The following is a 115,343-nucleotide window of genomic DNA, read 5'->3' as shown; positions in this document are numbered from 1 at the left end:
TTCATAGGTTAAAAATTTATCATTTGTAATACATCACATGAAGATGTTCATGGTGATCGAGTGTTGCGAGCAGAATATCAGGTAATTTTGTGTTCTGTTTTTGAAGTTGTTCTAAAAGCCATGCCTCATTTTTTCCTGTTTCCGAAAGCTCTTGTTGATTGATTTTTCCTTCTTTAATAACCACCTGAGGATAATCAAAAGGCTTTGGAGGCAAGTTTAAATCTTTTTGAATAACAGTTTGGTATTGCGGCTGTAAAAATGAAGTAATGGTACCATTGGATTCAAACAATGCAAGTGCGACTTCTTGAATATCTATTACCCTATGTTTTCGCAGTTCAGAAAATAAAACGTCTATTGAAATCCTGGCTTTTTTTAAGTTTTTATATAAAATTTGACCATTCTTTACTAACGGAATAGGTGCTGGGTCTATTAACTTTCTCAGAGGGTGCCAATGCAGGCCGGTCATGGTTGTAGTCACATAAAGAATAACAAGAACGGACATTGTGATAAGGGAACCTTTAAGACCAAGATGCTGGTCAGACAGGGGATGGGCAATGATGTTTCCAAAGATAAGAGCCATAATAAAATCTAATAAACGCAGCTGCGAGAAAGATCGCTGTCCCATCAATTTTACAGCAAACAGCATAAAGAAAAAGGCAACGATTGCCCTTAAAATCCATTCGATCGCCAATAAATTCTCTTGCTCTTGATAAAAATCCAGCATACTAGCCACCCCGTTAATTTCTGATGTATTTAGTATGGTCGTAAAAAATGACATTTTAACCAGAAATAAATTATAAAAATAGTTTGACTATTCTTGCGGGTATGCTACAATCAATTTTAAATTAAAACTTAATCGAATTTCTTCTTATCCAGAGAGGTGGAGGGACTGACCCTATGAAGCCTCGGCAACCAGTACAAGTTGTGCACGGTGCCAATTTCAGAGGAAGCTTAAGATTTAAGCTCCGAAGATGAGAAGCAAGCGGGTACTTTTTCGTTATTCCACCCCTTCGCTCTTTTCTTTGAGTGAAGGGGTTTTATTATTTTAAGGAGGTGTAAAGCTTTAAAAAGGAGTGAAAGTATGGCAGTACTTTCACCCCGGGCTGCGATGATCACCCCTTGAGGAGGGCTTCAGAATCGCTTAAACATTTTACCATGTGAAGCGAAATGGCGTCCAATTCAAGGAATATAAACCTTGAGGAGGAAAAGAAAATGAGTGAGTTAAAATTTGCGTATTGGGTACCGAACGTTAGCGGAGGGTTAGTTGTATCTAAGCTTCCACAGGAAACAGACTGGACATTTGAAGCGAACAAACGCTATGCTCAAATCGCAGAGGATTCTGGATTCGATTTTGCACTTCTTCAGACGCGTTTCTTTGCAAGCTATGGTGCTGAATATCAGCTGGAGGCGGCAACACTTGCAGCAGCTTTGGCGAGTGTAACTAAAAAGATAAATCTTATCTCAGCTGTTCATCCGGGGCTTTGGCATCCAGGTGTATATGCGAAGATGATGGCAACACTCGATAATATCTCTGGCGGCCGGGCGGCGATCAACGTCGTGAGTGGGTGGTTTAAAGGGGAGTTTACCGGATATGGAGAACCTTGGTTGGAGCATGACGAGAGGTATCGCCGTTCTGAAGAATTTATTAAAGTTATAAGAAGTCTTTGGACAGAAGAAGAGACAACGTTCAAAGGTGATTTTTACAGAATAAATGGCGCTCCGCTGAAACCGAAACCTGTTCAAAAGCCGACACCGCCAATTTTCCAAGGCGGTAACTCAAAGGCTGCAAAAGAGATGGCAGCAAGAGTTTCGGATTGGTATTTCATGAACGGAAACACGACAGAAGGATTCAAGAATCAGATTGCAGAAGTGAAGGCTTTGGCAGAGAAAGAAGGCCGTACTTTGAAATATGCGGCAAACGGATTTGTGATTGTAAGAGATACAGAAGAAGAGGCTGTTCAAGTTCTGCGTGATATTGTTTCAAATGCTGACGTTGAAGCGGTTGAAGGATTTGGTGAAGCCGTAAAAGAAGCAGGGCAATCGTCTAAGGAAAAAGAGGGAATGTGGGCAAATTCTACATTCGAGGACCTCGTCCAGTATAATGATGGATTCAAAACAGGTCTGATCGGAACACCTGAACAAGTGGCAGACCGCATAATTGAGTTGAAGCAGCTGGGCGTTGACCTTGTTCTGACAGCGTTTTTACATTATGAAAATGATTTGAAAGACTTTGGAGAGAAAGTGATACCGCTTGTGAAAGAAAAAGAAGCTCGATTGAAGGAAGAGGGAGTGCTTGTTTGATTTTTTTAAATGAAAAACATGTGAAAAGTCGCCGTTTGTGGCGGCTTTTTTTATTGTAGGTAAAGGTCGCTGGGGGTGTATTTAAAGAGCTCCCGAATGTCGAAATTTCTATAAACTTATCTTTACGGTGAATATATGCAAAGTTACCGTGGATAAAATTCGGATTACCGTGGATAAATTTCAGATTACCGTGGATAAAACACAATGGGGTGCAAATTAGCAGTGAAATCAATACTTCTGATGAGAACTTGTCTGCTAAAACTGTTAAAAGTACTGCTCATAGGATTCATGTATATTCTCACTATTTTATATAAAAATACAGGGACTTTAGACCTGATTACCACTACCAGCCTTAAAAGTATATGGAAAGAAAGTGAGAAATATTTATCATTGACGATGATAATCATTATCATTTAAAGTGGTACTTGTAATTAATAATGAGAATCATTTTCAGTAACGTGAATTTATTTAAATCTTAAGGAGGAGCAAACATGAGCACCTTAAAAATAGAAATGAACGAACTTTACCTTAAACAGCAGGAAAAACGGGAGTCGAACGCGAGGTCCTATCCAAGAAGGATCCCGATTGCTATAGAAGAAGCTGAAGGAATCTATGTAAAAGATGCAGACGGAAAAAAATTCATAGATTGTCTGGCAGGTGCAGGAACGCTGGCACTTGGTCATAATCATCCGGTCGTAATCGATGCGATTGAAAAAGTGCTTCATGACAAGCGCCCATTACATACACTGGATTTAACGACACCAGTAAAAGAAGAATTCGTGAGTGAAGTGTTTGATAGTTTACCAGAAGAACTCGCTAAGCGTGCAAAGATTCAATTTTGCGGACCAACTGGCGGAGATGCGATTGAAGCTGCAATTAAACTTGTAAAAACAGCGACAGGAAGAAGAAGCATTCTATCTTTCCAAGGCGGGTATCACGGAGCAACACACGGAACGATGGCTCTTTCTGGTAACTTAGGACCGAAGCAGCATGTTCAAGGTTTAATGCCTGATGTTCACTTTATGCCATATCCGTATGAGTATCGCTGTCCGTTTGGAATGGGTGGAGAAGATACAGGGAAAATCAGCGCCACATATATTGAAAACCTTTTATATGATCCGGAAAGCGGAATCCTTCCTCCAGCAGCTATGATCTTGGAAGTTGTTCAAGGGGAAGGCGGATCTATTCCTGCACCAGTTGAGTGGCTGCGTGAAATTCGCAGAATCACAAAAGAACGCAACATTCCGCTGATCATTGACGAGGTTCAAACAGGAATCGGCCGAACAGGTGAACTGTTTGCATTCCAGTATGCAGATATCGTTCCCGATGTTGTTGTTTTATCTAAAGCGATCGGAGGAAGCTTGCCGTTATCCGTTGTGATTTATGACCGGGAGCTTGATAAATGGGGACCTGGTGCACATATCGGAACGTTCCGAGGCAACCAGATGGCTATGGCCGCAGGAACGGCGACACTAAAATACATCAAAAAAAACAATTTATCACAGCATGCAAAAGAACTCGGAGAAAAGCTTATGCTTGAACTCTCCATTCTTCAGAATGAGATTCCGGAGATCGGTGATGTTCGCGGACGAGGCTTAATGGTTGGAGCAGAGATCGTAAATCCCAAAATTCCATCAGGCCAAAAAGGAACATTCGCAGCAAATCCTGAACTAGCGAGCCGCATACAACGAGAATGCTTTAATAGAGGCTTGATTTTGGAAGTCGGAGGCAGACATGGAAGTGTCATTAGATTCCTGCCGCCTCTTATCATTACGGAAGAACAGCTTGATGATGTGATCGTAATATTTAAAGATGCGGTAAGAGCCGCGCTCAAATAGGGGTGCAGAATGAACACTACTGATTTTGACCGTTTTTTTCTAAATAACAGTGAACCAGGATTGCAAAGTTTTCAGGACATCGTATTTGAAGCACAGCACCTTTTAAGTCATTTTTATAACAACAATACAGATGCATATAACGGCAAACAGCCGCATGACATTGAAAAAGAGTTGAATGCTTTGTCTTTCACTTCAAAAGACGGAGAAGATCCCTTCATCGTTCTTGAAGATGTAAAAGAAAAAATCGTTAAGAACAGTATTCACGTTTCACACCCGACAAGCATAGGCCATCTTCATTGTCCTCCGCTTGTCCCAGCCATTGCGGCGGAACTGATTATCGGTGCACTTAATCAGTCAATGGATTCATGGGATCAAAGTTCAGCTGCTACTTATCTGGAAGGAAAGCTGATTCACTGGGTAAGTGAAAAGTTAGGTCTTCCAAAGAATGCAGATGGCACGTTTACGAGCGGCGGCACACAATCCAACTATATGGGATTGCTGTTAGCTCGTGATCATTTTTGCGCCGAAAAGTGGAACTGGAACGTAAAGGTGAAAGGTCTGCCGCCTGAAGCGAATAAGATGCGCATTCTTTGTTCTAAAGATGCTCATTTCACGGTAAAAAAGTCAGCTTTTCAGTTAGGTCTAGGAGAACAGGCTGTAGTAACCATCGAAACAGATCACAACAAAAAAATGAACGTTCATGTTTTAGAGGCAGAAATTCAACGGTTAAAATCAGAAGGCTTATATCCGGTGTGTGTCGTTGCGACAGCAGGAACCACTGATTTTGGGAGCATCGATCCGATTCAGAATATAGCGGTGACCGCTGAGAGGAACGGTCTATGGCTGCACGTTGATGCTGCGTATGGCGGAGCATTAATGCTTAGTGAAAAACATTCACACAAACTCGCAAGCATCGAACAAGCAGACTCGATCACCATCGATTTTCATAAACAATTTTATCAGCCAATCAGTTGCGGTGCTTTCTTTGTGAAAAATAAAGAAAGCTTCCGATACCTGGCACACCATGCAGACTACTTGAATCCCGAAAATGATGAAGACGAAGGTCTCGTTCATCTTGTAAGTAAATCGGTTCAGACAACAAGACGGTTTGACGCATTAAAGCTTTTTATGTCACTTCGAATCGTCGGTGAAAAGAATTTTGCAAGCATGATCGATTATACGCTTCACCTTGCAAGTCAGGCTGCAGGTGTTCTGGATCAAAACGAGCAGTTCGAAGTCTGTAACAGAAACCCAGAAATAAATGCCGTCGTTTTCCGATATGGAGATGGCTTTGCTGAAAACCTGGATGAACTGAACATGTATATCTATAAAAGAATCCTTCATACAGGTACGGCTTTGGTTGCCAAAACAAAAGTGAAAAGCCAAGTATTTTTGAAATTTACATTGCTTAATCCGCGAACGACCATCGTGGATATTGAAGATATTCTTCATAGCATTTCTCAATTTGCAGTAGAGTACGAAAACAGGGGGATCACCCAATGACAAACCATAAACAACAAGCAGAAAATGCGAGCATGCAGAGTTTCTTAAACTGCTATCTTAGAGAAACACAAAATTTCATAGAAGTTGAAGGTGAGATGAATCACTTAGGATGGAACGGATATACACCAAAGAGATGGGTGAAAGTTTCTCTCGCTAACCAGAATTCTGCCATTTTTGCAGCGGTAAAGCATTGGTCATTAACAGGCAGACATTTATTTCACTTTCCTATTCTGTATAAAACAGGTGAGAAAGTGATACCGCTTGATTACGTTTCGCTTGTATCGGTTCTATCGAAGGAATTGCTGCTGGATCAAGATCGTGAAGATGCGGAAGACGAATTAATGCTCCGCACGATTCTAAGTAAAAAGAATGTACAGCGGTATTTAGAAGAGCGAGAAAATGACGCAGCTGACCTAGAGAACAGTGAATTTACATTTATTGAAGCAGAGCAGTCTCTTCTTTTTGGCCACCTTCTCCATCCAACACCGAAAAGTAAACAAGGAATGAGCGAAGAGCAGGAATCTAAGTATTCCCCAGAACTTAAGGGAACATTTCAGCTGCATTTCTTCAAAGCAGACAGGTCGGTTGTCGATCAGGATTCAGCAGACAACATTACTGCTGAAGAGATAACGATGCAGCTTCTTCAGAAAGATAAAAACTTTGTTCAAACGATAGAGTGTGATGAGCAATCTATCTTTATCCCTGTGCACCCGCTGCAGGTTCCTGTACTTTTACAAGATTCGTCTGTTCAAGCGTTGACCACTGAAGGAAGGTTAAGCTACATAGGTCCGTATGGAGAGCCATTTACAGCTACTTCTTCTATGCGATCAGTGTACAGCCATGATTTTAAATATATGTTTAAGTTCTCTGTACCTGTGAAGATAACAAACTCTCTTCGTGTCAATTTGGAAAAGGAACTTCATAGGGGAGTGGAGGTTTCCAGGCTTATGCAAGCGAGGATGGGACAAGAGCTGAAGGAAATCTATCCATCGTTTCAAATCATTCAGGATTCGGCATTCCTAAATATTCCAACAGAAAAAGACACGTCAGGGTTTGAAGTGGTAATCAGAGAAAATCCGTTTTATGAAAATGACAAAAATGCGAGTTTGCTGGCAGGGCTGTGTCAGGATCACGGATTTGAAGGAAAATCACGAATCGGAGCAATTATTCAGGACCTCGCGCAAAAAGAGAACCGATCTACAGAAGAAGTGAGCAAGGACTGGTTTGGCGAATACTTATCAATCGCTCTTGATCCGATGCTGTGGCTGTATGAAACATATGGTGTAGCGCTTGAGGCGCATCAGCAGAACTCGATCGTCCAGATGGAGAATGGCTACCCGAAGCATTTCTATTACCGTGATAATCAAGGATACTATTACAGCGAATCGAAAGCAGACATGCTGGTGGAACAGCTGCCAGGACTTAACCGGAAGAGTGTAACGATCTGCAGTGATGAGGTCGCAATCGAACGCTTCCGTTACTACTTCTTCATGAACCACCTGTTCGGACTGATCAATGGATTCGGTTCAGCTGGTCTTATTGAAGAATCAGAGCTTATGAAAATGCTGAGAAACAGGCTGATGCATCATGATAAACTGACGGGCGGCAAATCAGCATTATTAAGAAGTTTGCTAGATTCGGAGCAGCTGCCTTGTAAAGCGAACTTGCTTACACGTTTTTATGATATGGACGAGCTTGTGGGTTCTTTAGAAACGCAGTCCGTTTATACGAACATTCCAAACCCATTGCAGAAGGTGTTGACTCCAAATGCATCCAGCGTTTAGTTTCTATGATTCAACCATTGAGAAAACACTAGCTTTTATAAAAGTAGATTTGGAGAGGGATGCGGCACTTCTGCATAAATGGCAGCAGCAGCCATATGTTGTTCCGTTTTGGAAGCTGAATATATCCTTTGAAGACTATGAAAAGCACCTAGGAAATTTTTTGACTGACAAGCATCAGACTCTGTATTTAGGTTTGATCGATGGTGTTCCAATGAGCTACTGGGAAGCATATTGGGTGAAAGGGGATGTGGTTGAGACCTGCTACGATCCACACCCCGAGGATCAAGGAATCCACCTTTTGATCGGAGAGGAAGCCTACCTTGGAAAAGGGTACGCACTGCCTTTATTACGTGCGATCGTCCATTCTCAGTTCCAATCACAAGCTACGGAAAAAGTGATCGCTGAACCCGATATTTCGAATGAAAAGATGATTCATGTATTTGAAAAGTGCGGTTTTGAAAAAGTAAAGCCAATTGAGCTGCCAGATAAGACAGGGATGCTCATGTATTGCCATAGAGAAACGTTTGAAAGGAGATGGAAAGATGTCTTTAGAACAGCCGCAACAAAATAAAGTGTATGACATCATCGGTGTTGGCATCGGTCCATTCAACCTTGGGCTAGCGGCGATGCTGGATGAAACAGAGGGGAAAGACGCTCTATTTTTTGAAAAGAAAACAGAATTCAACTGGCATAAAGGGATGCTGATCGACGGTACAACTCTGCAGGTCCCATTCTTTGCTGACTTGGTGAGTATGGCGAATGTGAAGAGCAAGTATACGTTTTTAAATTATTTGCAGGAGCATAACAGACTGTATCATTTTTATTTTCTGGAGAACTTCCACATTCCCCGCACAGAGTATAACCATTATTGCCAGTGGGCAGCGAGTCAGCTTGATACGTGCCGTTTCGGAAAGGCTGTGGAACAAATTATGCCGGTTGAAAATGGTGATGAGCCGTTGTATGAGGTGATTGTAAAATCTGAGGAATCAGGTGAAATAACTACGTATTATACAAGACACCTTTCAGTAGGTATTGGAACAAGTCCTGCCGTGCCATCACATCTGGAGAAAAAGCTAGGTGCAAAAGTCATCCACTCCTCGCAATATTTAAATCGGAAAGAGGAGCTGCTGAACGCAAATTCCATTACAGTCATCGGATCAGGACAGAGTGCTGCAGAAGTTTTTTATGATTTAGCTCAGCATCAGGACAATGACGCTTATTCATTGAACTGGTTCACGCGTTCAAAAGGATTTTTCCCGATGGAGTACTCAAAGCTGGGGCTTGAATATTTTTCGCCTGATTATTCAAATTTCTTTTACCAGCTGCCTTCCTCCAAGAAGGACGAGCTGCTGCAGAAACAAGCCCTTTTGTATAAAGGCATAAGCATGGATACGATCGCGGATATATATGATCTGCTTTATGAAAAATCGGTAGGTCAGTATAAGCCAAAGATTCATTTGCAAGCGATGACCGAACTCGTTTCTTTAGACAATGAAGGTGACACACATCTGCTTTCACTTCGTCAAAACATTACGGGTGAAGTGTTTGAGTTAGAATCTGACGTTGTTATATTAGGCACGGGTTATGCTCCTTCATTTCCGCACTTCTTGATGAAGATGCAAGAAAGAATACAGTGGGATTCTAAAAATCGTTACCAGATCACTCAAGATTATTGCTTGCAGACGAAAGACATGGAGAACAACCATATCTTCATTCAGAATGGAGAGCTTCACACGCATGGTGTCGGTGCTCCTGATCTGGGCCTGGGTGCACACAGAAACGCAGTGATTCTCAATAAAATCTTTGGTGAAGAAATTTATCCTGTAAACGAAAAAAATGTGTTTCAAAACTTTGGAACGGAACCATCATGGAAGCACGCAGCCGTTCGCTAAATCTTTTCCTATTAAGCTGTGTTTTTCTGTTCGTATGTACAGAAGTATTGCTATCACCGTTCTACCCGCAGTTTTTTAAAAAAGTATATGGCATAACAGATCCTGATCTTACAGGTTTTTACATTATGACATGCCGGCTGGTAGTAGTCGTTTTCACGCCGATTTGGGGACTGATCGCGCACAAAAGGCAAAACAGTTTTACTCTGCTGATCATTGGACAATGGGGCACAGGACTCTCTTGCTTCTTGATGGCTGTCTCTCAGACCTTTGAGATGTTTGTAGTAGCGAGTGTTCTTCTGCTGATCTTTAAGAGCAGCTATTTTCTGCTATATACGATTTTGATGCAGGAGAACCGAAAAAAGACGACAGCTGCAGCTGCAAGCTATCATGCTGTTCTGCAGGGTGCAATCGTTTCGGCGACATTATTATCTGGATGGGTCATACAGATGGAAAATCCTCTGCTAGTATTCTGGCTGATCGGGATTATGGAATGTTTGTTGGGTCTTTTCAGTTGTTTTATGCTGAAAAAAGCGGGGGGCAATGTGGAGGATGCTTCTTTACAAGAAAACGGCCAACGAAGTTCCACAAGCATGCTGCCACAATTATTCATATTCGGAATCGTCGTGTTAACCCTTCATATTGCTGTAAATATGGTTCGGCCATTTTTTACAACGTACACTGAACAGATGTATCACACAGACACCATGACGAGTAGTATATTGTATTTACTGCCTAGTTTAATAGCGATTGTATCTGTGCCTCTAATCCGAAAATACAGTGAGAAGCTAGGATGGAACGGCTATGTAGCGGCGACCGTCATGATTATTACGGGCTTGTTTTTCCAAGGAATTGAAACAGGAATTGCAGGACTGGTTGTGTTTCGCTGCATGTTCGGAATAGGAGCTGCCTGGTGTCTGACGAAATTAGATGTTTTTATTTTCAAGTGGAGCCAGAATACACATGGCGATTACAGCAAGGTCTCAGCGATTCAAAATGTGGGTCTTTTACTCGCACCTGTTGCAGCATCATCGATCGTAAACGTCCGGTCGCTGTCAGATATATTTTTTTATTCAAGTTTGTTCGTCGTTCTCCATCTGATTGTTTTCTTATGGGGAACATTTACACGACAAAGAAACAGAGGGAAACTTCACTTACATAAGGAGGAAAAGCATGCTTTATATAAATGAAACAGAATCCATTCTTCAAAAGGAAACGTGGGAAACGGTCAACAAAAATCTTCTTGCTAAGATGCTTGCAGAGTATATGTATGAAGACATGATCCTGCCGGAGGAAAAAAAAGAAGGTTTTGTATTTACTGTTAATGAGGACCGGCAATACCGTTTTGCCGCAGAAAAGCGTTACTTTGACAGCTATGATGTAGATCCAAAATCGATACAAGTATTAGAGAACGGTGAGTGGAAGCCTGCAGTAAGTGCGATCCGTTTCTTAACGGATATTCAGCCTATGATCGGTATGTCTGCAGAAACAGCAGGTCACCTTATTAAGGAATTGAACCATACACTGATCGCAGATGCCAATCTATTAAACCATCATACAAAGTCTTCCGATGAGCTGGCAGATCTTGATTATGCAGACTTAGAAGGAGAGATGTCTGGCCATCCATGGATTACGTATAACAAAGGGCGTATCGGATTTGGATTTGACGATTACAACAAATATGCACCTGAAAACCAAAACGAAACGAAGCTGTTTTGGATCGCGGTACATCGTGATCGTGCTCAGTTCCAATCTGTCAGTGAACTGCATTATGAAAAACTGATCAGGAAAGAACTGGATGGTGTGCTTGTTCAGCATTTTAATGAAATTTTACGTGAAAAAGGAAAACTGCCGCTCGATTACTACTTCATGCCCGTTCACGAATGGCAATGGAAGAATGTTTTGATTCAGAACTTTCCCGAAGACTTGGCGAACGGCATGATTGTGCCATTAGAAGAGGGAACGGATCACTATTTGCCGCAGCAGTCGATCAGAACGTTTGTAAATACAACCAATAAGCTGAAGTCACACGTTAAACTTCCGATGAGCATTTTAAATACGCTCGTTTATCGCGGGCTGCCATCAGAGCGTACAGTGATCGCGCCTCAAGTGACTGAACACATTAAAGGCATCTTTGAACGCGACAGCTTTTTAAGAGATCAATGTGAAGTTGTGCTGCCAGGAGAAGTAGCAAGCATCAATGTGAATCATGACCATTACAGCGAGTTGAAAGGTGCTCCATATCAATATTTAGAAATGCTCGGAACGATTTGGCGTGAAAGCATCTACACATACTTGAAGCCTGGCGAACAGCCGATTACGCTAGCTGCACTTCATCATGTCGATGTGAACGGCAAACCATACGTACAAAGCTTGATTGAAAAATCTGGATTGAGTGCTGACGAATGGGTGAAGAAGTTCTTTGATGTTGTGATGCCGCCGCTTCTGCATTTTTTATATCAATATGGAACAGTATTCTCGCCGCATGGTCAGAATACGATCTTAATTTTAAAAGATTATCAGCCTGAAAGACTGGCAGTAAAGGATTATGTGGATGATGTGAACATATCCGACCAGCCATTCCCTGAACTAGAGGGAGTAACGGAAGAATTGCGTAGGGTTCTTCGCAGCGAGCCGCCAGAAGGCTTAACGCAGTTTATTTTCACGGGTCTATTTATCTGTCATCTGCGTTACATGTCGAACGTGCTTGTACGCAATGAATTGATTGAAGAGGCAGTTTTCTGGTCCTATTTAGTTGACAGTATTGAAGGGTATCAAGAGCGATTCTCTCACTTAGAAGAGCGTTTCAAACTGTTTGATTTCTTTAAGCCAGAGCTTACAAAACTATGTTTGAACCGGAACCGAATGGTAGATTACGGATATGGGGATGGAGACGACCGTCCGCATGCATCTGAGTTTGGCAAAGTTAAGAATGCTCTGCATGAAATTCGTGCAAGCAGGTTAACCGTTTAAAGGAACGAATCAAGTTGAGAAAGGGCTGCATTTGTTATGAATGCAGTCCTTTTTTTGATGGAAAATGATGATTATATTGCGCGTTGGTTTAGTACGGGATGGAGGGTTCGCGAAAAATGTCGCCGAGTGTCGACTTGTGGATAAACGCTAAAAATTTTTGGATTGAGGTCCACTTTTCGTGGATTAAAGGTCAAATCTTGTGGATTCATTGTCCAAACTTTTGTATTCGCAGTTACTCCCGATAAAAAAATAGCTGTTTTCCTTTGTATTCTCCAGAAAACAGCATGGAAAATCCAATTAGCGAAGAAAAATGGTCAGGAATCTTTCTCACCAGTGTTTCACTCGAATAATAAAACTGAAACTTCTGTCTTTTTATTCCCGTATGTAATAATATGTAAGATGGGTGTAATAGGGGGCTAAATAAATGGATGAATTTGAAGACTTTCAGGAGTTTCAAGAACCTGGTTTAGGAGCAGGGGATTGGATATTTGAATTTGGACCGATTTTCATGGGGGTAATCTTTGTACTGGTTATAGGGACGTTTCTTTTTGTGATATTTAAAGGAATAAGCCAATGGAGCCACAATAACAAACAGCCTCAGCTGACGGTTCCTGCTGATGTGAAAACAAAAAGAAGCCGGGTAAGCGGAGGCGCAAACGATACGTCGGCGCGTACAACCTATTTTGTTACATTTGAAGTCGAAAGCGGAGACCGAGTGGAATTCCAAGTGAAGCCACAAGACTATGGTCAGCTGGTTGAAGGCGACAAAGGAAACTTAACATTTCAAGGTACACGCTATCTAGATTTTGAAAGAAATAGAAAGAAAGAATCAATCTTATTGGAGTGAAAACAGATGACAACAGAACTGGAGAACTATCAAGCAAGTGTATTAAATGCTTTCTTTAATAAAGAAGGGAAACTGAAAAACATACCTTCACAAAAGAAGAAAAAGTTAGTGGTGCTAGAGTACTTAATTCGTAAATTAGATGAAGAATCTTATAGTGAACTGCAGATCAATCAATTCATCAAACAATACCATGAGGATTTTTGTACCATTCGCAGAGAGTTTATAGTGAATGGTTATATGGATCGAGACGCGGGTTTTTATAAAAAAAGAGAAGAATCATTGTGGGTGAAGTGGCAGGAGCTGAAGTAAACGGATGAGTGTGGTTAGTTTAGAAAAACAAGCTGCTGAACGATTCTTATGGGAAGATTTAAGATTAGATGCAGAAGACCGTTTCGATTTGCGTATTTATAAAAATATGCCAATCAAACGCGGCTGGCTGAATCAAAAATGGAAAATAGAAACGAATAAAGGGACATTTCTTTTAAAGCAATACAACAGAGAACGGATCAAAAAATATGACCTTGATACCATTCATACAGCACTTCAGACTCAAAACCGCTGCTTTAATCATGGAGTTCCCTGTCCAGAACTGCTGGAACATGGCGGGGTACTTTTACATCAGACCTCGAATGAGGAACTGTACACCTTCATGCGTTTTATGGAAGGAAATTTAATAAGTGCTGGAAATGCTAATCCAGAACAGATGAAATCGTTAGGATCAGCTATAGGAAGGCTTCATGGTCTATTAAATGACAAAACTCTTCCTCCTAAAAAAGAAACCATGTTTAATTGGCCATCCTTCCAAGATCGTATTGATTATTGGGATTCTGTTTTATTGGAGTGCGATGGGAAAGGTCTAACAGAATTAAAGTCCTTCATACTTTTACAAAAGGAAGCAACCAGTAAGATGGGCAAGGATGATTTTGATAACCTGACTCCAGGATGGTGTCATCGGGATTTATGGGTGGATAATCTATTATTTACATCAGACGCCGTAAAAGCGATCTTAGATTTTGACCGGATGAATTATGACTTTCTTGAGTTAGACATTGGCCGAATTATTATCTCAGCATGCTTACATAATGATGCTTTAAATCGTGAAGCGGTACATGCATTTATTGAAGGATATTGCCATACAAATGAATTATCGCTTGAGAGGGTAATTCAATCTTTGTGTCTTGTTTGGTACATGGAGAGTACGTGGTGGATCTCTGTTATCAAGCATGAAGGTGAGCCGCCAAAAAGGTTTGCACATGAGATGATCTGGCTGGCACAGCATTTAGGCAATTTAAAAGAAATTTTAGCTTGGAAAAAATAAGCAAGGCAAATCACGTTTTATTCATTAAGCTTAAGGGAAATTCCTCACTATCAGATTAGAGGAGTGGTTAAGTGGAAACGAAACAATTAACTTTGCTTACAAAAGAAGATATGATAAATCCAGATCGAGTTCCAGCTTGGGTCATTGAAGAGTATAAGACCTTTCATGAAACAGTAACTGACAAAACGTTTCCTTGTTACTTTGGTATGGCCGCTGAGAAAAAAGGCGAACTTCGCTATGCATATGTGACTCATGATGACTGGTCAAACCTGCCTGAAGCTATTAAAGAATTCAATAAATTATTTGACGCACCTAAATTGATTCGCCATGGTTTGTTTGTGTTCGTCGAACCAGAAAAAGAAGAGAAAGACATTCCGCATTATCGTGAATATTTCTGGAACATTCTTAAATACCTTCACGAAACAGACGATCAGCCATGGCCAGAGCATATTCCAAAAGATCCCGATCATCACTTGTTTGCTTTTTCAGTGGATAATGAACCCTACTTTGTGTTTGGCAACGCACCAGCATATAAACAGCGTAAAACGAGGGATCTCGGAAACAGCTTAGTTTTAGGATTCCAGCCAAGACGCATTTTCGAAGGCTTAGAAGGAACATCCCCAGGCGGAAGCATGTCACGTGAAAAAGTACGTGAACGTGTGGAAAAGTGGGATAACCTGCCGACTCACCCGAACATCAGTCATTACGGTGACCCTGAGCATCGTGAATGGAAGCAGTACTTTATCGGTGATGACGTAGAACCGATTACCGGTAAATGTCCGTTTCATCATAAATAAGCAAAAGGACTCCTAGTCGAGTCCTTTTTTTAGTGACCATTCTTGTTCTAACATACTGAATAACAATGAATCCCTCCATCCGTCTTTTAGACGGATAGATTCACGAAGCCTTCCTTCTAAAGTCATACTAATTTTCTTTAATACTTTTTCGGAGGCTTTATTTCTTGGATCGCACGTCGCAAAAATACGGTGTAATTTTAACGTTGAAAATCCAAAATTAATCAAAATATTAGCAGTTTCTGTTGCATATCCAAAACCCCAGTAGCCCGGATGAATAACATATCCTATTTCACCTTCTCTATTAGCGGAGCTCCGAATACATAATTCTCCCGCACCAATCATTTCTCCAGATCGGTTTTCCACAATAGCGAACGCAAATCGCACTCGGGGATTATTCTTTGATTCATTAATCGCTTCATTAACATATGCAATAGAATCTTTTTCTGTATTTGGTCCCCATGGCTGATATTGAGAAACAATTTCCTGTGAAGCATATTTATGAACAGCTTTCCAATCTTCTTCTTCAAACTCTCGCAACATAATTCTTTTACCGGCTAACATTTGTCTCTCCTTTATTAGCATTTTAAATGGAAGGATTCTTTGAATTCTTATGTGTTCTAATGCTGCTGATAAAAATTACAAGACTAATAATTGTCGCCGTAAAATATGCTTTGTCAAAATCAAATTGTTCTACTGCCCTGTGATTAATCCATATATGAAACCCAAGTTTTGCAGCAATGATGACAGGAACACAAAGAATCATAAGTACTACATATTTATATAGGCTTTTTTTAGGAATCATTTTTTGTCTCCTTAAATTTTATTAGAATCCTTTCTATTTAATAAACATAAATCCCTTTCAAATATTGTAATATTTTCCTAAGGTGTTAGTTGTGATAATCTAAAAAAGAGTTGAAGAGCAACTTGAAGGTCTTTTTGCCTTTCTAAGGAGAGAATACATAATGAAATTAAAAGATATAGCAATAAAAATGGCTTCTATCTATCAGCAAAATCCTAAAGTAGAAGCTGATTTGCTCGCTGGTTCCGTTTCAAGAGGATGGGAAGATAAACATTCAGACATCGAGCTGAATATCTTCTGGTCTGAACCGCCTACAGATGAAGACCGAATGCAGCCCATTCAAACGATTCATGGATCAGTGATTGATTTCCACCCATTTGAGGAAGAAGAATGGGCTGAGAGCTACCTAACACCTGAGAATGTGAAGCTGGAAATCAGCAGCTTTTTAAAAAATACTGCTGAAACTTGGATTAACGATGTGGTGAATGAGCTTGATATAGATTACGGAAAGCAATGCATGGTTTCTTCTATTTATTACGGACAAAGTTTATATGGAGATTCAGTGATCAATACATTAAAAAACAAAGTTCAAAATTATCCAGATGAACTTGCCGAAAAGATGATTGAAGAGAACTTGGCGCTCTGGTATAGATGGAACAACCGCAAAGCATTATTAGACCGAAAAGACTGGCTGATGCTGTATGATTTAATGGGAGCGGTTCAGAAAAAGCTAATGGGTGTGCTGTTTGGATTAAACAAGTTGTATATCCATCATCCATCTTTTAAATGGATACATAAGTACAGTGAGATTTTTACAATTAAACCCCAAAATATGGATGAAAGATTTGCTGCTATTTTTCTAGGAGATGTTCATAATAGTGTGCAAGACCTTGAACTTTTAACCCAAGAGGTTTTTCTTCTAGTAGAGGAGCATTTTCCCCATCTGCCGTTTTTAAACGAATACAAAGAAAAAATGGATTTTGTGCGACCTGAAAATAAGGTATAAAAAACGAGAAATGCATACAAAATAGTGATAGCCATCCGGGTGGATTCGTCTGCTCGGGTGGTTTTTTATGAAAAGAGATAACTTTTAGCCATTTTGGCAAAAATGAAAATAGAATAATTGAAGTTGTAAAAAACGTTTACGGTACAGATGATTTAGGGAAGAGCCTTATATATACCTTAAATGGAGGATTATGAATGGCTACCGTAATTAAAGGAGAATATAAGCTCGTGAATTGTGACAGTGAGTTTGGAACATTAAAAAAAGTAATTGTTTGTGAACCTAGATATATGAAGATTGATGAGATCATCAATGAAACACAGCGTCATTTTGCGAAAGACAATATCAACATGAAACGCGCGATGAAACAGCATCAGGATTTTGTTAAAATGATGACCAACCATGGTGTAGATGTTTATAAACTTCCTCCGATGGAAAAGTTTCCAGAACAGGTTTTTACCCGGGATATCGGTTTTACAATTGGTGAGACTGTGTTTGTTTCTAGAATGGGAAGCAACATTCGTGACGGTGAAGAGAAGATTCTACGAAACTGGCTGCTGGAGCATCAAGTAAATCTCTCTCTAATAGAAGGAGACCGAATCGAAGGCGGAGGTGTAATCGTTCATGGCAATAAAGTTTATATCGGTGTTAGCGGAAGGACTTCAGAAGAAACCATACAAGAGTTGCAGTCTCAACTTCCAGATATGGAAGTGATCGCTGTTCCGTTTGATCCAATCTTTTTACACTTAGATTGTGTGTTTAACATTTTATCTGAAAAAGAAGCACTGGTTTATCCGCATGCATTTGAAGAAAAAGACTTAAACCTTCTCGCATCGCACTTCGAACTAATTGAAGTGAATAAAGACGAACAATTTACAATGGGGACGAACGTTTTATCAATTGGGAATAAAAAAGTGTTAAGTCTTCCATGTAATAAAAATGTAAACAGTGCTTTGCGTGAACGAGGATATGAAATATTAGAGGTAGATATTTCGGAAATCATTAAATCTGGCGGTTCATTCCGTTGCTGTTCCATGCCGCTTTATCGGGAATCTGTTTATTAGAATAAAGTCTCTGCCACTGGCGGGGACTTTTTTTATTTCTTGTTAAAAATGTTTTATAGAACATAATTTTCTGAGTTGAGGGAAAAGAGTAAGTATTCTACATCTAGGAGGTTATTATGAGAGCAGTTACTTTTCAAGGTACAAAAGACATCCAGGTGAAAAACGTTGAAGATCCAGTAATTCAGAAAAAGGACGACATAATTGTACGAATTACTTCAACAGCTATTTGTGGATCTGATCTTCATATTTATCAAGGTGCGCTGCCTACTAGGAAAGATTATGTAATTGGACATGAACCTATGGGAATAGTAGAAGATGTTGGTCCAGAAGTAACACGTGTAAAGAAGGGGGATAGAGTTGTCCTTCCATTTAATATTTCGTGCGGTCAATGTTTTTATTGTAATCATGATATGGAAAGTCAATGTGATAATTCTAATCCAAACCCAGCGATTGATACAGGAGGATATTTTGGATTTACTGAAAGGTATGGTAACCATCCAGGAGGACAAGCTGAGCTACTGCGTGTACCTTATGGAAATTTCATGCCTTTTGTCATTCCTGAATCGTGTGAACTTGAGGATGAAGCTTTGTTGTTCATGTCGGACGTCCTTCCGACAGCTTATTGGAGTATTGAAAATTCGGGTATGAAAGAAGGAGATACAGTAGCTGTCCTCGGATGTGGACCTGTTGGATTAATGGCTCAGAAATTTGCTTGGATGAAAGGAGCAAAACGAGTTATTGCCATTGATAATATCCATTACCGTTTAAATCATGCGGTCACAAAAAATCGTGCGGAAGTTTACAATTTTGATGATTTCGATAACATGGGGGCACACATAAAAGAAATAACAAGCGGCGGTGTCGATGTCGTAGTCGATTGTGTAGGGATGGACGGAAAAAAATCGGTTGTTGAGAAGGTTGAACAGAAATTGAAGCTGCAAGGCGGCACACTCAGTGCCATTGAGATTGGCCTTAATGCAGTGAGGAAATTTGGAACGATACAGCTTACAGGTGTGTATGGATCGATGTACAACATGTTTCCGCTAGGTAATATCTTCGAGAGAAACGTAACGTTAAAGATGGGGCAGGCACCTGTCATACATTACATGCCATTGCTTTTTGATAAGATTATTAATCAGGAATTTGATCCAACAGAGATTATTACACATCGAATACCATTAGAGCAGGCAGGGAACGCCTATAAAACCTTCAATGACCATGAAGATGAATGTATTAAGGTTGTACTAAAACCGTAGAAATAAGAAAAAGGAGCTCGGCAAATCCGAGTTCCTTTTGATTTATAATTGAGGTATTTCTTTATGAACTACAGCATGAATCGGAAGTAAGATCGAAAATGTTGTAACTTCGTCAGAAGAAGTACAACTGATTGTTCCTTTATGCTTTTCTATGATCTTTTTGCATACAAAAAGACCTATTCCGGTACCTAGCTCCTTTGTTGTAAAAAACGGTTCAAAAATCGTTTTAATGGTTTCAGGAGGAATGACAGGACCATTGTTTGAAATCGTTATATGTACGTTCGAATCAGACTCTGCTTTGCTATGAATAAAAATCCGGCGTTCTTGTTTCTTTTGGCGCAAAGCATCTATGGAGTTCATAATCAGGTTGAGCAAAACCTGTTTCAACTCATCCTTGTGTGCCCAGAGTGTAATGGTCGGATCAATGCGAGGTACAACATTCACATCAGCATCTACCAGGCTTGGATACATAAAGTCCAGTATGTCCGAAAATAAATCCTCGAGAACAAATTCTTCTGCATCTCTTTCCTGAACCCCTTTTCTAGAAGCGTGAAGAAACTGAGAGATTCGGAAATTGAGCTGAGTTAGCTCATGGCTGATTATATCAATATATTTCATTCTCGGATTTTCTTGCTGCATGAGTTTTACAAAACCCATGACCGCAGTGAGCGGATTTCGGAACTCGTGAACAAAGCTCGATGACATCTGTCCAAGAATGGTCAAGCGCTCTTTATGACTTTGGTCGATAAAGTGCGTTTTTTCTTGGATTTCAGCGTCTTTTAATTGGGTGTACTTTTTAACTGCGTGGTATAAGAACTCATCAAAAAGAGAATTGATCGTTTCAATCACAGGCTGAAGCTGTTGAATAGAAATACCTGAACCGGTGACGAACCTAACAATTTCACTTCGGCCTAAATTTACGTTATAGACGAATTCGCCAATGTTAATTTTTGCTTCTAACCTCTGGACGGCAACTTCATGTGCAAGCTGCTTAATCTTTTCAGGAGAAAGCTGGCCGCGTAAGGAAAGTTTAACGAGCTCCACCATGTGCAAAGCATTTTCGATGACCTTATCCTTATGTATATCATGGTTGGAGATCACGACTTTCTTGTGCCAATCGTTTAAATAATTCGGCAGATTTTCATCCATATATGTAATCAGACTCTCCGTTATGTCCAACGCCCGCACCTCTTTCAACATGAAATGATGAAATATGAAGAGAATTTATTTGCTATGTAAAAGTAATTCTACTACATATAGTAATTGATATATGAGATAAATGCTATATACAGTTTACAATTTTTTTATTGAAAAGGGAAAAAATAAGGTAGGTAATTTGATAGTTTATAACGAAATCTATAAATGAACTTCAATACCTATACTTCTTCTTTACTAGCCAAAGCTATCCTTCAAAAGTCTGTTAAATTTTCTAATTATTCTAAAAATATTTTAAGGAATTTCATATTGTGAAATTATTCGATTGTATCAAGCTATCTTTTTCAATACGATGAACGCATATTGAAAGGGGTGGTTGTCTTTAAGCTGACATTCTAAAACGTATCCGTTTGAGGGGGAGAATTTGTGATCTCATCTGTTCAAAAAATTTCAAGGATATTAAATTGCTTTACTAAGGATGAACCAGCACTAGGAAACTTGCAAATTGCCGAAAAGTTAAATATGAACGCAAGCACTGTTCACCACCTAGTCAGGACACTTTGTTCAGAAGGCATACTCATTCAAGACAGTCAGAAAAAATATAGATTGGGATGGAAGCTTCTAGAATGGAGCAACCATGTTATGTATCAGCAAGACATCAACACTGAAGCTCTTCCGCTGTGTGAAGGTCTTGTCAGAAGGTTTAATACAACTGTACATATCGGAATGCTGGATAGTGGAGAAGTGCGATTTGTTTTGCGTGTCGCCTCATCAAATTCAGTACAAGTCCCTACATTTATTGGTGATACGAAGCCTGCTTATTGTACGAGTACTGGAAAAGTCTTACTTGCTTACAATACCTCAATGATTAAACCCACAATATCAAGAGGACTGCTTCGACGTGCTCCTAACACTATTACATGCGTTGAAAAACTAAAAGATGAACTTGCCCAAATAAGAGCAAACGGATATGCCATAAGCAACAACGAAAATGAAATGGGGCTGTATGGCATTGCAGCACCTATAAAATCGTACACAGGACAGACAATTGCAGCACTTAATATGGTAGGACCTGTGTCTTATATGCTTGGACAGGACACACTATCAATGATTCATCATGTCGTGAAGACAGCGGAGTCCATTTCAAAAGAACTAGGTTTTATTAGCGTTTTATGATAGCGCTTACATTTTAAAATCGTATTGGAGGATTAAATATGAAGAAAAGGTTAAATGTAGTACTAGCTCTTTTTTTAGCATTAATCCTTCTAACATCATGTAGCAGCGGAGCAAAAGATTTAGCGAGTTCTGGAGATGCATCAGCTGATGGTAAAACTTATAAATTCAAACTCGCTCATATTACACCGCCTTCACACATGTGGCATAAAGCTGCTGAAAAATTTAAAGAAGAGCTTTCTAAGCGTTCTGATGGAAGAATTGAGCTTGAGATCTATCCATCATCACAGCTTGGTAGTGAAGCAGACATGATGCAGCAAATCGAATCAGGATCCGTTGATTTTGGATTTATTACAGCAGCTTATACAAGTTCGCGTTCCCCTTCATTTGCGGCATGGTTTGCTCCATACGCCTTTAAAGATTTAGAAGCAGCACACGCGGCAAGAGAATCTGAACCGGCAAAAAAAATTCTTGCAACACTTGATGAACAGGGAATCACAGGCTTGGATTATTTGTTTGCGGGACAGCGTGTAATGTTATTTAAGGACAAGCATGTGAAGAAGCCTGAAGATATGAAAGGCTTGAAACTTCGTGTAACACCAAGTCCGCCAATGCAGGATTTCTATAAATCTACTGGAGCTTCAACTGAAGGTCTTCCGCTTCCTGAAGTTTATTCTGCGGTTCAGACAGGTGTAATCGATGGCATGGATATGGACTTGGATGCAGCGATCACAAACAAATATTATGAAGTAGCTAAATACGGAGCGGTAACGAATCACATGGTATGGCCAGCGGTTGCTATGGTTAATAAAAGTACGTTTGAAGGAATGTCTGAAGAAGACCAGAAGATCGTACGCGAATCATTAAAAGCTGCAGCGGATTATGCTGTTGAAACTCGTTCTGGTCAAGAAGAAGAGTTCAGAAAAGAATTAGCTGACAACGGAATGGAAATCTATGATATTGATCCTGAACTTTTCAAACCATATATTGAAGAATTTGATAAAAAATATGGTCCTACTGATCCGCTGATTCAGGAATTCATAGATTCTGTAAGAAAGTAATTAAGAGATTGGTGTGTTTAAAATGGACATAAACTACGGCAAAAATATGAACCAAACTATAAAACCTCCAATTAAAGGAGGGAGCGATATGATTATAAGTCTCAGCAATGGAATTTCTAGATTTGAAAAATTCCTTGCTGCTATCCTCATGTTAGCTTTAGCAATTATCGTAGCCCTTTCAGTGGCATTTCGTTATTTTTTAAATGCACCTCTATCATGGTCAGGTGAAGTTGCTGTGTTTCTATTGATTTGGATCAGCTTTATAGGCGGGAGTCTGGGACTTAAAACTAAGTCTCAGGCTGCTGTTACACTGCTGCTTGATTATTGTCCCCGCAAAGTAAAAATGTGGATTGCCGTTTTCAGTCAGGTGTTTATCATCATCTTTCTCGTATTAATATTGTCATACACATATACATGGATATTGTCAGATGGGGTAGCGTATCAAAAGTCTACAGCGATTCTGCTTCCGATGTGGATTCCTTACAGTGCGGTTCCGATCGGTTTAACCTTTGCGTGCATACATGTATTCGCTCAATTAGTTCATATCATTAAAACAAAGGGGGCAGAGTTATGACAGCTGCTCTTATCATCGGAATTTTTATTCTGTTTTTATTAATGGGTATCCCGATCTCTCTTGTATTAGGAATGATTACAGTCGTTTACTTTTTCTTGAATGGGAACACTGCTTTATTAGATTCAACACCTATGAGACTTTACTCGGGTCTTGATAATTTTGGTCTGCTGGCTATTCCATTGTTCATGCTTGCAGGTGAGCTTATGAACGGCGGAGGAATCACAACACGTCTTGTGAGATTTGCAAAAGTATTCGTTGGTCATGTGCGCGGCGGACTGGCTTATGTGACAGTAGTTGCCAACATGTTCTTAGCTTCAATATTAGGATCAGCAAACGCACAGGCAGCGATGATGAGTAAGATTATGGTGCCGGAAATGGAAAGAGAAGGGTATAACAGGGAATTTTCTTCTTCACTCACACTTGCATCATCGATCATCGCACCTATAATACCGCCAAGTATGATTTTTATTATTTATGGCACCTTGTCAGGGACATCAATAGGCGGCTTATTTATGGCAGGCATTGTACCAGGATTGATTTATGGCGCGGCATTTATCAGTGTCATTGCATATATGGGCTATAAATACAATTTTCCGAAAAGCAAAAGAGCAACAGGAAAAGAAATGTGGGACAGTACATTAAAAGTAATGCCGGCGTTAATTGTTCCTTTTGTGATTATCTTTGGCATTCTGAGCGGGGCTTTTACAGCGACGGAATCAGCGGCGGTAGCTTGTGTGATTGCATTTTTAGTAGGGATGTTTTTTTACAAGGAATTGAGATGGAAGTCCATTCCTCAAATCATGATTAACACGGTTATCAGTACAGCAACGGTTACATTCTTAATTGCAATGGCCAATATTTTTGGCTGGCTCATTGCCTTTGAACAACTACCTCAGCTTTTCGCCGACAGCATGTTATCGATCTCGGAAAATCCGTTTGTGTTTTTATTGCTCGTTAACATTATGCTGTTGATTGTCGGGATGCTGCTGGATGGGATTGCGGCGCTGATCATATTAGTACCGGTCTTTATGCCTTTAGTTACATCCTTTGATATTGATCCGATTCACTTTGGTGTCATTATCTGCATCAACTTAACAATCGGTCTATTAACTCCGCCAGTTGGAACAGGGTTATTTATCGTTTCATCAATTGCTGAAGTCCGTTTTGAAAAATTAGTTAAATCTTCAGCACCATTTTTAGTCGTAGCGATTGCTATTTTATTTTTAATCACATATTTAGAAGATGCGGTTCTTTGGATTCCAAGAATGATCGGTCTTTAAAACGAAAAAGAGCCATTCTGAACGAGGCTCTTTTTCTAAATGATTGTTGGCATTGCCTCCTTGACAAGTTGATTGGAGTGCAAGGTGCGAGACTCCTGGGGGATCAGCGGGACAGGTGAGACTCCTAACGGCGTAAAGCGCAGAGGAGGCTCACCGCACGCCCCCCCGGAAAGCGAGCATCCTGGATCGGAAATCAACTACTTCCAAAAGCTTTCTTCAAACACCGAAATAAATTAATTTTCTGATAATTTCATAATATGAAATTTCCGCATTGAGAGTTGAAAGCGCTTTCTTATATATTGGTTACAAATTCAAACATCTATTCATAGAGGAGGCAGATTGTATGGGAATTAGAACTGGTGCTCAATATATACAAGCTTTGAAATCTCGTTCACCAGAAATTTGGTTAGAGGGCAGGAGAGTTACAGATGTTGTGAACGAGCCTGTTTTTAAACAGCCGATTCAAGAGATTGCTAAACTATACGACATGCAGCATGATCCGCAATATCAAGATTCCATTACACATATTTGCAAAGAAACGGGCGAAAGGGTAAATAACGCGTTTCTGCACCCGACGAGCTATGAAGAAATGATGGCGAGAAGCCAGCTGTTTGAAATCTATGCAAAGTCTACTTTTGGACTCATGGGCCGTACACCTGACTTCTTAAACGTTGTTGTAACAGGCATGGCCCATAATGGATGGTTCTTAGATCAGTACAATCCAGAATGGTCTGTAAATATCAAAAATTACTATAACTACATAAGAGATAACGATCTGTTTTTAACACATGCGATCATCAATCCGCAGAATGACCGCAGCAAGAACTCTCATGGTCAAAAAGATGTGTTCACACATCTTGGAGCAGTTGAAGAAACTCCGGATGGGCTAGTTGTTCGTGGAGCAAAAATGCTGGCAACACTCGCGCCGATTACAGATGAAGTCATCATCTATTCGTTCCCTGGATTCGCACCAGGAGACGAACGCTATGCTCTAGCGTTTGCGGTGCCGGTGGACACTCCTGGACTGAAACTTATTTGCCGTGAACCGATGCAGGACGGCAAGCGGTCCCAGTTTGACCATCCACTCGCATCACGCTTTGAAGAGATGGACGCACTCCTCGTCTTTAATGACGTACTTGTTCCTTGGGATCGTGTATTCCTCTATAACAATGTGGAAGCTGCTAATCTTCTATATCCGAAGACAGGAATCGCTCAGCAGCCTGCTCACCAATCAGGTGTAAGAGGCTATGTGAAGCTGGCGTTTGCAACAGAAGTAGCCTGTAAACTAGCAGACTCTATCGGTGTCGATGGATACCTTAACGTTCAAAATGACCTTGGCGAACTCGTGCAAAATGTAGAAGTAATACGCTCATTATTGCGAGTAGCAGAGTATGAGTATGAAACAACAGCTTCTGGTGAAGTGATGCCGAATGCCGCAGCTCTTGAGACAATTCGCGGTATGCTTCCTAAAATGTATCCAAGAGCAATTGAAGTCATCCAGATCATCGGTGCCGGCGGCTTGCTCATGTCACCGACAGGAAATGATTTTAACGCACCGGAAATCCGGAGTGAAATTGATAAATATTACTTAGGCCGAGAAGGTGTAGATTCACTGGAACGTGTGAAATTGTTTAAGCTTGCTTGGGATCTCTGCGGAGAAGCGTTCGGACAGCGTCTCGTTCAATATGAGCGCTATTACACAGGGGACCCGATCCGCAAGAGAGCGATTTTCTATAACGGATACAAAAGAAAAGCGAAATTCTCAATGGTTGATGAAGCCCTTTCTGTAACACATGATTTTGTAGCTGACCAGCCTAAGCTGGCTAAATAAAAGGAGGCAATAAGGATGAGTACAACAACTTTAAAATCTTTTAACCTATTAAAATGGATCGAAGAAAACAAGGATCTTCTTAAGCCGCCGGTAAACAACAAAGTCATTTGGCAGGATTCCGAGTTCATCGCGATGATTTTAGGCGGACCGAACAAAAGACGTGATTTCCATGTTGATCCGTCAGATGAGTTTTTCTATCAGATCAAAGGCAGCTGCTATGTAGAAATCATCAACAAGGAAGGAAAGCGTGAAGTCGTAGAGGTAAAAGAAGGTGATGTATTCATGCTGCCGGCAATGGTTCCGCATTCACCTCACCGTGTGTCTGATTCATATGGACTGGTTATTGAGCGTAAGCGTGCACAAGGTGAACTAGAAGATTTTGTCTGGTTCTGTGACCGCTGTGACTCTGAGATGCACCGTGTGACGGTTCAGTTAAGTGATATTGAAAAACAAGTTAAAGAAGCCATCCATAGCTTCAACTCCAACGAACGTGTCCGTTTGTGCAAGGACTGCGGCTATCAGATGCCTGAGAATGTGGAGGAATGGAAGTGCTAAGAATTGACTTTCACACACATATCATTCCAGAGTCGTTTCCTGACTTTGCTGAAAAGTATGGTGGGGAGAGATGGCCGGTTCTGAACAGAACGTGTGCATGCGGAGCTGCCATTATGGTCGGAGGCAAAAACTTTAGAGACGTAACCGATCAAGTATGGGATCCGAAAAAAAGGATCGATGACATGGATCGTGAAGGGGTAGACATTCAGGTTCTATCCCCGATCCCTGTAACGTTCTCTTACTGGGCACCGCCGGAACAAGCGGAAGCGATGGCACGAATCCAGAACGATTTTATCGCAGAAACAGTGAATGAATACCCTGATCGCTTTGCAGGACTTGGGACTGTTCCGATGCAGGACGCTGAGACTGCTATCGGTGAGATGGACCGCTGCATGAACGAACTCGGTCTTCATGGTATTGAGATCGGTACGAACGTGAACGGACAGAACCTGGATCATCCTTCATTTATTGAGTTTTTTAAAAAAGCAGAAGAGTGGGAAGTACCTCTGTTCATTCATCCATGGGAAACACTAGGGAAAGAGCGCATGCCGAACCATAATTTTATGTACACGATCGGTATGCCGAGTGAAACAGCGCTAGCTGCAGCGTCTTTAATCTGGAGCGGCATGATGGAGAAGTTCCCAAAGCTGAAGATCTGTTTTGCTCATGGCGGAGGGTCTTTTCCGTATTTGATTCCTCGCCTCGATCAGGGCTGGCATGTGTGGCCGCACCTTCGTTTGACTACACATCCTCCGAGTCATTATGCGAAGCAATTTTATTTTGATTCGCTGAATTACGATCCAATGAACATCCGTTATATGATGGAGCGTTTTGGTTCTGACAAGATTTTTATGGGTTCTGATTATCCTTTTCTATTGCGTGAAGTGAATCCAGGAAAAGTACTGGATGAAACAGTGGATCTTACAAATGAACAACGCAAGGCGATGCTAGGCGGTAATGCAGCAGCCTTCTTAAATCTCGAAAAACGAAAGCGGGGTGCAGCCGTTGCAAGTCATTCAAACACCGGAGGAAAAGCTTGAAAGTTTAGGGCTTGTTCTCCCAGAAGTGCGCCCGTCTGTCGGTAATTATGTGAGCTGTGTACGAGTCGGAAATCTCCTTTTTACAGCAGGACAGGGTGTTGATCAATATCACGGAAAGCTTGGGGAAAACCTGACGCCCGAAGATGGATATGCCGCCTCTAGGCAGTCCATGTTGAACCTGCTGGCTGTTGTCCAGCATGAGCTTGGAAGTTTAAATAAAGTAAAACGCATAGTGAAGCTTCTTGGATTTGTGAACTGTACAGAGGATTTTACAGACCAGCCGAAAGTAATTAATGGTGCTTCTGATCTTTTAGTAAATATTTTCGGTGAAAAAGGAAGACACGCCAGATCCGCAGTAGGAATGGCACAGCTTCCGGGCGGAACTGCAATAGAAATTGAGATGATTGTTGAGATCGATGAAGAGAAGGGGGACTAGAAAGTGAAATCAGAAACCCTTGCACAGACAGTAAAAGTAAAAAATGCGAGACTGTTCATTGATGGAGAATACGTCGATGCACTTTCTGGTGAAACTTTTGAATCGATTAACCCTGCAACGAATGAAAAACTCGCCCTTGTAGCAAATGGCAGTGAGCAAGATGCGAAGCGTGCTATTCAATCTGCTAAAACAGCTTATGACAGCGGAGTCTGGAGCAGGATGCCTGTCGAAGAGCGGTCAGATATTCTATGCAAGATGGCTGATCTCATCATGAAGAATGTGGACGAGCTTGCGATGGTTGAGACGCTTGATGTCGGTAAACCGATTAAAGAAAGCCGGGGATTTGATATTCCGCGTGCCGCATCTAATTTTCGATTTTTTGCCGAAATGTCAAAATACATGGTAAGTGAGCATTATGACAAACACAACATCATGTCCTATGCCAAGTATAGTCCAGCAGGGGTTACGAGTCTGATCATCCCGTGGAATCTTCCTTTCATGCAGATGACATGGAAAGCTTCAGCGGCACTTGCTGCTGGAAATACGGTTGTAGTAAAACCAGCTTCATACACGCCTCTTTCTGCCGTTATGTTTGGAGATATTGCGAATGAAGCTGGGCTCCCGCCAGGTGTTCTGAACATCATTACTGGTCCGGGAAGCACAATGGGAGCAGCGATGACAACTGATCCAAACGTCCGCCGCATCTCATTTGTTGGAGAGTCGAACACAGGAAAAACGATCATGAAAAACGCTGCTGAAAATTTGATACCTGTATCACTGGAGTTAGGCGGCAAGTCTGCAAATATCGTTTTTGAAGATGCTGACTTAGATGAAGCGGTTAAAGGATCCATTGATGCGATCTATCGGAATCAAGGGGAAATATGCTTGGCAGGATCCAGATTGCTTCTGCAAGAAAGCATCTATGACGAGTTTTTGAACAAGTTTGTTGCAGCAGTTAAGAAAATTAAGGTAGGAGATCCAACCCAGGAAGATACCGATATGGGAGCGCTCGTATCGAAGAGTCACCTTGAAACGGTTGAAACCTATGTGGATATTGGATTAAAAGAAGGTGCAAAACTCGCATGCGGAGGTAAGCGAGTTAAAGGACTCGAAGCAGGAAACTTCTATGAACCTACTGTTCTTTACGACGTGAATAATAAATGGCGTGTGGCACAGGAGGAAATCTTCGGACCGGTTCTTGTCGTCATTCCATTTAAAACAGAGGAAGATGCGATCCAAATCGCAAATGATTCACAGTACGGACTAGCAGGAGTTGTTTGGACTAACGATATCCGCAGAGCACAGCGGGTTTCAGCCGCAGTAGATTCTGGATTGCTCTGGGTCAACTGCTGGTACATACGAGACCTCCGCACACCATTTGGCGGATCAAAAGCAAGCGGAATCGGTCGAGAAGGCGGAAGACACAGCTTCGAGTTTTATTCAGAGGCGAAGACGATAACGATGAAATTATAGGGTAAGATTCGTTGCTGCAGAGAGTGCAAGTGGTTGATTTCCGCTCCAGGTTGCTCGCTTTCCGCGGGGCGTGCGGTGAGCCCACTAGTCGCTTTGCGACATTGAATGGTCTCACCTGTCCCGCTTCATGGAAGTATCCTTGCTCCTGCGTCAACAAGTAAATGCTCCCGATGTAAGCTTCCTCGTCGCATGCCTAGCGAGAAGCTACTCAAGTGGTAGGCACGCACCTTGCGCTCCAATCAACTTGCATAGAAATTTTTCAAAACCATTTGAAGAACGATTCGTATCATCTGTTAATTAAGATTTTATATAGTCTTGTTAAACGTGATTGGATTCCAGTCGCGTTTTGCTCTTTGAATAGAGAAGGGAGGATTTACTAATATGCAACAGCAGATTATTTCTAAATTAACAGCAGAACTGATAGAGGCAGAAGAGAAACTCGTTCCTGTTACGCCTTTATCTGAACGTTATCCCGAGCTGTCTGTAAAGGACTCTTATGGCATCCAGCTCGAATGGGTTCAAAAGAAACTGGATGAAGGACGGGTCGTAATCGGGAAAAAGGTCGGACTGACGAGCAAGGCTATGCAGAACATGCTAGGTGTCAATGAACCGGATTATGGTCACCTTCTTGATCATATGAAAGTTACGAGTGGCAGTGTGCTTTCCAGACATGATTTTATCAAACCAAAAGTGGAAGCAGAGATCGGATTTATCTTAAAAGAAGATTTGTGCGGTCCGAATGTTACGTATGTTGATGTTCTGATGGCAACTGAAGCGGTAGTTCCTGCCTTAGAAATAATAGACAGCAGAATAGAAGATTGGAAGATTCAGCTTGTGGATACGGTTGCTGATAATGGTTCATCAGCAAGAGCCGTTATCGGTGAACCATTTTATGAGATTGAGCAAATTGATCTTCGTACATTAAGCATGACACTCTTAAAAAATGGCGAATTGACCGCGACAGGTGCAGGCGCTGCTGCTCTTGGACATCCGGCTCATGCGATCGCATGGCTCGCTAACAAACTAGCAGACTACAATATCTCGTTAAAAGCAGGAGAGCTCATTCTCCCAGGTGCCTTGTCTGCTGCGATCGATGCAGATGCAGGTGATGAAATAACCGCAGCTTTCGGAAAGCTGGGTACTGTATCTATCTCTTTTCATGACTAAACTTTGTGCAGAAAGGACTAATATCAGTGAAAAAGATTAAAGCAGCTATAATCGGTTCAGGCAACATTGGCACTGATCTGATGTATAAGCTTCAAAAAAGTGATTGTCTTGAACTTACAGCAATGATTGGGATCGATCCGGATTCTGATGGTCTGCGGCGTGCGAACTCTGCAGGTTACCGGGTGTTCACGAATGGTATAGAAGATTTTATAGAAAGACCGGACCTTGCTGACATCGTGTTCGATGCCACTTCTGCTAAAGCGCATTTGAGACATGCTGAGATCTTAAAAGATATTGGGAAGACAGTGATCGACCTTACACCTGCAGCAATAGGACCATTCGTCTGTCCGCCTGTAAACTTAGGAGATCATCTGGATTCATGTAATATCAATATGATCACGTGCGGGGGACAAGCTACGATTCCAGTGGTGCATGCGATAAATGAAGTCGCTAATGTTACATACGGTGAGATTGTGGCGACGATCTCATCATTAAGTGCAGGTCCTGGAACACGTGCAAACATTGATGAATTCACGATCACAACACGGCGGGGAATTGAAGAAGTCGGGGGAGCAGATCAAGGAAAAGCGATCATTATCTTAAATCCTGCAGACCCTCCCATTTTGATGAGAGCGACCATCTATTGTGAAGTGAAGAACCTGGATGAAGAGAAGATCAGACAGTCGATTGCTGAAATGGAGAAAAAGGTTAGGGATTATGTACCTGGTTACCGCTTGAAACAAGACCCCCTATTTGACGGCAGTCGCGTCACGGTTTTTGTCGAGGTAGAAGGGGCTGGAGATTATTTTCCGAAATACGCAGGCAATCTGGATATCATGACAGCTGCTGCAAAACAAGCTGGAGAAATGGTAGCCAAGCATTTGTTTGGACAAGAAAGATATTTGAACAAGGCGGTGACAACGCATGAAACGAAATAGTTCTTTGCCGCTGAAATTTACAGAAGTATGTCTACGGGACGGCAGTCATGTGATGGCTCATCAGTTTACGGAAAAACAAGTATTTGATGCAGCTAAAGCACTTGATGAAGCGGGTATGCATTATATCGAAGTGAGCCATGGTGACGGGTTAGGAGGTTCAACGCTTCAGTACGGAAGGTCGCTTACCGATGAGATGAAGCTGATCGAAACCGCAGTTGGCGCGTGCAAACAGGCGAAAGTTGCTGTTCTTTTACTGCCTGGTATCGGGACAGTTTCAGAGTTAAAACAAGCACATAAGTTAGGTGCAAGTCTCGTCAGGGTTGCTACTCATGTTACGGAAGCTGATGTTTCCGCTCAGCACATCCACATGGCACGTGAACTTGGAATGGAAGTTATGGGCTTTTTGATGATGGCTCACTCAGCTCCTGTAGAAAAACTGGTGGAACAAGCTAAACTTATGGAGTCTTATGGCGCACAAGGCGTGTATGTAACAGACTCAGCCGGAGCTCTTTTGCCTCACGAAGTGAAGGAGCGGATCTCTGTGTTAAGAAACTCACTTGATATCGAAGTTGGATTCCACGCACATAACAATTTATCTGTCGCTGTCGCAAATACGTTAGTGGCGATCGAAGAAGGTGCGACTCGCATCGATGGAAGTGTCCGCTGTCTTGGAGCAGGTGCAGGAAATACACAAACAGAAGTGTTACTTGCCGTGCTGGACCGGATGGGGATGGAAACAGGAATAGATCTTTATCAGATGATGGATTTAGCTGAAGATGTGATCGGACCGATGCTTCCGGGATCGCAGGAAATCCGTAAAGGCAGTCTCGCGATGGGCTACGCTGGTGTTTATTCTAGCTTTCTTCTTCATGCTGAACGCGCTGGTAAACGGTTCGGTTTAGACCCAAGAGATATTTTAATAGAATTAGGTAAACGAAAAGCAGTTGGCGGACAAGAGGATCTTATTATTGAAGTAGCTGCTGAATTGGCACAGAAAACGAAACTGGAGGTGTAGAGCATGGCAGTAACGAACAGGTCTGATATTGAAGTCATCGATTATCTCTTGCGTGCAGAAAGTGATGTTAAAGAAGTAGTAAAAATAACCGATCAGTACCCTGATCTGTCTATTGATGAAGCGTATGATCTGCAAAAAAAGCTGATTGAAAGACGAATGGAGAAAACGAAAACAAAACGTCTAGGAATCAAACTTGGTCTGACGAGTAAGGCGAAGCAGGAAATGATGGGCGTTCATGAAGCGATTTATGGCTATCTTTTGAGTGACATGCTGGCTTTGGAGTGGGAACCGCTTCAGCAGCACAGACTGATTCATCCAAAGGCAGAACCAGAGATTGCCTTTATTATGGGAGAAGACTTGATGGGCGAAGAGGTTACAGCTGACGATGTCATGAAAGCGGCAAAATATGTTGTAGCAGCCATCGAAGTGATCGACAGCCGCTACAAGGATTTCCGTTTTACCCTTCCAGACGTTGTAGCAGATAACTGTTCTTCAGCAAAATTAATATTGGGAAGCAAGATGGTGAAGCCAGAGGAACTGGATTTAGCAAGCATCGGAATGGTTATGAGCAAAAACGGGGAGATAGTAGCAACAGGTGCAGGTTCAGCTGTTCTTGGCCACCCGGCAGAAGCTGTTGCATGGGCTGTTCAAAAGCTGGCTAAACGCGGCGAAGGATTGAAAAAAGGAGACATCGTACTTAGCGGAGCATTATCAGAAGCGATAGCTTTTGATATGGATGATACAATCATCGCTCAGTTTGACGGATTAGGTTCTGTCACGCTATCGTCAAGATATGTAAAATAGGAGAAGTTTGCAGATGCCAATTATTCAGGTTCAAGTTATTGAAGGCAGAACAGATGAACAGCTGAGTAAGCTGATGGATAGCTTAACGAATGCAGCTGCTGAATGTTTAGATGTAAAAAAAGAACAAGTACGCGTACTGATCCAGGAAGTTCCGAACAAACACTGGGGAGTAGGCGGGAAACCAAAGCAAGGTTGAGACATTTTGATGACAGAAGACGCTGAAATCTTTATTTCGGCCACTTTCAATGAAAACCTATTTAATGTGGATGTCCCTCCTGATCATACTCAGGAGGGATTTTTCAATTTTTAGAGGGAATTGAGGTGACAATAACCCAAAAATAAGCAGGTCAGGATTGAACCATCTTCAAACAATCAAATCAGGTGCAGTTTCGGGTGCCGAAACTGTTTCCCATTGATACCTGAAGGGGTATTCAGCTCTGTTCAAGAGTTGGAATCCAGAAAAAAACGGCATTAATCCAGAAATTTGGGCAGTTTATCCACGAGTTTTAGCCCTCAATCCAAAAATTTCAGCTGTTTATCCGCGAGTTTACAATCCTCGACAAATCCCGCACCCCACGTAAACCCCTTCACCAATAAATACAGGAATAGTACAATCGTCAAATCTCATATCTTTAAACGATATGCTATCGTGAGGAGGGAGCTTGATGATCAAGCGTTTTAACCGGCTGGCCATCGAACTGCCGACGCCGACGAACCCAGATGCGAATGCGGCAGCTGCTGTTCAGGAGCTTTTAGGCGGACGGTTCGGTGAGATGTCAACGCTCAATAACTATATGTATCAATCTTTTAACTTTAGAAAAAGAGGAAAACTAAAGCCGTTCTTTGATCTTGTTTCAAGTATTACAGCCGAAGAGTTTGGTCATGTGGAACTCGTTTCCCATACGATCAATCTAATGATTTATGGTACGACGCAGCCTGGTGATGTGAATTCCGCACCAATGGCGGCAGCTACCGACAAAAGAAACACCCAGCATTTTATAGCAACCGCACAAACTTCATTTCCTTTTGATTCGATGGGAAAAGCATGGAATGGAGATTATGTGTTCAGCAGCGGCAACTTACTGCTGGATTTGCTTCATAACTTTTTCTTAGAATGCGGAGCACGGACTCACAAAATGAGAGTATATGAAATGACTAGTAACCCAGTAGCCCGTGAGATGATAGGGTATCTGCTCGTTCGGGGAGGAGTTCACGTTCTTGCCTATGCCAAAGCGATTGAAATGGTAACTGGTGTAGATATTAAGAAAATGCTCCCGGTTCCTGATCTCGAAAACGCAGCATTTGAAACGACGAGAAAGTTTGAGGCAGAAGGGGTTCATCGTAAACTTTATACGTTCAGTGATACAGATTATCGGGACATTGCCTTAATCTGGGCAGGTGAGCACCCGCTTGGAGGTCCGCTGGAAACCATAATCGGTGCCCCAGAAGGTGCTCCGATGCCTGAATTAAGATCAATATCTGAGGAGTTTGCACCAGGCATATCGCAGGAAGATTTTTATCAAATTTATGAACGATTAAAGAAGAATGCAGGAATTACCTGAACCGGCGCATTATGCTCCGGTTTTTTTATGGTTATATCTTAAATGTTTATAGGAAATGAACTCAATTGACCTCCATTTGTTCACACAATAGTTAGGGTTGGGAAGTCTATCTTTATAAGATTTATGATAAAACTAAAGATAGAATTGCAATATTGGAGGTAATCATTTTATGAACCCAATTAAAATGCTTAAAACTATTGGATTTCTAGAAGGCTGGTCATTCCTGATCCTTCTTTTTATCGCAATGCCCTTAAAGTATTTTATGGATCAGCCGATGGCGGTAACGATTGTCGGTGGACTGCACGGTCTGCTGTTCGTCCTTTATGCCTTAGCCATTCTTTATGTTTGGAACGTTAAGAAGTGGCCGTTTATGAGAGCCTTTCTTGCGGGGCTGTCATCAGTCGTGCCGTTTGGACCTTTTATCTTTGACCGTAAGTTTTTAAGAGATTAAATTAGGAAGGGGATATCTGCTAGGTGCGGATATCCTTTTTCTTTTTTGTTCGGTCAGTCCAAATTTTTGTCCGGTGCAGGCTATTTTTTGTCCGGTCAGCCCGCATTTTTGTCCAGTCACAAGATTCTACGTTGTTCACACTCTTCTAAATAAACGCAATACCTCATATCGCATCATCATAATTGTTAAGAATTTATATGGTTTGTTTGAATTTACCTATTTTCGGCTATTTATACTTTAATATGGTTGTATTACAACTGAGTGGAATGCAGAATGAACAACTTCAATATATATATCAAGATGCAATGTCCTGAAATGATAAATTTAGGGAGGATATTTATGGCGATTGAGCATGCTGCAGCTGAAAAGTTAAGCGAACAATACCACCAAGTCAGATCCTTATCAGAAAAACTAGCATCAAAACTTCAGAATGAAGATACGATCATTCAGGCTATGCCTGATGTCAGTCCTCCAAAGTGGCACCTCGCCCATACAACCTGGTTTTTTGAACGATTTATTTTAAGGGAAAATGATTCTTCTTATGTTCCTTATAACCCGCAGTTTGATTTTCTATTTAACTCCTATTATGAAACAATTGGTTCCTATCACCCGCGTCACTCCAGAGGGGTGCTATCCAGACCTACCATGGATGAAGTCTATGAATACCGTAAACATGTTGATGAAGCCATCATTCAGCTCGTCGATCAATATGAAGATAACCTGCCCCAGGAGATACACGATCTGATTGAGATTGGTCTGCAGCATGAACAGCAGCACCAGGAACTTCTTTTAACAGATGTGAAATTTAATTTTTCATGCAATCCTTTATTGCCGCAATTTGCGGATTCAAAGACTATTCCGCAGCCGCAATCAAATACCGGAACAACCTATATTAATATTGAAGGCGGGCTTGTAGAGATCGGATACTCTAGCACAGGCTTTTCGTTTGATAATGAACGGCCGCGTCATAAAGTATGGCTTGAACCTTATCGACTGGCTTCTCATCCCGTAACGAACGGTGAATACATCTCATTTATAGAAGCGGGAGGATATGAACAGCCGGAACATTGGCTTTCTGATGGCTGGGCTGCCGTAAAAAAAGAAAAGTGGAAGCATCCTCTTTATTGGAGGAAAGCAGATGATGGCTGGTACACTTTTACATTAACAGGTGAAAAGAAACTCAACTTGGATGAGCCAGTTTGCCATATCAGTTTTTATGAAGCAGATGCGTTTGCGAGATGGAGTGGAAAAAGACTTCCGACTGAAGCTGAATGGGAAAATGCGATGGCGTCGATTCCAATCGAAGGCAATTTTGCGGAAAGCGAGTGCTATCATCCTGTTGTGGATTGCTCCGATTCTCTTGCTCCATTTAAACAAGCTTATGGGGATGTATGGGAATGGACGAGCAGCCCGTACACCTCATACCCAAGAACCAAACCGCTTGAGGGTGCACTTGGTGAGTACAACGCGAAGTTCATGTGTAACCAGATGGTTTTAAGGGGAGGATCATGCGCAACCTCACAATCCCATATCCGTCCGACATACCGCAACTTCTTTCAAGCGGATAAAAGGTGGCAGTTCAGCGGATTGCGTTTAGCGGAGGACTATTTATGAAAACCGTTAAACAGAACGTGCATTATCATGTCGGTAATGAAAACGAAACAGATATGTACAGTGAAATTTTGAACGGTCTCAAATCAATGCCAAAATCAATCTCTCCAAAATATTTCTACGATAAAAAAGGTTCCGAGCTTTTCGAATCAATCACTATGCTGCGGGAATATTATCCGACCCGTACAGAGTTATTTATTTTAAATAAATACAAATACGAAATGGCAGATGCCGCTGGAGCAGACAGCGTACTCATTGAGTTTGGAAGCGGCAGCAGTGAAAAGGTTAGGACTCTTTTAGAGGCGATGCCCCAGCTAAAAGAATATGTACCGATCGATATCTCGAAAGATTTTCTCTATCAGTCCGCAAGAGCTTTATCAATCGAATATCCAAACATAAACGTACATGCGGTTTCGGCAGATTATACAGCAAAATTTGAGATGCCAAAACTTGAATCAAAACGAAAAGTTGTATTTTTCCCAGGTTCAACCATTGGAAACTTTGAACCGCATGAAATGGGGGAATTCCTGAAACAAACGGCCGAACTATTAAAACCAGGCGGAGGTTTATTGATTGGTGTAGATTTGAAAAAAGATCATACCGTCTTAAATGCTGCTTACAATGATCAAAAAGGTGTTACACGTGATTTTAATTTGAATCTGCTCAACCGATTGAATCGGGAGTTGCTGGCAGACTTTAAGCTCGAAGATTTCAGTCATCATGCTTTTTATCACGCGGAAAAAGGCAGGGTTGAGATGCATCTTGTAAGCTTGAAGGATCAGGTGATCACGATTGGTGATGAAGAGATCGCTTTCCAAGAAGGTGAGACCATTCATACAGAAAACTCTTATAAATTTACGATTGAAGAGTTCCAAGAGATCGCCAGTTTGTGCGGATTTACACCAAAGAAAGTTTGGTGTGATGAAAAGCGATGGTTCAGCATGCATTTTCTTGAAGTTAAGTAAAAGACCGAATTTTGTTTTCGGTCTTTTTTCTTTTACAATGAATGAAGAATGTAGTAAAAGGAGGTTTAAGATGTTTGCGGCCATTTTTTTATTTATAATTGCTGGAATTGCCGAGATTGGCGGCGGATATCTTGTATGGCTCTGGCTAAGGGAATCTAAGCCGATTACATATGGAATAGCTGGAAGCGTAATTTTAGTTGCTTACGGCGTAATTCCGACTTTGCAGAATTTCCCGACGTTCGGAAGAGTCTATGCAGCATATGGCGGTGTATTTATCATATTAGCGGTATTATGGGGCTGGCTGATAGACAAGAAAACTCCGGATATGTATGACTGGCTTGGAGCAGGAATCTGCCTCATAGGAGTATCTGTCATGCTTTGGGCGCCGAGGAGTTAAAAATAACAGTCAAATTAACCAAACCGTTTCATTAGGCATTTTACACAAAAAAGCAGATAATATAGAAAAAGTGTGAAAGAAGGTTTTGTAGATGGAACTTAAAGGAATTCATCACGTTTCTGCTCTCACCGCAAAAGCTCCTGAGAATTTTAAGTTTTATACAGAAGTAATGGGGCTCAGATTGATTAAGAAAACCGTGAACCAGGATGACACGAGTGTTTATCACTTGTTTTATGGCGATGAAAAAGGAAATCCGGGAACAGAGCTCACATTTTTTGAGATCCCGATGGCTGGCCGCAACCATGACGGTAACAATTCGATTTCTGCGATTTCTCTTCGTGTAAAAGATGATGCCGCATTAAACTACTGGGAAGACCGATTAAAAGAACATGGAATAGAAACAGAAGGAATTAAGGACCGTGCAGGACGCCAGACTCTTGCGTTCCGTGATTTAGAAGGACAGCGCCTGATCTTAGTTTCTGATGAAAAGAACAAAGGAGTAGCAGGCGGAAAACCTTGGAGTAAAAGTACCACTCCAGAAGAAACTGCGATTATCGGACTTGGCCCTGTCCGTTTAACAGTTCCTGCAGCTGAACCCACTATACAAGTACTGACAGAACTTTTAGGGTTCCGAAAAAGCGGTTCTTACGAAGCTGAAGTTTCAGGACAGCCTGATATTATCGTTTTGGAAACGGGAGAAGGCGGTTCAGGAGCTGAGGTTCATATTGAAGAACGCACAGATTTGCCGCAGGAACGACTTGGACGCGGTGGGGTCCATCATGTTGCGTTCCGTGTGGATAATGAAGATGAACTGCGTGAATGGATTGAAAAAGTAAGAACATCAAGATTTCCAAACTCAGGGTTCGTAGATCGTTTCTATTTTAAATCACTATATTTCCGTGAACCTAACCGCATTCTGTTTGAGCTTGCGACTGACGGACCAGGTTTTGATACAGACGAAGAATTGGAGCACCTTGGAGAATCATTGGCACTTCCGCCGTTCTTAGAGCCTCAGCGTGAAGAAATAGAAGCACGGCTAAAGCCGCTGAATACAAAAGCATAACGATAATGACGCTTGAATCACACATGATTCAGGCTTTTTTTTATTGGTATTTGTAATAAAAACAGCAAATTAGGAAAAAGTAAAAACGCTAGGTATGACTATGTAAACGTGGAGGGGTACAAAATGTTCCTAAATTGGTTAACTGGATTATTATTAGTCGCACATCCCGTCAATTTGCCTGATAGCTTAACAGTGAACCAGCAAGGGAAAACGATCGCTGAAGTGAATCGTATCCATTTTTCAGCCCCAATCCCAGGCATACCCATGATCGATAACGAAAAATACGACCGATTTGTTAATCAGCTAGAAAAACAAACCTACAAAGCTCCCGTTAATGCCAAGATCAATGATCGAGGTGGAATTGTTCCAGGGGAAGTGGGTTACAAATTAAACCGTCATATGTTTAAAGATAGTTTCTATTCGTATTTTTTTGGTAAAGGTTCGTCTAAAGTAGATGTTCCTGAAGTTAATCTTTACCCGAAGGTGGATACTGAACTCCTTGCGCATATTAAAACGCAGCAAATCGGACAATACATAACGTACTTTAATTCGAATAACAAAAGCCGTTCCAACAATATTGAGCTCGCTTCCAAAGCATTAGACAGCCATGTTGTTTTCCCTGGTGAAACTTTTTCTTTTAATCAAGTTGTAGGAAATCGAACAATAGCAAAAGGGTATATGCGCGCACCAATTATCGTAAGAGGTGAATTATCTGAAGGTGTAGGCGGGGGGATATGCCAAGTATCCTCCACTCTTTTTAATGCAGTTGACCGTGCAGGGTTAAATATTGTACAGCGTTATTCTCACAGCAAACGGGTTCCGTACGTTCCTCCTGGAAGAGATGCAACAGTCAGCTGGTACGGACCAGATTTTCAGTTTAAGAATCAATACAATCAGCCTATTCTGATCAGGGCAAAAAAATATGGCGGAAGTATGATGGTAAAGCTCTATTCCTCTGATGTAATTAATATGAAAACAAGAAAAGTCCCAAACGCACCGACTTCCCTGCCAAAAGAAATACATATCGAGCAGAATGTGCATCTTTCTAACCCACAGAGATAATTAAAATGTACAATGAAGAAAAATACAGATCGTTTCATGGGGAGATGAAGTATGCAGACACTGGAGAAATTAAGTGAACGATTTTGGTATCAAACCCCTGTCTCTGAAACAGACAGGCCGATTTTAGGGGCAGTAGTTGGAGACGATATGACACTGATGATCGACGCGGGCAATTCAGAAAATCATGCAAAATATTTTTTAAAAGAATTAAATAAAAACGGCATACAGAAGCCTGGCCTGGCGGTGATTACGCACTGGCATTGGGATCATATCTTTGGCATGTCAGCATTAGATTTTCCGTCCATTGCCTCCAGCCGAACAAAAGATAAAATGAAAGAACTTATGCCTTTTTCCTGGACAGATGAAGCACTGGATGAAAGAGTGAAGCAAGGGATTGAAATTGAATTTTGTGCAACCGCTATCAAAAAAGAATTTGAAGAAAACCGGGATATCAAAATAAAGCTCCCTACAATTACGTTTGATGAAAAAGCGGAGATTGATCTTGGCGGTGTGACATGTATCCTGCAGCATGTAGGGGGAGATCATACGACAGATTCTATCATCGTTTACATAAAAGAAGAAAAGATTTTGTTTTTAGCAGATTGCATTTACGCGAACATGTATGCACCGCGAAATAACTATACGGTATCAAACACAAATAAGCTTTTGGATGTTATTGATACGTTTGATGCAGAAACGTATATTTTATCCCATTGGAAACCCGTTTTAAAATCAGAGTACAGCCAGGAAGCGAAGACATTAAGAAGTGTTGCGAAACTTACTGAAAAATTTAAAGGAAAAAACGAATCCATTACAGAAGCCTATAGAGAATCGGTCGGCAGGGAACTGAACGAGGATGAAATCGAGACAATTCAGTTTTTTGTGAACGGCTATGAGTTGTATCAATAACTTTTTTAAAAACTTCATTGACAAGTTGATTGGAGCGCAAGATGCGAGACTCCTGCAGGACCAGCGGGACAGGTGAGACTCCTGAAGGCGCAAAGCGCGAGGAGGCTTACCGCACGCCCTGCGGAAAGCGAGCATTCTGAAGCGGAAATCAACCACTTTCAAAGCATCAATGATTGCGAAATAAGAAAATCAAGATTAGGAGAATAAGATGATACAAGAATTTAAGATTAAGATTGAACAGTTCGGCGGTATTGAAAGGCAGATCCGAGTCTGCCTCCCGTCGGGGTATGAGGAATCGGATGAAACCTATCACGTATTGTACATGCATGACGGGCAAAACCTTTTTCGTGATGAAGATGCTAGTTATGGCGTGTCTTGGGGACTTGCTGATTATCTGGAAGAAAGCAAAACACCGCTTATTATCGTCGGTATTGACTGCAACCATGAAGGATTTGAGCGCCTGAATGAGTATGGTCCTTGGGAAAATCCGGCTGTCGGACCAGAGCTGCTTCAGATCGATGGTGTTTTTGGCGGAAAAGGGGAAACATATCTTGAAGTTTTGCTTTATACGTTAAAGCCGGTCATTGATGACAAGTACCGAACGAAGCCTGATGATACTTTAATGGCGGGAAGTTCAATGGGCGGGCTGATTTCCACCTATGCCGCATGCCGTTATCCGCACATTTTCAGCAGAATAGCGAGCTTATCATCTGCGTTTTGGTTCAACCAGCAGGAAATTGAAAGATTCATAGAGGAAAGTGACTTGAGTGCGGTAGAAAAGTTTTATATGGACATCGGAACAGATGAAGATACATCAAAAGTAGATGCAGGACATTACATCCATTCTTCAGAAAAAGTATACGAGAAGCTCAAGGAAAAGGGTATTGAAATACGATTTGAAATAGCAGAGGGCGGAAAGCATCATGAATCAGCTTGGCGTGAACGAATGCCAGAAATCATTGAGTATCTAATGAAATAAGGAGAGCTGAAAAACGTTGATCACTTTTGAAAAAATGAACAATAAAGAGTTTAAAAGCTACATAGAGTTTATGATTCCTGATTACGCAAGAGATACGGCTGAGCATTACCTGATGTCGATAGAGGAAGCAAACGAGAAAGCAGAAAAGCAGATTGAAAGTTTGCTGCCAGATCAAGAGAACACAGAGGGACAATATCTTTATCATATAAAGAGTGAAGAAAGTTTAGCGGGCTATCTTTGGTTTCATGTAAACAATGAAGAGAAAAAAGCTTTTCTCTACCATATCTATATCCTCGAAGCGTCTAGAAAACAGGGAATTGCCGGTGAAGCTCTCCGGTTTTTTGAAGAAGAAGCTAAAAAACTTCGTGCGGCATCACTAGGATTGCATGTTTTCGGTAGCAACGAAAATGCGATAAAGCTTTATAGAAAGCTAGGATTTAAGCAGGCATCTGTGTCGATGAACAAAATTTTATAACCGAATGAATAAGGAGAGGATAAACATGCGTAAAATCGGATTGCAGCTATACTCCATACAATCAGAGGCTGAAAAAGATCTGCTAGGAACATTGGGAAAAGTTAGTGACATGGGCTATGACAGTGTACAGTTTGCAGGGCTTTTCGGAATATCAGCGAAAGAAGTGAAGAAAGTGCTCGACTCAACCGGACTTACGGTTGCGGGTGCACATATTCCTTTAGACCGTTTTTCAGGTGAAGCATTAAAAATACATATGGATGAACAGATAGTGCTCGGGAACGACTTGATGATCATGCCGTATTTAACGGAAGAGCAGAGGCAGTCGATCGATGACTATAAGCGGGTTGCTGAAACATTGAACGAAGCAGCGTTTAGAAGCAAAGAATACGGAATTCGAGTGGCTTATCATAATCATGATTTCGAGTTTTATAAGTTAGAAGGTAGAATTCCGTTTGATGTTGTTTTTCAAGAAACCGATCCAGAACTTGTAAAAATGGAGCTTGATACATACTGGGCAAAGTACGCTGGGTTTGAACCGGAAGAACTATTAAAGAAATATAAATACCGCTGTGTTTCTCTTCATTTAAAAGATATGGCAACAAAAGACGATAAGAAAGTAAGCACGGTCGCGGGATCAGGTATTTTGGACATGAAAGGATTTCTAAAGCTGGCAGATGAAGAAAAGATAAATTATTGCGTGATCGAACAGGAATATTTTGAAGAAAATCCGCTTTTGGAAGTTGAAAAAGGGGTTCAGAACATTAAAGCACTTTTATAAGGAGATCAAACTAGTGGAAGAGCAAAAGATTGTTCCTTTTTCTGAAAAATACTTTTCTGAAATTCAGGAACTGAACAAAAAAGAAGGCTGGAATCAGCTTGTTGAGCGATATGAAGAAACTTTTAATGCTTGGAAAAACTCAAATGCAGCGTATGTTGTGATCGGACCCAACGAGAAAATTGCAGGATATATTCGGTGTCTGACCGATATGAATGTAACAATATATGTTTGCGAAATGCTGATTGCACAAGAGTTTAGAGGTAAGGGACTAGGCGGAAAGCTGCTAAAGCATGTGCATAATCTGTATCCGCGGACAAGAATGGAAATGCTGGCCTCCAGTACATCGCATTCTTTCTATGAATCTCAGAATTTCAGGCCTTTTTATGGTTTTCGGAAAACGTATGAGGAATAACACAATTTTAGGAGGCGTTCGTTATGAATGAAAAAGTAACAAGTATTGCTCCGATTCAAAGTCATATTAATAATGTTTTTGTTCACGTTTCTGATCTGAAAAAGTCAGTAGAGTGGTATGCGAAACTGCTCGGGATCACGATTGAATTGGATAAAGTTGAGTCGCCTGTACATAACATTCCTGTAACTGGCCAAACAGGGCTATCTCTTGATGATCATACGTTCGATCCGTCTTTCCATCGCACACCGGGGTCAGGGCCGATGTTTAATTTGTTTGCACCAGACATTGATGCAGCTTACGCCGACATCAAAGAAAAAAATATCAAGATCATCCGTGAGATCGAGTGGCATGGGGAAGTTGCTTGGTTCAATGTAGAAGATCCGGATGGAAATATTGTCATGGTTTGTAACTGTTAACAAAACGGGGGTTGTTTTATGAAAGAAATAGTGACGATTCTTCACACCAATGATTTGCACGGACATTATGACCTAGCTTCAAGACAATCCGCTTTTATTAAGAAAAGAAAGCACGAACTATTGAGTCAAAATCAAAACGTCATCGTCGTGGACGGCGGTGATCATATGGACATGAGCATGAATGAGTGTCTTGCAACAAATGGGTACATCCATCTCGATATGATATCAGCTGCGGGCTATGACGCGATGTCGGTTGGCAATAACGAGCTTCTTCGTCTGCCAAAAGAAAAGATCCGGCAATTAAGCCTCGATTCAAAAGTGCCATGGCTGCTGCTTAACCTTGAAGAAGCAGATGGTTCACAAATTGGCGGCACAAAAAAGTCATTGATACTGGAAGCTGGTCTACATTTAAAAATCGGCTTGTTTGGTGCGACTGATCTTTTTGAAGATCTTTATGAAGTAAAGCATGGATTTAAAAACCGCGACACACTAACAGAAATAAAAAATGAAGTGGCCCATCTTAGAAATGAAGGAGCACACCTGATTGTGTTTCTTTCTCATTTAGGACTCGAAGCTGACCGAAAACTAGCTAACGAACTATCTGGATTAGTAGATGTAATTGTCGGTGCCCACACGCATAATGTCTTACCAGTGCCAGAGGCGATTTCTGATGTAATCATCGTACAAGCAGGGTGTTACGGTCAGTATGTTGGAGAATTAACGATCACGGTGGATCTTGATACTAAAAAAGTAACCGGACATGATGGCAGATTAACAGAAATGAGTTTGGAAGATGAACAGGATGCTGAATTAGAAGAAGTGCTGAAGAATGGGAGACTGCAAGCAGAACAGTTCTTATCGGAAGTTCTTTCAGAATCAGCGTGTGACATTTCACATGAACAGCTTGTTAGGATGACAGCTGATAGTTTAAAAGAATATTGGGGAACAGAGATCGGAATCATGTACGGCGGAGGATTTACTGAGGGCCTAAGCCGCGGAAAGATAACGAAGAGAAGTGTGTTGGACGTCTGTAAAAGCATGCATACGCCAATCATCATGGAGCTGACTGGGAAACAGATTGAGGGTCTCAACAAAGAAACTTATATCGAGGATGTGACGAACAAACGCGTTTACGGAGGCGGTTTTCGGCCGCATGGGATTCCAATTGGAAAGCTTCAGTTTACAGGAATAAGCTGGACCGTGGAGGCGGAAGGTGTTTCGGACATACGTGTGAACGGAGATGTGATCGATTTTACAAAAACGTATAAAATCGGGACGGGGACGCCACTTCTGTATGAAGAGGTCTGTGGTTATCCGAGTGTTATTGGAAACAAACTGATCGAACTCGGGAAAGATATCATGATAAAAGACGTACTTATAGATTATATGAAGAAACAATATGCATCAGCAAAAACAACGGTGTAATGAGTGAGAAAACTCATTTATGTGATCATAACAATCATTGTGGTTATTTTTGTAATTCGCTCATGCAGTGATAATGAGAAAAAAGGTAGCTCTATTCCAAAAGCTGTTTTAAACATCGTTAATAAAGATGATAAACATACCGTAAAACTTGCGATTTCTCCTGAAGAAATACCCGCTTTTACAGTAGCTGATAAAGACTTGTATATGATTTATAACATGGATGGAAGTTACATTGTGCAGGAGTTTGAAGATTTCAAGAACGATAAGAAAATTGATTTTCAATATGAAATAACCTTAATAGAATACGGGATCTTATCATGGTATTTGGATTAACGATTAAAAGCTAACTCATAAAGGCAGGAATAATGCTAAAGAGTTAGCTTTTCTTTAGATTTCATGATTACATATTTTACCTGCTCTGTGATAAAGTGATAGATAGAATGACTTGGGAGGGATTACGTTGAACGAGTTAAATGTAGAAAGGTTAAGGGCAGAGCTTGATAGTCTTTTAAACATGCAGATCGGTTCTGCTGAAGATTTAAATACTTTTTTATCGGATCAAAAAAGACTCTACGAACAAGTTGAAGAAAAAATGATGAAGCATTACATCGCCTTTCAATGTCAGAGTGATGATGAGGAGAACAAAAGGAAGTATGAATTCGATCAGCAGCATATAAAGCCGCTTTACAAAAAGTATCAATCCTTACTAGATGAGAAGCTGTTGGAATCACCTTTCTTAAGCGATCTTCCAGACAGTGAATATGGTGAATTTAAAAAGAAGCTACGCGTGCAGTTTGCCCTTTTTCAGGAAGCAAACCTTGAGATTGAAAAGCAGGAAGATGCGCTAGTCAATCAGTATTTCGAAATTGCCGGAAGCTTGACCTCAAACTGGGAAGGTGAAGAAGTAACGTTAAGCGAACTTTACGCACACGCAAGTGATCCTGATCGGAATACGAGGCAAAAAGCTTGGGAAGCGATCTATACACCAATTTTAAAGGAAGAAGAAAAGGTACAGAAGATTTTGGATGAACTGATCCAGCTTCGAGTAAAAAAGGCAGAGAACGCTGGACTTCCGAGCTTTACAGATTATATGTTTAAGAAGTATAACCGATTTGATTACACACCTGAGAATTGCCATCAGCTCGCTGAATCTATCCGTGAACATGTTTTGCCCCTTACTTTGCAATTGGAAAAGGAGCATAAGAAAGAACTAGATGTTGAGGTGTATAGACCTTGGGATGTTACAGGTGTTTCTGCAGGGAAAAAACCTTTGAAACCCGTAGATTCCGCAGAAGAATTGATAAGTAAATCTGCTAAAGTCTTAAGTGAACTGCACCCTTCTTTTGGTTCGCTTGTTCATGAGATGAATGACAAGGGGCTTCTGGATTTAACGAGCAGAAAGGGTAAAACACAAGGCGGTTTTTGTGAATCTTTGCCGGAAACAGGACTTTCTTTTATTTTTATGAACATTTCAAATACAGACAATGATTTGATCGTATTCATGCATGAAATGGGTCATGGTATACATGACATGCTAAAAAGAGATCAAGAAGTTTATGCAAACAAGCAAATACCGATGGAGTCAGCTGAACTTGCCAGTATGAGTATGGAGCTGATAACAGCGGATCGCTGGAATGAATTTTATAAAACGGGAGAAGAGTTTAAGCGTGCTAAAAAGGAGCATTTAAAATCAGCGGTTATGCTTCTTCCGTATATCATGGTCGTTGATCAATTTCAGCATTGGCTATATAAAAATCCAAATCATTCTTGGAAAGAACGAAACAAAAAGTTTGGCGAGATTAAGGAACGATACGATGCTACCATTGTTCAATGGGAAGGGTATGAGGATTGGAAAGAGAAGAACTGGCTGAAAATCCTTCATATTTTTGAGGTTCCATTTTACTTTATCGAATATGCAATTGCTCAGCTGGGAGCACTTCAATTGTATAAACAATACAAAGATAATCCAGAAGAAACAATTGAGAAGTATATAGAGGCACTGAAGCTGGGAAGCTCCAAATCCTTGCCTGAAGTATATGAGGCAGCTGGAGTCAAATTTGACTTTTCATCAACAACGATAGCGGAATTAATGGAATTTGTAGCTAAAGAATTGGATCTGCTGACGGTTTAATAAATATATCTTTTGTAAATAGTTAATGAATTTAAATATTTTTAAAGGTATTTAATAGCCTTAGTAGAAGTATTACCATAAGGCACCCAAATTTTACATGATTCATGTTTCTTCGTACTAAAAATATGAGAGGTGTCCATAAATTCTTGTCAAAACCGGTTGGTGAGAGAGTTTAAGCTTCACCACATACTGTTCCGATATTGAGCCGGAATAAACCCAGTGATAAATTGAGGTCTTCACTGGATTCTCAATACCGAGAGAATATGCATCGTAAGACTTATATGTAATTTTTTGTGATTATTTTCTCATTGATAAGGGAAAATAGGGGAAAGGGTACTGTCTTGCATATTTTTGAAGCTGTTAATCGGATATCGAGAGGTGAAGGTTATGAGAAAACCGGATGACGAGAAGATCTGGAACACTGGAACATCAGATTTTGAAGAGGGCGATAAGATAACTTTTCACAATACTGAACAAGGTGTTGAGAAAACGTATATCGTCAAAAGTGTGAAAGAGAATGGTGACATTGAATTAGTATATTCAGCAAATAAACAGCAGACTCCCATGCAATAATGGGTACTGTTAAGAACAAACAGAAACAGCTCACGCGGGTGAGCTGTTTTTCTTTTGCAGCTTAAAAACATAGAATAAGGAAACATAGTTCATAATTATCATTTGAGGGAATAATTTCACGCCAGCTATTGGAATGATAAATAATGGGTGTTTAGTAACCGGTCAAAAGGGATACATTTGAGGAAGTACAACAAATTGAGAGGAAGTATAACCATGAGTAATAAACCATTGATAGGACTTACAAGTACTGTAATGTCTATAAATACAATTGAAACACAAAATGAAAATGTTGATACCATCGTTGTTTATAATAAATTTGCAGAAACAGTCAGAGATGCTGGAGGAATTCCTGTCGTAATTCCGATGGGAAAACCTGAGGAAGCGGATTATTATGCTAAATTGTGTGACGGAATCATTTTCACAGGCGGTGAGGATATCAGTTCCATCACTTATGGAGAAGAGCCTCATCCACAAGTGAAAAAAGTAAATAAGCATCGTGATGATTTTGAAATTGAGTTAGTAAAAAAAGCACGCGAAAATGAAAGAGCGATTTTGGCGATGTGCCGAGGGTATCACTTATTGAATGTCTCTTATGGCGGAACGATTGTTCAAGATGTCGTAAGTGAATACGAAGACGCCATCAACCACTTCCAATCATCTGCAACGAGAACTGAGCCCTCTCACACTGTGACGATCGATGAGAATAGTAAACTTTATAATATCGTTGGCGAGAAGGAAGTAGCAGTTAACAGCTTCCATCACCAGGCGATCGGAGAAGTAGGTAAAGGTTTACGCGTGGCGGCAAGAGCTGCAGATGGCATAATTGAAGCTCTTGAGCTTGAAGACAAAGAAGCTACATTCTTGCTTGGGACACAATGGCATCCAGAAGAATTAAGACATGAAAACAAAAACATGATGGCGATCATCACAACCTTTATAGAAGCGGCAAGTAAAACTAAGAAATAGAGTTTTTACAAAAACCTCCAATTATTGGGGGTTTTTTGTTACGATGAAAAGAAAACAGGGTAGTGGATAATGTGAACGAATTACTTATAATAATGGTGCTTTTTATATTGTTTTGGATTTTCGTTAGGGCAGTCATCTTTATATGGAGAAGAGAGTTTTCAATGAAAAGAGAAATAATGACTGCTGCTATACCTTTTGGTTTTATGCTAATTTATTTAGTAACCGTGTTTCCTTTTCCTTTTTTTAATCCCTATCAACATGTTGTGACTGGATTGGAAAGGTCCCATAATGTAATACCTTTTAAGAGTATCGTTGATTCTCTTAATCACTTTTACTACATGGTTCCAATTCGTAATTTAGGCGGTAATATTCTTTTATTTTTGCCATTTGGTTTTGCTTTATTATTGAGGTTTTCCAAAATGAAAATTTGGAAAGGCACTATGATTGGTTTTTTGGTTTCACTTCTTATGGAGCTGTGCCAATTAAAGATGGGATATCGCTCTTTCGATGTAGATGACCTAATCTTAAACACCACAGGAACAATGAGCGGAATGGCTGCTTTTAAAGGAACTGCTAAAATTTTGAAACTGGAAACTTTTTCGTTTATGAATCGTAATATAGGATAGAAATTATTGAGGAGGTTGTCTCATGGGTATATCGAGACTTTTGAAATGGGTAACTGGCGGTATTGAAGCATTTCTTGGAATTCCATTCTTAGGAGGACTTATCATTTTAGGTTCTGGATGGGCACCGCTTCAGTTTATGTTTGTTCTCCACTTGGTTACATTGATTATTTGTATGGTGCAAAAAGAAAGATTTTACGGAAGTGTCCTAGGATTAATCACATCAGTTGTTGGCTTTGTACCGATACTCGGAATGATCATGCATATCGTTACTGCGCTTGTATTGTTTGTTGATGCAGCAAGAGGCGGCCGTAAAAAGAGGAACGAACACATTATTGATGTGAAATAGAAATTGTTGTTTCTAAGAGAGGAGAGACTGTCATAATGTTGCTATTGTACACTCTTATAGCGTTTCTATTTGCGCTCTTCTTTCTGAATTGGCTGCTGGGATATAAAAAGGGAACCATTACCCTAACATTGGATAATCGCTATATTGATTTGAAAGAGTATGCGGAAGCCATCGAGGTAGAATTAAAGAAAGAAGGAAAGCAAGCTGTCTATAAAGGCGGCCGGAAGTTCCTAGTGGATGGGAAGCTTTATGAATTTTTTGAACGAACTGTACCGATTGGCGGGATTCCCACACAACAGACAATTTTAGAGCCTAAATAGAATATTGTGTGATGAAACCTTGAACATGGAATGTGTTTGAGGTTTTTGTATGTAGGGGGGTATTCTTAACGAAATGGTCTAAGGGTATAGATGATAAACAAGGAGGGTCCTATAAAATGAACAGTCATCTTGTATTTGTTTATGGTACTTTGCGAAAAGGTGAGAAATATTCCTATTATCTGAACGAAGCGGAGTGTTTAGGCGAGAATTGTACGATTGAAGGACAGCTTTATGATACAGGATGGGGCTATCCGGCCTTAGTATGTGAGAGCAGTAAAATACCTGTGAGAGGTGAGCTTTATAGAGTTACATCTGAACAGCTAAAAGAACTCGATAAGCTTGAAGGTTATGAAGAGAATGGTACCAATAATCTGTATGAGCGAATCACAGTTAAAGTGACAACGGAAAATGGAGAACAAGGAGCTATTGTTTATGTGATGACTTCTATAAAATATCATTTTAACAGGATAGACGGGAATGACTGGATTTTACGCTAATTAAAAAGACAAACAAAAAAGAGGCTGCCATGAATCATGGTAACCTCTTTTAATAAAAAAGAAGAATCAACTTTTTCTCTATTTGATAATCATTGTGCTGATCGAATGAACGGCAGATTCTACGTCTGTAAACTTCTCTAGGGAGTTAGTCTCAATCTGAATAACTTCGAAAGTATTCTCGCTCTTGGAGTACTTAACAGAAAAAACGGCATTGTTGTTTTCACTAAAGGTATGTGTAATATCAGATTCAATATATTGTTTGTTCTGCAAGTTTAACAGTATGGATTTTACATCTTGTTGGTTCATGATACATCGTCCCCTTCCTATTATGGGGGATCACCTAAGAACCCAAATAATAAAATATTTTCCTTCGTTAACTTTTATGGTATCATAATAAATTTGGAAAGTACAGGTAACGCAAGACTTATTCTCGGTAATTCACTGTGTTTTTATCGTCAAAATCGTGTCTACTTCGACATTACCTTTCAATGCTCTTGAAATCATACACGAATGTTCGGCTTTTATGGCGAGTTTATGCAAAAGTGTCGAAATGTTTTTTTGCTGCTCATGTTTGATCGTGACGATTGGGCGGTGGATGATCTTTTCGTAAGTGATCATACCATTTGTAACGTCAACAAATCCTTCTGATTCCATCGTTAAATCTATTTTATCCACCTTGCTTCGCTCTATCATGGCAGCAAGTGTGATGATATAGCAAGTTGCAGCTGCTCCTAATAGCATTTCGTCTGGGTTTGTTCCAATTCCAGGACCGTCCATTTCTGGCGGAATCGAAACAATCGTTTTAAGATTCCTCGTTGCAATTGAGCCAGTGTCATTCCGACCGCCAGGCCAATGTGCTTTTAAATGAAATACATGTTGAGCCATCCAAAATCCCACCCTTTATAACATAGTTCTAGTATAAAGCATATTAACTGCCAAGTCACACTTGCTGTTTATAGAGAAATAATTGTCTGAAATGTATGGATGGTATGGCTGGAAAAATAAAACTCTTGTCAAAATGGGTGTGAAATGAAGGAAACACCCTAAGCAAAAACTTAAAATGAGAGTGGGAAATAAATTGTTGGGGGTCAGTCCCTCATGTATACTTAAGCTTATTAAGGATAATTTAGGAGATGGCAAGATGGTACATAAGGAAAGCAATATTAAATTAGTTGTTGCTGGTTTATTGCTTGGTATATTAATGGCTGCCATGGACAACACGATCGTTGCTACCGCGATGGGGACGATTGTTGCAGACCTTGGGGGCTTTGATAAATTTGTTTGGGTTACAGGATCTTATATGGTTGCTGTTATGGCAGGAATGCCGATCTATGGCAAACTTTCAGACATGTATGGAAGAAAGCGGTTCTTTATTTTCGGACTAGTGGTATTCCTCATGGGCTCAATGCTCTGCGGACTGGCACAAAGTATGGAACAGCTGATTGCGTTTCGTGCCATTCAGGGAATTGGCGGCGGGGCACTAATGCCGATCGCTTTTACCATTGTTTTTGACATCTTTCCACCTGAGAAAAGGGGAAAGATGACAGGGCTTCTCGGAGCTGTATTTGGTACGTCGAGTGTCCTTGGTCCTTTGCTAGGAGCGTTCATTACGGACGCTATCAGCTGGCATTGGGTATTTTATATTAATGTTCCGATTGGGGCAGCATCCTTTTATCTCATTTACCGGTATTATAGTGAAACCCTTGAACACCGTGAACAACAAATTGACTGGTGGGGTGCCATCACTCTTGTTTTAGCAGTCGTGAGTTTAATGTTTGCCCTTGAACTAGGCGGGAAGGCATACGCATGGGACTCTACGCCAATCGTCGCTTTGTTCACGATCTTTACCGTCCTTTTTATCGTTTTCTTTGCGGTGGAACAAAAAGCTACCGAGCCGATCATATCATTTTGGATGTTTAAAAGACGTCTTTTTGCAACATCTCAAATTTTAGGCTTTTTATATGGCGGCACATTTATCATTTTGGCTGTATTTATTCCGATTTTTGTTCAAGCAGTGTATGGCGGGTCAGCAACGAGTGCTGGAATGATCCTTACGCCAATGATGCTGGGTTCTGTAGCGGGAAGCATGGTGGGTGGTATATTCCAGACCAAGACAACCTTCCGAAATCTTATGATTGTTTCTGTCATTGCTTATTTCACAGGGATGTATCTGCTTAGTGGAATAACACCTGATACTACAAGATTGATGCTTACCTTATTTATGATATTAGTTGGATTTGGTATGGGCTTTTCATTTTCATTGTTGCCGACAGCAACGATTAATGGAATGGAGTTTCGTCACCGAGGATCTGCCAACTCAACAAACGCATTTCTTCGTTCTTTAGGGATGACGATAGGTGTAACCATTTTTGGAGCACTTCAGAACAGGGCTTTCTATGAAAAATTAAGTGAGAACCTGCAGGGGCAGGGGGAAGCAGCGAAAGGAACATTCAGCAGCATAGATCCTCAAAAGGTATTCCAACCCGAAGAGAGATCTAAAATACCAGATGAAGTTCTTGAAAGCATAACTGCTTCAGTGTCTGGTTCAATCAGTACTGTTTTCACGTATGCACTTATTCCGATTGCCATCTCAGCCATTGTTATTTTGATGATGGGGAATGAGAGAGTTAAAACATCTTCTAAAGAAATGCCTAAATCTGAATAACATAAAAAATGACGGGGTTCCAAAAGTAAGTTTATTTTACTTTTTTGGCAGCCCCGTCTTTTATTTTATTTAACTATTTTTGTATTTACATAACTTAAAAGGATAACATAACCGGTTACCATAACTGGAAACAGCATTTTATACTGAACGTGTAAGTTGTTTTTCTTTTTTAGGAAAAATGGTGTACGACAAAGAAAAGAAGAAATCGATCGCAAGAATGAGAGCCCAAATACGGGTAACGTTATTGGCTGTATCATTTTTATAGAACAAAGTTGTTTCATTCTGATCAAACCAATCTTCAAACAGGGTATCGAGTTGAATAGAGGAGACAACATCGGATAAACCAAACATAAAAAAGAACAACACTTGGACCGCTGAGAAGATGAATAAGTGCCCATAAAAATTTCTTCTTTCTTGTTTTGCATGCTCTGTCCCATAAAGTGTTTTAATATTCCTTAATTTGGGTTCTGGCAGCCCTCGCCATTTTGCCACTTTTCGCTGTATAAATATATCAAGTTTTTGAAAATCACTTTTTCCGTAAAGAAATGCATACGCGATGACGATTAAAATAATGATTTGATAAGCAGAAAACTCACCGGTCCTCATATAATCAAAATAACCCATTGTGGCAATCCATAAATCGTTTACTATAAATAATACAAAGAAGGCGATGCTCAGACTTTTCAGATTAAACCAGTACCTTACGATCAAAAACGAAAGAGTAGATACCCAGAAAATGACTTCCGCTAGAATAAGAAACGCCCATTTATTGTCCAAAATAAAATCCACTTGAAGTCAGCATCCTTTCTTATCTGGTGTTTATTTTCCAATAATCAGAATAACACTTCTAAATGGATAAGTCTTCCATCAAAGGAATCAAATTTTTTAAAGTCATATATTAATCCAATATTCCTTTTTATGGTAAAATTAAAAGGGTGCAAAGAAAAGAGGGAAAAATTATGTATTCTGACTTTAGTGATGAGCTGCGCAGGATTCGGATCACATTAATCGTTATTGCGATTATAATGCTTTTCTTTACAGACGGGAGCAATGTAACGGTTGATCACAATTACGACGATATGCATTACCAAAGAAGTGAATTTCATAAAAACCTTGTTCCGCTTGGAAATGGGTATTTTGGTTTATTTAGCGGTGATGCGGAGCAGGTAGAGGATAATCAAATGAAAGTCTACTTCTATAATGAAAAAGAAAACAAAATGGTACTTAAGAGAGAGATCAATCTGGATACCGTAGAATTGGCTGGAGAATAACAAAAAGAGGCTGACTCAAAATGATAAAAATTTTGCAGTCATACACTATTTATTTACTGCTATTTTAAAAAACTCACTATTATCTTTATTTTTTATTTTGGAAAAATAAAAAATTTGGGACAGCCCCTATTTTTAGAAATAAAACACAATAAACAATCCAGCCACAAGACAATATAAAGCGAAATAACCAAGGTTGCCGCGTTTCATAATCCCCATGAACCATTTCAGTGAAAAATAGGAAAAGATGAGAGATGCAATAAATGCACCTGCATAAGGCAATGCCATCTCACTGAAGTTAGATGATCCTGCGATGTCTCCTATAGACAATAAAAAAGTTCCCAGGCTTACAGGTATATATAAGAAGAAAGAAAAACGAAGAGCTGTATCTTGTTTCATGCCGAGCGCCATACATGCTACAATCGTTGCACCTGAGCGGCTAATTCCTGGAATCAGCGCTACAGCTTGTGCGAATCCAACGACAACGGCATCCTTTACAGTCAGGCGCTTGTCTCCTTTATATCCCTTCAAGTTTCTGATCAGATATAATGCAACGGCTGTAGCAAGGAGGGCAAAGCCAACTTGCTGGATTCCTTTTAAATGCTCTCCAATCATTTCTTCAAAAAGAATTCCAAGAACTGCAACAGGAATAGTCGCAAGAACTAAATAGACAGAGAACATAAAATCAGATTTATATTCCTCTTTTCTAGTGGATAAATAAGCGAACGTATTCTTAATAAGCTCGTATAGGTCATTTTTATAAACAAGCAGAACAGCCAGAAGAGAAGCGAAGTTAACCAGCACTTCAAAGTTTAAATCCTTTACTTCAATACCCATAAAGTATTGAACAATTACAAGATGGCCGCTTGAAGATACAGGAATAGGTTCAGTGAAACCTTGAACCATACCGAAAAAGGTGTAGATCAATAGTTCTTTTAAATCCATTTTTAAGTTCACCTTTCAATCATAGAAATCAACGTAAATATAACATTTTAGAAAAAGAAAAGAAAATTTGACCACTAATTTATTTTAAAAATATTAGCTGTAAGAAATGGAAAGTCGTTTTTTCAGTCAGTTCTTGTATTTTATGATATACTTTTCTAAATAAATAAAATTTATAAACCCTAGGAGGTGACAACTTATATTCCAGAGCCATTGGGGTATAAGGAGTCTTTTTGGACAGTTTGACCTTATTGAAATTATTTGCAGTAGCCGTATTAATTCTACTAACAGCTTTTTTCGTAGCTGCAGAGTTTGCGATCGTAAAAATCCGAAAATCACGGATCGATCAGCTAGCAGAAGAAGGTAACAAGCGTGCGATTGCCGCCCAGAAGGTCATTGAGAACCTAGATGGGTCACTTTCAGCGTGTCAGCTGGGAATTACAATCACAGCTTTAGGACTTGGTTGGTTAGGTGAACCAACTGTAGAAGCTATACTCGGTCCGGTTTTTGAAAGAATGGAATTAAGCACGGCAGTTGTTCATACTCTGTCATTTGCTATTGCCTTTTCATCTATTACTTTTCTGCATGTGGTTCTTGGTGAATTAGCACCAAAAACTGTAGCGATTCAAAAAGCTGAATCAATTAGCTTGATGCTATCACCTGCTTTGATTGGTTTCTACAGAGTGATGTATCCATTCATTTGGTTCTTAAATGGAAGTGCACAGCTTCTAGTGAGAATGTTTGGCTTAAAGCCAGCTTCAGAACATGACATGGCACATACCGAAGAAGAGCTCCGTTTAATTTTGAGTGAGAGCTACAAAAGTGGTGAAATCAACAAGTCTGAATTCAGCTATGTAGAAAAAGTATTTGAATTTGATGACAGAACTGCAAAAGAGATTATGGTCCCTCGTACAGAGATGGTTTGTATGTATCTGGATAATACCATGCAGGAAAACATCGACATCATTGCTGAAGAAAAATATACACGTTACCCAGTTGTGGGTGAAGATAAAGATAATGTGCTCGGTATGGTCAATGCAAAAGAATTATTCTTTGATCTGATTAAAGGAAAGGAATATCCTCTCGAACATTATATAAGACCAACCCTTAGCGTTTTTGAAAATACACCTATAAAAGAAACATTGTTAAAGCTTCAGAAAAAAGGTTTTCATATGGCTGTCCTTGTTGATGAATACGGAGGTACAGCTGGTATCGTAACCATTGAAGATATTTTGGAAGAACTTGTCGGTGAAATTCGAGATGAGTTTGACGAAGATGAATCTCCTATGATTCAAGCTATTAGCCCGAACGTGAAACATTTTGACGGGAAAGTGCTGATATCAGAAGTTAATGATATTTACGGACTCGAAATAGACGATAGTGAACTGGACACGATTGGCGGATGGGTGCTGTCTCAGAATTCCGAGATCCAAGAACAGCAAGTCATCATATATGAAGGCTATGATTTCAAAGTGATTGAAATCGATGGACATCAAGTTAAGAAAATTGAAATCTCTAAAAGAGAAGTGGATCAAGAAAGCGATGCGGCAGTTGAGGATGCAGAAAATACACTAATTGAAAAAGAAGCTTAACCTTTAAAGATCAGTCAGAATTGACTGGTCTTTTTGTTTATAAATTTTTGAGTCGGGTACGAATGTATAAAAGGAGGAGATACACAATGAAATCAATTACTGTCGAGCTTGAATATGATGAAAGAGTATTGCATGAAGGTCGAGAAGTAGAATCAAAACTTAACGAGCAGCTGTATGGCACAGGGTTCCAAGTTATTTCTGTGTCTCACCATTCATCAGATAAAGAACGTAAGAATCCTCCAATAAAAGAGGATAGGGACTCATCTGGAGCAGGCGGGCAAACCTCACCTGACAATGAAAAGCCGCCAAATAAAAATTAATAAAAGACGGCATTTCCCGTCTTTTTTCTTTTTGTCGAAAATATTACAAATAACACAACTAATTTCCCAGGAAATCGACTAAAATTGACAGAATTTATCGACAAATTAATAGCAGATTTTATAATTTATTTCATAAAACTTTTAAATGCAAGGTATTCAGTTGGAAAAAATATAAAGGTGTTGAAGAGGGTGAAAAGTTCCCCGCGTTACCGCTTTTTTCGAGTGATTTCAGGAGGTGATTTAGTAGATATCGATATCTTTCAATATCCTCACAAAACTGCAGTGGTTATCAGCATGCTCTACTATAAACAAGAACATATCCTTATGGTTTCCAAATCTAGCACAGACAGAAGAACCACAATAAGACTTGCTAACTTTCCTTTCTGCAGAGTAAAATTCTATATGAAGAGAAACTTAACACCCCGCAAGTACTTAGTTAATTCCTCCACTCTTTACGTATTGTAATGTTTTCAACAATAAGGATAATAATGTAAAAAAATCTTTATTTATAAAAGAACATATGCTTATAATTTAATTAATTAAATAAACGTCTCTTGGAAAAGACGTTTTGCGATGGAGGGTGAATATGAAGATTCCAGATGGTCATCCAGCAGAAGACGTACTAGTCAGCCAAATTAATAGATATGCAAAGAAATTTGAGCATTCTAAGACTCCTTTTCTAATCCAGGAAGACCGTAAGTGGATTTATGTAAACCCCGCAGCAAGAAAGATTTTAGAAGCAGAAGAAGACATCATCGGTAAGCCAATCTGGGACTATCTCCCGTCAGAAATACATGGTTTAGTCGAAGAAAGAATTCAGTCTTGTAAAAGTGGCGTTGTAGCTATGCCTAGTGAACAGACATGGATTACTCAAAAAGGAAACCGTATTTTCTTAGAAGTGATTGGATTCCCGCTCATGTTTTCATCAGATGCTACACAAATCATCATCAGGGATATCACGAAGCAAAAGCTTGAGAAGAAAGAAGCTTTAGATTACTTAAACCTGATTACAGAGAATATGATCGATATCATTGGCCTGGTCAATGACAGAGGAGTATTCACTTATCTGACACCTTCGTATGAATGGGTTACGGGTTATTCACAAACAGAAGCGATCGGAACTACACCTTTTAACTTAGTACACACAGAAGACCGTTCTTACTTGATTTCTGAGTTTATGAGAATGATTACTGAACAAACTCCTCTGACTGTAGAATACCGATATCTGAAAAAAGACGGCTCATATATTTGGCTCGAATCACAGGGAACGCCAGTTAATGAAGAGAATTCCGTCCGTTATGCTGTTGTGGCTACAAGAGATATTACAAAACGGAAAGAAGCGGAATATGCTTTGAAAATGAGTGAACATACTCACCGAATTATCCTTGAACATAGCAATGATTTAATCTGTTTAATTGATTCTGAAGGTAAGTATATGTTTGCATCTCTTTCCTATCAGGATATATTAGGCATCGATCCGAAAACTTTACTTGGACTAGACGCATTTAAGTTTATTCATTGTGAAGATCATGTCACTGTGCAAAAGTATATAGAAATGCTTGCTGCTTCAGGGGATCCACAGCCGCTTATATATCGGAAAATACATGCAAATGGGAAGGAAATCCTCCTTGAAGGTAAAGGGATGCCCATGCTTTCGGAAAACGGAACAGTTGAAGGCATCGTGTTTATCTCCAGAGATATAACGGAAAAGAAAAGGGCTGAAGAATATATACGCAACAGTGAAAAACTGGCCGTGTTAGGTGAACTTGCAGCAGGTGTAGCTCACGAAATCCGTAATCCCCTCACTTCAATAAAAGGACTATTCAGTTTATTAAAACAAAATGAGATTGATAAGGAAAAACAAAATTTCTATCATGAAGTCATTTATGAGGAATTGAACCGAATTGAGCATATCGTTAATGAGTTTATGGCTCTGGCAAAACCAGATGCTCTTCAAATGGCGAAAGAAGTAAACCTTGTTCAGCTCCTTCAGGATACAGTAATGTCTCTGGCAACAGAAGCCAATTTGCACAATGTTGAGATCCGTCTTTTATTCAAAGAGAAGACTTTGTTTGTATCGTGTGAAAAGAATCAAATTAAACAAGTGTTTATAAATATCATAAAAAACGCGATTGAAGCGATGAGCAGTGGCGGAGTTTTAACGATCAGTATTGAAGAGGAGAAGGATGGAGCTGTTAAACTTATCTTTGCAGACACTGGAGTCGGTATTGAAGAGGAACGCCTAAAAACGATTGGTGTTCCGTTCTTTACGAATAAAGAAAAGGGTATCGGTCTCGGTCTTACGATCAGTAATAAGATTATTACTGAACACCAAGGCAGCTTAAAAGTGGAAAGTATTCCTGGTCAAGGTACGACTGTAGCTGTCACATTAAAAAAAATGTAGATATATATTAAGCTGGTGTAACCATAGTGCGGTTAATCCAGCTTTATTTTTTTTCCTAACAGATGGTGGTTTTCTTTTTTTGGCCAAGTTTGCCTCGGGCTATCGCTTTTTCAATATATTCAGGCGCGTAAGGGACTTTGCAGGCTGTATTGCCAACATCAACATGCACTTTGCCTACTTGCTCTGCCGTGGAAACAACAATGGCGCGATGAAATTAATGAATAAAAAGGAAGAACCGAATGTCTATTGAGATTCGGTTCTTTTTATATGCCGTCAAATATTCTCCAGATGCCTCTTCCAAGTAATCGAATCATTCCAATCAGCAACTCTGGAACAAAGAACAATACATCACATAAGAAATCAAACCACGTGTAATGCTGGTACTGTTCCTTTCTTTTTTTTCTTCGATTAAAAGCCATCATGGACCACCTGTTCCTTTGAATGATTATGACTAATTATATCAATTTCATTTAGATAATATCTCTTTTTTTAGTTTAAAGGAATTGTTAAAAAAAATAAGCCGAAAGTGGGAATGCTTTTTTATCTTTCACTGGGATTTCTTTTTCAACCAATTGATTTTCACTTCGTCTTATAAAAAAGTGATAAGAATGGCCTAGCTGTTTTCTTTTCACATTTTTATACGGTTTACAAAGGAAATAGTTTCTTAACAAACCATCTATATAATGAGTGTTGTTTGAAAAATTCATTTTGAAAGGGGAAACATCATGAAAGATGAAAGACCAATGGATGAATGGATTAAGAAGCTGACAGAAGACAGCTTGGAAAAGAAAAAGCTAGACCGCCGAAAATTTTTAGCAGGTGCAGGGAAAATTGCAGGTCTCTCGTTAGGATTGACGATTGCACAATCCATCGGTGCGTTTGAAGTGAATGCAGCACCAAGGTTCAGAAACTATCCATTCACACTAGGAGTTGCCTCTGGTGATCCTTTATCTGACAGTGTTGTGCTCTGGACAAGACTTGCACCAGATCCGCTGAATGGCGGAGGAATGCCAGATCAGGCAGTTCCAGTGAAATGGGAGATTGCAAAAGACGAAAATTTCACAAAGATCATTCAACATGGAACAGAATTAGCACAGCCGAATCTTGCTCATTCTGTTCATGTAGAAGTAGAAGGATTACAGCCGAATAAAGTTTATTATTATCGTTTTAAAAGTGGGAACGAAAACAGTCCGATCGGTAAGACGAAGACTCTGCCTGAAAAAGGGGCAGAAGTTTCTAGCATGACATTTGCATTTGCATCGTGTCAGCAATATGAACATGGGTTTTACACGGCATACCAGCACATGGCTGAGGAAGAGCTAGATCTTGTCATTCACCTCGGTGATTATATTTACGAATATGGACCAAATGAATATGTGTCTCCAACAGGAAATGTTCGCGCACATAGCGGTCCCGAAATTATCACACTAGAAGACTACCGTAACCGCCATGCACAATACCGCTCAGATGCTAACCTAAAAGCTGCTCATGCTGCTTTTCCTTGGGTGGTGACATGGGATGATCATGAAGTGGAAAACAACTATGCAAATATGATTCCCGAAAAAGGACAGTCTGCAGAAGCATTCGTGAAACGCCGTGCAGCTGCCTATCAAGCCTATTACGAACACATGCCGCTAAGACGATCTTCATTGCCTCATGGGTCGGATATGTTATTGTATCGTGATTTCACGTACGGAAATTTAGCATCGTTCAATGTTATGGACACGCGTCAATATCGTGATGATCAGGCGAACGGTGACGGAAGCAAACCGCCGTCAGAGGAATCAATGGATCCAAACAGAACCCTGACTGGTCAGGAACAGGAAGATTGGCTGCTTACTAATCTAGGTAACTCAAAAACACATTGGAACATTCTCGCACAGCAAGTCTTTTTTGCACAGCGCAACTATGGGACAAGTACTGCTCCGCGATACAGTATGGATGCATGGGACGGCTATACAGCTTCTCGCCAGCGTATCACAGATTTTGTGCAATCTAAAGATTTGAATAACATCATCGTTTTAACAGGGGATGTCCATGCGAGCTGGGCGTGTGATTTGAAAGCAGACTATAATGATCCTGCTTCAAAAGTGATCGGTGCGGAATTCGTCGGCACTTCTATCACTTCTGGTGGTAATGGAGCCGATAAGCGTGCCGATACAGATAAGATTTTAGGATTAAATCCACACATCAAGTTTTTTAATGATTACCGTGGATATGTTCGCTGTACGGTAACACCAGAAGAGTGGCGTACAGACTATCGGGTATTGCCGTTTGTTACCTCACCTGGAGCGAATATATCAACTCGGGCATCCTTTGTGTATCAAAAGGATCAAGCAGGGTTGAAACAAGTGGGTTCAAATGTGGTGCCAGCAGGTGTGAAGGTATCAGCAGAAGTAGAAGAAGACCGCAATCGTGCGCATGGAAAAGCGCATGAAAAGCAGATGAAAAAGAATGGAATACTTGTACATTAATGTTAAAAGTGACCAAGAGGCAGCTCTTCTTGGTCATTTTTTCATGTCTATGATCGATGTTGAGCGAAAAACAAAGATTCTGAGCGAAACCGCATGTAGTTTGAGCGAAGATAGAGGGTTTTTGAGCGTATACAGAGTTTTCTGAGCGAAGAACAAACTTTTTGAGCGAACGTGTAATAAATATAAGAACGTGTACCGTAGATTAGTTCTCACTCCAATAAAAATGGCCGGCTAAATTTGTATTTAGCCGGCCATTCTGTATATTTTTATGCTTTTTTCTAAAGGATTATATTGCTTTTGGCTTTTTCTATTTTCATCATTTGCAAGTTGATTGGAGCGCAAGGTTGCCGACTCCTCGAAAATGAAAATCACATTTTCTTCGTGCGATGTAACGCTGCTGAAGCCTTCCTTGTCCTACGGGACGAGCGGTCAGGTGGAGACTCCTAATGGCGCAAAGCGGCAGGAGGCTCACCGCACGCCCCGTGGAAAGCGAGCAGCCTGGAGCGGAAATCAACTACTTTCAAAGGCAACAATGTCCAGACCTTAGTTTTTATCCTTCATAGCAGCTTTTAAAGCATCAGCTAAACTGTTGCCAAAACCTTCGTCTTCTTTTTTGTTGTTCGCACTGTATTTTTTCATGAGCTGCCGTTCTTCGCGTTTGGATACTTTCTTTTTCATTTCATCTGCTTTTTCAACGACATTACATGGTTTGCACTGGAAGTACGTGCCTGCTTTTCCGTTATGCAGCTCCATCTTTTTCTTGCACTGTGGACAGCGCCGGTTAGACAGCTTCGGATCTTTACGGCGGCGGTATGAACATTCACGGTCAGAACAAACGAGCACTTTGCCGTCACGTCCTTCTTTAAGAAGCTTGCCGCATTCAGGGCATTTTGAGCCTGTTAAGTTATGAGCACGGTATTCTTGTGAGCTCGTTTTGATTTCCATCACGAGCTGCTTCGTCTGCTTGCGAATATTCTCTAAAAACTCTTTCGGGTTGCCTTTACCGCGTGCGATCGCTTCAAGTTCCAGCTCCCACTTAGCTGTAAGCTCGGGTGATTTTAACTCATCATTCACAAGTTCGATGAGCTGTTTTCCTTTAGGAGTAGGATGCAGCTTGTTGTTTTTACGATCTAAAACTTCTGAACCAAGCAGTCGTTCAATAATATCAGCGCGTGTTGCTGGTGTTCCTAGGCTGTATTTTTCCATTCTTGACAAAAGGTCAGCTTCCGTAAAGCGTGCTGGAGGTTCAGTTAGCTTTTTCTCCAGATTAATGTCTTTTACTGATAGTGTTTGACCTTCTTTTAAACTAGCTAGAGCTCTAGGAGATTCTTCTTCTTTTCCTGATAAAACTTTAAAGCCTGCATCAAGTACTAAAGTTTCTCTAGCGATAAATGATTCACCCGCAACTTTTAATGTAGCCGTTAACGTTTCTGACTTATAAGCCGGATAAAAGAGGGCAAGGAATCGGCGCGCGATCAGATCATATAATTTACGCTCGTCATTATCGAGGTCACCGAGATGAAGCGGTTCATCTGTCGGGATAATAGCATGGTGCTCGGTAACTTTTGCATCATTAAAGACTTTCTTCGCAACTACATTCCCTTTTTGTTTTAAAAGAGGCTGAACTTCTTCACGATAACCACCCGACATTCCCTGAAGACGGTCGTACATCGTGTTTTCCATATCCTTGGTTAAATAGCGCGAGTCTGTTCTTGGATACGTAACCAGTTTATATTGCTCATATAGTTTCTGCAGGACAGAAGACGTCTTCTTTGCTGAGAAACCAAATCGGCGGTTCGCGTCTCGCTGCAGCTCTGTCAGGTCATAAGGCATCGGGTGAGCTTCTGTTTTTTCTTTCTTTTGAAGAGACTCGACAGTTGCTGTTTGTTCCTTCACTTTATTCGCGATTTCAGCTGCTTTTTTCTCGTCAAATAGACGTTTTTCTCCGTTTCGTTCCCAAGATGCATTCAATAAGCCGATTGTCGCATCGATTGTCCAAAAGTCTTTCGGCTGAAAGGAGTTGATTTCTTGCTCTCTCTCTAAAATCATCGCAAGAGTAGGTGTCTGAACACGTCCTGCTGAAAGAGGATCATTGTATTTGGTAGTGAGTGCACGTGTCACGTTAAGCCCGATCAGCCAGTCTGCTTCAGAGCGGCAAACAGCAGATTGATACAGATTGTCATATTGTTTTCCCGGCTTTAATTGGTTAAATCCATCACGAATGGCTTTATCTGTCTGTGATGATATCCAAAGACGCTTCACGGGCTTTTGCCATCTTACTTTTTCCATGATCCAGCGGGCGACAAGTTCACCTTCACGCCCTGCATCAGTTGCAATAACAAGCTCACTTAAATCTTTTCTTTTGGCAAGCTGTTCAATCGCCCGGAACTGGTGACTAACCTGACGGATGATCTTCAATCCCATATGCTTCGGTATGATCGGCAGATCCTCTAATCGCCATTGCTTATACTGTTTGTCATAGTCCTCTGGCATCTTTAGTTCTACAAGGTGTCCGAGTGCCCACGTTACAATGTGTTTTGGTCCTTCAATATAGCTTTTACTTTGTTGCTTGCAGCCAAGCACGCGGGCAAGATCACGCGCCACGCTCGGCTTTTCAGCAAGAATCAGTTGTTTCATAACGTACCCCTTTCCAACTTCTACTTTAGTCATTATAACAGAGGATAAAAAGAGGAAAGAAATGAGTAGAATTTTAACGCTGATTTTTGAAAATACTGGTATACTAAAACAATAATACTTAACTTTGTTGAGTACTTTTAAAAGAGGTATTGCATAACTGTTTCGGTGGGGCTGAGAGGGGTAAGTAATCATGTGGAGAAACCGGAATTTTTTAATCTTGATGTTTGGTCTGGCAGTATCAAGTACTGGATTGTGGGTAGGAATTATCGGCAATCTTGAATTTTTGCAAAAGAATGTAGAGTCATCGTTCTTGCAAGCTCTCATTATTTTAGCGGGATTTCTTGTAGGAATCTTTCTTGCACCGATGGCGGGCAGGATTATAGACCGCAGCAATAAGAGGAAAATCCTTATTTATGCTGGGTTTGCGAGATGCGCTGCTATCTTTTTTATGTATCTAGCGATCGCTTATAACAATGTTTGGTGGATGGTTGTCTATACGCTCGTAATTGGGATATCAGGCACTTTTTCACAGCCTGCGATGCAGACAATGCTTCCTTTAATCGTGAAAAAAGAGGAATTATTAGATGCAAATGGCGTAAACATGAATATTTTTACGGCATCTCGGATCGTGGGAACAGCGCTCGGCGGTGTTATGCTCGTTGGAATGTCGCTATTTGCTGTATACACGGTAACGCTAGTTTCTTATGTTATCCTTTTGATTTCAACGTTCTTTTTGAATGTAGAAGAAAAGCCGAAAGAAACAGATAGGACCGGCCGTAAGGAAAACTTCTTCAGAACGCTTGCTGAGCTTTACCCGATCGTGAAGAAGCAGCCGAAAGTGGTTTATGGAATCTTTTTATTGCTTCCTGCTTATTTATTTTTATCAGGATTTAATCTGATGGTTATTGAAATCAGTGACTTTCAGGATAATCCAGGGATAAAAGGAATTCTTTATACGACAGAAGGAGTTTGTGTATTCATCGGAACGTTTTTGTCTAAGAAGTTCTTCCGTGATAATCCAAAGCTTTCATATATGTTCGCGATTACCTTTATCATCGCAACCGCACATATATCTTTGTACTTAGCAGATCATCCGGTCATGTCGGTTCTGTCATTCGGACTGTTTGGTCTCGCTGCTGGAACACTTTTTCCGGTTGTTACAACGATTTTTCAAACGGATGTACCATCTGAGTATCATGGAAGGTTCTTCTCCATCAAAGGGATGGTCGATAATATTATCTTCCAGGCATTGATGCTTTTAACAGGGTTGTTCCTGGATACGATTGGCTTCTTCAACATGGTGATCGGTTTTGGAATCACGTCGTTCATTATCGCATCTGTCATTCTTCTACAATATATGGCTAAGGGGAACCGTAATAAAAGAGGACCTATTGCTGTAACTAAATAATAATTCATTTAAGAGGGCGGCTTTGTACCACTCTCTTTTTATATGGCTCTTTTCTAAATGATTGTTGCTTCAAACATCATTTTTTCTTCTGTGACAGTTGATTGGAGTGCAAGGTGTAAGACTCCTGCCCCGCGGAAAGCGAGCACCTGGAACGGAAATCAACCACTTTCAATAACAAAAACGTTTACGAAAACAGACTTTTATTTTGAAAATAATCCGACCATAACAGCAAGATTGAGGACGATTTTCCGTTTTGATATTGATAAAATTAAAGAAAAGCGGCAGGGGTGGAGGGATAAGGTTTGAAGCATGTAAAAATGTCTTTTGATGAAAAGTGGAATAAGATCATGGAATGTGATAGGTCTTATGATGGATTGTTCTATACTGCTGTTAAATCAACCAAGATATTTTGCCGGCCATCTTGCCGGTCACGCAAACCGAAAAAAGTAAATGTAACGTTTTATGAGACTATATCTGAATGCATAGAGGCAGGTTATAGAGCTTGCAAGAGATGCCAGCCGGAAATTGAACACTGTCCGCAGATTGATCTCGTAAGAAAAGCTGCCGGCTTTATGGTAAACCACCTTAATGAAAAGATTGTACTGCAGGATATTGCTGAACATATCGGTGTCAGTCCTTTTTATTTGGAGCGGCTTTTTAAAGAAGAGATGAAAGAAACACCGCGTGAATATTTAGAGAAGATCCGTATCCATAAAGCAGCTTTTCTCTTAAAGAACTCATATAGAACAAACTTAGAAATCTGTTATGAGGCCGGATTTCGGAGTCCCTCTAATTTTTACAAAGCTTTTCGCAGAGTGGAAAATTGTTCGCCAAGCTACTACCGAAAATCTTTCAGGATCAAGGAGTCATAGAATGCAATGGAGTGATCATGGCAGCTTTTTAAAATTACTGCTTCCAGAGGAGTTTAGCTTTAACGAATGCCTTGTTTTTCTAGGGAGGTCAGATCTTGAACTGCTACACCAAATTCAGGACAAGCATCTTATGAAGCTGGTTAGAATAAATGACGAAGAGGTCCTTATGAAGATTAGTAGTGAGGATAATAGTCTCATAGTGAAGTTTTGTCTTGGACAGCCAACTAATGTAATCAAGGAGCAAGCTGCCAAATATATTTCTGAATGGTTTGACCTTGAGCGAAATCTTTCCGATTTTTATCAGATGACTAATCAGGATAATATTTTACAGCCGCTCGCTATTAAGTATTACGGCTTGCGCATGATCGGCATTCCAGATTTATTTGAAGCGATTACGTGGGCAATTATGGGTCAGCAGATCAATCTAAAGTTTGCTTACACACTTAAAAAACGCTTTATTGAACACTTTGGAGAAAAACGGGATTATGAGGAAACATCTTATTGGCTTTATCCCACACCTGAAAAGATCGCAAATCTTCATGCAGACGATTTAAGAAAACTGCAATTTACAAGCCGCAAAGCTGAGTATGTGATCGGTGCTGCAAAAGAGATGGCATCAGGTAGGTTATCGAAAGAGATGCTGCTGAATATCCGGGATCCAAAGAAACAACATGAAACCCTTTTATCGTTAAAAGGAGTTGGAGCATGGACAGCAGACTACGTTATGATGAAATGCCTGCTGGAGACAACTGCTTTTCCAGTTGCTGACGTTGGCATTCATAATGCGTTAAAAGTACAGTTGAATCTGGCTATCAAACCGAAACAAGTTGAAATCATAGAATTGGCGAAAAACTGGAGGGGCTGGGAAGCTTATGCCACGTTTTATCTTTGGAGGTCTTTGTATGAATAAGGTATTCAAGCTAGACTATCAATCTCCAATTGGAGTTATTGAGATCATTGGCAGCGAAGAATGTATACAATCTATTATGTTTGTTGACAGAGATTCAGCGATGGAACATCAGCCTGACGTTCCAAAGATTTTAAGAGATTGCTATGATCAGCTCGACGAATATTTTAAAGGGGAGCGTAAAATATTTACATTTCCTTATGAACAAAAGGGAACTTTATTTCAACAAAGCGTCTGGAATGAGCTTATTAAAGTTCCCTTTGCAGAGTCGGCATCTTACCGTAACATCGCATCCTCTCTTCAAAATGAGAAAGCGATCAGAGCGGTTGGAAACGCGAACGGTAAAAATAAGTTAAGCATCGTCATACCTTGTCATAGAATAATAGGTTCCAATGGAAGTTTAACGGGGTATGCAGGGGGGCTTTGGAGAAAAGAATGGCTGTTGAATCATGAGAAGGAGATTAAGAAGAGGAATAGATAATTATAGTGATAAAACTTTTATATACGATTCAAGATTATTTAAAATAATCCGATAATTCAATCATATTAAGGCTTAAGAATTAATTTGCAGTTTTTTAAAAAAATGAAAACATTTTAATTTACAATATTAAGAAAAAGTATTAAAATGAGAAAGTTCCAAAAAATAGAAATATAGATATAGGGGGCATTCTCAATGAAAAAATTTTTAGCAGTAACAGCAGCTGCAGTTCTTGCGCTTAGCGTAGGTTGCAGCAAGGAAGAAGAAAAGCCGAAAGAAGAAGCAAAACCAGCGGCAGCTACAGAGAAAAAGGAAAATGATAATACAGAAAAAATCACTCTTCTTAACTTTGAAGGGGAACTGATGCAGCAGCTTAGAGAGTATCATGCAGCATTCAATGCATATGCGGCAGGTGCAGCGAAAGAAGGCGAAGAAGCACTTCCGAAAGAAGAGCTTGACCAGCTTAAAGCAGATGCAAAAGCAGCTGGAGAAAAAGCTGTAGCTGAAATTCCATCCGTTAAAGTTCCAACTGAATTATCAGAAGATAACCAAGCAACGATTAAAGGTGCTTTAGAAGAGCTGAAGAAGTCATATGAAGCAAAAGTTGCTGGTTTAGAAGACGAAGCGAAAGCGGCAGAAGCTGACGAGTTGTTCACAGCTTTTGAAGAGAAGTTAAACACGATTCATGAAGATTTGAAATTAATTCCTGGAAAATTCATCAACGAACTACAATAATAGAAGTAACTGGACTGCTGTCTCACTTGAGAGAGCAGTTCTTTCTGTCTAAAGGAGGTTATATTGTCATGATACGAATCAGAACAGAAAGAAACGGAGACCAAAAAGCGATCACCCAAATAAACGATTTGGCTTTTAAAGGTGACAATGAATCGAGATTAGTAAATGCGATTAGGAATTCAGATTTGTTCGTGCCAGAGCTTTCCTTAGTCGCTGAAAGTGATGGGGAGCTGATCGGACATATTCTTTTTAGTATCGTTCACATTAAATCAGGGAAGGATGAAATCCCGACTTTGGCACTTGCTCCTATGGCCGTCGTTCCTGAACACCAGAACAGAGGTGTAGGTTCATTGTTAGTAGAGGAGGGGCTAAAGAGGGCGAAGGATCAAGGGTTCGAGAATGTGGTAGTGTTAGGTCATCCAGAATTTTATCCGAAGTTTGGATTTATACCAGCATCAACTAAAGAAATTGAAGCGCCATTTCCAGTTCCTGATGAAGTTTTCATGGCCTTAGAGATAAAAGAAGGGTCTTTAGACCAGATTAAAGGAAAAATTGTATATCCGCCAGCTTTTGATACGGTCTCATAGGACTTTTAAGAAAAGAGCAGAAATAGAATAAGAGATTCTACCTGTAAAGGAGTTGTGTAGTATGAGTCTTGCGAAAACGGATGTATCTTCTGAATATATGCGTTCTGTTAAAGCGCGTTTTCTGGATGCGAAAAACTATGCGGAAAAGACGTTTGAGCATCTTCCGGAAGAACAATTATTTTGGTACCCGAATGAAGATTCCAACAGTGTTGCCGTAATCGTTAAGCACATGAGCGGAAATATGATCTCCAGATGGACAGACATTTTTGACACGGACGGAGAAAAACCTGACCGTAACCGTGACGGTGAATTTGAGAACACGATTTCTAACCGCGAGGAAATGAAAGTGGTGTGGAACAAAGGATGGGAAGTGTTCTTTGGAACACTAGACAGGTTGAAAGAAGAAGATCTTCTTCGTAAAATCTATATCCGAAATGAGCCTCACTCTGTAATGGATGCAATCGAGCGCCAGATGTATCACTATTCGTATCACATCGGACAGATTGTTTATATTGCGAAAATGCTTAAGTCGGATGAATGGAAAACATTAACGATACCTAGAAAAAAATAATAGGAATTTTATCAAACATGGTTTATACTGGAAATATCAAATGAAAGGGGTGATGACAAAATGATTAAGAAATTCAATAAGAACAGTCATATCTTGTCCTCGCCCAACGGTTATAAAAAATAAACATTTAATTGGTGTGCTCTGGTTTAGTATGACTTCCAGGGGCTTTTCTGATTAAAAAAACTTTAAAGCCAAACGGGCATCCTGCTCATTTGGCTTTTTCTTTTGCAGAGATCTCTGGCTTATTGAAAGGTTTTAGATAAAAAAATCTAATACAAGAGGTGCAATAAGCAAATGATGAAACTTAGTACAATGTTGAAAGTGGCAAGCACGGTAGACTGTGAATGGCGCAGTTCTATAGCAGAGAAAATCCTTGAGCATTGGGATTATGATGAAAGAAGTGTTTATGCTTTTCGTTACAGTGCGAACTTTATTTTCGTTTTTAAGAATGATGGAGAGACTCATTTTTTGCGTTTTAATGAGGTTTCAGAGAGAGTACTTTCATTACTTGAAGCAGAAATGGAAATCTTAGATTATTTAGATGGAACATCGTTGCGTACAGTGAGACCGGTTAAATCGTTGAACGGAAAAAAGGTAGAGCGTGTGGAAGCGGAGAACGGAATTTATTACGCTTCTGTATTTAAAGCTCTTCCTGGTAAGCAGTTTGAGATAAATGAGCTTAAACAGGATCAGTTTTTTATATGGGGAAAAACACTCGGGAAGCTTCACGATACGATGAAAAAATGCGATAAATCTGTTCATTTTAACCGGTTGAGCTGGAAGGATCATCTAAACAGTGCAGAAAACTTTCTTCCGATGCATGAGACTGCTGCGAAAAAAGAGCTTGCCTATCTCGTTAACTGGGCAGAAGCATTGCCGGTTACTCAAGAAAATTTCGGTTTGATTCATTATGATTTTGAATTAGATAATCAGTGCTGGGAAGATAACGTGGCAGGAATACTCGATTTTGATGATTGTGCCTATTATTGGTATGCCGCTGATATCGCTTTTGCATTAAGAGATCTTGATGATCAAAAGATGACGAACCCTTTGTTTGCTGAATTCGTTAATGGATATGAAAGCGAAACGACCTTGGATTCTGATTTAGTAGAGCAGTTACCGATGTTTAATAGACTTCATGATCTTACGATGTTTGTCAAATTACTTCGTTCAGTTGATATTTCAGATTCCGCTGATCATCCGGATTGGATGTCGAATTTAAGAAAAAAGCTGGTTGAAAAGATAGAGAAATATCGTTCTTCCTTTGAACGATTACATGTTAATAATAAGGAGTTGTTAAAATGAAAAATGCACTATTAGTTATAGATGCTCAACAGGAACTGATCGATGGGAATAAAGAAGAACAAGCCGTTTTTAACCAAGATCAGCTAAAAAAGAATATTAACCTAGTAATTAAACAAGGGATGGATGCGGGAGCGGAGATCATATTTGTAAGAGATCTAGACGTTGCAGAAGGTGAGGGGAAAGGTTTCGAAGTTCATTCGGAAATCCATGTACCTGAAGGAGCAGCATTTTTTAATAAAAAAGCCACAAATGCATTTTACGGTACTTCTCTATTAGAAGATTTAAAAGAAAAAGAAATTAGTCATGTCGTGATTATGGGATGCAAAACAGAGCATTGCATCGATACTGCCGTAAGAATGGCGACAGTAAACGGACTCGATGTAACATTAGTCGGCGATGGTCACTCAACGACAGACTCTGCAGTGTTAAAAGCCCAACAAATCATCGAACATCATAATAAAATCCTTCATGGCCATTATAACGTTGACCACTTCTCGGTAGTCAGGAAGGCAAGCGAAGATCTCTTCAGCCCGATTCATAATCAATATCGATGATCATTCTTTTATTAGTCAACTGATTTTTAAGCTTGTATAATTAAAATTGAAAGTGCTTTTAACTTTAAGGGAGGCGTAAAGATGAGTGAATTAACTATTAAGAACTTTGAATTGTCACGAAGCTTTTTCCTGAAACATCTTGGCGAGCTAGACACAGAAACGGCTGAAGTTCAGCCTGAAGGATTTAACAACAATATCCTTTGGCATGTCGGTCATGTTTTAACAACAGCTGAATATTTTATGTTTGGATATCCGGAAAAATCAAATCACCTTCCATTTAATTACATCGATCTATTTAACAGAGGAACAAGTCCTGCTGACTGGAAAAGTGAAGTGCCATCCCTCTCTGAACTAACAGTACAACTAAAGGACCAAATGGCTCGTATAAAAGAGATCCCAGAAGATCGTTTACAAGAAAAGTTAGAGAAACAATTTTTCGACTTTAAAACGTTCGGTGAATTGGTGAATTTCGCTGTGTTCCATGAAACGTATCACCTTGGACAGATGCATGCGATGAAGAAAGTGATTGAAAAATCAAAGGTGCAACAAGGCTAAATATAAGAAAAGAGTGGTTCCTGAAATGGAAGCCACTCTTTTTGTGTAATAAACTATGTACTTTTAGCACAAGATTATGCTATTATATAAAAGACGCGCATTAATTAATTTAGTGTGTATAATAACCCTTAATTATATTATATAACAAAATGGAAAAGCGTGTCAACAGAAAATTTATTTTAGGGAGAGATCGGATGACGACATGGAATCGGGAGCAGCAGAATGAACAAGAACGAGTAGATGAAGTAATAAAGGAACTCTCTACAGCTACTTCTAAACTTCAAGAGCATTTAGGCGGAAAACGATCTGATGTGGTCCAAATCCGAAAAAACTTTTGGTCTGACGTTACCGTGAACCTAGATGATCCTGATGATGCCATTGAAACAGCGGCAAGTATCAAACAGCAATCTGAATTGTTATCTGAGATCGAGAGAAGTCATATCTCAGCGGAAAGCCGATTAAAAACATACGAAAAACTGAAGAACTCACCTTACTTTGGAAGAATTGATTTTAATGAAATTGGTGAAAGTGAAACAGAAAAAGTCTATCTTGGTATTGCTTCTTATTATGATGAAGAGACAAGTGAATTTTTGGTTCATGACTGGAGAGCACCGATATCAAGCTTGTATTATGATCACTCGCTCGGAAATGCGAGTTATAGAGCGCCGAGTGGAACGATAAAAGGTGACTTAGAATTAAAGCGACAATTTATTATAAAAAATGGCCAGATTCAGGGGATGTTTGACACAGGGGAAGCGATTGGCGATGAACTTCTTCAGCAAGTCCTTGGCAATCAGGCGAATACACAAATGAAAAGTATAGTAGCTACCATTCAAAAAGAACAGAATGCCATTATCCGAAACACGGAAAGTGATTTGCTTATCGTACAAGGAGCAGCTGGCTGCGGGAAAACTTCTGCTGCATTGCAGCGTGTTGCCTATCTTTTATACAGAGACAGGGAAACCTTACAATCCCATCATATTGTCCTTTTTTCTCCAAACAACATGTTCAATAGCTATGTCGCAAACGTTCTTCCTGAACTTGGAGAAGAAAACATGGAGCAGACCACTTTCCAAGCTTATATTGATCATCATTTAGCTAAGGAGTTTTCTGTTGAAACGCCATTCGAACAAATGGAGGCTATTCTTTCCGGTGATGGTGAATCTTCACGGATTGAAGGGATCAAATTTAAAGCGTCCGTTGACTTCTTAGATGCGATCCATCAATATGTTGAAAAGCTAAGTGAATCTGGTATGCAATTTTCAGATGTTAAGTTCCGGGATAAAACAGTGATTAGAGCGAAACAGATCAGTGAGTACTTTTATTCATTGGACTCACGTGAAACGATTCCATATCGTATGAAACAAACATCTCAATGGATTTTAAATGAATTGAAACTAGCTGAAAGAAAAGAACGCAAGAAACCATGGGTCGAAAAGGAGATTCAGTTTTTAGATAAGTCGGTCTACACGAAGCTCTATGAACAGCTGCAAAAAAGAAACAAATATGATGCTGATTCTTTTAACGATTTGGCGAGTGAACAGAAGGTCCTGTCAGCATATGTAACAAGACTGGCGTTTAAGTCGCTTCGAAAATCAGTTGAAGAATGTACTTTTTTAGACATGAAGAGTTTATATGCTAAGCTGTTTCAGAAAAATAATAAATTATTGTCAGAGTTCGATGTATGTAGTGAAATCTGCAATCAAACGTTATTTAATCTGAAACAAAACCATTTCGCGAATGAAGATGCGACACCATTTCTATACGTAAAAGAATTGTTGATCGGATTTCAATCGAATGCAGCTGTCAGGCATGTTTTCATTGATGAAGCTCAAGATTTTTCGCCATTTCAATTTGCGTTCATCCAACGTATTTTTCCGAGAGCGAGCTTAACTGTACTCGGTGATCTAAATCAATCCATCTATGCACATGCTTCAGATCATTCATTTTCAATACTGGAGAAATTATTAAACAAGAAGCATTCGGAAACGATTACGCTTACGAGAAGCTATCGTTCTACAAAAGAGATCGTAGAGTTTACAAAAAGTCTTTTAAAAGATGAGAGCGGAATCATCCCGTTTAACAGACCCGGAGAAAAGCCATCTGTTGTTAAGGCGGATGGAGAAGAGCAGATTCATGAGGAATTAGAAAGCCTTATTAATTCATGGCTGAAACAAGGCCATGAAACGATCGCTGTCATTTGCAGGACTGCCAAAGAAAGTTTAAATGTATATGAGAAACTAAAATCGAAGTTAGATCTACGACTAATGATTAATGAGGATGCAGCATTTCAAAAAGGCATAATTATCATCCCTTCTTATTTGGCTAAGGGGATAGAGTTTGATGCCGCAGCTATTTACGACGCTTCAGGCTATCAAAAGGAACAAGAGCGAAAACTTTTTTATACAGTCTGTACACGTGCTATGCATGAGTTGACCGTGTTTTACAAAGGTTCACCTTGCCCCTTTATTAAAGAAGCTTCGAAGACTCTATATAAAATCAATTAACCATTACAAAAATTCGCTGTTCTGACGAACAGCGGATTTTTTATTTGACTCTTTTCTATAGGCTCTTTTTTAAAAAACTGTTGCTTTTGACTTTTTCTATTCTCATCTTTTGCAAGTTGATTGGAGCGCAAGGTGCGAGACTCCTACGGGACGAGCGGTCAGGTGGAGACTCCTAATGGCGCAAAGCTGCAGGAGGTTCACCGCACGCCCCGTGGAAAGCGAGCAACCTGGAGCTGAAATCAACTACTTTCAAAAGCTGCAATGTATGCGAAAACAGCCTTTTATTTTGAATTTTTTGAAATGGGGTAAGGATAAGAAAGAAGGAGGGAAATCTGTGCCATTTGATTATGACCTTGATTTTGAACATATCGATTTTAGAAAGAACCCGGAAAAATATAGAGTTGGCCGGGGAGAACAAGGAGTACTTCTTGTAGAGCCCTATAAAAGCGAGATTCTTCCTCATTGGCGTTTTAAAACACCAGACGAAGCTAAGAAGTCATCAGAGAAAATTTACGAACAATTCCTAGAGTACAAAAAGAATAAAGATTTTGTAGGCGCGGATATGACAAGGAAGTTTTTACAGATGGGTTATACCCGTGCACGGCGATACACCAATTACAAGGGTGGCAGAAAATATGATGAAAACGGCGAGGTAATTGAGAGACAGATCGATCCAGTTAAAGCAAAATCAGCTGCCATCTTTGAAGAGAAGTGGAAACTCGCCAGAACAGATGAAGAGTATTTGAAGATGAAAAAGGCACATCAAAAAGAGTTTGGATAAACACCTCTATTCTCGTTAGAGGTGTTTGTTATTGTTCTCCGCCACCACCAATTCCGCCGCCTCCGCTTGTAAACCGGTCACCCATCTGGTAGTTTGAATGTTCACCTGGCTTTGCGGAAGAATGATGGGAATGATTGTTGTTCTTTTTGCGCCGCCAATCTACTAAGAAAGCAAACAATAGAATGAACCCAATAAATAGAAAGAACCAAATCATGACAGACCTCCTTAAAATATTCATACTAATAAGCTATGGCTATCAACGTGAGGTATTCGATATTGTTTTTAAAAAAATGAAAGCAAAGACTTTTCACTCATGATGTCTTTACTGTCGGCTTTTTCCCTCTAATTCTGTTTCAACTTTAAATATCCGTTTATTTAACACTTGAGCTGTATCATCAAAGTGATGAATAATCTTGTCTGTATAATCTCCCATACTTGTGATGACATTTGTGTTAAGTCTATCAAGCTTGTTTTCAATTCGCTTTTGCCCAGCAATCAAAATGAATTGTTGTTTCTTGAATTCTTCTTGATTAGAAGCAAAAGTGTTCATACGTTTATTGAAATCCTCTTGATTAAAAGAAAAAGTGTCTTGATTAGAAGCGAGGGTACCTAGACGATTGCTGAACTCTTCTTGTTTAGAAGTAAATGTTCCAAGACGATTACTGAATTCTTCCTGATTAGAAGCCAAAGTGTCTTGATTAGAAGCAAGATTGCCTAGACGATTGCTGAACTCTTCTTGTTTAGAAGCAAAAGTATCCATCCGTTTGGAGAAATCTTCTTGTTTAGTAGATAAAGCACCTTGAACATTTTTTATATCGCCAATATCAATTCGAATTTCTTTCATTTCGGTAAGGATCAGTTTTAGAATTTCTTCCATCTCAAATAGCTCCTTGTCAATAAAAAAATAGTATTTTCAGTATAACACCTGTTACTTTTTTATTGAGTACCTAAAATGCAGAAAATGTATGGTAATGATTGCAAGTTTGGACTTTACCAGATGTTGTGATTTGCTTAAAAAGGAGTCTTTTTTTAGTGATTTCGGCAAAGGGACACAAATAATAATTTTTTTACTGTTTTATTGTTGTATGCTCTGAAACAAACTCTCCAAACAAAATATGATCAAGGGGGGCAACATGAGCAACAAACTGGTTTAATAGCTCGTTCACTTCTTCGTCAGAATCAAAGTCTTCCATTGTGATACGGGCATGTTCCTCTGATTGGAAGCGCAGCAGTCCTATCCAAAGTTCCTCTTCCTCTTGTAAATCGAGTTTTTCAGGAATTAATGATATTCCATAGTTTTTTGAAGAGGGGGATAATCTAAAGATTTGCTCTGTCACTCCTCCGTATTCCTGAAATTTTTTATTTGTTTTCGCTGATATCTCCAGGAACTTTTCTTTTGCTTCAGGTCTGATTTTATAAAGATAGACAAGCAGATGTGCCATAACCTTACCTCCTCATTTTAAATAAGTTCTTTATATACAACTTCGCGATTAATTAAGAATCCCGCTTTTTTATAGAAGTTTCTCGCAATCGTATTGTCAATCCAATAATCAAGTTCGATCTTGGTAACACCGAGTTGTTTTCCTAGTTGCTCGATATATTCTAAGACTTGTGAACCAGCTCCGTTGTTGCTGCTGTTTTTCTCTATGCTGATCTGATGGATATATAAGGATTTGGAAGCTTTTTTAAAAGGTGTCTCTGCTGAATCACGAAGGGTCATCCATACATAACCGATTGGGCTTGAATCTTCTATTACAAGTAAAAATTTTTGGTTAGGATCCTTCATGATTTCTTTATAAAAATGTCGGATTGGTTCATAGTTATAAGGTGTAAAGTACTCAGGGAAAAGTTCAACGTGTACATCCTGGACGTTTTTATTTAGTTTTGCTACTAATTCATAATCTTGTGTTTGAATGATTTCCATAAGAGTTTTCCTTTCAAGCGCTTAATGGCTTTTTCCAATTTTATCATATTAAGTAGTGCAGCTAACACCTAATTTTGTTCACAAAACGTCCAAAGGAATTGTGATTTAAATCACATTCCTTCCTCTCGAATTCTTTTACGATAGAGTTGTAAAAAGAACTGAGGGGGAATTGACATGTTACAAGCAAGAACGATTGAGATCATTAAGTCAACCGTACCTGTATTAGAAGTCCACGGAGAAGCAATTACTTCCCGTTTTTATCAACTGCTCTTTACGAAGCATCCAGAACTTTTAAATATTTTTAACCACGCAAATCAGAAAAAAGGACGCCAGCAAGCAGCACTTGCAAATGCTGTTTATGCTGCAGCTGCCAACATTGATAAGCTTGAAATGATCATTCCAGTTGTAAAGCAGATCGCTCACAAACACAGAAGTTTAGGAGTAAAACCAGACCATTATTCAGTTGTTGGCGAAAACTTACTGCAAGCAATAAAAGATGTATTAGGTGATGCTGCAACAGACGAAATTATCAACGCTTGGGCCGAAGCATACGGCGTGATCGCTGATGCATTTATCGGAGTTGAGCGTGGCATGTATGAAGCAGCAGAACAGCAAAAAGGCGGATGGGAAGGATTCAGAGCATTTGTTGTTGCGGACAAAGTAGAGGAAAGCAGTGTGATCACATCCTTCTACTTAAAACCTCAAGATGGCGGCCCAATCGCCGAATTCAATCCTGGACAATACGTAAGTGTAAGAATGGAGATTCCAGGTGAAACGAACACACATATCCGCCAGTACAGTTTATCTGACGCGCCAGGAAAAGAGCATTATAGAATTTCTGTAAAAAAAGAAGCAGGCTTAAATTCTCCAGACGGTATTGTATCTGTTTATTTACATGAAGGTGTAAAAGCGGGAGATGTTCTATATTTAAGTGCACCAGCAGGAGATTTTTACTTAAACACGGAGAGTAAGAAACCAGCCGTTCTGATCAGTGGAGGTGTTGGTCTCACTCCAATGGTAAGTATGTTGAAAACAGCGGCAGAAAAACAGCCTGAGCGTGAAGTGACTTTCATTCATGCGGCAATCAACGGCCAGACACATGCATTAAAGAATGAAGTCAAAAAAGTGGCAGAGAATGCTGAGAACATCTCAACTTATTTTGTTTATGAAAAACCATTAGAAGATGACTTCGGATACGATCAGACGGGTTATATTGATGAAGAATGGCTTCGTCAAGTGCTGCCATTAAATAAAGAAGCAGAATATTACTTTTGCGGCCCTGTTCCATTTATGAAGGCAATCAATCATGCACTTCGAGAGTTAAACATAAAGAAGGAAAATATTAATTTTGAATTCTTTGGACCTGCAAGTGATTTGGAAAAAGAAAAAGTAAACGCATAAAATTGACGAAACACCTTCCTCATTTGAATGGAAGGTGTTTTTTATGTTGAGATCCAGTGCTGAAAGCTTAGTAATAAAGCTTTTCTTTTATACAACAGTAAGGTTAACAATAGAAGTAAACTTAAAGCAGTTATTCCTGCTCCTAGATATATTCCACCGAGCGTAAAATAAATGCTGACCTTTGGCGCGAAAAAAATCCATCCTACGATGCCGAGGACCCCAACGCATAGATTCAACATCAAGCTTATAAAAAAATGAGGGACAACCATCCCTGTATACTTTACCATAAATGCAGCATATTTGTAGCTGATAGGCAATCCGGAAAGTAAGAATAATGTATAGAAAATAATGTTTAAATCTGCTTCACTGAGCAAGAAATCACTCCTTTTGTATTCTATTTATTCCACTTTCGAGAGGAACATTCCTCTCTGTTTTTCTAAAGTGAAACGCATTTGGAAATGATATCGTCTAACGATAAAAGGGGTGCTGAGAATGAAGATTAGATTTTTATTATTCTGTACGCTGGTATGTTCAACGATTCTGTTTACAGGTTGTTCTGCCAAAAAAGAACCTATTGATGGGAAAGTTTCTGGTGCGGTGTTTGAGAAAGTGCATTCATTGATCGGGAGTCAGCCATTAGGTTTTGATTTAAAGAATACGAGTATTGACTGGGTGGAGGATTCGTATAATGAAATTCAAACATTAGCTGATCCTTGGCTTGAAACGTTATCACCAGCATATGAAATAGACAAATTTACATTGGGAAAGTATATCCATATTTATTACAGCAATCCTTATAATAAGAATGAAAACCTCGACTTATTCATACCGTATCCGAACGATAGAGAAGCTCATAAAAACATAATCCTTAAAGGGAAAGACAACGGAACGACGAAATACTATGTGTTTGAGGGCGGGGAGAAGGAAACGGCCGCTTTAGTAGCCTGGATGAAAGATCATGAACCGAATTAAGGGGCTGTCCCAAAAGTAAGGTAAACTTACTTTTGGCAGCCCCAATTTTTTTATTTTTACAATATAAAAAAATATAGACCCTTGATTTGCACCTTATCAGGAATTTTAGATAACTTACATCTTAGAATTAGGATGTTCTCGAGAAAGGTCTCCTTTTTCTTCTTTATACAGAGTATAGAGCAAAGTTAGGAAACGGATGATTCGCTTCAACTAACGACGAGAGGCTTTTGATTTCTGCAATTTCCATAATTTCATTCCAAACCTTCATTACGTTTCGGGATTCGTGAGCAGCATCTTTCGCATGCTCAGATCTCCACTCAAAAATCTCAATGACTGTGCCATCAGATGCTATAGCACGGATAGGTTCACGCTGAGTAATAAGCTTTTCTGCTTCTAGCGTTTTAATATGGTTCTTTAAGACTTCATTCAGCTGTTCTTCTTTTCCCTCATGTGGCTGGTAGAGCGCCATTGTTATTAGTTCAGACATCGCGTTTCCTCCTATAATAAGGCTGATTTCTTTAATGGTTGTTTATTCTTATTTTATCATAGGGAACATGTCTTAAAGAGGGTTAATAAGCCTGTCTGAGGTGAAGACTGTTTTACAGACTAGCCATAAAAGGAGAGATAAGATGAGATACCCGCGTTCTTTTTCCCATATCGGACTATCAGTACCTGATGTAGAAAAAGCAGTGAAATTTTATGAAGATGTAATGGGCTGGTATACAATTATGCAGCCGACCATAGTAGAAGAAGATGACAGTCCGATCGGTGAAATGTGTACGGACGTATTCGGTCCCGGCTGGAAGAAGTTTCGAATCGCCCACATGGCGACATCCGATAAGATCGGAATTGAGTTGTTTGAATTTGAAAACAATGAAAAGCCTGAGAATAACTTTGAATATTGGAAAACAGGAATCTTCCATTATTGCGTGCAGGATCCAGATGTTGAAGGACTTGTAGAAAAAATCGTTGCGCATGGCGGAAAGCAACGAATGCCGATCCGCGAATACTATCCAGGAGAAAAACCGTATCGGATGGTGTATTGTGAAGATCCTTTCGGCAACTTAGTTGAGATCTATAGCCATAGCTATGAGCTGACCTATTCGGATGGTGCTTATTAGGCAGAAAAAAGGATGATTCCGGCTGGAGTCATCCTCTTTTTTGTAAACAAGACTTGTAAGTAGTGGTGCTGTCTTTGAGGAAAAGACATAACACGTAATTGTGTCTAGTAAAAAGACAGATTTGAATGGAAAAAGTTTTTTACAGGACAAATTAAAATTATTACAGGGTAAATTGAATTAATTCCACGGTAAATCGAATTAATTCCACGGATAGAGCTAATAATTCCACACATAAATTTATTTATAGAAATTTCGACAAAAACAGGCTATCTCAATAAAAAAATGACTCATGCCTTTTGGGTTATAAAAAACGCTGCCACATGGACAGCGTTTTTCTTACTTCAAAATACTTAAATAAGCTTGCCACGGCCCAACGTCTTCTTTATAACGTTTTGCCATAATTCTTGTAATCTGGGAGATGTGCGTTAAGTCATGAACGGCCCAAGTCGAGAGTAATTCTCTTAATCTAACAGGTCCGAATTCTGGGTGCCTGGCCGTTTGTTCAAAATCTGTCACGCTGCTAAGCTGATTTCTCAGTTTTATAAGACTTTCTTCACGGCATTGTTTAAACTCCATCAATAGCTGCTCTATGTTCTTTTCACTTTTAGATAAATGCGCAAAACGATCAAAGGGTGGAAAGGTATAGTCCTCGCCTTTTGTCAGAATCATATTCATACGCGGAATCCAGTTCACCTTTTCACCTTCAATAAGGTGAGCTACAACCTCGAGGGTATTCCATGTGCCACTGCCTTCATTGCAAGTTAACCAATCAGGAGAAAGGCCAGTTAAAAGAGAAGAGAGCGTTTCAGGTGTACGTTCCAATAGCTCAATAGCTTCATTGATTTTGAAATTCATAGAAGGTGTCCTTTCTATTAAAATTCATTGATCATTTTTACAACTCTTTTTACTAAGTCAATCGAATCGAGTGTTTGACCGTCTATCTCTAAAGCATGATTCGCCTCCGGGGGAATAAAGTAATTTATGTTTTTATTCGTCTGTAATTGTTCTAAGCTTTCTTGATTGTAGAAAGAATCCTTGTCTCCGATCATACATAATCCCTTGTTTTGACTGTTTAACATTGTCTCGAAAATGTTTTTCTCTTTCAAATGTGGTGTTAACCAAACCGTTTTAGCGTTTTGCAAAGAGTGAAAATTTAAAGCTTCTGGCATCGCCAAACATCCAAAGGATTTACCTACAAGGTAATAAGATTTAAAATCTGCATCACGTAAAGTTTCATGTAGCACTGTCATCACATCTGTTGCTAATGCACTTTTTAAATCTTCATATGTAAAATGGTCATACAGATCTGTGTGGTACTCATAGTTTATATGCAGGACGTTATAACCCCTATTTAAATATGCTCCTGTGGCGAAGTGGAGTATAGGTGATTTAACGGTATAGCCCATGCCTGGAAGAATGATTGCCAGTCCTTTTGGGTTTTCAGTCTTATTTAAAAACGCATAGGGAACTTTCATTTCTTTGTAGCCTTTTACAATTCCTTCACGTACATTCATTCCTGTCTTTTGCCCCCATTCGTTAAAAAAATATTAATTATAATATCGTATCGAAGAGCTGAACCTTTAGCTGATCTTTGTTCTTATAATCAAGAAACCGTTCGATATGCCATTTGTTAAGTGACCTTGTGTAGTTATTTTTCATAATCCATTCATGAAGTTTTTCATAACTTTTTCTGATGTCATGGTTAGATCCTTCATGCGTGATCATTGCATATGTTTGCTGCGGAACAGTGAGAGAGGTCATGTCTTTCGGAATGTCCTCATATTTATCGACTTGAACGCAAACCCAATAACCATCTTCATTTTCAGAATCGGCATCCACCATAAAAGCTCCGATTTGCTGATCAGGTGAGATGACGTGTTTAATGTCCATTATCCGATCTTTTAATGAGAGAGATGCTTTTAGAATCTCATTTATGTATTGATCAGCATCACAAAGAACTCGAAAGCCAACTAACTTTAATTCTTCTAATTGTTGAATGCATATTCTATCTTGAAGTATATTACCGTTCATAAAAAAACTCCTTTCAAAGGTCTGCTATTCTCTTCTATAAAAAAGACTCTCATCCTTTATTTTCCTTATGAAAGCTTAACTTAAGATTTTCCTTATATTTTCATTTTAATAATCCCTTTTACCTGTAATTGCGAGATTCATATAAACCATATGACCGAATCTTGTGAAATGTACTTATGTTCTTTCTTTGTAAATGTTAAAATGTTGGTGAAACGTTTCGATTGACGATGATTTTAAAACTGAAAGGGGCAGCATTTTATGAAACCAGCAAAGGTAATATGCTTTCTTTTAATGTTTAGTCTTTTTGCGAACTTGTTTGTTACACCGAAAGCTACAGCGGCTGATCTCGGAGAAGACCTTGCTTTTCAGGTTGAATTGAAAGCGATTGCAAAGAAAACGTATAAATTTTATCAGGACCATACAGATCCGGTTACAGGAATGACGTATGACGAAACACGTTATACAGCAGATGGTAAGAAGGATGCGACTCACACATCTCCAACAAACATCGGGATGTACATGATGAGTACGGTTTCTGCTCAGCAGCTAGGAATTATCACGAAGGATGAGGCAGTAAAAAGAATTCAAATAACGCTGAATACACTTGAAAAACTAGAAAAATGGAATGGATTATTTTATAACTGGTACAACACGAAGGATGGATCGCTAAAAACAGACTGGGGGCAATTTATCTCTCAAGTAGATAACGGCTGGCTGTCTGCTGGATTAATTGTTGTCGGACAAGCCTACGATGAACTTAATCCTCAAACGAGCAAGCTGGTTGAGAACATGAATTACACGACTTTGTACGATTCTGAAGTTGGTCAGTTCCGCGGTGGATATGATGTTGCTCAAGGTAAGCTGACGGATCATCATTACGGATTGTTCAATACTGAACCGCGTGTCGCGAGCTATATCTCGATCGGAAAAGGTGATGTTCCAAGTGAGCACTGGTGGAAGATGTACCGTACGATGCCGGCAAGCTGGGATTGGCAGGCTCAAATTCCAGAGGGACATGATGCTGTTTATGATGGAGTTACTGTATTTGAAGGGCATTATGAATACAACGGAGTAAAGTTTGTACCGAGCTGGGGTGGAAGCATGTTCGAAAGCCTTATGCCGGGAATCGTTTTAAAAGAGAAAGACCTAGGGAAGAACGCTCTCGGATTGAACAATGCACGTCACGTTGAGCTTCAGCAGGCATTTGCAGAAGAAAAAGGATATCCAGCTTGGGGATTCTCGCCGGCAGCAACACCTGACGGATACAGTGAATTCGCAGCAACGCCACTCGGCACGTCTGGATACAAAGATGGCGCGACAGTAACAGCTCATGCTTCTTTCCTCGCATTGGATTATGATCCAGAAGCAGTTCGTCAAAACATCAAAGCATTAAAAGAGCTAGACACTTACAGTACGTATGGATTCTACGATTCAGTAAACGTCGAAACGGGTGAGATCGCAAAGGCGTATCTTGCACTGGATCAGGGGATGATCATGGTATCGATCGCCAACTATTTAAAAGATGGCGTGGTCCGTGACTACTTTCACCAAGATCCAATCGGTAAAAAGCCAGAAGAATTGCTTGAAAAAGAAGTATTTTCAATTCAATAGATAATGTGAGCACCTGAATCCCGCGTGGATGAGGGTGCTTTTTTATTTAAAATCTCTTGAAGCGGCCGAAGAGTTGAATGCATTTTGCTAATGTTAAAGGAAATTGATCCCGGTTGAGCAAAAAGTGGGGCATTTTGAGTGTAGCTAGCCCAGTTTGAGCGAAACTCAACTACGTTTGAGCCTAGGTTAGAGATTCTGAGCGCAGGTTGGAAATTCTGAGCGAACGTGTAATAAATATAAGAACACGTACCGGTAAAAGGTCCAATATATAAAGGAAGGGCGACATTAAATTAGTCAGCCCTTCTTATTATTTCATACCTGAAATGGTATAGCCTTCGATAATGTGCTTTTGGAAGATGATGAAGATGATTACGATCGGCACGACCATGAAGGTTGAACCCGCCATCTGCAATGCAAAGTTCCCGCCGTATTGTCCTTTTAAAAGACTCAATCCTACAGATAATGTATACAAGCTTTCATCGTTCGCGATGATCAATGGCCATAAGAAGCTGTTCCATCCAGCGATAAAGGTCAGGATTCCCTGCACCGCCATAATTGGCTTTGAGATCGGAAGGATAAGCTGCATGAACACGCGGAATTCGCTCGCTCCATCTAATCGAGCAGCTTCAAGCAGCTCGTCAGGAATCGTGGACATAAACTGTCTGAACAAGAAGATGCTGAATGCGCCGACTAAACCGGGCAACACTACACCAGTCATCGTGTTCGTTAACCCCATCTGGTTGAGGATCAAGTAAACAGGGATCATCGTAACCTGTCCAGGAATCATCATTGTCGCAAGCACAAGATAGAAGAGCTTGTCCCGGCCTTTGAACTTATACTTTGCAAAAGCATATCCAGCCATCGCGTTAAAGAAAAGTCCGACGAAAGAACAGAGGACAACGATAATTGTATTTTTTAAATAAACACCAAAGTTCATGTTCTCAAACAGATAGATGAAGTTTTCCGCTGTAAACGTTTCAGGCCACAATGTCGGTGTGAGCTGAAGGACTTCACTTTCAGGTTTAAAAGCGGAAAGGATCATCCAGATAAACGGAATGGCAACTAGCAATCCGCCAAGTGTTAAAACGATTCCGGCTATCCATTGCTGCATTTTGTAAGCTTTTTTAGCATCAGATACTTTTGTTTTCATGTTCTCACCTCACATCTTAAAAGTCGGTATCTTTCTTTTGCAATCTGAACTGAATCATTGTAATGATGATAATTGCGATAAATAAGACAAATGATCCGGCAGCAGCATAACCGAAGTTGCTTAGCTGGAATCCGTTGCGGTAAATAAATAGTGCAACTGAAGTCGTACTGTCTAATGGTCCGCCTTTTGTCATAACAAATGGTTCTTCGAAAAATTGAATCCAGCCGATCATCGTCGTGATCGATACGAAAAAGATCGCATACCGAAGCAATGGAATCGTAATTTTCGTAAGCTGTTTCCAATTGTTCGCACCATCAAGCTGTGCGGCTTCATAATACGTTTTTGGAATTCCTTGCAATGCAGCGAGGAAGATAATCATATTAACACCGATTGCGCGCCAAACAGCTAAGGCGATCAATGAACCTTTTGCGATCGTTGGATCTTGCAGCCAAGGAATCGCCGGAATGCCGACAAGCCCAAGCAAATAGTTAAACAGTCCGAATTGCGGGTTATAAAGATAAGTCCAAACAACAGCTACAGCGACTACGTTCGTAATTGAAGGCATATAAAAAACGAGTCGAAAAGCTTTGAAAATACGTGCAGTACCAAAGTTGATCAATAGTGCAATTCCAAGTGAACATGCGATTACAAGCGGAACACCGAACACTACATAAAAGATGGTGTTGCCGATCGATTTTAAGAAGATCGGATCTTTAAATATATTTAAATAATTTTCAATTCCTATAAAGCTGATGTTCGAATAATCAGCTAAACCAGCTAGGTCGATATCGGTAAAACTAATCACCAAAGCAACAACAATTGGGAATAGAGAAAATAAGGCCAATAATATCAGAGCCGGTCCTATAAAGAGATAAGGAGTTGTTTTTGAATAGCTTTTCATGTTTTTCACATCCTTCAAAGTTCCCCAAGTCTAACAATAAAAAGGTAACGAGCAGGGTTAGCTGCTCGTTATACCTATATTAAACCGGACTTATTTCTTTAATATCTCTTCTGATTTCTTGTCGAAAGCATCCATTTCTTTTTGAACGTCTGCTCCGCCGCGATAGATTTTCTCAAAGCTCTTCAAGTACGTTTGAGCGATTTCTTCCCATTGTTTAATAACAGGCATCGGCTGGGAGTTTTCCATTTGCTCGCCGAATGCTTTGTAATATTCGTTGCTAGTAAGTGACTCATCTTCCCAAGACTTTTGAGCTGCTGGAAGAGAGTTAGTCATTTCCATCCACTTCAACTGTGTTTCTGGTTTACTCATAAATGCTGCGAATTTCAATGCTTCTTTTTCGTGCTTCGTGTGTTCAAACACAGAAAGGTTAGAACCACCTAATGCTGAGATATTGTTTTCTTTAGCTGGAAGTACAGCTGTTGACCATTTTCCCTTTAAGTCAGGTGCTTGGTCGTTGATCAGCTTGATCATCCATGGACCGCTGATGAACATTGGAAGAATACCGTCTCCACGGAAGCCTTGGATGATATCCATGCCAAGCTCTTCCTTAGGTGCAGCTCCGCTTTCATAAAAGCTGTTCAAATATTCAACTGCTTCAACAAACTTTGGTTCGTTGAATTTAGGTTCGTTGTTTTCACCTAAAAGTTCAGCTCCGTTTTGGCGAGCGAACATGAAAGATAGACTCTGTTCCTTAGCATCAATTGAGATCCCGTATTTTCCTTTGCCACGGTCAGCTAGCTTGTCTGCAGCATCTTTCAGCTCATCCCAAGTCTTTGGAGCTTCATTGAAGCCTGCTTCTTTAAGCAGATCTGTACGGTAGTAAAGTACACGTGTGTCAACGTACCAAGGTACACCAACCATTTTATCTTCGTATTTAGTCGTTTCAACAGAACCTTCAAAGAAGTTTTTCGGATCTAATTCAGGATAATCTTCTACGTGAGGCGTTAAATCTTTTAAAGCTCCTGCTGAAGCGAATTCAGGTATCCATGTTGTTCCCATCTGAAGAACGTCTGGTCCTTTTTTAGATGCAACCGCTGTTAAAAGTTTATCGTGTGCTTGATCCCAAGGAAGAGCTTGCACTTTTACATCGATCTTTGGATTTTCTTTTTCAAATTCTTCTGCGATCTTAGGAAGGGATTTTGCTTCTTCTCCCATACCCCAAACTGTTAAAGTAGTTTTTCCATCGCTTGAATCCTTTGAGCAGCCTGCAAGTGCACCAGAAAGTACTAATGCTCCAACCATTGAAGTAACCATTGACTTCTTAAACCAATGTTTTTTCATGTGTGTTCCCCCTAAATTTGGCTTTTGATCAGCTGTAGAAATAAATTCTCAACTAATTGAAAAAGCAATCTCGTATTATTATTTTCTTTACTTCTTTTGAAAATTATTGTTGAAACGTTTCGATAAGCACATTATAATTCAAGTTGAAATCGTTTTCAACACCAGAATTCAAAAAAATATAGAACTTTCATTATTTGTTGAAAACAAGGGGTTTTTAAGGTGATTCCGATTATATGATAAAGTACGAAGAAATTGACACTCTTGTAAATACATCATATAATCGCCTTGAATTTAATAGAAACGTTTCGATGATATTTAGATTGTGTGCTTTTCTAAAGGGCTGTTATCTAGAGATTGTGCTTATGACCATTTCTTTATTTCTTCCTTGACTAGTTGATTGGAGTGCAAGGTGCGTGCCTACCACCTGAGATGCTTCTCGCAAGGCATGCGACGAGGAAGCTCACTTCGTTAGCATTAACTTGCAGACGCAGGAGCAAGGTGCTTCCTTGAAGCGGGACAGGTGAGACTTCTAATGGCACAGAGCGCCGAGAAGGCTCACCGCACGCCCCGCGGAAAGCGAGCATCCTGGAACGGAAATCAACCACTTCCAAAAGCAACAAAGGATAAGTAATAGCCCTAGATTTTAATAAAACTAATAAGGAGCGCGGGTGAATGAACAATAACCGGATTACATCATTAATAGAAAAAATGACGATTCACGAAAAGATCTCCCAGCTGATTCAGCTTGCCACGCCATTCTATGAAGGCGCTAACAACGGCGGTCAGATTACAGGACCGATGCAGGAACTTGGTATTAAGAAAGAAGATGTCATAAACAGCGGATCAGTATTAGGAGCATCAGGGGCTAAAGAAGTGAGAAGCATCCAGAAAGTCCATTTAGAAGAAAACAGACTTGGCATTCCGCTCTTAATGATGGCGGACATTGTTCATGGCTTCAAAACTATTTTTCCCGTTCCTTTAGCGATCGGCTGTTCATGGGATTTAGAAGCAGCTGAAAAAAGTGCTGAGATCGCTGCAAAAGAAGCATCAGTAAGCGGGGTTCACGTGACGTTTGCTCCGATGGTTGATTTAGTCCGAGACCCGCGCTGGGGAAGAGTCATGGAAAGTACAGGTGAAGATCCATTCCTGAACAGCGAGTTTGCAAGAGCGTTTGTTAGAGGCTTTCAAGGAAAGGACCTTTCAAATGAAACAGACCGTGTAGCAGCATGTGTGAAACACTTCGCAGCATACGGGGCAGCGGAAGGCGGCCGTGATTACAACACAGTAGATATGTCAGTGCGCCAGCTTCGCGAATCATATCTTCCTGCTTATAAAGCTGCACTTGATGAAGGCTGTGAGATGGTGATGACGGCTTTTAACACAGTTGATGGAATTCCAGCGACAGGCAATAAAAGATTGATGCGAGACCTGCTTCGTGAAGAGATGGGCTTCAAGGGTGTATTGATCTCCGACTGGGGAGCTGTGAAAGAACAGATTCCGCACGGTGTAGCGAGAGATGAAAAGGAAGCTGCTGAAAAAGCGATCCAGGCTGGGGTCGATATCGAGATGATGACTTCTTGCTATGCCCATCACTTACAGTCACTTATTGAAGAAGGAAAAGTTGAAGAGAATACAGTTGATGAAGCAGTTTATCGTATTTTAGAGCTGAAAGAAAAGCTTGGACTTTTTGAAAATCCTTATCGCGGTGCAGACGAAGAGCGTGAGAAAGAAATCGTGCTTTCTGAAACACATCGTAAAGCTGCTTACGAACTAGCAGTAAAATCAAGTGTCCTTTTAAAGAATGACGGAATCCTTCCTTTAAATAAAGAAAAGAAAATTGCGCTGATCGGACCTTTTGCAAAAAGCGGGGATATATTAGGACCCTGGTCTTGGTTAGGTTCAAAAGATGAAGCGGTTACTTTATTTGAAGGGATTTCAAAAAAAGTAAGCTCCGAGAATCTTTTAGTTGAACAAGGCTGTGACGTAGAAACAGGATCTGAAGAATTGCTTAATCAAGCGATCTCAACCGCGAAAGAAGCAGATGTCATCGTTCTCGCGCTTGGAGAAGATTCTGAAATGAGCGGTGAAGCAGGATGCCGTGCAGATATTCGATTGCCGGAAATTCAGCTAGAGCTTATTTCAAAAATGAAGAAGCTTGGGAAGCCAGTTGCAGTCGTTTTATTCAACGGCCGTCCGCTAGATCTGACTGGTATCGAAGGACAAGCGGATGCCATTTTAGAAGCTTGGTACCCAGGAACTGAAGGTGGAAATGCTGTGGCAGATCTTCTGTTTGGAGACCAGAATCCTTCTGGGAAACTGACCATGTCGTTTCCATATACAGTCGGACAGGTTCCTGTTTATTACAACAATTTCAATACTGGACGTCCAAAAGGTGCACCTGACGCACAAGTCCGTTATGTCTCTCAATACTTGGACATTCCAAATGAGCCATTATATCCGTTTGGTCATGGATTAAGCTATACGAATTATCAATACAGTGAATTAAACCTTTTATCAAACACGATGACAAAAGAACAATCACTGAATGTCTCTGTAAATATTACGAATTCAGGGGATGTGACTGGTGAAGAGATTGTTCAATTATACGTCCGCGACATTGTTGGTGAAGTGGTTCGCCCATTAAAAGAATTGAAAGCTTTTGAGAAGGTGACACTAGCACCTGGTGAAACAAAAACAGTAGAATTCACGTTGACTGAGGAACAGCTTCGCTATCACCATGCTGACCTTTCTTTTACAAGTGATGCAGGGGAATTTACCGTATTCGTTGGCAGCAGCAGTCGTGATGTATTGAGCGCTGCATTTGAACTTACCAAATAGAGAATTGAGGAGTAACTTATGACAACTATGACGAAAGGAAACTTTGAAATCAAAGCCGGTGACTTTCGATTTTTATTTCTGAACTCTGGTGATATTTTTGAAGTTTCTCATAATGATACGATGATCAATCAATGGATGAGCAACCCGGTCGACGGCGCTTTAAATAATTTATATCTGCGTCTTTTTCAAAAAGATGATATCAAAGTAACTCCGCTATTAGGTGTTCATTCAAATAGCTCGGTTTCTCATACAGACAGCCAGGTGTTCTGGAAAGGATCCTTTGAAGGTGTTTCTTACACAGTATCTTTCACTTTAACAGAAAAAGGCATTTGGTTTTGGGATGTAGAGTTAGATGGTTCGGACGTAAAAGCTGATATCATCTTCGGACAGGATGTTGGTCTTGCTCACAGAGGAGCAGTTCGTACAAATGAAGCATTCATCGCTCAATATGTTGACCATCGCGTTTTTGAAAAAGAAACATTAGGGTATGTCGTCTGTTCTCGCCAAAACCAGCCGAATGGTACTGCATTTCCTTACCTGCAGCAAGGTTCACTGACAAAAGCTGTTGGATATGCGACTGATGGTTTTCAATTCTTCGGACGTTCTTTCAAAGAAACGGATCTTCCTGAAGCACTGTATGAGGAGAATCTTCCAAACGAAGTCTATCAATATGAGTTTGCTTATATCGCTCTTCAATCAGAAATGGTTGATCTGCAGGGGAAAGAGCAGTTTGTCTTTTATGGCTGCTTTAAAGAGGATCATCCAGAAACGATTACTTCCGTTGAATATACTTCAGAAGTGCTAGATGCGTGGAAAGACGCGCAATCTCAAAGCGTAAAAGAAGCGATTTCTCTTCCAAAAGTAAGCAAGAATGAACAGTTTGCTGGTACATTAAAAACAGCAGATCTAACGATTGAAGAAATAAATCAGCTATTCCCGGAAAGAATTTTAGAAGAGTATGAAGGGAACACCATGCTGTCTTTCTTTACACCAACGTATGAACATATCGTTTTAAAAGAGAAAGAGAGAATCGTAGAGCGTCCGCATGGTCACATTCTAGTAACAGGCAACAACGTTCATTTAAAAGAAGATACGATCTCTACAACTTCATATATGTACGGAATCTTCAACTCTCAGCTCGTTGTAGGGAATACTTCGTTTCATAAGATGATGACGAATGCGCGGAATGCACTGAATGTGATGAAGACATCCGGTCAGCGTATTTATGTTGAAGTCAGGGGCAAACTTCAGCTGTTGACTATGCCCTCACTATTTGAAATGGGCTTTAACTACACACGCTGGTTCTACAAAACAGATGAAGAAATGTTTATCATCACAAACTTCACAACGGTTGATTCACCTGAAGTGGAGCTGCAAGTGAAGTCAGAGAGCGGAAAGAAATACCGCTTCGTCGTTACGAATCAAATATCCATGAACAATCAGGAATACGAAGTGCCGTTTAATTTGGAAAAAGAAGAGAATGTACTTACGTTCACTGCAGATTCTTCATCAGACAGCGCAAAAACGTATGAAAACTTGAGCTATCGAATGAAAGTTACTGGAGCAGAAATGCAAGTGACCGATGAGATGATCTTTGGAAAGAACATCGAGCCACTGTCTGCATCGATCGTAGTTTGTGACTTAGCTCCATCAAGTGAATGGACGGTTACAGTTCAGGGTCTTATCGACGGGAAAGACATTCCTTTTAATGAAAAAGAAGCGGATGTAGAAATCGAGCGTTACCGTGAATTTATCCAAAACACGAATCGCGGCTTCCGTTTATCAAAAGGCGGGGAAGAGACATCTGAGCTTCAGAAAATGAACGCACTGGCACACTGGTATACGCATAACATGCTTATTCATTATTCAGTCCCGCACGGTTTGGAGCAGTACGGCGGTGCAGCATGGGGGACACGTGATGTATGTCAGGGGCCGACTGAATATTTCTTGGCGACACAGCATTATGACGCTGTAAAAGAAATCTTGCTTACTGTCTACTCGCATCAGTACGAAGAAACCGGCAATTGGCCGCAATGGTTCATGTTCGATCAGTATTTCAAAATTCAGCAGGAAGAATCGCATGGCGACATCATCGTTTGGCCGTTAAAAGCTGTGACTGATTATCTTGCTGCAACGAACGATTTTTCAATTTTAAATGAAGTGATTCCTTATACAGACAGTTCGTTTGGCTTCACAGAAGAAAAAACAACTTTGATGGCTCATATTCAAAAACAGATCGACTATATGAAAGCGAACTTCTTGCATGATACGCACCTTTCTTCTTATGGTGACGGGGACTGGGATGATACGCTTCAGCCAGCAAATCCGCAGCTGAAAAAGTTCATGGTGAGCTCATGGACAGTCGCTTTAACGTATCAAGTGATGACACAGTTCTCACAATTAGTTAACAATGTGGATGAAGAGAAGTCTCTCGAATTAGGAAAGCTTGCAGAAAACATTAAGTCAGATTATCAAAAATATATGCTGAGCCATGATGTGATTCCAGGGTTTGTCTATATGGAGAATGCAGAAGAGCCAAAGCTTATGCTACACCCAAGTGATAACACGACGGGAATCAACTACCGATTGCTGCCGATGACCCGCAGCATGATCGCAGAGTTGTTAACTCCAGAACAAGCGGAACAGCACCTAGCCGTGATCATGGATAAGTTTTATTGTCCAGATGGTGTGAGGCTGATGGATAAGCCAGCACATTACAAAGGCGGTGTCAGCACACACTTTAAGCGCGCTGAACAGGCTTCAAACTTTGGACGCGAGATCGGACTTCAATATGTTCACGCACACATTCGTTTTGTAGAAGCGATGGCGAAACTAGGGAAAACTGGCGAAGTATGGAGCGGTCTAGAAAAGATTAACCCAGTCATGATCCAAGAAGCGGTTCCAAACGCAGAGAGACGTCAAAGCAATGCCTACTTCAGCAGTTCAGACGGTGATTTCAAAACGCGTTACGAAGCGCAGGAACGTTTCGGTGAGTTGAAAGAAGGCAAGGAGAAAGTAAAAGGCGGATGGCGCATCTATTCATCAGGTCCTGGAATCTATATGAACCAGCTGATCTCTAACTGTTTAGGAATTCGTCCGTATGGTGAAGATCTCATTATTGATCCTGTACTTCCAGAAGACATGGATGGATTAGAATTTGAATATATGATTGATGAAAAACCTGTAACTTTTATTTATCGTAATCGTATAAAAGGAAGTCGTCTTGTAGTCAACGGTAAAGATGTGAAAGCAGAAACGTATCAAAACCTTTATCGTGATGGCGGATTAGTCGTTAATCGTTCCGAACTTGCCAGAGAATTGACAGAAGACAAGAATACGGTGGAGATTTATTCATAATCATTCGGTATAATAAAGGAAAACGTTTACAGAAAGAGATAGGAGAGAATTTCGTTGGTAAGTATTAAAGACATTGCGAAAAAAGCAGGTGTTTCCATATCCACGGTCTCCTATGCCTTAAACGGAAGTCCGAAAGTAACGAAGGAAACATCTGAACGAATACAAGCAATCGCGAAAGAATTAAATTATATTCCAAGTGCCGCAGCACGTTCTTTAAAAAAGAGAGAAACAAAGATTATCGGAATCTATCTGACGAATTACAGCGGTGCTTTTTACGGCGAGCTTCTTCAAGGGATGATGGAAACGCTCAGCAAAAACGGCTATGAGCTGATTGTCTGCAGCGGTAAAGAATCACACCGATTCTTACCGGAGCGTATGATCGACGGCGCGATTATTTTAGATGCAACGTATGAGACGGAGGAATTGCTAAGCCATGCAGAGCGCGGCCACAAGCTTGTAGTGATGGACCGAAGAATGGACCATATCAACATCTCTCAAGTACTGCTCGACAACAAAGCGGGTGCAACGCTTGCCATTGATCATCTAGCTGAAAAAGGTCATCGTAAGATTTATGTTTTAAAGGGGCCAGAGATTTCCTTCGATGCCCGTCAAAGACTTGAAGCGGTGCAAAAAGCCGTACAGCGTTATTCTCAAGTTGAGTATGTTGAACTTGACGGAGATTTTAACAAGCCATCAGGTGAGGCGGCCGCAAAGAAGATTCATCAGGAATTTTCGGAACCAGTCGGAGTATTTTGTCTGAACGATGAGATGGCGATCGGCATGTACAACTATTTTAGCCGGACGAACCTGCGTGTCGGAGAGGACGTTCATATTATCGGATTCGATAATATTGAAGTGTCTCAATATATTCACCCTAGACTCGCAACGATCAACTATTCTAAGCATAAATGGGGATCGCTGGCGTCAGAACTGCTGATAAACCTGATAAAGAAGAAAAAGCCCGAACACGAACGAATTAATGTAAGTTTGATAGAGGGAGATTCGGTGAGAAACCGATAATTGTTATTAAAAAGCTGCCTTAACGTACATTTTATGTGCTTATGAGGCAGTTTTTTTTCTATTTTAATGGATCGTGGCCGAGCTTTTCACTCCTAAACGTCTCCAAAGTTTCCCTGTTCACTCACTGATCGCGGGTATGTCTGTTAATTCTTTGCGAAAAGAACAAAAAATGCCGAACCGTACAAAAAAACGTACGAACCGAACTAAAATCAGTCCTGACCGAACAAAAAAGTGGCGCAACCGTACACTTTTTCTACTTAACCGTACAAAAATTGCGGTTCTTATAAAAAGTGTCCGCCTCAAAAAAACACCGCACTTTAAAGTGAAAAAGAGTTACATTAAAAGATTTCTCCTTTCATGTACCTAACAAAGTTTAACCATATTAAATTAATGAGAACCACGATACCTCTTAGCACTTCTTGGCTCACTTTCCGGTTCTGGCTCTATTTTTCTTCTTCTTTTCAGAATGGTATAACTATAGCAAAAAGCTACTGAACAAGCGATGCTGTAGCCGAATACGGCAAAAAGGTTGGATTCTGCGAAATCCATCCAATAAAAGAGTGTGAAACGATAAATAATGATGAATAATGCCGTTAATAGAATATATAAAATTAAGCGGATTCTAAGTCTAATCCAGAACTTCGTTGCAAGTCCTTCCACGATAAATGCAGTCGGCAATGTGCAAAACAGGAAGAATGGAAGTGTTGTAATCACGCCGAAAAACAGACTGAACAACACACCTTGCCACTCTACTTCTAACAAGTTCCCGCCGCCTGGGAGGGCGAAAAACACGAGCGCTCCTAAAAGAACGGATATAACGGATGCAATGATAAATCTCATGACTATCTCCTTACTATAAGTTCAAGTTTCTCTTTCTTATTGTTTTCATCTTTGTATTCAAACAAACCTAGCTGATTACCCCAAGGATCCGAAAATGTAGCCCATTTCACTGGAACCTCTTCACGTTCATGAATTTCAAATTCCTCAACTTTTAAAATATCTATCAAACGTCTTCTCTCAGCAGCAAGATCAACAACACCCAATCGAATCGGACCGCTGCCTTCTGTTGGAATACCCTCAGCGACTTGCAGCCAGCAGTTCGGGATCAGTTCCCATTCAGCAAACCCTTCATGCGGAGTGAAATCAGGTCTTCGATTAAGCAGCGTCTCATAAAATCGCTGGCCTTCTATTATATCAGAAACACGAACTTGAACCGTCATTTCGTAGATCATTAAAATTCCCCCTTTATTTGAGTCCATCATTTTCAATGTATTGTTTAACAAGCATGGCAAGTCTTTCTTTTTCCGCTACAGGAAGGTTTTCACTTAATCTAGCTGCTGCTACTGGGAGTATCCATTCTTTCAGAGAATCAAGCGAGAAATGAAAAGACCTTCTATAGCTTTTTAAGTATTTTCCAGCTAATAGATTTCTTATATACAATACCGTTTTACGTTTAAAAGGTTTCATTCCTGAAGGCAATCCGCCGTATTGCAAAATAACAAGAGTGCGGGCTAAATCCGCCAATCTGTTTCCTTGGCTTGCATCAGCCCAATCAATAATGACGGGACCACGTTCATCTAGAAGTATATTATCCGGATGGAAATCTCCGTGACACAAAGAATTGCCAGTTGGAAGTTTCGAGAGCCGTTCAGCTATAAAACTTTTTTCAGATTCAGAAAGTTCTTTTGCTAGAGTGATTTTGTGCTGTAATATGTCTTTTTGCTGAGGAAAGCTAGAAATTTCCTTATCATGCATCAACTCTTGTAAGGTTGCCATCTGATTTATTAGATTTAGTGCAGTCCAAGGCTGATTTAATAATTTCTTTGTTAGAGGAGATCCGTTTATTCTTTCGTATAAAAGAGCGGTTTGCCCATTGTGGATTACTTTTTTAAGAATGACCGGTACTGGGAGCCCGGTATGCATCACTGCTTTGCTTTTTAAATATTCATTTTCGATAGAAGAGCGCGAAACCCGGTCAAAGAACTGTTTGGCAACTGTTCTTTCATCCAGAACAATCACTTTTGCGGTACTTCCTACACCAATTGTTTGTTCAAGTGCCATCAAGAACACATCCCTATTCAACAATCACTATGTGGATAATATTAACACAAATAGAAAAGCTAACCCATTTTAGGAGTTAGCTTTTTGCAGAGATTTTTTATTTACCATCATATCCAAAAGAACTTTGTCTGTTGTGCCTGATGTTTCATTCCCAAGGCGGCAAAAGTTTTCGATTGTTTGTTCAACGTCTTCTTCAATAAAACCATTTGTAGAAGGAATACATAGACCTTGTGAGGCGAGAATAGCTGATTGAACAGCAGCGTTCGAACAGGTTGCGACCTTCATCGCGCATCCAGCTTTTGCACCGTCACACACCATTCCGCTGACATTACCTAAAGTGTTCTGAATGGCAGCTTTGATTTTATTCAGTTCGTCACTTAAGAGGTAAGTGATTGCAGCAGATGCGCTGGCACCTGCAACGGTTACGCCGCATAATGCCGATAGACGGCCGAACTTCGACTTCATATAGATGGAGAGCAGATGGCTTAAGGTTACAGCTCTCAGCATTTTTTCTTCGGTTGCCCCGATTTTTTCGGCAGCAGCTACAACAGGCATCGTGACGGCGATTCCTTGATTTCCGCTTCCAGAGTTCGCCATGACAGGCATGGTTGAACCAGCCATCCGGGCATCTGAACCAGCTGCCGAAAGAGCCATGCTGTAAGTCGCAAGATCATCAGAAAGAATACCAGATTTGGTTTGATCGTAAAGAGTCTTACCAACTTTCAAACCATAATCATTTGAAAGACCTTCTTCACAAATCGCCCGGTTCAACTGAACGCTTCTTTTAACGAGTTCCAGTTTATTTAATGGTACTTCAGTTACAAAAGTATAAAGGTCATCAACTGAAAGCTCAGGGAACTTTTCTTGTTTTTGTGGTGTGGATTTCGTCGTATCAGACTGATCCAGCAGGATATCATCATTAACTGAGATGTAACTCACATTCGTATGGTCTCCAGAAATAACTACCTTAATCTTTTTCGAAAGGGACTCTATATGAACCTCAATATACAATTTTTCAGGTGTATCTGCTGTCTCAACTGTTACCTTACCTTCGCGAACGAGTTGGATTGCAGCCTCTTCATCTGCTTTTGTAACGCCCTCTAAAACTCTAAGCTGTTTAGAAGCATCTCCAGCGATGACACCAAGGGCGGCTGTGAAATCGATGCCGGTAAAGCCCATTCCAGGAATCCCTACAGACAATGCATTTTTAATAACATTGCCGCTCGCTGAAACTGAGATCGAAGTAACCTTCTCATTCGTATATTTTTTTGCCGTAGCAGCAGCCAATGCAATGGCAACAGGTTCGGTACATCCTAAAGCTATCACCAGCTCTTTTTCAAGCAAGTTATAAATCCGCTCCATATTTCATTCAGCTCCATCCAGATGTTTTCTCTACCTCTAACAATAATGGTTATAGATAGGAAAAGGGAAGAGGTAATTATGACCTAATTTAAGGGAATTCGAGTGGATATTTATGTTAAAATCAAGTTAGACAGGAGTGTGGTTATGGATTTCTTTATCTTTATAATTTTACTAATATTTATGTTTGATATGGTGAAATTCAGGAAACAAAATCAAACCTTAATAGAACAAAATGAAAAAGTGATTTCTCTCTTGGAAGAAATTAAAAACAAGTGAGTTTTGGAGGATTCCTATGGATAATCAGGTAGTCATCTTCATAGTAACGATGATTGGCAGCATTCTTGTATTTTTAACTTTTGGTGCCCTTGTTGGCGGTGAAAATATAGAATTTACATATGTCACTTTGTTTATCGTTCAATTTTCTTTCACCACAGCCATGCTTTTTAAAATCTACGATAAAGTAAAAAAGTTAGAAGAGAAGCAGGTTGAAAAGAAAAGAAAAACGATCTAAGTCCTGATAAAAGGAGATACAGGCTTGAAATTTATAGAATTCGGATTTGGAAACAGATGGTTTGTAAGGACAGAAACAGAATTAAACAATGGTACGGAATTCGAAGAAAAAGGAATAGTAAGACCAATCAGGCTGCAATCGCTTTATTTGAGGATATGGATTGGGAAAACAGTTGTGATCTTAGACTCCAAAGAAGGATATAAAGGAGCAAATAAGAACTGCAGCGATTTCAAACTATTATTTGGAATTAGAAGTCTCTGATTAATCTACAGCATACATATTAAAAAACTGATAATGCCCATCTCCATTGATCTTTAGGACCAGATTTTTCCCTAGAGGTTTTAAGAGCTTGTTTTCTTTAAAAAGAAGTGATAACTCACTTGGGAATTCCTCAAACGATAAGGTAAATGCACCTATTTGATGTTGTTTTTTATCTTGGTTAAAAGCCGTACTTAATGTGAAAGAAAGCAGTTCTGGAAGTTCATTTTTTGTGGACTTATGTTTGAGTTTAAGCTGGTTCACCATATTTTTGGTAATGGAAAACTCTGCTTCCCAATAGTCATTTTCACCTTTAAATAAAACAGTGCCGTTACTTATTGAGCGTTGTGTCTTTATTGTAGTTTCTTCTTTCTTTATCTGTGAGTCTTGTCCTTTTAAAAACGTTGATGCGAGAGCGAATCCAAATAATAAAACAGCTGCTATAAGGAGTTTCTTCTTCAAATTAGACGCCTCCTGTATTCGGATTGAATATTAAAAGGTATTCTTCACAGCAGATAAAATTCCTTGAGTTTATGATTTAGAATGGGAGTAGTGTTCACAATGCCAACAAGTATTACAGTGAGGCGGTTTGACGATGATGATTTACAGACCATAAACCAGTACACACTACCTGACGAGCAAGCGATCTATACATCCGTTCCTTCTCTTATTGTAGAGACTTTTCAAAGTGATAAATGTAATCAGCCGTTTGTGATTTGTTCTGAAGGTCAAGTAGTGGGGTGGTTTGCTCTGTACACAGACCGGGCAGGAAATATCTACACGGATAATGAAAAAGCCATCCTTTTAAAATCTTTATCGATTGATGTTCGTCATCAAAAAAAAGGCTACGCACTTGAAGCTTTGCGTATACTGCCAGCTCTCGTGAAAGAACATTACAAAGACAAAGACGAAATCATCTTAACGGTTCATAATACAAATATGGCTGCGATCCACTTATACAAAAAAGCAGGTTTTACTTACGAAAATGAGGATTACAATGGAGAGTATGGAATTGAAATGATTTTTCATCATAGGTTATGAAAAAAAGTGACGGGATCCATTCTCGTCACTTTTCGCGTTCTATTTCATACTCCTTCTATATAAATCCATAGATTTGTAGCCTTCCCCTAAGATGTCTTCCATCTCAAGCAAACGTTTTTCTTGTGTTTCTTTCCGTTTAGCAGAATACACGTAACGAGCCCAGTCCTTTTGATAGCCAAACGTTAAAGCATTATAGGTACTTAATAATTCTGCGTTCTTCTCTAAATATCTTTTAATATCATCTACATGAACGATATAGTCATCTACACATTGACTCTTCTTAGAACTGCTGGAGGCAGACTTCTTTTTCTCAGATCTCAAACCGACAACTGTAAACACGTCATTTAAACTGACCATCCTCGAAAACTTCAGATTGCTTCCCGCTACATAACCGTCCTCACCAACCTTTATGTAGGGGAAGATCTGATCACGTTCGATGTACTCTTTATATTGAGGATTGTTCTTTTTAGGATAAGCAAAAAAGAGGTATCCTTTGTCGCTGAGCAGCTGGTTCTCGATTACGTTGTTAAGCTCATTTGAAAACTCTTCTAGATTAAATACAAAGGCAAAGATGAGGTCATATTTTTCTTTCGTAATTGAACCATCAAATTTTATTTCATTAAAATCATTTATATCTTCAGGCAGGTTAAGAATGAGCTTGCTCTCATATTTTCTTAGATTCAATTTATCAACGATTGTTTTTGTAGAGTTCATGGATCGGCCTCCAAAATAGTATTGTTATAGCAATTAATTCAGCAGCAAATCTCTTATATCCTTCACATCTGAAACAATGGCATAAGGAGAATGACTCGTTGTTGGAACAGCACCTCGTGAATTGATCCAGATCGCATCCATTCCTGCATCCACTGCTCCTGCTACATCATGTATCCAAGAGTCACCGATAAAAATTGTATCCTCTGGGTGTACTTCAAAATAGGTAAGGGGTGCATGATAGAATTCACGGTCTGGTTTCCTTAATCCTAATTCTTCTGCACTAAAAATAGTTTTGTCAGGAAACACGTTCGACAATCCCATTTTATAAACTTTTTGGCGAGGATCATAAAGCGCATTTGTTACAATACCCAGTTTATAATGATTCCTCAATTCCTTTAGAAGCAGAATAAGTGATGGATCTTGGGTGATACATGCTAAGCCTTTTTGTAAAAACTGTTTTTCTATTTCAGTGAGGGCGTCATCGTCTGGTGTCATATTAAATTGAGAAAATGCATATATCCACCGTGCTCTTCGAAATTCCTCGGGCGTGAATTCACGATTCTTAAGCTTTTCGATCAAGTGGGAAGGAACCCGCAGCTTTTTCTCAAGGAATAGAGCTGCGTCTAGGCTTTTAGTTAAAGGGTGTTCTCTGAGTGTCTGAATCAAGCCTTCTTTAAACCAGTCCGAATATAAAAGGGTATCATCTAAATCAAACAAAAGCAGTTTATACTTCTTCATTATGCACCAACTTCTAACGTTTTTTCCGCATAAACCAAACTTTTATAAACGGTATTTCCTTGCATCAACTCATCGTGAGTTCCTTGCTCAACGATTGAGCCGTTATCCATTACATAGATGATATCTGCGTTCTGAACGGTAGAAAGTCTATGGGCGATCACGATCGTGGTTTTTCCTTCTCTAACAAGGTCGAAATTGCATTGAACCTGTCGTTCTGTTTCAAGGTCTAGCGCTGACGTTGCTTCATCTAAAATTAAGACTTCGGGATTCGTGATGATTGCACGTGCAAGAGCCAAACGTTGCCGCTGACCGCCTGAGAGGGTGATGCCTCTTTCTCCTATCTCCGTATCAGAGCCTTCAGACAGGCACTCAATGTATTCGTGGATTTGAGCGATTTCACACGCTTCAATCATTTTCTCATGAGAAATATATCTCCCTAATAACAGGTTATTTCTTACGGTGTCAGGAAACAAATACGGTTCTTGTGTAACAAAGCCGGTTCGCTTCGTCCAGTCAGCGTATATCAAGTCATGAAGTAAATGGTCGTTCACTAAAATTTTTCCTTTTGTTGGTTTGAAAAAGCGCATAAGGAGCTGAGCAATTGTTGATTTTCCGCCGCCGCTTGTACCGACAAAAGCAACTTTCTTTCCGGCAGGTATCGTAAACGTAAGATCATGAAGCACGTTGTTGTCAGACTCCTCGCTGTAAGAAAACGAAACGCCATTAAACTGAATAGATTCGATTCTCTCGTTAAACAGTATAAAGCCATCTTTTTCGGTCGGCGACTCAATCACGGAACGAAGTCTATCAACGTTCGCATAAATGTTAGACAGGTCCATCGAAAAGGCAAACAAACGATGCAGGGCATCCATCAGCTGGCCGGTAAATTGATAGACGATGATGAACATACCGATTGTAAGATTCCCTTGGATAACGCTATATCCGCCGTACCCTATCACGATCAGTGAGGCTCCCCATTTTAAAGGTTCACTCGCGAGAATCTGTTTGTTGTTGATCTTAGCTTGTTTCATAACCGCATCGAAATACCGTTTGAAATGGCGGTTATAGATCAAAGTTTCCCAATCAGTCCGGTTATACGCCATGACCTCACGCGTAGAAGAGATACCTTCTTCGATATGGATAAGCAGATCCGTTTTCCGGTCTTGAGCTTCTTTTCCAGCTTTACGGATCAAAGGTGAGAAATGTCTTCCCATCACGATATATAGAGCACTAAATACCAAAATAGATGCTAAAAGAACAGGGGAAGAAATGAAGATAATGACCGAAAGTACAGCGATTGTGACAAAGAGCTGTATAAGTCTTGGGATATAACCTCCAATCATGCCCGCAACTTGTGACACATCATTTGATAAATAATGAACATACTTCGTCACACGTTCATTATGAAAAGTCTTAACCGGAATACGCTGCATATAGTTCATAAAGTCTTGAGTCAACACAGCAATAATTCTTGCCTGAATGCGGTGAAACGTGTGAGGTGCGAGCGTAAAAAGAAGAGCATACGCTATGAAAGCACCAGCAAACATTAGTAAGATCGGAACGAGTCTATCGTATTGTCCGTTTATAAAAACATCATCGATGATGTACTTTTGCAAGCCAAAGGTCGCGATAATTGACATCGATTCTAAACATAATAAAAGTACTGAAAACAGAAAGAACCACTTAATCTTTCTAATATAATGAAGAAGCCATTTTATATTATCCATCTAACCCCTCCAATTAAACGATTTCTTTTTCAGCAATAGGAAGCTGTGTGGCATCCTCACCTGAAGACAAGTGATAAAAGATTCCTTTTCTTGCCATCAATTCTTCATACGTTCCTTTTTCAGCAGCCTGACCTTGATCGACAACAATAATTTGATCGTAATCTTGTATCGTTGAAAGACGGTGAGCTACAGTAAGGGTGGTTTTTCCATTTAAAAGGGTATCCAATGCACGCTGAACTTCCACTTCGCTCACGTTGTCTAAAGCAGACGTGGCTTCATCGAGCAGGATGATCTTAGGGTCTTTCAAAAACATACGCGCGAGAGAAATCCGCTGCTTTTGTCCACCCGATAGCTTGATACCTCGTTCACCGATCAAAGTGTCATATCCATTCTCGAGTTTCAGTATAAAATCGTGCGCATACGCCGCTTTGGCAGCTTCTTCAATTTGGTCATCTGTTGCATCAGGATTACCAAATCGAATATTTTCCTTTACACTTGAACCGAATAGATACGTTTCCTGAAATACATAGCCGATAGAATCACGGATTTGAGAAATCTTCAAATCTTTTAAAGAAAAACCGTCTAGTAAAATATCACCTTTAGTAGCATCATAAAATCTGCCTAACAGTTTTAGCAGGGTTGATTTTCCGTTCCCGCTCGTGCCGACAAGAGCGATCCTCTCACCTGGCTTAACCATTAAGTTGAAGCCTTTTATGATATCTTCAGAAGCAGGATAGCGGAAGTGAACATTCTTAAACTCTATTTTTCCTTTTATATCAGAAAGCAGGACGGGCTGTTCCGGATCCGTAATCTCAGGTTTGATTTTCATCAATTGATAGATTTTATCAACTTGATACATGAGTACCCGCTGTTCCGTCATAGAAGTAATGACCGCTGTCAATCGGTGCATAGCGGTAAAATAGTAAAGCAGGAAAGCTGAAAATTCACCGACTGTAAGATTATTTGAGCGAACTAAGATAGAACCATAGATTAAGATTGCGATAGCGCCTGCATAATAGGAAAGCCGCCGTACGGTTCCGCGGATATAAGCATAGAGATAGGCTTTTATCATGCTCTGGTTATAAGTATGTACTTTATCGTTCAGGCGTCCGTACTCCCACTTTTCAGAAGAGTAGGCACGCACTTCGAGCAATGAGCTGATTGTTTCATAGATTTTCTTGTTTAATGCAATACGGTTCGTACTTAACTCCTTGCTAAGAAGAGAAGCTTTTCGTTCAAAACGAGGACCGACTACATAATAAAGAAGAAATGCAGGAATGATGATCAATGCCAATTTGACATTCATCGTAAACAGAATAAAAATCGCTAAAATTGAAAAGATGGCTTCTTGAATCATAAAAGGAATGAATTGACGGTAAAGATTTTGAACAGCCGTTACTTCTGTGTTCATTAAGGAAAGGGTTTCTCCGATCGGAGTCTTTTCGAAATAAGAAAACCCTAATTTTCTAAGATGCTGGAAAATACTGAAGTGTATATCTCTCGATGCTTTTTCTTGTACGATGCGCTGAAGATTGTTTCGGACTGTGCTGAGGTAGATCATGATAGCGAGCAATCCTACAGTCCCACCGAGAAGTTTGAAGAACATTTGTGTGTTCTTTTCTGGTACGATGACATCAATAAAATATTGAATGAACTTCGGGATTAACAGTTCGATTCCCGTGATAAAAATACTGCTAAGAATCATGAGAGAGAAGAGCCATTTATAAGGCTTTAAAAAAGATAATGTCCAAAGATAGACCTTAAATAAATGAGAGGCTTTGAGCGTTTCCATAAATCAGCTCCTAACATATTTTGTTATTTTTAAATTGAGCGGAAGTTTTATTTTACAACATGTTTGACAGCGTTTCCATAACTATTTTCTGATTAAGAAATGTTATAATCGATGTCATATTTAAAGTGAATTTCGGGAATGAAGTGGATAGAGTCGAATTGCAAACAGGAGGTTTTAGTATTGAAAGATGAAGCAGAATTAGTATTACCAGCGAAAGCCGAATTAGGCGAAGGGCCATGCTGGGACTCGCGAAATGGTGTATTGTACTGGGTGAATATTTTAGGTAAAACCGTGAATATATACAATCCGGAGACGAATAAAAATAGAGTGATTGATGTGGATCAGCTCGTTGGGACTGTCGTTCCTCGAAAATCGGGTGGAGTTGTTTTAGCCTTGGAAAAAGGATTTTACTATTTGGATTTGGAGACCGAGCAGCTCACCCCGATTTCTGATCCTGAAAACCATCTGCCAGAGAACCGGTTTAATGATGGAAAGTGTGATCCATATGGACGGTTCTGGGCGGGCACACTGAGTTTGAGTGAAGAGCAAGGAAAGGGATCGCTTTACTGTTTATATCAGAATTTAAAAGTGGAGAAAAAAGTTGGTGACCTTACGATATCAAATGGTCTGGCTTGGTCACCTAATCATAAATTCATGTATTTAATCGATACACCGACTAAGAAGGTAACTCGCTTTGATTATGATGGGGAAACCGGAGCAATAGAAAATCCACTAGCTGTCATCGAGTTTAAAGAAGGACAAGGATATCCAGATGGAATGACGATTGATGAAGAGGGAATGCTTTGGATTGCGCATTGGGCTGGAGCACAAGTCTCACGCTGGAATCCTGAGACTGGCGAACAATTGATCTCGATACCAGTTCCAGCATTGAATGTTACATCATGCACGTTTGGTGGTGCTGATTTGAAGACACTCTATATCACGACAGCAAGAAAAAATATGACGGAAGAGGAGCTGGAGAAATATCCGCTCACAGGAGGCCTCTTTAAAATAGAGACAGATGTAAAAGGAAGCCCTGCGTATTCATTTGGCGGTTAAAAAAACTAAATGATTTAATAAAAGCCAATAAGGTGAGCCGGTAGTAGATACTATTGCGGTTTAGCCTTGTTGGCTTTTTACTTCGTAAACACCTTTAGTATGTGTCTATGAGCCGAAATATAAGGTCTATGAACTTATTACTCTATGAGTCAAACTTTAGAATCTATGAGTCAAAGTAAAAGATCTATGAACCAAACGAATTTCTATGAGCCATAGGAATGTCCTATGAGTCAAATCTATTCGCCTATGAACCGTTATAAAAATGAAATCAATTTACTCAATTTTCAATATAATAGCAAATGATTTAAAAACTTCTGAAAATTTCATTTACTTTTTTACCCATATAAATTACAATATCTTAGGTAAGGAAAATATTTCAAATAAAGGAGGCGTTGGACATGATTCAATTTAATTTTGAAACGATGAAAACAATTAAATGTAACGTCCAATACACAACCTTCTTTATGGTATCCGTTTAATTTTAATTACGTGAATCGGAGCCCCGGGATGTGTATGCATTCTGGGGCCTTTTGTGCATTTTTTTAGTGTATCCAAAAGGTCATCAGCATTCTGGTGGCCTTTTTTATTTTTATAAAAGGGGTGCTGACGATGATACAGTTCAGAAAATCGCGTTATAAAAGGTGGAATCGCTAGAACACAATAATTAAAAAACGACAGGAGGCAACAAAAATGGAAGTAATAAAACAATCAGTAATCGATCAAATTACAATCGTAGAATATGATCCGAGCTATGCAGGACGAGTCGCAGAAATGTGGAACAACAGTCGTGACGGCTGGGGCGGCGGCAACACGATCAGAACAGAAGAACAAATCCTAAAACAAGAAGCGAACTCAACAAACCTCCATTTATATTTGGCTCTTGATGGCGATAAGGTCGTCGGTTATTGCAGTCTTGGCGAATACCGAGAAGATGAAGGAGCGCTTTATATCCCTCTTTTAAATGTAAGAGGAGATTACCATGGAAAAAAGATCGGGAAGAAGCTGGTCTTGAAAGCACTCGAGAGAGCGATTGAAATGAAGTGGCCGCGTCTCGATCTTTATACGTGGCCAGGAAATACAAAAGCGGTGCCTCTTTATAAAAAGTGCGGATTCTTTTGGGAAGATCGTGATGACACAACACACCTCATGAACTTCATGCCTTCCGTTATGCAAACCGAGGCAATCGCAGATTTTTTCAATAAAGTGAACTGGTATGAAAGCAGCACCCGAACAATTGAAGTAGTACCTGATGGAAATAAGGACAATGACTTCCATTATTATGAGTACTCTTGGGAAACGAAGAACCAAGAGAAATTAAGAATGGAGTTTGAACGTTTTGGCAGGGGACTTCGTTTAATCGAAACGGATGACTATCTGATCTCTGCTACAGTAGAGGACTTCAATCTTGTATTTGGTTCTGAATATAAGATTCAATATCGTGTTATCAATAAGTCGGGCAAACCATTAACGGTAGCGATTGAAGGGATGAACGACAAAAATATCGAGTTTCAGGTCTCTAGGGAAACAACGGTAAAAAGTGAAGAGACTATTGAAATACCTTTTACAGTAAATCCGATCGATGAAGAACAGAGCGTTTGGCGGACACATCCAACTGTATCTGCAATGCTGACAATCAACGGAGAAAAAGCATTATTTAAAGTCGGAATCAGACCTAAGTTCCCATTGAATTTGAGCTGCAAACTTTCAGATGCATTGACGTTTGCAGGGAATTCATCGACGTTCTATATAGATTTAGAAAATAATTTTAATGAAGAGGCTGCGTTTTCTTTTGAACTGCCTGAGTCAGAATTAATCAATATGGAAAACCGCAAATTCTGTATTACGTTAGCACCGAACGCAAAACAATCCGTACCTGTGAAATTCTCATTGACGAAGCATGGATTCTATTCTGCTGACCTTGAGATTACAGCTACGAAAAAGGATGGCAACTCTGTTGTTTTCTCCAAAAAGATAGGAACTGCCTTTAAAGGGATCGGAACAAAATTTGCAGGTGAATGTGATGATTATTATCACGTGTACAACAGTCAATATCATTTAATCCATGAGAAGTTCAACAACTGGCTCAAGCCTGGGAAAGGAAGTAAAGACTACAAACTGGCGTTGATGTGTCCGAAGCTCGGCAAACCATTTTCAGAAGAACTGTCACGCATTCGTCCTCTGCGTGTAGAGCCGATCTTTAAAGAGGGATACGCTGGTATGAAGGCTGTCTATCGTTCAAATGCATTCCCTGGTCTTGAGCTTGCTTCCATTGTGAAATTATTCAGTGAAGGTTTGGTTGAGCAGCATTATGAAATCACGAATACAGAAGACACAGGAACAGCAGAAGAAGTTTGGCTGAACAATCCAATTTTTAGCCGTCTATTAGAGCGAGCGGTAATGCCCTATAAGGGAGAAATTTTGGAACTTAACGATTCGATGGGATCTTTTCTGGACTATTGGAAAAGCCAGAACCTTTCTGAAAACTGGATTTTCTTAAGAGGACAGAACAATCCTCGAGGAATCTCCTGGTCAAAAGATGAAAGCATTCATTTTGCATCATGGTTTATGTATTTTGAACATAACCTTGGGAAATTGACTGCACATCAAACGGTACAGACAAAACCGGTTGTGTTTTCAATCGGTGCATTCCATGACTGGCAGTCTTTCCGCGAATATGCGGTGCAAAAGAGTGATATGCCTGCTGAGAGCCTTACGAACCATATAACTTTTTCCGTGAATGATGGGAACCCATTTGTGAGCGGAACTGAAGTAAAGGCATCTGTTAAAGATTATAAATCAGCGTTCTTTAACGGAATGATTGAAATTAAGCTGGACGATGAAATTCTTCAAAGCCACTTGTTTGCTTCAGATGAGGAAATGACAAGGGCATCGTTTGAAGTTCCACTAGCTGCTGAGGAATCGGTTCACGTTCTAACCTCCAAAATGAGTTTGGATTCAGTCGATATTACGCGTCAAACTGCGGCTTTTGTCATGAAGGAAACACCGGTTCTTTTCGAGAAAAGCATAAAGGGTGATTTAGAAGTTTTGTCTGTAGAAAATGGTGAGATGAAGATTTCGGCTTCTGGCAAATTTGCACCGAGTTTGTTTTCTCTTACTTATAAAGGTCAGGAGTGGATGGATTCAGCATTCCCGAAACCGGCTCCGAAATCGTGGTGGAATCCATGGTTTGGAGGGATTTCAGGGCTTGTTGAAGGAACGAGTTTGAACTCTCTTTTAAAAGAGGAAAGTATCGTGGAATTTGCTGAGAAAGAGGACAGCAAAGGAAACGTGTGGAAGGGCTTGAAGATATCCACAAATTACGAAAAGCATGAAACTTTTAAGGGGCTTGAGATCCATAAGTATTTCTTAATGCTGCCGGGAGTTCCCGTTCTTTGCCACACTACAGAAATTGTTCAAACGATGGGAAGTTATCTGGAGGGTAAGAATTTCTATACCGGATGCTTCTTAAATCCAGGACCAGAACTTACAAAGAACTGGGCGAGTTTCCAGAGTGAAAAAGGTGAATGGGCGATGGTTTATGGCGGAAAAGGCGAACAGGAGATGACCGTTGACCGTAGCGTTGTGTTCGGCAGCGATGATCACGAGAATCTGCTGCAGATTGTTGCTAATAAGAACGCTACATTTGTGGATTCTTATATCAACAAAGAAGTGATAGAGCTCGGATATGCTGAGAAACTTCACTTAGCTCATGGTTCTAAGCATTTTACCGCGCCAGTATTCTATCTTTTCAATAACAAGGTAGTTCCAGATACCGCTTTAGTAGATTTAAAGAAGATTCGTTTTTGTTAACTTCTACAAGGGAGAGAGTCCATGAAAATCATCGACGCACATATGCATTATTCGAACATTGAAAGCTTCAAGCACACGGCAATCAACCTGTCCAAACTGGACTATTCCTATGACGGAATTATAAAGGAGTACGATGATGCTGGTGTTGTTCTCGGGATTGCGATGGGGTTGACTGAGAAAGAGGTTGAGGGGTTTCCGGATCCCTTGACTGCTACACCGATGGGAATCGATTTAGAAGAGAGCATTCCTGAAAACGTCGTGTATTGTGCAGGCATCAATCCGCATCATTTAAGTGAGAAGGAACTAGCAGAACTTGAAGAAACGGTGCAAAAGCCGGAAGTGGTAGGATTGAAAATCTACTTAGGCTATTATCCATTTTATGCGTATGACGAAGTATACCAGCCGGTCTATAAGCTTGCTGCAAAATATGGGCTGCCGGTTGTTTTTCACACGGGGGATACGTATTCAGAGCGGGGATTGCTGAAGTATTCTCATCCGTTGACGCTGGATGAAGTAGCTGTCATGCACCGCGATGTGAATTTTATGATGGCTCATTTTGGTGACCCGTGGACACTGGACGGAGCAGAGGTAGTTTACAAGAATCGCAACATGTATGCGGATCTCTCCGGGCTAGTCGTTGGGACGAGAGAAGATATTAATAGATACAAAGATTCACCGCGGTTCTTTAACCACCTGAAGCATGCACTGACTTTTACGGATAACTATGAGAAGTTTTTGTTCGGAACAGACTGGCCGCTCGTGCCAATCCAGCCATACATTGATTTTGTGAAAGAGATCATACCGGAAGAGCATCATGAGGATGTTTTTTACAATACGGCGGTAAAGATTTTTCCGAAGATCAGACCATTTTTAAAATAATTGATAAAGAGTGAGAGGGGTGATGCCTTTGGTACATGTTACTGGAATTTATCTAAAGAAGTTTAATAGAAACCAAACGGAAAGAAGGGATCACCCCTATGATTACAGGAAAAAAAGTAGAGTTGCGGCCGGTATCATTGGAAGACCATAAGCGATCGTACCATTGGCGAAACGATGAAGAAACAGCACGATTTGATGCGGGTTCGGGTCTATATCGCTATAGCCATGTACCGCTCGAACAAATTGAAGCCAGCTATGAAAAAGATATTCGTACCATTGATAAGCGAGAGGTAGGAGAATTCTCGATTTATACCCTCGGAGAAGAATCGCGGCATATTGGTTCAATCGGGTATCGGAATCTTGATATTGTTTCACGACGGTGCGTGGTCGGTCTTGGAATTGGAGAAAAAGAGCTGTGGGGCAAGGGCTATGGAACAGATGCACTAAAAGCTTTAATCAACTACCTGTTTAAGACGATGAACTTAAGAAGGATTCAATTGGATACAACATGGAGCGGCAACACTCGTGCGGTCCGTTCCTATGAAAAATGCGGTTTTGTGATTGAAGGACGTCTGAGAGAAGATACTTTTATCGATGGAAAGTACTATGACACCATCGTGATGGGACTGTTGAGGGAAGAGTTTCACTATGAATCTTAGTATCACATCATTTTTTCGGGGGATCACATAATTTTGGCGGCATAAAGGATGGGAAACGACACTTGAAAAATATTCGCAAAAAAATTTTTGACATCTTTTAAAAAACTTCGTATACTAATAAAAATTTAACAAAAATTGGCTATGAAGAGAACGAGTAATTAAGCTGTGTTATTCCCAGAGAGCTCTTGGTTGGTGAGAAAGAGCAATAATCGTCTTAATGAAAAAAACCTCTGAGCCTTGTACGGATGCGAGGGAATCCTCGCTGATACTACAACGGGTTCTCCCGTTATAGAGATAGGGTATGCGCAAGTGATTGTTTTTCATTGCCGTACCTGAAGAGGTTGATATGGCAACATGTTAACAAACTGAGGTGGTACCGCGAATGCTCATAAGCTCTCGTCCTCAAGATGAACAATCTTGGGGGTGAGGGCTTTTTTGTTATTGAAGGGTATTCGAGTCTAGGTTTTTGTCGTAACTTGTCGTCCCGTGGTTATTTTTCGATTACCGTGGGATTAATTCAATTAACGTAAGAAAAAAATTGATTTCCGTGGGATTAATACTGTATTTCGTTGGATTGTGCTCTCAATTACCCAGAGGGGTAATGATAAACGTTCAATATATAATCCAACTATAAAAAATTTGAGGTGATGAAAGATGCATTGGGCATATCGAATAGCAGAAGAATTAATCAGAAAACATCCTGGGCGAGAAACTTTTGTTTGCGCTTCCGGAATCAGTCCGTCAGGTTCCGTTCATATGGGAAACTTCCGTGAAGTTGTTACAACTTATTTTGTAGTGAGGGCTCTGCAGCAGTTAGGTAAGGAAACACGCTTCATATTTTCGTGGGATGACTTTGATCGTTTCCCGCACCTATCCTTATAAACAAACAAAATAAATCGGGCTGTTTTGAATTCTATAATAGGTTATTTATGTGATTAGTTGATTCTCACCATTTTTATGAGGAAGAGGTTTTGATGACACTGGGGTAGATTTTTATAAATCAATATAAAATCAGGTGCATTTCTTCAAGAAGGAGAAATACATTTTTGAATTACTAAAGCACAGAGGAAACGAATGATTTCAAAAATTATATTCAGAATTACGACAGCACTCAGCATTATTTGGGTGCTGTTATTCGATATGTACAAGCACTTTCTAAATTATTTCATAAAATATTATAATCGAAGGTTTACCTTCGAGAACAAAAGGGGGTTTTAGTTATGAGTTGGAAGGAAAGTTCTTCGAGTAACCATTCTTGTGATTGCCATAAGAAAGATAATCATAAACATCATGATTGTGGCTGTCACAAAAAAGACGATCATAAACATCACAAGTGTGACTGCCACGAAAAAAGAAATAAGTGTGACAAAAGTAGTTGGAATAAACATCGAAATGATAACGAATGGCGAAGACGTTGTAGAAACAGGTTAGAAAGAGTTCAAGTGGTTTCAGAAGCTAGAAACAGTGGTTCAGGCAATAGTTTAGACAATGGGTCTGGACATGGACTTGGAGAGTGCAGTCATAAAAAGAGAAAGAAAAGATGATTTGGTCGTATAAACGAACAAACACCTAAAAAAGGTACCTGATTGGGTACCTTTTTTTATTTCAAGTATGGGGGGCAGGGTCACGCAATTCACTCACCTTGGGGAGGTCGTTCAGGTATGG

Annotated in this window: 116 protein-coding genes, 1 pseudogene, 1 riboswitch and 1 other annotated feature (1 of these 119 running past the window's edge); of the genes and pseudogenes, 86 read left to right on the top strand and 31 right to left on the bottom strand. The window is 40.1% G+C overall.

Features of this window, described 5'->3' with window-relative positions; translation table 11 throughout:
* Positions 1 to 12: the end of an alpha/beta fold hydrolase gene (locus UN64_RS12200; protein ID WP_077363044.1), read on the top strand. It extends 798 nt beyond the left edge of the window; the window shows 12 of its 810 coding nt (coding positions 799-810); its start codon lies beyond the left edge, outside the window; the stop codon is at positions 10 to 12.
* A gap of 7 nt (positions 13 to 19) precedes the next feature.
* Here the strand turns inward: UN64_RS12200 and UN64_RS12195 are convergent, their stop codons facing one another.
* Entirely contained in the window at positions 20 to 721 is a 702-nt protein-coding gene (locus tag UN64_RS12195; protein WP_077363764.1) for a DUF421 domain-containing protein, read from the bottom strand.
* Positions 722 to 865: 144 nt separating this feature from the next.
* Positions 866 to 978, top strand: a riboswitch (SAM riboswitch).
* A gap of 234 nt (positions 979 to 1,212) precedes the next feature.
* Between UN64_RS12195 and sfnG the strand changes: the two genes are divergently transcribed.
* From sfnG to UN64_RS12140, 12 genes are all read left to right on the top strand, one after another.
* A complete protein-coding gene (sfnG, locus tag UN64_RS12190) occupies positions 1,213 to 2,301 on the top strand; it encodes a dimethylsulfone monooxygenase SfnG (protein WP_077363042.1) in 1,089 nt (362 codons plus the stop codon).
* Positions 2,302 to 2,792: 491 nt separating this feature from the next.
* Complete coding sequence (locus tag UN64_RS12185) at positions 2,793 to 4,139, top strand: aspartate aminotransferase family protein (protein ID WP_077363040.1); 1,347 nt, start codon at positions 2,793 to 2,795, stop codon at positions 4,137 to 4,139.
* 9 nt (positions 4,140 to 4,148) lie between these two features.
* The gene (locus tag UN64_RS12180) at positions 4,149 to 5,642 is read left to right on the top strand and encodes a pyridoxal phosphate-dependent decarboxylase family protein (protein ID WP_077363038.1); all 1,494 of its coding nucleotides are present in this window, start codon (positions 4,149 to 4,151) and stop codon (positions 5,640 to 5,642) included.
* Positions 5,639 to 7,426, top strand: a complete 1,788-nt coding sequence (locus UN64_RS12175; RefSeq protein WP_077363036.1) for an IucA/IucC family protein — start codon at positions 5,639 to 5,641, stop codon at positions 7,424 to 7,426. The genes UN64_RS12180 and UN64_RS12175 overlap by 4 nt, the downstream gene beginning before the upstream one ends.
* The gene (locus UN64_RS12170; RefSeq protein ID WP_077363034.1) at positions 7,410 to 7,997 is read left to right on the top strand and encodes a GNAT family N-acetyltransferase; all 588 of its coding nucleotides are present in this window, start codon (positions 7,410 to 7,412) and stop codon (positions 7,995 to 7,997) included. The genes UN64_RS12175 and UN64_RS12170 overlap by 17 nt, the downstream gene beginning before the upstream one ends.
* A complete protein-coding gene (locus UN64_RS12165; RefSeq protein ID WP_077363032.1) occupies positions 7,969 to 9,318 on the top strand; it encodes a lysine N(6)-hydroxylase/L-ornithine N(5)-oxygenase family protein in 1,350 nt (449 codons plus the stop codon). The genes UN64_RS12170 and UN64_RS12165 overlap by 29 nt, the downstream gene beginning before the upstream one ends.
* Entirely contained in the window at positions 9,294 to 10,505 is a 1,212-nt protein-coding gene (locus tag UN64_RS12160; protein WP_077363030.1) for an MFS transporter, read from the top strand. Before UN64_RS12165 ends, UN64_RS12160 begins: the two co-directional genes overlap by 25 nt.
* A complete protein-coding gene (locus UN64_RS12155) occupies positions 10,489 to 12,288 on the top strand; it encodes an IucA/IucC family protein (protein ID WP_077363028.1) in 1,800 nt (599 codons plus the stop codon). The genes UN64_RS12160 and UN64_RS12155 overlap by 17 nt, the downstream gene beginning before the upstream one ends.
* Before the next feature lie 424 nt (positions 12,289 to 12,712).
* Positions 12,713 to 13,135, top strand: coding sequence for a DUF2500 domain-containing protein (locus UN64_RS20565; protein WP_139343090.1), 423 nt, complete (start codon positions 12,713 to 12,715; stop codon positions 13,133 to 13,135).
* 6 nt (positions 13,136 to 13,141) lie between these two features.
* On the top strand, positions 13,142 to 13,444 hold the full coding sequence (locus UN64_RS20560) for a DUF2087 domain-containing protein (RefSeq protein WP_139343089.1): 303 nt from the start codon (positions 13,142 to 13,144) through the stop codon (positions 13,442 to 13,444).
* Between the two features lie 4 nt (positions 13,445 to 13,448).
* Entirely contained in the window at positions 13,449 to 14,453 is a 1,005-nt protein-coding gene (locus tag UN64_RS12145; RefSeq protein ID WP_077363026.1) for a phosphotransferase, read from the top strand.
* Positions 14,454 to 14,563: 110 nt separating this feature from the next.
* A complete protein-coding gene (locus UN64_RS12140; RefSeq protein WP_139343115.1) occupies positions 14,564 to 15,250 on the top strand; it encodes a YqcI/YcgG family protein in 687 nt (228 codons plus the stop codon).
* A gap of 12 nt (positions 15,251 to 15,262) precedes the next feature.
* On the opposite strand, the gene UN64_RS12135 is transcribed toward UN64_RS12140, so the two are convergent.
* Positions 15,263 to 15,811, bottom strand: coding sequence for a GNAT family N-acetyltransferase (locus tag UN64_RS12135; protein ID WP_139343088.1), 549 nt, complete (start codon positions 15,809 to 15,811; stop codon positions 15,263 to 15,265).
* Between the two features lie 22 nt (positions 15,812 to 15,833).
* On the bottom strand, positions 15,834 to 16,052 hold the full coding sequence (locus UN64_RS12130; protein WP_077363020.1) for a hypothetical protein: 219 nt from the start codon (positions 16,050 to 16,052) through the stop codon (positions 15,834 to 15,836).
* A gap of 160 nt (positions 16,053 to 16,212) precedes the next feature.
* Here UN64_RS12130 and UN64_RS12125 point away from each other — a divergent pair, with 160 nt between their 5' ends.
* From UN64_RS12125 to UN64_RS12115, 3 genes are all read left to right on the top strand, one after another.
* Positions 16,213 to 17,055: a DUF4037 domain-containing protein gene (locus UN64_RS12125; RefSeq protein ID WP_077363018.1), complete on the top strand. Its 843-nt coding sequence runs from the start codon at positions 16,213 to 16,215 to the stop codon at positions 17,053 to 17,055.
* 194 nt (positions 17,056 to 17,249) lie between these two features.
* Complete coding sequence (locus UN64_RS12120; protein WP_077363016.1) at positions 17,250 to 18,116, top strand: dimethylarginine dimethylaminohydrolase family protein; 867 nt, start codon at positions 17,250 to 17,252, stop codon at positions 18,114 to 18,116.
* 116 nt (positions 18,117 to 18,232) lie between these two features.
* Positions 18,233 to 19,372, top strand: a complete 1,140-nt coding sequence (locus UN64_RS12115; protein WP_077363014.1) for a zinc-dependent alcohol dehydrogenase — start codon at positions 18,233 to 18,235, stop codon at positions 19,370 to 19,372.
* Between the two features lie 42 nt (positions 19,373 to 19,414).
* Here the strand turns inward: UN64_RS12115 and UN64_RS12110 are convergent, their stop codons facing one another.
* Positions 19,415 to 20,551 (bottom strand): histidine kinase N-terminal domain-containing protein, encoded by a 1,137-nt coding sequence (locus tag UN64_RS12110; RefSeq protein ID WP_245802012.1) that lies wholly within the window; start codon positions 20,549 to 20,551, stop codon positions 19,415 to 19,417.
* A gap of 402 nt (positions 20,552 to 20,953) precedes the next feature.
* Here UN64_RS12110 and UN64_RS12105 point away from each other — a divergent pair, with 402 nt between their 5' ends.
* The 36 genes from UN64_RS12105 (at position 20,954) to UN64_RS11930 (ending at position 51,838) form a co-directional block, all read left to right on the top strand.
* Positions 20,954 to 21,703: an IclR family transcriptional regulator gene (locus UN64_RS12105; protein WP_077363010.1), complete on the top strand. Its 750-nt coding sequence runs from the start codon at positions 20,954 to 20,956 to the stop codon at positions 21,701 to 21,703.
* A 38-nt stretch (positions 21,704 to 21,741) separates the two neighbouring features.
* A complete protein-coding gene (locus UN64_RS12100) occupies positions 21,742 to 22,761 on the top strand; it encodes a TRAP transporter substrate-binding protein (RefSeq protein WP_077363008.1) in 1,020 nt (339 codons plus the stop codon).
* 88 nt (positions 22,762 to 22,849) lie between these two features.
* Entirely contained in the window at positions 22,850 to 23,335 is a 486-nt protein-coding gene (locus tag UN64_RS12095; RefSeq protein ID WP_245802011.1) for a TRAP transporter small permease, read from the top strand.
* Positions 23,332 to 24,615 carry a TRAP transporter large permease gene (locus UN64_RS12090; RefSeq protein WP_077363006.1) on the top strand — a complete coding sequence of 428 codons (1,284 nt, stop codon included), beginning with the start codon at positions 23,332 to 23,334 and terminating at the stop codon, positions 24,613 to 24,615. The genes UN64_RS12095 and UN64_RS12090 overlap by 4 nt, the downstream gene beginning before the upstream one ends.
* A 343-nt stretch (positions 24,616 to 24,958) precedes the next feature.
* Positions 24,959 to 26,446: a 4-hydroxyphenylacetate 3-hydroxylase family protein gene (locus UN64_RS12085; RefSeq protein WP_077363004.1), complete on the top strand. Its 1,488-nt coding sequence runs from the start codon at positions 24,959 to 24,961 to the stop codon at positions 26,444 to 26,446.
* A 15-nt stretch (positions 26,447 to 26,461) separates the two neighbouring features.
* Positions 26,462 to 27,001, top strand: a complete 540-nt coding sequence (gene nbaC / locus UN64_RS12080; RefSeq protein WP_077363002.1) for a 3-hydroxyanthranilate 3,4-dioxygenase — start codon at positions 26,462 to 26,464, stop codon at positions 26,999 to 27,001.
* Positions 26,989 to 28,041: an amidohydrolase family protein gene (locus tag UN64_RS12075; protein ID WP_077363000.1), complete on the top strand. Its 1,053-nt coding sequence runs from the start codon at positions 26,989 to 26,991 to the stop codon at positions 28,039 to 28,041. Before nbaC ends, UN64_RS12075 begins: the two co-directional genes overlap by 13 nt.
* On the top strand, positions 28,007 to 28,477 hold the full coding sequence (locus tag UN64_RS12070) for a RidA family protein (RefSeq protein ID WP_077362998.1): 471 nt from the start codon (positions 28,007 to 28,009) through the stop codon (positions 28,475 to 28,477). Before UN64_RS12075 ends, UN64_RS12070 begins: the two co-directional genes overlap by 35 nt.
* Before the next feature lie 3 nt (positions 28,478 to 28,480).
* On the top strand, positions 28,481 to 29,950 hold the full coding sequence (locus tag UN64_RS12065) for an aldehyde dehydrogenase (protein ID WP_077362996.1): 1,470 nt from the start codon (positions 28,481 to 28,483) through the stop codon (positions 29,948 to 29,950).
* Between the two features lie 381 nt (positions 29,951 to 30,331).
* Entirely contained in the window at positions 30,332 to 31,117 is a 786-nt protein-coding gene (locus UN64_RS12060; RefSeq protein WP_077362994.1) for a 2-keto-4-pentenoate hydratase, read from the top strand.
* Positions 31,118 to 31,143: 26 nt separating this feature from the next.
* A complete protein-coding gene (locus UN64_RS12055) occupies positions 31,144 to 32,055 on the top strand; it encodes an acetaldehyde dehydrogenase (acetylating) (RefSeq protein WP_077362992.1) in 912 nt (303 codons plus the stop codon).
* Positions 32,042 to 33,070, top strand: coding sequence for a 4-hydroxy-2-oxovalerate aldolase (gene dmpG, locus UN64_RS12050; RefSeq protein WP_077362990.1), 1,029 nt, complete (start codon positions 32,042 to 32,044; stop codon positions 33,068 to 33,070). Before UN64_RS12055 ends, dmpG begins: the two co-directional genes overlap by 14 nt.
* A gap of 3 nt (positions 33,071 to 33,073) precedes the next feature.
* Positions 33,074 to 33,874, top strand: a complete 801-nt coding sequence (locus tag UN64_RS12045; RefSeq protein ID WP_077362988.1) for a 2-keto-4-pentenoate hydratase — start codon at positions 33,074 to 33,076, stop codon at positions 33,872 to 33,874.
* Between the two features lie 7 nt (positions 33,875 to 33,881).
* Entirely contained in the window at positions 33,882 to 34,070 is a 189-nt protein-coding gene (locus tag UN64_RS12040) for a 4-oxalocrotonate tautomerase (RefSeq protein WP_281249423.1), read from the top strand.
* A gap of 469 nt (positions 34,071 to 34,539) precedes the next feature.
* Positions 34,540 to 35,436 (top strand): manganese catalase family protein, encoded by an 897-nt coding sequence (locus UN64_RS12035; RefSeq protein ID WP_077362984.1) that lies wholly within the window; start codon positions 34,540 to 34,542, stop codon positions 35,434 to 35,436.
* A 169-nt stretch (positions 35,437 to 35,605) separates the two neighbouring features.
* Entirely contained in the window at positions 35,606 to 35,887 is a 282-nt protein-coding gene (locus tag UN64_RS12030) for a DUF3817 domain-containing protein (protein WP_130296517.1), read from the top strand.
* Positions 35,888 to 36,226: 339 nt separating this feature from the next.
* Positions 36,227 to 37,501 carry an ergothioneine biosynthesis protein EgtB gene (gene egtB, locus UN64_RS12025; protein ID WP_077362982.1) on the top strand — a complete coding sequence of 425 codons (1,275 nt, stop codon included), beginning with the start codon at positions 36,227 to 36,229 and terminating at the stop codon, positions 37,499 to 37,501.
* Positions 37,498 to 38,463, top strand: a complete 966-nt coding sequence (egtD, locus tag UN64_RS12020) for an L-histidine N(alpha)-methyltransferase (protein ID WP_077362980.1) — start codon at positions 37,498 to 37,500, stop codon at positions 38,461 to 38,463. The genes egtB and egtD overlap by 4 nt, the downstream gene beginning before the upstream one ends.
* A 70-nt stretch (positions 38,464 to 38,533) precedes the next feature.
* Positions 38,534 to 38,860, top strand: a complete 327-nt coding sequence (locus UN64_RS12015) for a YnfA family protein (protein ID WP_077362978.1) — start codon at positions 38,534 to 38,536, stop codon at positions 38,858 to 38,860.
* A 91-nt stretch (positions 38,861 to 38,951) separates the two neighbouring features.
* Entirely contained in the window at positions 38,952 to 39,923 is a 972-nt protein-coding gene (locus UN64_RS12010) for a ring-cleaving dioxygenase (RefSeq protein ID WP_077362976.1), read from the top strand.
* A gap of 123 nt (positions 39,924 to 40,046) precedes the next feature.
* Positions 40,047 to 40,985 (top strand): VanW family protein, encoded by a 939-nt coding sequence (locus UN64_RS12005; RefSeq protein ID WP_077362974.1) that lies wholly within the window; start codon positions 40,047 to 40,049, stop codon positions 40,983 to 40,985.
* A 51-nt stretch (positions 40,986 to 41,036) separates the two neighbouring features.
* Positions 41,037 to 41,894, top strand: coding sequence for an MBL fold metallo-hydrolase (locus UN64_RS12000; protein WP_077362972.1), 858 nt, complete (start codon positions 41,037 to 41,039; stop codon positions 41,892 to 41,894).
* Positions 41,895 to 42,102: 208 nt separating this feature from the next.
* Positions 42,103 to 42,873, top strand: coding sequence for an alpha/beta hydrolase (locus UN64_RS11995; protein ID WP_077362970.1), 771 nt, complete (start codon positions 42,103 to 42,105; stop codon positions 42,871 to 42,873).
* A 16-nt stretch (positions 42,874 to 42,889) separates the two neighbouring features.
* Entirely contained in the window at positions 42,890 to 43,348 is a 459-nt protein-coding gene (locus tag UN64_RS11990; protein WP_077362968.1) for a GNAT family N-acetyltransferase, read from the top strand.
* A 25-nt stretch (positions 43,349 to 43,373) separates the two neighbouring features.
* Complete coding sequence (locus UN64_RS11985; protein ID WP_171978886.1) at positions 43,374 to 44,126, top strand: sugar phosphate isomerase/epimerase family protein; 753 nt, start codon at positions 43,374 to 43,376, stop codon at positions 44,124 to 44,126.
* A gap of 13 nt (positions 44,127 to 44,139) precedes the next feature.
* On the top strand, positions 44,140 to 44,538 hold the full coding sequence (locus tag UN64_RS11980; protein ID WP_077362964.1) for a GNAT family N-acetyltransferase: 399 nt from the start codon (positions 44,140 to 44,142) through the stop codon (positions 44,536 to 44,538).
* A 23-nt stretch (positions 44,539 to 44,561) separates the two neighbouring features.
* The gene (locus UN64_RS11975) at positions 44,562 to 44,954 is read left to right on the top strand and encodes a VOC family protein (RefSeq protein ID WP_077362962.1); all 393 of its coding nucleotides are present in this window, start codon (positions 44,562 to 44,564) and stop codon (positions 44,952 to 44,954) included.
* 18 nt (positions 44,955 to 44,972) lie between these two features.
* Positions 44,973 to 46,379, top strand: a complete 1,407-nt coding sequence (locus UN64_RS11970; protein WP_077362960.1) for a bifunctional metallophosphatase/5'-nucleotidase — start codon at positions 44,973 to 44,975, stop codon at positions 46,377 to 46,379.
* A 3-nt stretch (positions 46,380 to 46,382) separates the two neighbouring features.
* Positions 46,383 to 46,712 carry a hypothetical protein gene (locus UN64_RS11965; protein ID WP_077362958.1) on the top strand — a complete coding sequence of 110 codons (330 nt, stop codon included), beginning with the start codon at positions 46,383 to 46,385 and terminating at the stop codon, positions 46,710 to 46,712.
* Positions 46,713 to 46,833: 121 nt separating this feature from the next.
* A complete protein-coding gene (locus UN64_RS11960; RefSeq protein ID WP_281249444.1) occupies positions 46,834 to 48,510 on the top strand; it encodes a M3 family oligoendopeptidase in 1,677 nt (558 codons plus the stop codon).
* Positions 48,511 to 48,897: 387 nt separating this feature from the next.
* Positions 48,898 to 49,083 (top strand): hypothetical protein, encoded by a 186-nt coding sequence (locus UN64_RS11955; RefSeq protein WP_077362956.1) that lies wholly within the window; start codon positions 48,898 to 48,900, stop codon positions 49,081 to 49,083.
* 213 nt (positions 49,084 to 49,296) lie between these two features.
* A complete protein-coding gene (locus UN64_RS11950; protein ID WP_077362954.1) occupies positions 49,297 to 50,049 on the top strand; it encodes a gamma-glutamyl-gamma-aminobutyrate hydrolase family protein in 753 nt (250 codons plus the stop codon).
* Positions 50,050 to 50,210: 161 nt separating this feature from the next.
* Complete coding sequence (locus UN64_RS11945) at positions 50,211 to 50,675, top strand: VanZ family protein (protein WP_171978885.1); 465 nt, start codon at positions 50,211 to 50,213, stop codon at positions 50,673 to 50,675.
* A 22-nt stretch (positions 50,676 to 50,697) separates the two neighbouring features.
* Positions 50,698 to 51,021, top strand: a complete 324-nt coding sequence (locus UN64_RS11940; RefSeq protein WP_077362950.1) for a hypothetical protein — start codon at positions 50,698 to 50,700, stop codon at positions 51,019 to 51,021.
* 35 nt (positions 51,022 to 51,056) lie between these two features.
* Positions 51,057 to 51,341 (top strand): hypothetical protein, encoded by a 285-nt coding sequence (locus UN64_RS11935; RefSeq protein ID WP_171978884.1) that lies wholly within the window; start codon positions 51,057 to 51,059, stop codon positions 51,339 to 51,341.
* 116 nt (positions 51,342 to 51,457) lie between these two features.
* Positions 51,458 to 51,838, top strand: a complete 381-nt coding sequence (locus tag UN64_RS11930) for a gamma-glutamylcyclotransferase family protein (protein ID WP_077362946.1) — start codon at positions 51,458 to 51,460, stop codon at positions 51,836 to 51,838.
* A gap of 78 nt (positions 51,839 to 51,916) precedes the next feature.
* Here UN64_RS11930 and UN64_RS11925 read toward each other — a convergent pair whose 3' ends face one another.
* Positions 51,917 to 52,144 (bottom strand): hypothetical protein, encoded by a 228-nt coding sequence (locus tag UN64_RS11925; protein WP_077362944.1) that lies wholly within the window; start codon positions 52,142 to 52,144, stop codon positions 51,917 to 51,919.
* A gap of 132 nt (positions 52,145 to 52,276) precedes the next feature.
* Positions 52,277 to 52,723, bottom strand: a complete 447-nt coding sequence (locus UN64_RS11920; protein WP_077362942.1) for an OsmC family protein — start codon at positions 52,721 to 52,723, stop codon at positions 52,277 to 52,279.
* Between the two features lie 256 nt (positions 52,724 to 52,979).
* Between UN64_RS11920 and UN64_RS11915 the strand changes: the two genes are divergently transcribed.
* Positions 52,980 to 54,503 (top strand): MDR family MFS transporter, encoded by a 1,524-nt coding sequence (locus tag UN64_RS11915; RefSeq protein ID WP_077362940.1) that lies wholly within the window; start codon positions 52,980 to 52,982, stop codon positions 54,501 to 54,503.
* A gap of 138 nt (positions 54,504 to 54,641) precedes the next feature.
* On the opposite strand, the gene UN64_RS11910 is transcribed toward UN64_RS11915, so the two are convergent.
* Positions 54,642 to 55,292, bottom strand: coding sequence for a hypothetical protein (locus tag UN64_RS11910; RefSeq protein WP_077362938.1), 651 nt, complete (start codon positions 55,290 to 55,292; stop codon positions 54,642 to 54,644).
* A gap of 170 nt (positions 55,293 to 55,462) precedes the next feature.
* Between UN64_RS11910 and UN64_RS11905 the strand changes: the two genes are divergently transcribed.
* The gene (locus UN64_RS11905) at positions 55,463 to 55,774 is read left to right on the top strand and encodes a hypothetical protein (RefSeq protein ID WP_077362936.1); all 312 of its coding nucleotides are present in this window, start codon (positions 55,463 to 55,465) and stop codon (positions 55,772 to 55,774) included.
* A 132-nt stretch (positions 55,775 to 55,906) separates the two neighbouring features.
* Here the strand turns inward: UN64_RS11905 and UN64_RS11900 are convergent, their stop codons facing one another.
* Positions 55,907 to 56,716, bottom strand: coding sequence for an undecaprenyl-diphosphate phosphatase (locus tag UN64_RS11900; protein WP_077362934.1), 810 nt, complete (start codon positions 56,714 to 56,716; stop codon positions 55,907 to 55,909).
* 239 nt (positions 56,717 to 56,955) lie between these two features.
* On the opposite strand from UN64_RS11900, the gene UN64_RS11895 reads away from it, so the two are divergent.
* The 3 genes from UN64_RS11895 (at position 56,956) to UN64_RS11880 (ending at position 61,029) form a co-directional block, all read left to right on the top strand.
* A complete protein-coding gene (locus UN64_RS11895; RefSeq protein ID WP_077363756.1) occupies positions 56,956 to 58,305 on the top strand; it encodes a hemolysin family protein in 1,350 nt (449 codons plus the stop codon).
* An 86-nt stretch (positions 58,306 to 58,391) separates the two neighbouring features.
* Positions 58,392 to 58,625: a hypothetical protein gene (locus tag UN64_RS11890; RefSeq protein WP_077362932.1), complete on the top strand. Its 234-nt coding sequence runs from the start codon at positions 58,392 to 58,394 to the stop codon at positions 58,623 to 58,625.
* Positions 58,626 to 59,211: 586 nt separating this feature from the next.
* Complete coding sequence (locus UN64_RS11880; RefSeq protein WP_077362928.1) at positions 59,212 to 61,029, top strand: PAS domain S-box protein; 1,818 nt, start codon at positions 59,212 to 59,214, stop codon at positions 61,027 to 61,029.
* A 263-nt stretch (positions 61,030 to 61,292) separates the two neighbouring features.
* On the opposite strand, the gene UN64_RS20935 is transcribed toward UN64_RS11880, so the two are convergent.
* Entirely contained in the window at positions 61,293 to 61,448 is a 156-nt protein-coding gene (locus tag UN64_RS20935) for a hypothetical protein (protein WP_171978824.1), read from the bottom strand.
* A gap of 306 nt (positions 61,449 to 61,754) precedes the next feature.
* Here UN64_RS20935 and UN64_RS11870 point away from each other — a divergent pair, with 306 nt between their 5' ends.
* On the top strand, positions 61,755 to 63,503 hold the full coding sequence (locus UN64_RS11870; protein ID WP_077362926.1) for an alkaline phosphatase D family protein: 1,749 nt from the start codon (positions 61,755 to 61,757) through the stop codon (positions 63,501 to 63,503).
* A gap of 543 nt (positions 63,504 to 64,046) precedes the next feature.
* On the opposite strand, the gene UN64_RS11865 is transcribed toward UN64_RS11870, so the two are convergent.
* On the bottom strand, positions 64,047 to 66,140 hold the full coding sequence (locus UN64_RS11865) for a DNA topoisomerase III (RefSeq protein ID WP_077362924.1): 2,094 nt from the start codon (positions 66,138 to 66,140) through the stop codon (positions 64,047 to 64,049).
* Positions 66,141 to 66,330: 190 nt separating this feature from the next.
* On the opposite strand from UN64_RS11865, the gene UN64_RS11860 reads away from it, so the two are divergent.
* The 12 genes from UN64_RS11860 to UN64_RS11800 all read left to right on the top strand — a co-directional run bounded on the left by UN64_RS11860 (position 66,331) and on the right by UN64_RS11800 (position 77,400).
* On the top strand, positions 66,331 to 67,548 hold the full coding sequence (locus tag UN64_RS11860) for an MFS transporter (RefSeq protein WP_077362922.1): 1,218 nt from the start codon (positions 66,331 to 66,333) through the stop codon (positions 67,546 to 67,548).
* A gap of 317 nt (positions 67,549 to 67,865) precedes the next feature.
* On the top strand, positions 67,866 to 68,420 hold the full coding sequence (locus UN64_RS11850; protein WP_077363754.1) for a bifunctional transcriptional activator/DNA repair enzyme AdaA: 555 nt from the start codon (positions 67,866 to 67,868) through the stop codon (positions 68,418 to 68,420).
* 1 nt (position 68,421) lies between these two features.
* Positions 68,422 to 69,330: a DNA-3-methyladenine glycosylase family protein gene (locus tag UN64_RS11845; protein ID WP_077362918.1), complete on the top strand. Its 909-nt coding sequence runs from the start codon at positions 68,422 to 68,424 to the stop codon at positions 69,328 to 69,330.
* Positions 69,323 to 69,808 carry a methylated-DNA--[protein]-cysteine S-methyltransferase gene (locus tag UN64_RS11840; protein WP_077362916.1) on the top strand — a complete coding sequence of 162 codons (486 nt, stop codon included), beginning with the start codon at positions 69,323 to 69,325 and terminating at the stop codon, positions 69,806 to 69,808. The genes UN64_RS11845 and UN64_RS11840 overlap by 8 nt, the downstream gene beginning before the upstream one ends.
* A gap of 192 nt (positions 69,809 to 70,000) precedes the next feature.
* Positions 70,001 to 70,540: a hypothetical protein gene (locus UN64_RS11835; RefSeq protein WP_077362914.1), complete on the top strand. Its 540-nt coding sequence runs from the start codon at positions 70,001 to 70,003 to the stop codon at positions 70,538 to 70,540.
* A gap of 68 nt (positions 70,541 to 70,608) precedes the next feature.
* The gene (locus UN64_RS11830) at positions 70,609 to 71,127 is read left to right on the top strand and encodes a GNAT family N-acetyltransferase (protein WP_077362912.1); all 519 of its coding nucleotides are present in this window, start codon (positions 70,609 to 70,611) and stop codon (positions 71,125 to 71,127) included.
* 61 nt (positions 71,128 to 71,188) lie between these two features.
* Positions 71,189 to 71,698, top strand: coding sequence for a DUF1572 family protein (locus UN64_RS11825; protein ID WP_077362910.1), 510 nt, complete (start codon positions 71,189 to 71,191; stop codon positions 71,696 to 71,698).
* 294 nt (positions 71,699 to 71,992) lie between these two features.
* On the top strand, positions 71,993 to 73,003 hold the full coding sequence (locus UN64_RS11820; RefSeq protein ID WP_077362908.1) for a phosphotransferase enzyme family protein: 1,011 nt from the start codon (positions 71,993 to 71,995) through the stop codon (positions 73,001 to 73,003).
* Positions 73,000 to 73,557 (top strand): cysteine hydrolase family protein, encoded by a 558-nt coding sequence (locus UN64_RS11815; RefSeq protein WP_077362906.1) that lies wholly within the window; start codon positions 73,000 to 73,002, stop codon positions 73,555 to 73,557. Before UN64_RS11820 ends, UN64_RS11815 begins: the two co-directional genes overlap by 4 nt.
* An 81-nt stretch (positions 73,558 to 73,638) precedes the next feature.
* The gene (locus UN64_RS11810) at positions 73,639 to 74,112 is read left to right on the top strand and encodes a DinB family protein (protein WP_077362904.1); all 474 of its coding nucleotides are present in this window, start codon (positions 73,639 to 73,641) and stop codon (positions 74,110 to 74,112) included.
* A 194-nt stretch (positions 74,113 to 74,306) separates the two neighbouring features.
* Entirely contained in the window at positions 74,307 to 76,619 is a 2,313-nt protein-coding gene (gene helD, locus UN64_RS11805) for an RNA polymerase recycling motor HelD (RefSeq protein WP_077362902.1), read from the top strand.
* A gap of 334 nt (positions 76,620 to 76,953) precedes the next feature.
* The gene (locus UN64_RS11800; protein ID WP_077363752.1) at positions 76,954 to 77,400 is read left to right on the top strand and encodes a DUF4385 domain-containing protein; all 447 of its coding nucleotides are present in this window, start codon (positions 76,954 to 76,956) and stop codon (positions 77,398 to 77,400) included.
* 28 nt (positions 77,401 to 77,428) lie between these two features.
* Here UN64_RS11800 and UN64_RS11795 read toward each other — a convergent pair whose 3' ends face one another.
* From UN64_RS11795 to UN64_RS11780, 4 genes are all read right to left on the bottom strand, one after another.
* The gene (locus UN64_RS11795; protein ID WP_077362900.1) at positions 77,429 to 77,614 is read right to left on the bottom strand and encodes a hypothetical protein; all 186 of its coding nucleotides are present in this window, start codon (positions 77,612 to 77,614) and stop codon (positions 77,429 to 77,431) included.
* 108 nt (positions 77,615 to 77,722) lie between these two features.
* Positions 77,723 to 78,277, bottom strand: a complete 555-nt coding sequence (locus UN64_RS11790; protein WP_077362898.1) for a hypothetical protein — start codon at positions 78,275 to 78,277, stop codon at positions 77,723 to 77,725.
* Positions 78,278 to 78,467: 190 nt separating this feature from the next.
* Complete coding sequence (locus tag UN64_RS11785) at positions 78,468 to 78,842, bottom strand: hypothetical protein (protein ID WP_077362896.1); 375 nt, start codon at positions 78,840 to 78,842, stop codon at positions 78,468 to 78,470.
* Between the two features lie 17 nt (positions 78,843 to 78,859).
* Positions 78,860 to 79,324 carry a GNAT family N-acetyltransferase gene (locus UN64_RS11780; RefSeq protein WP_077362894.1) on the bottom strand — a complete coding sequence of 155 codons (465 nt, stop codon included), beginning with the start codon at positions 79,322 to 79,324 and terminating at the stop codon, positions 78,860 to 78,862.
* Between the two features lie 174 nt (positions 79,325 to 79,498).
* Between UN64_RS11780 and hmpA the strand changes: the two genes are divergently transcribed.
* The gene (gene hmpA, locus UN64_RS11775; protein ID WP_077362892.1) at positions 79,499 to 80,725 is read left to right on the top strand and encodes an NO-inducible flavohemoprotein; all 1,227 of its coding nucleotides are present in this window, start codon (positions 79,499 to 79,501) and stop codon (positions 80,723 to 80,725) included.
* A 41-nt stretch (positions 80,726 to 80,766) separates the two neighbouring features.
* On the opposite strand, the gene UN64_RS11770 is transcribed toward hmpA, so the two are convergent.
* Positions 80,767 to 81,099: a hypothetical protein gene (locus UN64_RS11770; RefSeq protein WP_077362890.1), complete on the bottom strand. Its 333-nt coding sequence runs from the start codon at positions 81,097 to 81,099 to the stop codon at positions 80,767 to 80,769.
* Positions 81,100 to 81,217: 118 nt separating this feature from the next.
* Between UN64_RS11770 and UN64_RS11765 the strand changes: the two genes are divergently transcribed.
* Entirely contained in the window at positions 81,218 to 81,697 is a 480-nt protein-coding gene (locus UN64_RS11765) for a hypothetical protein (RefSeq protein WP_077362888.1), read from the top strand.
* Between the two features lie 163 nt (positions 81,698 to 81,860).
* On the opposite strand, the gene UN64_RS11760 is transcribed toward UN64_RS11765, so the two are convergent.
* Positions 81,861 to 82,184 (bottom strand): hypothetical protein, encoded by a 324-nt coding sequence (locus UN64_RS11760; RefSeq protein WP_077362886.1) that lies wholly within the window; start codon positions 82,182 to 82,184, stop codon positions 81,861 to 81,863.
* Between the two features lie 142 nt (positions 82,185 to 82,326).
* Here UN64_RS11760 and UN64_RS11755 point away from each other — a divergent pair, with 142 nt between their 5' ends.
* Entirely contained in the window at positions 82,327 to 82,818 is a 492-nt protein-coding gene (locus UN64_RS11755; RefSeq protein WP_077362884.1) for a lactoylglutathione lyase family protein, read from the top strand.
* Between the two features lie 336 nt (positions 82,819 to 83,154).
* Here UN64_RS11755 and UN64_RS11750 read toward each other — a convergent pair whose 3' ends face one another.
* The 3 genes from UN64_RS11750 to UN64_RS11740 are packed head-to-tail and all read right to left on the bottom strand — an operon-like array spanning position 83,155 to position 84,849.
* Positions 83,155 to 83,673 (bottom strand): DinB family protein, encoded by a 519-nt coding sequence (locus UN64_RS11750; protein ID WP_077362882.1) that lies wholly within the window; start codon positions 83,671 to 83,673, stop codon positions 83,155 to 83,157.
* Positions 83,674 to 83,690: 17 nt separating this feature from the next.
* Positions 83,691 to 84,332 carry an alpha/beta family hydrolase gene (locus UN64_RS11745; RefSeq protein WP_077362880.1) on the bottom strand — a complete coding sequence of 214 codons (642 nt, stop codon included), beginning with the start codon at positions 84,330 to 84,332 and terminating at the stop codon, positions 83,691 to 83,693.
* A 37-nt stretch (positions 84,333 to 84,369) separates the two neighbouring features.
* The gene (locus tag UN64_RS11740; RefSeq protein ID WP_077362878.1) at positions 84,370 to 84,849 is read right to left on the bottom strand and encodes a GyrI-like domain-containing protein; all 480 of its coding nucleotides are present in this window, start codon (positions 84,847 to 84,849) and stop codon (positions 84,370 to 84,372) included.
* Positions 84,850 to 85,107: 258 nt separating this feature from the next.
* On the opposite strand from UN64_RS11740, the gene UN64_RS11735 reads away from it, so the two are divergent.
* A complete protein-coding gene (locus UN64_RS11735; protein ID WP_077362876.1) occupies positions 85,108 to 86,460 on the top strand; it encodes a glucoamylase family protein in 1,353 nt (450 codons plus the stop codon).
* A gap of 307 nt (positions 86,461 to 86,767) precedes the next feature.
* Here the strand turns inward: UN64_RS11735 and UN64_RS11730 are convergent, their stop codons facing one another.
* From UN64_RS11730 to UN64_RS11720, 3 genes are all read right to left on the bottom strand, one after another.
* Entirely contained in the window at positions 86,768 to 87,610 is an 843-nt protein-coding gene (locus UN64_RS11730) for a carbohydrate ABC transporter permease (RefSeq protein ID WP_077362874.1), read from the bottom strand.
* A 16-nt stretch (positions 87,611 to 87,626) separates the two neighbouring features.
* On the bottom strand, positions 87,627 to 88,511 hold the full coding sequence (locus UN64_RS11725) for a carbohydrate ABC transporter permease (protein WP_077362872.1): 885 nt from the start codon (positions 88,509 to 88,511) through the stop codon (positions 87,627 to 87,629).
* A 90-nt stretch (positions 88,512 to 88,601) separates the two neighbouring features.
* Positions 88,602 to 89,852, bottom strand: a complete 1,251-nt coding sequence (locus tag UN64_RS11720; protein WP_077362870.1) for a sugar ABC transporter substrate-binding protein — start codon at positions 89,850 to 89,852, stop codon at positions 88,602 to 88,604.
* A 672-nt stretch (positions 89,853 to 90,524) separates the two neighbouring features.
* On the opposite strand from UN64_RS11720, the gene bglX reads away from it, so the two are divergent.
* Genes bglX through UN64_RS11705 form a run of 3 tightly spaced genes read left to right on the top strand, consistent with a single transcriptional unit; the run spans position 90,525 to position 97,067 of the window.
* Positions 90,525 to 92,690, top strand: a complete 2,166-nt coding sequence (gene bglX, locus UN64_RS11715) for a beta-glucosidase BglX (RefSeq protein ID WP_077362868.1) — start codon at positions 90,525 to 90,527, stop codon at positions 92,688 to 92,690.
* An 18-nt stretch (positions 92,691 to 92,708) separates the two neighbouring features.
* Entirely contained in the window at positions 92,709 to 96,047 is a 3,339-nt protein-coding gene (locus tag UN64_RS11710; RefSeq protein WP_077362866.1) for a GH36-type glycosyl hydrolase domain-containing protein, read from the top strand.
* 54 nt (positions 96,048 to 96,101) lie between these two features.
* On the top strand, positions 96,102 to 97,067 hold the full coding sequence (locus tag UN64_RS11705; protein WP_077362864.1) for a LacI family DNA-binding transcriptional regulator: 966 nt from the start codon (positions 96,102 to 96,104) through the stop codon (positions 97,065 to 97,067).
* Positions 97,068 to 97,454: 387 nt separating this feature from the next.
* Here UN64_RS11705 and UN64_RS11695 read toward each other — a convergent pair whose 3' ends face one another.
* From UN64_RS11695 to UN64_RS11680, 4 genes are all read right to left on the bottom strand, one after another.
* A complete protein-coding gene (locus UN64_RS11695; RefSeq protein ID WP_077362860.1) occupies positions 97,455 to 97,907 on the bottom strand; it encodes a hypothetical protein in 453 nt (150 codons plus the stop codon).
* 2 nt (positions 97,908 to 97,909) lie between these two features.
* Positions 97,910 to 98,299 (bottom strand): VOC family protein, encoded by a 390-nt coding sequence (locus UN64_RS11690; protein WP_077362858.1) that lies wholly within the window; start codon positions 98,297 to 98,299, stop codon positions 97,910 to 97,912.
* Between the two features lie 13 nt (positions 98,300 to 98,312).
* Entirely contained in the window at positions 98,313 to 99,128 is an 816-nt protein-coding gene (locus tag UN64_RS11685) for an aminoglycoside phosphotransferase family protein (RefSeq protein WP_077362856.1), read from the bottom strand.
* A gap of 69 nt (positions 99,129 to 99,197) precedes the next feature.
* Positions 99,198 to 100,490, bottom strand: coding sequence for an L-cysteine desulfidase family protein (locus tag UN64_RS11680; protein ID WP_077362854.1), 1,293 nt, complete (start codon positions 100,488 to 100,490; stop codon positions 99,198 to 99,200).
* A gap of 292 nt (positions 100,491 to 100,782) precedes the next feature.
* Between UN64_RS11680 and UN64_RS11675 the strand changes: the two genes are divergently transcribed.
* Positions 100,783 to 101,001, top strand: coding sequence for a hypothetical protein (locus UN64_RS11675; protein ID WP_077362852.1), 219 nt, complete (start codon positions 100,783 to 100,785; stop codon positions 100,999 to 101,001).
* Between the two features lie 24 nt (positions 101,002 to 101,025).
* Positions 101,026 to 101,262: a DUF3977 family protein gene (locus UN64_RS11670; RefSeq protein ID WP_077362849.1), complete on the top strand. Its 237-nt coding sequence runs from the start codon at positions 101,026 to 101,028 to the stop codon at positions 101,260 to 101,262.
* On the opposite strand, the gene UN64_RS11665 is transcribed toward UN64_RS11670, so the two are convergent.
* Positions 101,263 to 101,721: a hypothetical protein gene (locus UN64_RS11665; RefSeq protein ID WP_077362847.1), complete on the bottom strand. Its 459-nt coding sequence runs from the start codon at positions 101,719 to 101,721 to the stop codon at positions 101,263 to 101,265.
* Positions 101,722 to 101,820: 99 nt separating this feature from the next.
* Between UN64_RS11665 and UN64_RS11660 the strand changes: the two genes are divergently transcribed.
* Positions 101,821 to 102,300 carry a GNAT family N-acetyltransferase gene (locus UN64_RS11660; RefSeq protein ID WP_077362845.1) on the top strand — a complete coding sequence of 160 codons (480 nt, stop codon included), beginning with the start codon at positions 101,821 to 101,823 and terminating at the stop codon, positions 102,298 to 102,300.
* A 39-nt stretch (positions 102,301 to 102,339) separates the two neighbouring features.
* On the opposite strand, the gene UN64_RS11655 is transcribed toward UN64_RS11660, so the two are convergent.
* Genes UN64_RS11655 through UN64_RS11640 form a run of 4 tightly spaced genes read right to left on the bottom strand, consistent with a single transcriptional unit; the run spans position 102,340 to position 107,271 of the window.
* Entirely contained in the window at positions 102,340 to 103,014 is a 675-nt protein-coding gene (locus UN64_RS11655; RefSeq protein WP_077362843.1) for a YdeI/OmpD-associated family protein, read from the bottom strand.
* 33 nt (positions 103,015 to 103,047) lie between these two features.
* Positions 103,048 to 103,752, bottom strand: a complete 705-nt coding sequence (locus UN64_RS11650) for an HAD family hydrolase (RefSeq protein WP_077362841.1) — start codon at positions 103,750 to 103,752, stop codon at positions 103,048 to 103,050.
* Positions 103,752 to 105,479: an ABC transporter ATP-binding protein gene (locus UN64_RS11645; protein ID WP_077362839.1), complete on the bottom strand. Its 1,728-nt coding sequence runs from the start codon at positions 105,477 to 105,479 to the stop codon at positions 103,752 to 103,754. The genes UN64_RS11650 and UN64_RS11645 overlap by 1 nt, the downstream gene beginning before the upstream one ends.
* Positions 105,480 to 105,492: 13 nt before the next feature.
* Positions 105,493 to 107,271, bottom strand: coding sequence for an ABC transporter ATP-binding protein (locus tag UN64_RS11640; protein WP_077362837.1), 1,779 nt, complete (start codon positions 107,269 to 107,271; stop codon positions 105,493 to 105,495).
* 180 nt (positions 107,272 to 107,451) lie between these two features.
* Between UN64_RS11640 and UN64_RS11635 the strand changes: the two genes are divergently transcribed.
* The 6 genes and pseudogenes from UN64_RS11635 to UN64_RS20930 all read left to right on the top strand — a co-directional run bounded on the left by UN64_RS11635 (position 107,452) and on the right by UN64_RS20930 (position 115,109).
* Positions 107,452 to 108,330, top strand: a complete 879-nt coding sequence (locus UN64_RS11635; RefSeq protein ID WP_425590106.1) for an SMP-30/gluconolactonase/LRE family protein — start codon at positions 107,452 to 107,454, stop codon at positions 108,328 to 108,330.
* Positions 108,331 to 109,020: 690 nt separating this feature from the next.
* Positions 109,021 to 112,140: a GNAT family N-acetyltransferase gene (locus UN64_RS11630; protein ID WP_077362833.1), complete on the top strand. Its 3,120-nt coding sequence runs from the start codon at positions 109,021 to 109,023 to the stop codon at positions 112,138 to 112,140.
* A gap of 21 nt (positions 112,141 to 112,161) precedes the next feature.
* Positions 112,162 to 113,019: an amidohydrolase family protein gene (locus UN64_RS11625; RefSeq protein WP_077362831.1), complete on the top strand. Its 858-nt coding sequence runs from the start codon at positions 112,162 to 112,164 to the stop codon at positions 113,017 to 113,019.
* A 98-nt stretch (positions 113,020 to 113,117) separates the two neighbouring features.
* Positions 113,118 to 113,678: a GNAT family N-acetyltransferase gene (locus UN64_RS11620; RefSeq protein WP_077362829.1), complete on the top strand. Its 561-nt coding sequence runs from the start codon at positions 113,118 to 113,120 to the stop codon at positions 113,676 to 113,678.
* A 132-nt stretch (positions 113,679 to 113,810) separates the two neighbouring features.
* Positions 113,811 to 114,085 (top strand) — a binding site (T-box leader).
* 247 nt (positions 114,086 to 114,332) lie between these two features.
* Positions 114,333 to 114,542, top strand: a pseudogene (locus tag UN64_RS11615) (lysine--tRNA ligase); the annotation flags it as partial.
* A 393-nt stretch (positions 114,543 to 114,935) separates the two neighbouring features.
* Positions 114,936 to 115,109 (top strand): hypothetical protein, encoded by a 174-nt coding sequence (locus tag UN64_RS20930; protein WP_171978883.1) that lies wholly within the window; start codon positions 114,936 to 114,938, stop codon positions 115,107 to 115,109.
* The last annotated feature ends 234 nt before the right edge of the window (positions 115,110 to 115,343 follow it).

Origin of the sequence: Fictibacillus arsenicus (genome assembly GCF_001999465.1) — a bacterium.
Lineage (GTDB): Bacteria > Bacillota > Bacilli > Bacillales > Fictibacillaceae > Fictibacillus > Fictibacillus arsenicus.
Note: the sequence above shows the minus strand (reverse complement) of the source record. Positions and strands in the feature narration are given on the sequence as shown.

Bases quoted from the DNA above. Each gene is read 5' to 3' on its own strand.
- UN64_RS11630 (WP_077362833.1), top strand. From the start codon at position 109,021: ATGGAAGTAATAAAACAATCAGTAATCGATCAAATTACAATCGTAGAA.
- UN64_RS12090 (WP_077363006.1), top strand. From the start codon at position 23,332: ATGACAGCTGCTCTTATCATCGGAATTTTTATTCTGTTTTTATTAATG.
- UN64_RS12140 (WP_139343115.1), top strand. From the start codon at position 14,564: ATGATAAATCCAGATCGAGTTCCAGCTTGGGTCATTGAAGAGTATAAG.
- UN64_RS12075 (WP_077363000.1), top strand. From the start codon at position 26,989: ATGGAAGTGCTAAGAATTGACTTTCACACACATATCATTCCAGAGTCG.
- egtB (WP_077362982.1), top strand. From the start codon at position 36,227: ATGGCGATTGAGCATGCTGCAGCTGAAAAGTTAAGCGAACAATACCAC.
- UN64_RS11810 (WP_077362904.1), top strand. From the start codon at position 73,639: ATGAGTGAATTAACTATTAAGAACTTTGAATTGTCACGAAGCTTTTTC.
- UN64_RS11815 (WP_077362906.1), top strand. From the start codon at position 73,000: ATGAAAAATGCACTATTAGTTATAGATGCTCAACAGGAACTGATCGAT.
- UN64_RS11750 (WP_077362882.1), bottom strand. From the start codon at position 83,673: ATGAATTTCAAAATCAATGAAGCTATTGAGCTATTGGAACGTACACCT.
- helD (WP_077362902.1), top strand. From the start codon at position 74,307: ATGACGACATGGAATCGGGAGCAGCAGAATGAACAAGAACGAGTAGAT.
- UN64_RS11730 (WP_077362874.1), bottom strand. From the start codon at position 87,610: ATGAAAACAAAAGTATCTGATGCTAAAAAAGCTTACAAAATGCAGCAA.
- UN64_RS11655 (WP_077362843.1), bottom strand. From the start codon at position 103,014: ATGAACTCTACAAAAACAATCGTTGATAAATTGAATCTAAGAAAATAT.
- UN64_RS12135 (WP_139343088.1), bottom strand. From the start codon at position 15,811: ATGTTAGCCGGTAAAAGAATTATGTTGCGAGAGTTTGAAGAAGAAGAT.
- UN64_RS12125 (WP_077363018.1), top strand. From the start codon at position 16,213: ATGAAATTAAAAGATATAGCAATAAAAATGGCTTCTATCTATCAGCAA.
- UN64_RS11925 (WP_077362944.1), bottom strand. From the start codon at position 52,144: ATGAACCAACAAGATGTAAAATCCATACTGTTAAACTTGCAGAACAAA.
- UN64_RS11860 (WP_077362922.1), top strand. From the start codon at position 66,331: ATGTGGAGAAACCGGAATTTTTTAATCTTGATGTTTGGTCTGGCAGTA.
- UN64_RS11880 (WP_077362928.1), top strand. From the start codon at position 59,212: ATGAAGATTCCAGATGGTCATCCAGCAGAAGACGTACTAGTCAGCCAA.
- UN64_RS12185 (WP_077363040.1), top strand. From the start codon at position 2,793: ATGAGCACCTTAAAAATAGAAATGAACGAACTTTACCTTAAACAGCAG.
- UN64_RS11865 (WP_077362924.1), bottom strand. From the start codon at position 66,140: ATGAAACAACTGATTCTTGCTGAAAAGCCGAGCGTGGCGCGTGATCTT.
- dmpG (WP_077362990.1), top strand. From the start codon at position 32,042: ATGAAACGAAATAGTTCTTTGCCGCTGAAATTTACAGAAGTATGTCTA.
- UN64_RS12015 (WP_077362978.1), top strand. From the start codon at position 38,534: ATGTTTGCGGCCATTTTTTTATTTATAATTGCTGGAATTGCCGAGATT.
- UN64_RS11970 (WP_077362960.1), top strand. From the start codon at position 44,973: ATGAAAGAAATAGTGACGATTCTTCACACCAATGATTTGCACGGACAT.
- UN64_RS12120 (WP_077363016.1), top strand. From the start codon at position 17,250: ATGGCTACCGTAATTAAAGGAGAATATAAGCTCGTGAATTGTGACAGT.
- hmpA (WP_077362892.1), top strand. From the start codon at position 79,499: ATGTTACAAGCAAGAACGATTGAGATCATTAAGTCAACCGTACCTGTA.
- UN64_RS11935 (WP_171978884.1), top strand. From the start codon at position 51,057: ATGTTGCTATTGTACACTCTTATAGCGTTTCTATTTGCGCTCTTCTTT.
- UN64_RS11745 (WP_077362880.1), bottom strand. From the start codon at position 84,332: ATGAATGTACGTGAAGGAATTGTAAAAGGCTACAAAGAAATGAAAGTT.
- UN64_RS12085 (WP_077363004.1), top strand. From the start codon at position 24,959: ATGGGAATTAGAACTGGTGCTCAATATATACAAGCTTTGAAATCTCGT.
- UN64_RS11950 (WP_077362954.1), top strand. From the start codon at position 49,297: ATGAGTAATAAACCATTGATAGGACTTACAAGTACTGTAATGTCTATA.
- UN64_RS11740 (WP_077362878.1), bottom strand. From the start codon at position 84,849: ATGAACGGTAATATACTTCAAGATAGAATATGCATTCAACAATTAGAA.
- nbaC (WP_077363002.1), top strand. From the start codon at position 26,462: ATGAGTACAACAACTTTAAAATCTTTTAACCTATTAAAATGGATCGAA.
- UN64_RS11650 (WP_077362841.1), bottom strand. From the start codon at position 103,752: ATGAAGAAGTATAAACTGCTTTTGTTTGATTTAGATGATACCCTTTTA.
- UN64_RS11840 (WP_077362916.1), top strand. From the start codon at position 69,323: ATGAATAAGGTATTCAAGCTAGACTATCAATCTCCAATTGGAGTTATT.
- UN64_RS20935 (WP_171978824.1), bottom strand. From the start codon at position 61,448: ATGGCTTTTAATCGAAGAAAAAAAAGAAAGGAACAGTACCAGCATTAC.
- UN64_RS11795 (WP_077362900.1), bottom strand. From the start codon at position 77,614: ATGATTTGGTTCTTTCTATTTATTGGGTTCATTCTATTGTTTGCTTTC.
- UN64_RS12000 (WP_077362972.1), top strand. From the start codon at position 41,037: ATGCAGACACTGGAGAAATTAAGTGAACGATTTTGGTATCAAACCCCT.
- UN64_RS11930 (WP_077362946.1), top strand. From the start codon at position 51,458: ATGAACAGTCATCTTGTATTTGTTTATGGTACTTTGCGAAAAGGTGAG.
- UN64_RS11975 (WP_077362962.1), top strand. From the start codon at position 44,562: ATGAATGAAAAAGTAACAAGTATTGCTCCGATTCAAAGTCATATTAAT.
- UN64_RS12170 (WP_077363034.1), top strand. From the start codon at position 7,410: ATGCATCCAGCGTTTAGTTTCTATGATTCAACCATTGAGAAAACACTA.
- UN64_RS11680 (WP_077362854.1), bottom strand. From the start codon at position 100,490: ATGGAGCGGATTTATAACTTGCTTGAAAAAGAGCTGGTGATAGCTTTA.
- UN64_RS11790 (WP_077362898.1), bottom strand. From the start codon at position 78,277: ATGGAAGAAATTCTAAAACTGATCCTTACCGAAATGAAAGAAATTCGA.
- UN64_RS11870 (WP_077362926.1), top strand. From the start codon at position 61,755: ATGAAAGATGAAAGACCAATGGATGAATGGATTAAGAAGCTGACAGAA.
- bglX (WP_077362868.1), top strand. From the start codon at position 90,525: ATGAACAATAACCGGATTACATCATTAATAGAAAAAATGACGATTCAC.
- UN64_RS11905 (WP_077362936.1), top strand. From the start codon at position 55,463: ATGTATTCTGACTTTAGTGATGAGCTGCGCAGGATTCGGATCACATTA.
- UN64_RS11820 (WP_077362908.1), top strand. From the start codon at position 71,993: ATGATGAAACTTAGTACAATGTTGAAAGTGGCAAGCACGGTAGACTGT.
- UN64_RS12115 (WP_077363014.1), top strand. From the start codon at position 18,233: ATGAGAGCAGTTACTTTTCAAGGTACAAAAGACATCCAGGTGAAAAAC.
- UN64_RS12145 (WP_077363026.1), top strand. From the start codon at position 13,449: ATGAGTGTGGTTAGTTTAGAAAAACAAGCTGCTGAACGATTCTTATGG.
- UN64_RS11850 (WP_077363754.1), top strand. From the start codon at position 67,866: ATGTCTTTTGATGAAAAGTGGAATAAGATCATGGAATGTGATAGGTCT.
- UN64_RS11940 (WP_077362950.1), top strand. From the start codon at position 50,698: ATGGGTATATCGAGACTTTTGAAATGGGTAACTGGCGGTATTGAAGCA.
- UN64_RS11765 (WP_077362888.1), top strand. From the start codon at position 81,218: ATGAAGATTAGATTTTTATTATTCTGTACGCTGGTATGTTCAACGATT.
- UN64_RS11620 (WP_077362829.1), top strand. From the start codon at position 113,118: ATGATTACAGGAAAAAAAGTAGAGTTGCGGCCGGTATCATTGGAAGAC.
- UN64_RS11660 (WP_077362845.1), top strand. From the start codon at position 101,821: ATGCCAACAAGTATTACAGTGAGGCGGTTTGACGATGATGATTTACAG.
- UN64_RS11825 (WP_077362910.1), top strand. From the start codon at position 71,189: ATGAGTCTTGCGAAAACGGATGTATCTTCTGAATATATGCGTTCTGTT.
- sfnG (WP_077363042.1), top strand. From the start codon at position 1,213: ATGAGTGAGTTAAAATTTGCGTATTGGGTACCGAACGTTAGCGGAGGG.
- UN64_RS12005 (WP_077362974.1), top strand. From the start codon at position 40,047: ATGTTCCTAAATTGGTTAACTGGATTATTATTAGTCGCACATCCCGTC.
- UN64_RS11725 (WP_077362872.1), bottom strand. From the start codon at position 88,511: ATGAAAAGCTATTCAAAAACAACTCCTTATCTCTTTATAGGACCGGCT.
- egtD (WP_077362980.1), top strand. From the start codon at position 37,498: ATGAAAACCGTTAAACAGAACGTGCATTATCATGTCGGTAATGAAAAC.
- UN64_RS12035 (WP_077362984.1), top strand. From the start codon at position 34,540: ATGATCAAGCGTTTTAACCGGCTGGCCATCGAACTGCCGACGCCGACG.
- UN64_RS11640 (WP_077362837.1), bottom strand. From the start codon at position 107,271: ATGGAAACGCTCAAAGCCTCTCATTTATTTAAGGTCTATCTTTGGACA.
- UN64_RS11785 (WP_077362896.1), bottom strand. From the start codon at position 78,842: ATGGCACATCTGCTTGTCTATCTTTATAAAATCAGACCTGAAGCAAAA.
- UN64_RS12060 (WP_077362994.1), top strand. From the start codon at position 30,332: ATGCAACAGCAGATTATTTCTAAATTAACAGCAGAACTGATAGAGGCA.
- UN64_RS12100 (WP_077363008.1), top strand. From the start codon at position 21,742: ATGAAGAAAAGGTTAAATGTAGTACTAGCTCTTTTTTTAGCATTAATC.
- UN64_RS11900 (WP_077362934.1), bottom strand. From the start codon at position 56,716: ATGGATTTAAAAGAACTATTGATCTACACCTTTTTCGGTATGGTTCAA.
- UN64_RS11945 (WP_171978885.1), top strand. From the start codon at position 50,211: ATGAAAAGAGAAATAATGACTGCTGCTATACCTTTTGGTTTTATGCTA.
- UN64_RS11995 (WP_077362970.1), top strand. From the start codon at position 42,103: ATGATACAAGAATTTAAGATTAAGATTGAACAGTTCGGCGGTATTGAA.
- UN64_RS11955 (WP_077362956.1), top strand. From the start codon at position 48,898: ATGAGAAAACCGGATGACGAGAAGATCTGGAACACTGGAACATCAGAT.
- UN64_RS11710 (WP_077362866.1), top strand. From the start codon at position 92,709: ATGACAACTATGACGAAAGGAAACTTTGAAATCAAAGCCGGTGACTTT.
- UN64_RS11675 (WP_077362852.1), top strand. From the start codon at position 100,783: ATGGATAATCAGGTAGTCATCTTCATAGTAACGATGATTGGCAGCATT.
- UN64_RS11695 (WP_077362860.1), bottom strand. From the start codon at position 97,907: ATGAGATTTATCATTGCATCCGTTATATCCGTTCTTTTAGGAGCGCTC.
- UN64_RS12030 (WP_130296517.1), top strand. From the start codon at position 35,606: ATGAACCCAATTAAAATGCTTAAAACTATTGGATTTCTAGAAGGCTGG.
- UN64_RS20560 (WP_139343089.1), top strand. From the start codon at position 13,142: ATGACAACAGAACTGGAGAACTATCAAGCAAGTGTATTAAATGCTTTC.
- UN64_RS11625 (WP_077362831.1), top strand. From the start codon at position 112,162: ATGAAAATCATCGACGCACATATGCATTATTCGAACATTGAAAGCTTC.
- UN64_RS11890 (WP_077362932.1), top strand. From the start codon at position 58,392: ATGAAATCAATTACTGTCGAGCTTGAATATGATGAAAGAGTATTGCAT.
- UN64_RS11755 (WP_077362884.1), top strand. From the start codon at position 82,327: ATGAGATACCCGCGTTCTTTTTCCCATATCGGACTATCAGTACCTGAT.
- UN64_RS11690 (WP_077362858.1), bottom strand. From the start codon at position 98,299: ATGATCTACGAAATGACGGTTCAAGTTCGTGTTTCTGATATAATAGAA.
- UN64_RS11645 (WP_077362839.1), bottom strand. From the start codon at position 105,479: ATGGATAATATAAAATGGCTTCTTCATTATATTAGAAAGATTAAGTGG.
- UN64_RS11845 (WP_077362918.1), top strand. From the start codon at position 68,422: ATGCAATGGAGTGATCATGGCAGCTTTTTAAAATTACTGCTTCCAGAG.
- UN64_RS11830 (WP_077362912.1), top strand. From the start codon at position 70,609: ATGATACGAATCAGAACAGAAAGAAACGGAGACCAAAAAGCGATCACC.
- UN64_RS11760 (WP_077362886.1), bottom strand. From the start codon at position 82,184: ATGTCTGAACTAATAACAATGGCGCTCTACCAGCCACATGAGGGAAAA.
- UN64_RS11720 (WP_077362870.1), bottom strand. From the start codon at position 89,852: ATGAAAAAACATTGGTTTAAGAAGTCAATGGTTACTTCAATGGTTGGA.
- UN64_RS12010 (WP_077362976.1), top strand. From the start codon at position 38,952: ATGGAACTTAAAGGAATTCATCACGTTTCTGCTCTCACCGCAAAAGCT.
- UN64_RS12175 (WP_077363036.1), top strand. From the start codon at position 5,639: ATGACAAACCATAAACAACAAGCAGAAAATGCGAGCATGCAGAGTTTC.
- UN64_RS12165 (WP_077363032.1), top strand. From the start codon at position 7,969: ATGTCTTTAGAACAGCCGCAACAAAATAAAGTGTATGACATCATCGGT.
- UN64_RS12095 (WP_245802011.1), top strand. From the start codon at position 22,850: ATGATTATAAGTCTCAGCAATGGAATTTCTAGATTTGAAAAATTCCTT.
- UN64_RS11835 (WP_077362914.1), top strand. From the start codon at position 70,001: ATGAAAAAATTTTTAGCAGTAACAGCAGCTGCAGTTCTTGCGCTTAGC.
- UN64_RS12045 (WP_077362988.1), top strand. From the start codon at position 33,074: ATGGCAGTAACGAACAGGTCTGATATTGAAGTCATCGATTATCTCTTG.
- UN64_RS12130 (WP_077363020.1), bottom strand. From the start codon at position 16,052: ATGATTCCTAAAAAAAGCCTATATAAATATGTAGTACTTATGATTCTT.
- UN64_RS12180 (WP_077363038.1), top strand. From the start codon at position 4,149: ATGAACACTACTGATTTTGACCGTTTTTTTCTAAATAACAGTGAACCA.
- UN64_RS11735 (WP_077362876.1), top strand. From the start codon at position 85,108: ATGAAACCAGCAAAGGTAATATGCTTTCTTTTAATGTTTAGTCTTTTT.
- UN64_RS12155 (WP_077363028.1), top strand. From the start codon at position 10,489: ATGCTTTATATAAATGAAACAGAATCCATTCTTCAAAAGGAAACGTGG.
- UN64_RS11985 (WP_171978886.1), top strand. From the start codon at position 43,374: ATGCGTAAAATCGGATTGCAGCTATACTCCATACAATCAGAGGCTGAA.
- UN64_RS11780 (WP_077362894.1), bottom strand. From the start codon at position 79,324: ATGGAAATCATTCAAACACAAGATTATGAATTAGTAGCAAAACTAAAT.
- UN64_RS20565 (WP_139343090.1), top strand. From the start codon at position 12,713: ATGGATGAATTTGAAGACTTTCAGGAGTTTCAAGAACCTGGTTTAGGA.
- UN64_RS11920 (WP_077362942.1), bottom strand. From the start codon at position 52,723: ATGGCTCAACATGTATTTCATTTAAAAGCACATTGGCCTGGCGGTCGG.
- UN64_RS12160 (WP_077363030.1), top strand. From the start codon at position 9,294: ATGGAAGCACGCAGCCGTTCGCTAAATCTTTTCCTATTAAGCTGTGTT.
- UN64_RS11685 (WP_077362856.1), bottom strand. From the start codon at position 99,128: ATGGCACTTGAACAAACAATTGGTGTAGGAAGTACCGCAAAAGTGATT.
- UN64_RS11915 (WP_077362940.1), top strand. From the start codon at position 52,980: ATGGTACATAAGGAAAGCAATATTAAATTAGTTGTTGCTGGTTTATTG.